A 113,814-nucleotide genomic window follows, 5' to 3' on the forward strand; every position below is an offset into this window, starting at 1 on the left:
TGTGCCCTGTACTTCGTTCAGTTGTGCCAGCCGGTATTTAACCTTCGGGAACGAACCAAGTTACGTGTTTTCGCATTTATCGTGAAACGCTTTCGCGTTTTTCGTGCGCCGCTTCACACGCTGATCGAACTTCAACTTTAGCCACGGCGACCGCAATGGCGTTGTGACAGCTCAAACGCCCGGCGAGTCGTCCCCGGACAATTTCGCGGCGTGATCCAGCCAGCGCGCGACGACGACCAATTCCTCCTGCGAGAATCCGCTCGTCAATTGACCGTTCAGGCCTTGTAAGACCATACTCGACTGCGTACTCGCGGCTTTTCCGGCAGAGGTCAAACGCAAACGTGTCAGCCGGCCGTCGGCGGCATCGGCGACGCGCTCGATCAAGCCGGCGCCCTGCATGCGCTTGGACAGGTTGGTGACCGCCGCCGGCGCCACCCGCAAGGCTTCGGCGATTTCGCCGACCGAGGCCTCATCCTTCGACGTCAACAGGAACAACAGCCCCACCTGCGCCGACGAAATGCCCTCCCATGAATCGGGGCTGCCTTCGATCCACTTCTGAATCGCGCGCTGGGCGCGGTTCAGCAGGAAGACCAGCCGGGGCGGCTTCGACGGCGCGCTCATTTGGGCACCGCCGCCAGTAGCCAATTCGCCACCTTGCCCCACAGTTCTTGCTCGAACCGTTTCTTGAAGAAACCCATGTGGCCGACCGGCGGCATGCCCGCTACGCGCGGATCGAGGTGCCAGCGCTCCATTTGCGCGTTTTTCAGCGGAGATATCAGCATCTGGACGGCGCGGGCGTTGGCCCATGGGTCGTCTTCAAAGCTGACCACCAACAGGGGGATGCGCAATTGCGCCATGCGCGATTCGGCCGCCATCGCCGGATCGTCGAAGAAGTATCGCGGCAAGGTGGTCCACCGGCGCCATTGCGTCATCGCGGTCCCGGGCAAGTCTTCGCCGAAACCCAGACGCTTGTTAGGCATATACCCTGTGAGGACGACCAATACCGGCGCGAGCAAACGCATGATGAAACGCACCCGTTGCCGCTCCGCCCAGCCCTTGATGGTGTGCGAGGCACCTGCATGAGACGCCACCATCACAGCCGCGCGCAGCGCCCCGCTCGACGGCGACAAGGCGATCGCGTGGCCACCGATGCTGTGGCCGATGGCCAGCAGCGGCAACTGTGGAAACCGCGCCTGTGCCCACGCCGTGACGGCCGGGACGTCGTGATCGATCCAGTCCGACATGCTGACGTCATAACCGCGCAAGGAGGCCGGACGCGAGCGGCCGATGCCGCGATAATCGTAAGTCAGCACGCTCATTCCGAGGTTAGCCAGATAGCGGGCGAAACTTTGGTAGTAGCCCTGCGGCACGCCGGTGGCCGGATGCAGCAGCACCAGTGCGCGTGGATTGTCAGCCGGCCAGTGGGTTCCGGAGATGGTGCCCGCATCAGGCACGTTAATGATGATATTTTCGCTGTCCACGATGGCTGGAGATAGTTAACGTGTTAACGAATATAGCATCCAAGGCATGCTGCCGCAAGCACATGCATCACGCGCAAAAGATGGTGGATCTTTGATACCGCCCTAAAACGACTATACTTCTTGAAGATACAGTCGTTCGATGTTTACCGTCGTCGAAACGCCTATGTTCCAAAGCCGCTGGCCTCTCTATTGGAGCGAGGAGGAGCGGGGGGCTTTCGCATCATTCATCGCAGCTCATCCCAACGCAGGAACGGTGGTGCCAGCTACCGGTGGCGTGCGCAAGGTGCGTTGGAGACGGATGGGATCAGGCAAGTCTGGCGGTGTCAGCGTTATTTATTTCACGCGCTCAGCGGCCGGCGAAATTGTCTTGCTGACGTTGTACGCCAAAGCCGATACCGCAAATCTATCGAGTGCGATACTTAAGGAAATTCGCCGTGTCTACGGATAGAAAATTGCCTCTCAGCGACGAAGAGTTGGAAGTCTTCGAAGCGACTCGTAACTTGGGCGCCGAGCTGCTACAGGCGGGCAAGGAAATGAAGGCGGGTCTGGGACGGGTCGTGTACTCACCGCTGATTGCGGCCCGTGAAAATACCGGTCTCACACGGGAACAATTCTCAGCTTTGTTGGGAATCACCCCAGGTGAGCTCACGGAGCTGGAACAAGAGCGTCAACAACCGGACGGCGCCGTACGCACCCTGATCGCCATCGCCCTCAACCATCCCGAAGCATTGGTCGCCGTAGCGAACCGGACTCAAGAAACACTAGTGCCATAAAAAAGGCAGCCGAGGCTGCCTTTTTTGCTGTGCTGCTGTGCAGCCGATAGTTTGCGTTGCTTAGTGCTTGGCGCGCAGTTTGGCGATCGCGGCCAGTTGGCCGATCGCGGCCGCCAGTTCGGCTTGCGCTTTCGCGTAGTCGATACCGGAGGTGTTGTTCGCCAGCGCTTCCTCGGCACGTTTCTTGGAGGCCGTTGCTTTGGCCTCGTCCAGATCCTTGCCGCGGATCGCGGTGTCGGCCAGCACCGTCACGGCGCCCGGCTGCACTTCCAGCAGGCCGCCGGCGACGAAGACAAATTCTTCCTCAGCTTGACCTGGTACCTGGATGCGGACCGCGCCCGGACGGATGCGGGTGATCAACGGCGTGTGCTTGGGATAGATTCCCAGCTCGCCCTGTTCGCCCGGCAACGCGACGAATTCGGCTTCGCCGGAGTAGATCAACTCCTCGGCGGAAACCACGTCAACGTGAATAGTATTTGCCATGTGTGTCCTGTCGGGTTAGCTGCGGCCCCGCCGGGGCGGGACCGCGCTCAACGATTAGCTCAACGATTAGTTAAGTTTCTTGGCTTTTTCGATTGCTTCTTCGATCGTGCCGACCATGTAGAACGCTTGTTCCGGCAGGTGATCGAGCTCGCCCGAAGCGATCATTTTGAAGCCCTTGATCGTGTCCTTCAGCGAAACGTATTTACCAGGCGCGCCGGTAAACACTTCAGCAACGTGGAACGGCTGCGACAGGAAACGCTGCATCTTACGTGCACGGGCGACCAGCAGTTTGTCTTCCGGCGCCAGTTCGTCCATACCCAGAATCGCGATAATGTCACGCAGTTCCTTGTAGCGCTGCAGGGTGCCCTGCACAGCGCGCGCGGTGTCGTAGTGCTCTTGACCGACGACCAGCGGATCCAGCTGGCGCGAGGTCGAGTCCAGTGGATCGACCGCAGGGTAGATACCCAGCGAAGCGATGTCACGCGACAGAACGACGGTCGAATCCAGGTGACCGAAGGTGGTCGCTGGCGACGGGTCGGTCAAGTCATCCGCTGGAACGTACACGGCCTGGATCGAGGTGATCGAACCGGTCTTGGTCGAGGTGATGCGCTCTTGCAGACGGCCCATCTCTTCGGCCAGGGTAGGCTGGTAACCCACCGCCGATGGCATACGGCCCAGCAGTGCGGATACTTCGGTACCGGCCAGCGTGAAGCGGTAGATGTTGTCGACGAAGAACAGAACGTCCTTGCCTTCGTCACGGAACGCTTCAGCCATGGTCAGGCCGGTCAGCGCGACGCGCAGACGGTTGCCTGGTGGTTCGTTCATCTGACCGTAAACCATCGCCACTTTGGAGTTCTCCGGGTTTTCCAGATCGACCACTTTGGCATCGGCCATCTCGTGGTAGAAGTCGTTACCTTCGCGGGTACGCTCACCCACACCGGCGAACACGGACAGACCCGAGTGCGCTTTAGCGATGTTATTGATCAGTTCCATCATGTTCACGGTCTTGCCGACGCCGGCGCCACCGAACAGGCCAACCTTACCGCCTTTGGCGAACGGGCAGACCAGGTCAATCACCTTGATGCCGGTTTCCAGCAGGTCCTGCGACGGCGACAGTTCGTCGTATGCAGGCGGGGTGCGGTGGATCGAGGCGATCTGGTCGTGGGCGACCGGGCCGCACTCGTCGATCGGGTTGCCCAGCACGTCCATGATGCGACCCAGGGTCGCTTTGCCCACTGGCACCATGATCGGCTTGCCGGTGTTCTGGATCATCATGCCGCGGCGCAGGCCGTCGGACGAACCCAGAGCAATGGTACGGACCACGCCGTCGCCCAGCTGTTGTTGTACTTCCAGGGTCAGCTCGGAGCCTTCCATTTTCAAGGCATCGAATACCTTAGGCATCGCGTTGCGGGGAAACTCAACGTCCACCACAGCGCCGATACACTGAACGATTTTGCCATCAGCCATGTTCGTTCCTTCTATATAGTTTAATTCGTTTAAACCGCAGCCGCACCGGCGACGATTTCGGAGAGTTCTTTGGTAATCGCAGCTTGGCGGGTCTTGTTGTAGATCAGCTTCAATTCGCCGATCACACTGCCGGCGTTGTCGCTTGCCGACTTCATCGCCACCATACGCGCCGATTGCTCGGACGCCAGGTTTTCCGCCACCGACTGGTACACCAGCGCTTCAATATAGCGCTCCAGAAGTTCATCGATCACGCTTGCTGCGTCCGGCTCGTAGATGTAATCCCAGTTGTGATTACCCGCGTCCGCTTGCATCTTAGCGGCTGGCAATGGCAGCAACTGCTCCACCACCGGCTCTTGCTTCATCGTGTTGATAAACTTGGTGTAGCACAGGTAGACTGCGTCGACCTCACCGTTCTGGAATTTCTCGAGCATGACCTTGACCGGTCCGATCAGTTTTTCCAGGTGCGGCGTATCGCCGATCTGCGTTACTTGCGCAACGACAGGAACGCCTACGCGATTCAAAAACCCCAACCCTTTGTTACCGATGGCCACCGCGGCAATTTTATTGCCGGCTGTTTCCAGCTCACGGGTTTTCGACGTCACCATGCGCAAGATGTTGGTGTTCATACCGCCGCACAGACCTTTGTCCGTGGTGACGATGATGAAACCAACCTTCTTGGCCGTGTCCTGTTGCTCTGTTGCCAGGAACGGGTGCGTGTATTCCGGATTGGCGGTGGCCAGATTAGCGGCGATATTGCGAATCTTTTCACTGTAGGGACGGGCGGCGCGCATACGGTCCTGCGCTTTGCGCATTTTCGATGCGGCAACCATTTCCATCGCCTTGGTGATCTTTTTCGTATTTTCTACGCTCTTGATCTTGCCTCGTATCTCTTTGCCTGCTGCCATGAGTCCTTACTCCTTCTGCGCTGAAGGCGGTCTCAGCCTAAGCTGGACCGCCCGTGCCGCTTAAAATGCGCCGGATTTCTTGAAGTCGGCAACCGCGGCCGACAGCGTTGCTTCGCCGTCTTTGTCCAGTTGCTTCGACGATTCAATCTTCGACAGCAGATCAGCTTGCTTAGTCTTCAGGTAGGCGTGCAGACCGGCTTCGAACGACAGCACCTTCTTGACCGGCACGTCATCCAGGTAGCCCTTGTTCACTGCGAACAGCGAAGCGGCCATCAGCGAGATCGACAGTGGCGAGTACTGGGCTTGCTTCAGCAGTTCGGTGACGCGCGCGCCACGGTCCAGCTGTTTGCGGGTCGATTCGTCCAGGTCCGAGGCGAACTGCGCGAACGCGGCCAGCTCACGGTACTGCGCCAAGTCGGTACGGATACCGCCGGACAGGTTTTTGATGACCTTGGTCTGAGCGGCGCCACCGACGCGCGACACCGAAATACCGGCGTTAATCGCAGGACGGATACCCGAGTTGAACAGCGAAGTTTCCAGGAAGATCTGACCGTCGGTGATCGAAATCACGTTGGTTGGAACGAACGCCGAAACGTCGCCAGCTTGGGTTTCGATGATCGGCAGTGCGGTCAACGAACCGGTCTTGCCAGTGACGGCGCCGTTGGTGAAGGCGGACACGTAGTCGGCGTTCACGCGGGCTGCGCGTTCCAGCAGACGCGAGTGGAGGTAGAACACGTCGCCCGGGTACGCTTCGCGGCCTGGTGGGCGGCGCAGCAGCAGGGAGATCTGACGGTAGGCAACGGCTTGCTTCGACAAGTCATCGTAGACGATCAGTGCGTCTTCGCCGCGGTCGCGGAAGTATTCGCCCATCGTGCAGCCCGAGTAGGCCGAGATGTATTGCATCGCTGCCGATTCCGACGCGGTCGCTGCGACCACGATGGTGTACTCGAGCGCGCCGTGCGTTTCCAGCGAGCGAACGATGTTTTTGATGGTCGACGCTTTTTGACCGATGGCGACGTAGATACACGTGACGCCCTGGCCTTTTTGGTTGATGATCGCATCAACGGCCACGGCCGATTTACCGGTTTGACGGTCGCCAATGATCAGCTCGCGCTGGCCACGGCCAATCGGTACCATCGCGTCGATCGATTTCAGACCGGTCTGCATCGGCTGCGAAACGGACTCACGGGCGATAACGCCCGGTGCGATCTTTTCGATCGGCGAAGTCAGCTTGGCTTCGATGGCGCCCTTGCCGTCGATCGGCTGGCCCAGCGCGTTGACCACACGGCCGCGCAGTTCAGGACCGACCGGCACTTCCAGAATGCGGCCGGTGCACTTGACCGTGTCGCCTTCGGAGATGTGCTCGTAAGCACCCAGAATCACGGCGCCAACGGAGTCGCGCTCCAGGTTCATCGCCAGACCGAAGGTGTTACCTGGGAATTCCAGCATTTCGCCCTGCATCACTTCCGACAGGCCGTGGATGCGGACGATACCGTCGGCGACGGAAATAACCGTGCCTTGGTTGCGTACTTCAGCGCCGCCATCAAGGCCTTGGATACGGCTCTTGATCAGCTCGCTGATTTCAGATGGGTTGAGTTGCATACTAACTCCTAAAAGTGTTTCTCTCAGCTTGCGCGAGGGGAAGAATCTGTTCTAAGCGGGTCCGCCGGCTTGCGCCTTAGGCGGCCAGTGCCATACGCATCTGCGACAGCTTGGCGCGGACCGAAGTGTCCAGCACTTCATCGCCAACCACCACGCGCACGCCACCGATCAACGCCGGATCCACGGTCACGACCGGGTTCAGCTTGCGGCTGAATTTCTTTTCCAGTGTCGCGATCAGTTCGGCGACTTGAGCGGCGTTCAGCTCGAAGGCGCTGGTGATCTCGGCGTCCGCGGCGCCTTCCGTGGCGTTTTTCAACGCCTGGAATTGCGCGCCGATTTCCGGCAGCAGACTGATACGGCCGTTGTCGACCAGCATCGCCAGGAAGTTTTTCGCTTCCGGGCTCAAAGGCGACTTCACCAGGGCCGTAATGGCGGCGCTCACGTCGCTTGCCGAGGTCTTCGGGTTGCGGGCGAATGCTTGCACCTCGGGGTGGGCGCCGATCTGGGCCAGTTCGGCCACCAGTTCGGACCACGCCGCGAGGTTGAACGATTCCTTACCTGCTTGGGCTACGCGGAACAAAGCTTCCGCGTAGGGACGGGCGACGGTTGCGTTTTCTGCCATGATTACAGCTCGACAGACAGGCGCGACAACAGATCGGCGTGGGCCGAGGCGTTGACTTCGCGCTTCAAGATTTGCTCGGCGCCCTTCACAGCCAGGTCAGCCACCTGAGCGCGCAGCGTGTCGCGCGCCTTGGCCAGTTGCTGATCGGCATCTGCCTTGGCTTGCGCAATGATGCGGTCCGCTTCGGCTTGTGCATTCGCTTTGATTTCTTCAGCCACCAGTTGCGCGCGCTTTTCGGCGTCGGCAACACGTTGCGAAGCTTCTTCGCGTGCACTGGTCAGTGCTTCGGCGGCGCGCTTTTCAGCGACAACCATCGCAGCCTGGCCCTGGTCGGCCGCGGCCAGACCATCAGCGATACGCTTGGCACGCTCATCCAACGCTGCGTTCAGCGATGGAAATACGAACTTCATCGATACCCAGACCAACACCGCGAAGGTGATCATCTGGCCGATGAGAGACATATTGATGTCCATACCTTTGCTCCTAACTAAAAGTTTCTCCTAGGGTGGAGCGGATTACTGAGCAGCGGAGATAACGGCAGCCAGGAACGGGTTGCTGAAGGTGTACAGCAGGGCAACGCCGACGCCGATCATCGAGATCGCATCCAGCAGACCAGCGATAACGAACAGCTTGGTTTGCAGTTGTGGCATCAGTTCTGGTTGACGGGCCGACGCTTCCAGGAATTTGCCGCCCAGAATTGCGAAACCGAGTGCGGTGCCGATAGCGGCCAGACCGATGATGATTGCTGCGGCCAGAACGGTCATGCTTTGTACTTGTGCGATCAGAGCTTGCATTGAAATTTCTCCTAAGATTTTAAAAAAGACTACAGATACTAAAAAGATTAAAACTAAGTTGCTTAATGTTTCTCAACCGCAAGGCTCAGATACACGACAGTCAACGCCATAAACACAAACGCTTGCAGGGTCACCACCAGGATGTGGAAGATAACCCAAGGACCACCCAGCAGCCACTGCGCCCACCATGGCAGCAGAGCGATCAGAATGAACAGCAGCTCGCCGGCGTACATATTGCCGAAGAGTCGCAGCGACAGCGACAGTGGCTTGGCCAGCAACTCGATCATCTGGAAGATGAAGTTGACCGGCGCCAGCACGATGGCCATGAAGCCATGCGCGTGGAACGGGGCGGTCAGCAACTCTTTACCCCAGCCGCCGAGACCCTTGGCTTTGATCGAGAAACCAATAATGCACAGCATGACGCCGAACGACATGCCGAAAGTGTGGTTGACGTCGGCGGTAGGCACGACGCGCAGGTAGTGGACGCCAGCGTAGCCAAGCAGCTTGGGCAGCAGGTCGACCGGCAGGAAGTCCATGGCGTTCATCAGCCAAACCCAGCAGAAAATGGTGATCGCCAGCGGGGCGATGACCTTGCTCTTGGCGTGGAAGGCCGAATTGACCACTTCGTTGACCAGCTCCATGACGGCTTCGACGAAGTTTTGCAGCTTGCCCGGTACGCCGGCACTCGCTTTACGCGACGCCATGTAAAACACGCCCAGGAAAATCAGTCCCAGAATGGCCGAAACCCAGAACGTGTCCAGGTTGTACATGCCATCGGCACTTTTCAGGTGGGTCAGGTGATGCTGGATATACTCGATTGAGGTCGGCGCAGCTTGTGTATGCGCCCCTGCAGCGTTTTCTGTGGTCATAAAAGTTTAGATTTTGGTGATTAAATTGCTAGCAGTGAGAACCAGTATGCCAAGGTTGCCACCGCGAAACCCAAGATCAGCCATAACCAAGAGGCCGACTGAAACAGCGCCAGTGCCACAATAAACAGCACTACCGTGATAAATATCTTCGTTACTTCAGCCCATACATGCGACCGGAAAACTTTTTTGGGGTCATTTGTTCCGCCCGCAACAATCATCGCGTACATCAGACTCCCGATGACTGCGATTGCTCCGCCATAGGCGGCCGACCAAGCTTTGAGTACTCCACCCCAGTTCCAGGCGAGCAAGGCGAATCCAGTGACGATAGCCAACTGGAGGGCGACGACTTTAAACATCGGCTTGGAATGACTCGTTGATTTACTCACTGCCGAGCTCCAAAAAAAGCCGATAAAACCCAAAGACGCGTGATTATATGTGTCTTTACTGTATCACGTCAAACATTGCTGCACCGCAGCAGAGCATTTTGTGCGCGAATGAGACGCTTTTATAAACATTTCCAAACGCTTTGCACCACTTTGGAACCAGTTGGATGTTTGGCGTTTTGTTGAGTTCGCGGCAAAAATCCTGGGCGCGGGCGGCGCTTGGCGGATTACGCTTCGCTAATCCGCCCTACGTGGTTCCGCGTTGAATCGTCGTCAGGCGCGCAATCTCGCTAGCACGCCGTCCAAAATGTCAAGGTCGGCAAAATCGATGATCATCTGCCCGCGTCCCTTGGTCCCCATCTTGAACACCACCGGCGTGGCCAGCTTGTCCGACAGCTCTTCCTCCAGCCGGACGATGTCGCCGGACTTTTCCTTCTGCCGCGCCTCAGTTGGAGACGCCTTCTGTTCTTCCAAGGTCTTGGTCACTAATTTTTCGGTCTCGCGCACCGACAGCCGTTTGGCGATGACCATGTTGGCAAGATTGATCTGCGTGGCCGCGTCGACCGCCAGCAGCGCGCGGGCGTGGCCCATGTCGATATCGCCGGCCATCAGCATGGTTTGCACCGCCGACGCCAGATTCATCAGGCGCAACAGGTTCGACACCGCGCTGCGCGAACGGCCGACGGCGCTGGCCGCCTGCTCGTGCGTGAAACTGAAGTCGGTGATCAGGCGATGGATGCCCTGCGCCTCTTCCAGCGGATTCAAATCCTCGCGCTGCATGTTCTCGATCAGCGCCATCGCGGCGGCGGCCTGATCGTCCACGTCGCGCACCAAAACGGGGAGCACGTCCAGGCCGGCGATTTGCGCGGCGCGGAAACGGCGTTCGCCGGCGATGATCTCGTAGGTGATCTCGCCGGTCAGTTTATTGGTACCGACCGGGCGCACCAGGATCGGCTGCATGATGCCCTGGCTCTTGATCGACGCGGCCAGCTCCTGCAGGCCGCCCTCGTCCATGCGGGTACGCGGTTGATACTTACCGGCCTGCATCTGCGTGACGTTCAGTTGGGACGGGGTGTTGGCGTCCGCCGTGGTCAGATCGCCGTCGCCGCCGAGCAGCGCTTCGAGGCCGCGACCGAGGCCCTTGAGTTTTTTGGTTGCCATGATGTGGGAATCTCTACGTTACATTTTTTTAATGCGCGCGACCATCTCGGCGCCAAAGGCGATATACGCCTGCGCACCCTTGGAGGATGGATCGAACGTGACGCCAGGCAGGCCATACGACGGCGCTTCGGCCAGACGCACGTTGCGCGGGATGATGGTTTTGAAGACCTTGTCGCCGAAGTGCTGCTCGAGCTGCGCCGATACCTGCTGCGATAGCGTCATGCGCGGATCGAACATCACGCGCAGCAGGCCGATGATCTTCAGATCGGGATTCAGGTTGGCGTGCACCTTCTTGATGGTGTTGACCAGGTCGGACAAGCCTTCCAGCGCGTAGTACTCGCACTGCATCGGGATGATGACGCCGTGCGCGGCGCACAGGCCGTTCAGGGTCAGCATCGACAACGCCGGCGGGCAGTCGATCAGGATGAAGTCGTACTCCTTGTCGACGGCGGCCAGCGCGTCCTTCAGGCGGCGCTCGCGGTTGTCGAGCGAGACCATCTCCACTTCCGCGCCGGCCAGCTCACGGTTGGACGGCAGCACGTCGAACTTGCCCGGCTCCGAGCGCTGGCGCGCGGTGGCGACGTCGGACTCGCCCAGCATGACCTCATAGGTCGACGCGGGCAGGCCCGCCTTGTTGATGCCCGCGCCCATCGTGGCGTTGCCCTGCGGGTCCAGGTCCACCAGCAGCACGCGCTGGTTCAGTTTTGCCAGGCCGGCGGCCAGGTTGACCGTCGTTGTTGTTTTGCCAACTCCGCCTTTTTGATTCGCTACGCAGAAAATTTTTGCCATGTAGTTCTTATCGATCTCTTTTTGGTTTCGGACGCCGAGGTCTCGTTTTAAAATTATTTGTTTATACTATTTATACCGTATAAACGATTTATACTATTTATACGGTATAAACGATTTATACGATATAAACCGTTTATAGAGTTTCTGCCTCGATGAATACAAGATGGCGTTCCGCCTCTAGTCCAGGCACCGTCAAAGGCTCCAGTTTCTGTACTTTCCATGGCTCCGGAAGCCGCTCCCGTTCGTCCTCTGGAGCGGTGCCTTTCAGGGCGATGAATCGTCCGCCCTCTTCCAGCAAATGGCCCGACCAGTTGACGAAGTCCGACAGGTCCGCAAAGGCTCGAGAGGTGATGACATCGAACTTGGTCTTCACTTCCAGCTGCTCGACGCGCTTGGTGTACACCGTCACGTTGGACAGGCCCAGCTCCGCCTTCACCTGGTTTAAAAACGCGGTCTTTTTGTGCACCGTGTCGATCATCGATACCTTCATGTCCGGGCGGCTGATGGCCAGCACCATGCCCGGCAAGCCACCGCCCGCGCCCACGTCCAGCACGTTTTTAGCGCCCGCGAAAGCCGGTACTGCGGCCAGCGAATCGAGCAAATGCAAGGTCACCATCTGCATCGGATCGCGCACCGACGTCAGGTTGTAGACCGAATTCCACTTGTTCAGCAGCGCCAGATAGTCCAGCAGCTTCTCCACTTGATCGTCCGTCAGGTCCAGCTTCAGATCCTTGATGCCTTGTTTTAAAACATCCGCGACAACTACACGGTCAAACACCTTCATTGAACTGCCTCGTCTTTCTGCGCATTTTTGTCATTCAGGTAGCCGCCAAAACCGGCCTTTTTCAGGTGCACCAGCAGCAGCGAGATTGCCGCAGGCGTCACGCCGGAGATGCGCGACGCCTGGCCCAGGGTCTCGGGACGCTGCGCGTGCAGCTTCTGGCGCACTTCCACCGACAGCGCGGTGATGTCCAGATAGCTGAAACCTTCCGGCAATTTCAGGTTTTCGTAGTGCTCGTGGCGCTCCACTTCCTTGGTCTGGCGGTCGATATAGCCCGAATATTTGAGCTGGATTTCGACCTGTTCGCGCACCGCTTCGTCGCTCACGCCGGGTCCGGCGAGATCCTTGCCGTCGATGCCGGACAGGCTCATCAGCTTCTCGTACTCGACGCCCGGACGGCGCAGCAGGTCCGCCAGCGAGTACTCGCGCTCGATCGCCTGGCCGATAACGCGCTCCGATTCGGCCGCTTCCAGGATGCGTGGATTCACCCACGTGGAACGCAGACGCTCAAGTTCCAGCGCCACCGCTTCGCGTTTTTTCTCGAACGCTTCCCACTGCGCGTCGCCGACACAGCCCAGTTTGCGGCCGATTTCGGTCAGGCGCATGTCGGCGTTGTCCTCGCGCAGACTCAGGCGATACTCGGCGCGGCTGGTGAACATGCGGTACGGTTCCAGCACGCCTTGCGTGACCAGATCGTCGACCAGCACGCCCAGATACGCCTCTGAACGGGCCGGTGTCCAAGCTTCTTTGCCTTGGGTTTGCAGCGCCGCGTTAAGGCCGGCGAGCATGCCCTGCGCCGCCGCTTCCTCGTAACCGGTGGTGCCGTTGATCTGGCCGGCGAAGTACAGGCCGATGACGGCCTTGGTTTCCAGCGAGGCCTTGAGGCCGCGCGGGTCGAAATAATCGTATTCGATGGCGTAGCCGGGACGCAGGATGTGGGCGTTTTCCATGCCCTTCATCGACCGTACCAGCTCGATCTGGACGTCGAACGGCAGGCTGGTCGAGATGCCGTTTGGATAGAATTCGTTGGTCGTCAGACCTTCCGGTTCCAGGAAAATCTGGTGCGATTCCTTGGCCGAAAAGCGGTGGATCTTGTCTTCAATCGACGGGCAATAGCGCGGGCCGACGCCTTCGATCACGCCGGTGTACATCGGGCTGCGGTCCAAACCGGCACGAATGATGTCGTGGGTTTTGTTGTTGGTGTGCGTAACCCAGCACGGCATTTGCGCCGGGTGCATGGCGGCGTTGCCCATCACCGAGAACACCGGCACCGGATCGAGGTCGCCCGGCTGTTCGGTCATCAGCGAAAAGTCGATGCTGCGGCCGTCGATGCGGGGCGGCGTGCCGGTCTTTAAACGGCCCTGTGGCAGCTTTAATTCCTTCAGGCGGGCAGACAGCGAGATCGCCGGCGGATCGCCTGCACGGCCCGCTGAGTAGTTCTGGAGGCCCACATGAATCTTCCCGTCGAGGAAGGTTCCGGCGGTCAGCACGACCGCCGGCGCCAGGAACTTCAGGCCGATCTGGGTGACGGCGCCGACGACGCGGTCGCCCTCCACCATCAGGTCGTCGACGGCCTGCTGGAACAGCCACAGGTTGGGTTGGTTTTCCAGACGCGAACGGATCGCCGCCTTGTACAAAATACGGTCGGCCTGGGCGCGCGTGGCGCGTACCGCGGGGCCTTTGGACGAGTTCAGGATACGGAACTGGATGCCCGATTCATCGGTGGCGATCGCCATCGCGCCGCCCATGGCATCGACCTCTTTGACCAGATGGCCTTTGCCGATACCGCCGATGGAAGGGTTGCACGACATCTGGCCCAGGGTCTCGATATTGTGCGTCAAGAGCAAAGTCTTCTGCCCCATGCGGGCGGAAGCAAGGGCCGCCTCGGTACCGGCGTGACCACCGCCGACGACGATGACGTCGAAATTAGTTGGAAATAACATGATGGAATTGGGTAAAAGCGAAGGGATTAAGCATCGATTATAAAGTCTTTTGGTGGCTGCGACTTTTTTAGGCAAAATATTTTAGTGGTGTCGGCGTTATTGTTCCACGTGAAACAATGGAAAAAGGACGCCGAAGCGCCCCTTTTTGGTTCCACGTGAAACAATCTACCAACGAATCCAGGCGTCGTATCCAGTCTTTACGATCAATATGGACACTACAACCAGGAACAATTTGCGTACAAAGCCACTGCCATGTTTCATCGCCAGTGCCGTGCCGATGATCGAGCCGGCGATCTGGCAGACAGCCATCATTGCGCCAAGTTGCCAGATCAGGTGGCCGCTGTAGCCGAACCAGACCAGCGCCGACAGGTTGCAGGCAACGTTGACAACCTTGGCTACGGCCGAAGCGCCCAAGAAGTCGAAGCCGAATATCCGCACGAACAGGAACACCAGGAAGCTGCCCGTGCCGGGCCCGAAGAAGCCGTCGTAGAAGCCAATGCCCGAGCCGATCAGCAGCGCCAGCGTCTGCTCCTTTCGACCGGTGTGAAGCGGGGCGTGTACGCTGCCGAAGTCCTTTTTGGCGAAGGTGTAGATGGCCACAGCGACCAGCACAATCGGCAGGACAGTCCGGAAAAAGTCGGGCGAAACCTTGGTGACGGTGTAGGCGCCGAAGAAAGAGAAGATCAACGCGGCGAAAGCGGCCGGGGCGGCGACCGTCCAGGCGATGGCGACACGGCGCGCGTAGCTGACCGCCGCGACGCTGGTGCCGGCAATGCTGGCCAGCTTGTTGGTACCGATGATCGTGGCCGGCGCCATGTTGGGAAATATCGAAAACATCGCCGGCAGCTGTATCAGTCCCCCGCCCCCAACCACCGCATCCACCAAACCGGCGCTGAACGCCGCCACACCCAACACTGCATACTCGACCATGACCCGCTACCCCGACTGGCAAAAGCCATATTGTACGGAAGAAATTAGCAGGGCACCTGACGCTCCCCGTCCGCCTTCCTGTAAGCTTTCACGTGAAATCCACGACATCACGGACCACAACCATGAACGATTTCCCAGCATTCACCTTCAGCACCGTCGCCCACATCGTCTCCGAACTGGGCGCCGCAAACAGACTGGGCGAGCACATCGCCCAACGCTTCCCGAACGTCCGACGCGCCCTGCTCGTCACGGATCCCGGCTTCCTCAAGACGGGATTGGTCGACGCACCGGCAGCCAGCATGCGAACCGCCGGCATCGACGTCAGCATCTACTCCAACGTCGTGGCCGATCCGCCGGAGCAGATCGTGCTGGAAGCGGTGGCCGCAGCACGCCAACACCGTAGCGACATCGTCATCGGCCTGGGAGGTGGCAGCTCGATGGACGTCGCCAAACTGATCGCCGTACTGGCCGGCGGCGAGCAGCAGATCGGCGCCATCTACGGAATCGGCAACGTCAAGGGCAATCGGCTGCCGCTGGTACAAATCCCCACCACCGCAGGCACCGGCTCCGAGGTCACCAACATCGCCATCGTCACGACCGGCGCCACCACCAAGATGGGCGTGGTCGCGCCACAGCTGTACGCGGACATGGCGTTGCTGGACGCCGAGCTGACCCTCGGCTTGCCGCCGCAGGTCACAGCGGCGACAGGCATCGACGCCATGGTCCACGCGATCGAGGCCTACACCAGCCGCCATAAAAAGAATCCGCTGTCCGACATCCTGGCGCGCAAGGCGCTGGGTCTGCTGTCGGCCAACCTGATCCCCGCGTGCGAGAACGGCCGCAACCTGGCCGCGCGTCAGGCCATGCTGCTCGGCGCGATGCTGGCGGGACAGGCCTTCTCCAATGCCCCGGTGGCGGCGGTGCATGCCCTCGCCTACCCGATCGGCGGAACGTTCCACGTGCCACATGGCTTGTCGAATTCGCTGGTGCTGCCGCACGTGCTGCGCTTTAACCTGCCGGCAGCGGCGGCTCTGTATGCGGAGCTGGCGGAGATCGTCGTGCCGGAAGCAAGTGGCAGCATCGAGGCGCGCGCGGGAGCCTTGGTTGTTGCGATGCAACAAATAGCGACCATCACGGGTATAGAGCGGACCTTGCAGCAGGTCGGCATAAAAGAAACGGATCTGGATCAACTGGCGGATGACGCCATGCTCCAGACCCGTCTTCTGGGGAACAACCCCCGCACCGTCACGCGCGACGACGCGAGGGCGATTTACGCGGCAGCGTTGTGAACGCCGCCGCTTTCAACATCAACCTTACTGCGGGACATCCACCGTCGTGCCGCTCACGTTGATCAGGTTGCCCGGCGCGGGCGCTTGCACGAAGGGCGGCACATTGGCCACGGTCATCGGCGTCGACGCGTCCGGCCGCGTCACCGTGCGCACCACCTGCGACGGCGGCAAAGGTACGTTCGGGTTGCGCAGGTGCGCCATCATCGCATCCAGCGCGCGGAACAGGTAGATGTGCAACGGCACGATGTTCTGCGGGAAGACGCTGGTGAAGGTGTCGAAGTGGTTGGCGTTCAACACCTCGATGTAGCGCAGTTTGCTGGCGGGCCCCTCGGCCAGCGCGTTCAAGCCCAGGTACGCGCGAGAGTTGAAGTTCACCACCATCAGCGTGTCGCTACGGCCGGCCGCGATGATCGCCGGCTTGCCATGCAGATTGCCGGTCGCCAGTACCTCGGCCGCGCCTGAGCGCACCCGCGCGCTCTGCTCGGCCAAGGTGCCGGTCAGCGCGTTGCCGTTGACCGGATCGATGCCCGTCGCCAAGGCGCGCAGGCACAGGAAACCGTCAAGCGACTGGTCGGCTAGATTGGTGCTGGGCGAGACGCCGACGTTGTACGCCTTCGGTCCGCCCACCGACGCCTCGTAGATCGGTGTGCCGATGATGCCGTTCTGCGTGGCGAAGCTGGCGGCGCGCTGCGCCGGCGTGAACGGCACCGGCGAGCCGGTCGCATCGGTCGGGGCAAACGTAAATCCGCACAGCTGGTCGGTCACCGAGAAGCGGCCGTAGGCATTGGCGTAGGTCACGGCGACCAACACCGTGGTCAGCGCGTGCGAAGCCTGCAACACGTCGGAATCCGGCAGCCATCCGTATGCCCTCAACCGCGCGCGTGCATCCTCTTGCTGCGCAGCGAGATCCGCTCCGGTCAGCAAGCCCTTGGCCACCAGCGCCGTGCAGCGGCCGGGCGCCGCCGCCGTGGACGCGATGCACGGCTGGTACAGCGCGGCGTAGGTGGAGTAATCGATCAGCCACTTGCCCTGCCCCGCCACCGGCACGCCGTTCTGGCGGATCGAGTACCCGGTCGCGGTGCGCGGCTGGATTTGCGGCTCGTTGGCGGCCACGCCGTCGATCAGGCCCTTCGTATCCTGCTCGGCCGCCAGCAAGGCCGAGGCGGCCCCATTTGAGATGCTGGAACCGATGGTGATGGTATTGGTCGGCGTGAAGCGCACCACGTGGTGGGTGTTGTCCCGCGCGTAGCGGCCATACTGCTCGTTCAGCATATAGAACGCGAATTCGACCGCCTGCAACGTGTGGTTGCCCCAATCCTTTTCCGGATTCTGTTGCGAGTGGGCGTGCTTGAAGGCGATGCGGCCGGGCTTGGAAGCGGCAAAGGCGGCGCGGTCCGCGTCACTCAATATCGGCGTGAAGTTGGAGTTCCTGGCGGCTGCCGTGCGCGGCGCCCGCGCGCCGTTCTGCAGGTTTACGCTGTCGTCGTCGAAGGTGTAGAGGCCGGTGCCGGAACCCTTGTCGCTATAGGCGACCGCGCACTTGTTCTTCAGGCCCCACTCGCCGGACGTGCCGATGGCGCCGTAGACGCCGCGCGAGCCGCTCGACGCGCCCGTGATGATGCAGGGATTGTTGGCGTCGAAGCTGGCCGGAATTTGCACCATCAGCGTGACATTCTTGCTGCCGGTGCCGTCGTCCGCGTAGGCGATGAACTCGCTGCCGGCGATCTTGCCCTCGCCCGTCGTCGGGTTGCCGCTGACGTCGACATTTGGGCCGTACAGCCGGCCATAGCCGGCGGCCGAGCTGATGTCCTGGATGGCCCTGTAATTGGCGTAGATGGCATTGCGGCGCAATTCCGCCGGGGTGGGGTTCAAGGGGTCGGCGTAGGCTGGCAGCGCGCCGGCAAGACCGGTCGCCCCCAGGCCGGCGGTCAGCAAATCGTCGCTGACGCCGTCGTAGGTTTTGGCGGTGATGGTGCCGAGAAAACTCGGACGTTCGTTGATGATTTCGGGCTCATCGTGGTGATGGCCACAAGCGGTCAGTGCGATGCCAGCCAGCGCCAGCGTGATTTTCTTCGTATGCATGTCATCCTCTTCTTCCAGTAAGACTCAAAGCAACAGACGTACTACCCCCAATCCAGCCCAAGGCCGGATAAAAAAATTTACTCTCGATTTGAAAAGGACGCCGGGCAGAACGCCCGGCGTCTGTGCTAGATCATGCAGGCTTCTTATTGCCGAGCTTGGCGACGATTTCGCCGATGATTCCGCGGCGGAATAACAACACGCAAACGATGAAGATCAAGCCGATCACCATGGTGACGGCTTCGCCGATGGTGTTGAACCATTCGATGCCGGTGACCCGGGTCAGGTAGATGCCCCAGTCGCCCAGTTTGTTCTCCAGCATGATAATGATCACCGCGCCGAGGATCGGACCGGCCAGGGTGCCCATGCCGCCCACCAGGGTCATCAGGATCACCAGGCCCGACATGGTCCAGTGGACGTCGGTCAGGGTCTCGAAGCCCTGCACCAGCACCTTGGTGGAGCCCGCCAAGCCCGCCAGCGCGGCCGACAGCACGAAGGCCAGCAGCTTGTACTTGTCGACGTCGTAGCCCAGCGAGACGGCGCGCGGTTCGTTCTCCTTGATCGCCTTGAGCACCTGGCCGAACGGCGAGTGGACGATGCGTACGATCAGCGCGAACGCCAGCACCGCGATGGCCAGCACGAAGAAGTACAGCGCGGTGTCGTTGGACAGGTCGATCACGCCGAGCAGCTTTCCACGTGGAACACCTTGCAGGCCGTCCTCGCCGCCGGTGAACTCGCCGGCGCTAAGGGCGCCGAAGAACACCATCTGCGCCAGCGCCAGGGTGATCATCGAGAAGTAGATGCCCTGGCGGCGGATCGCCAGCCCGCCCATCACCAAGCCCAGCAAGGCGGCGCCGACGACGCCGGCCAGGATGCCGAGCTCGGTCGGCAAACCCCAGACCTTGAGCGCGTTGCCGGCCACATAGCCGGCGCCGCCGAAGAAGGCCGCATGGCCGAACGACAGCAGGCCGGTGAAGCCGATCAGCAGGTTGAACGCGCAGGCGAACAGCACAAAGCACAGCAGCTTGGCGAGGAACACCGGGTAGCCGACAAACGGCGCCGCCAGGGCGATCGCCAATGCGATCGTATAACCAATTTTCTTGTCCATCGTCCCCTCCTATTTTTCTTTACCGAACAAACCAGCGGGACGGATCAGCAGCACGACGACCATCACGAGGAACACCACCGTCGATGAAAACGGCGCGTACACAACCTTGGTCAAGCCCTCGATCACGCCCAGGCCCAGGCCGGTGAGGATCGAACCCATGATGGACCCCATGCCCCCGATCACCACAACGGCGAATACGACGATAATCAGGTTCTGACCCATCAGGGGCTGCACCTGGATGATCGGGGCCGCCAGCACCCCTGCAAAGCCCGCCAAAGCGACGCCGAAGCCGTAGGTGAGCGTGACCATCAGCGGCACGTTGATGCCGAACGCCTCCACCAGCTTCGGATTCTCGGTGCCGGCGCGCAAATAGGCGCCAAGTTTGGTCTTTTCGATGACGTACCAGGTGGCCAGGCAGACCACCACCGAGGCGACCACCACCCAGGCGCGGTAGTTCGGCATCACCATAAAGCCGAGGTCGGTGGCGCCGGCGAGCGCGTCGGGCACCTGGAACGGCTGGCCCGAAACGCCGTAGAAGGAGCGGAACACGCCTTCCACCAGCAAGGTGATGCCGAAGGTCAGCAGCAAGCCATACAGATGGTCGAGCTTGTACAGATGGCGTAGCATGGTTTTTTCGATAACGATGCCGAACACGCCGATGATCAGCGGCGCCAGCAGCAGCATGGTCCAGTAGTTCAGACCGAAATAAGTCATCCCCATCCAAGCCACGAACGCGCCCATCATGTACAGGGCGCCGTGGGAAAAGTTAATCACGTTGAGAAGGCCAAAGATGACGGCCAGGCCGAGTGACAGCATCGCGTAGAACGAGCCGTTCACCAGCCCCAGCAGAAGCTGGCTCATCCATACGCTCAAGGGATAGCCGAAAATTTCCATGAGATCACAGTCTAAAGAGCACCTGGCCGGACGGCGAGGCGGAATAAGAGGACAAAGACAAGAACAAGGACAAACACAAGGAACGGACCGGCGCCTCGCCACGCGGAGTGGCGCTGCGCCGGCCATGTGCACAACTCAGCTTATTTCCACAGGCTGCATTTGGTTTCGGCCTTGGTGGCGTACGCCTGGTCGCCCGGAATGGTGGCCACGACCTTGTAGTAATCCCAAGGATATTTCGATTCCGAAGGCTTCTTCACTTCCATCAGGTACATGTCGTGGACCATCCGGCCGTCCGGACGGATCACGCCGTTTTTGGTGAACATGTCGTTGATCTTGTTGGCCTTCAGATGGGCCATGACCTTGTCGGCGTCGTCGGTACCCACGGCCTTGACCGCTTTCAGGTAGTTGGCCGCGGCCGAGTAGTCGGCCGCCTGCAGCATCGACGGCGACTTCTTCATCTTGGCGAAGTAGCGCTTCGACCAATCGCGCGTTTCCTGGTTCTGGTCCCAGTACCAGCCGTCGGTCAGGTACATGCCCTGCGTCAGGTTCAGGCCCAGCGAGTGGATGTCGTTAATGAAGATCAGCAAGCCGGCCAGTTTCATCTTCTTGGTGATGCCGAACTCGTTGGCGGCCTTGATCGAGTTGATCGCGTCGCCGCCGGCGTTGGCCAGGCCGAGGATCTGCGCGCCCGACGACTGCGCCTGCAGCAGGAAGGACGAGAAGTCCGACGCCGACAATGGATGTTTGACCGAACCCATCACCTTGCCGCCGGCGGCCTTGACCACATCGGCCGTGTCCTTCTCCAGCGACTGGCCGAACGCATAGTCGGCGGTCATGAAGTACCAGCTCTTGCCGCCCTGCTTGACGATGGCCCCGCCGGTGCCGCGCGCCAGCGCGATGGTGTCGTAGGCGTAGTGCACGGTGTACGGCGTGCACTCCTCGTTGGTCAGGCGGGCCGAGCCGGCGCCGATCGAGATGAAGACCTTTTTCTTTTCCGCGGCGACCTTGGCCATGGCCAGGTTGGCGCCGGAGTTGGTGCCGCCGATCAGCATGTCGACGCCCTGCTGGTCGAACCATTCGCGCGCCTTGGAGGCGGCGATGTCGGCCTTGTTCTGGTGGTCGGCGGAGATGAACTCCACCTTCTTGCCGGCGATGACGACGCCGGCGTCCGCGATCGCCATTTTGATCGCCTCGGCGCCGCCGGCGCCGTCGATATCCGTGTACAGGCCCGACATGTCGGTGATCATGCCGATCTTGATGGTGTCGCCGGACACTTGCGCTTGCGCGGCGAAGGACAGCCCCAGCGCGCAGATGGCGGTGGCGGCAATGGTGATAGCTTTGAGTTTCATTTTGTCTCCGTTCGAATAGTCGTGATTTAGATTTGTATGGTCACAGAACGATGAAGTAAATATCTACACGCCAAGCAGCTCGGTCAGCACCGGCATCTTGTCGCTCAGTTCCGATGAAACAAAGGTCTCGACGATCTGCCCGTGTTCCATCACATAAAACCGGTCCGCCAGCGGCGCGGCGAACCGGAAATTCTGTTCCACCATGACGATGGTGTAGCCCTTCGATTTCAGGGTGGTGATCATGCGCGCCAGGCCTTGCACGATGACGGGCGCCAGGCCCTCCGAAATTTCATCGAGCAGCAAAAGGCGCGCGCCGGTGCGCAGGATGCGCGCCACCGCCAGCATCTGCTGCTCGCCTCCCGACAGGCGGGTTCCCTGGCTGTGCTTGCGCTCTTCCAGGTTGGGAAACATCGTGTAGATTTCCTTGATCGACATCCCCTTTTCGCCGGTCGACAACTGCGGCGGCAGCAGCAGGTTTTCCTCGGTCGACAGCGAGACGAAAATGCCACGCTCCTCCGGGCAATAGCCGACGCCGAGGTGGGCGATTTTGTGCGTCGGCAAACCGATCGCCTCGACGCCGTTGATCTTGATCGAGCCTTTGCGCGCGCCGGTTAATCCCATGACGGCGCGCAAGGTGGTGGTGCGGCCGGCGCCGTTGCGGCCCAGCAGTGTGACCACTTCGCCGGGCTGCACCGTCAGGTTGACGTCGTGCAGAATGTGCGATTCGCCGTACCAGGTTTGCAGGTTGGAGATTTGCAGGGCGGCCGTCATCAATGGGCTCCTTCCAGCTCGGCGGCTTCGGTGCCCATGTACGCTTCCATCACTTGCGCGTTGCGCGAGACCTCGGCGTAGGTGCCCTCGGCCAGCATGGCGCCGCGCTGCAACACGGAGATCTTGTCGCAGATGCCGGACACGACTTTCATATTGTGTTCGACCATCAAAATGGTGCGGCCGGCCGACACTTTTTTGATGAGGTCGGTTACGCGGTGCACGTCCTCGTGGCCCATGCCCTGCGTCGGTTCATCGAGCAGCATCAACTCCGGCTCCATCGCCAACGTGGTGGCGATCTCCAAAGCGCGCTTGCGCCCGTAAGGCATATCGACGGTGACGGTGTCGGCGAACTCGGTCAGATCGACCTCGGCCAGCAGCTGCATCGCACGATCGTTGAGCTTGTTTAACGCGCGTTCGCTTTGCCAGAAATGGAAGCTGGTCCCCAGCTGGCGCTGCAATCCGATGCGGACATTCTGCAGCACCGTCAGGTGCGGAAACACCGCCGAAATCTGAAACGAACGAATCACACCCATGCGGGCGATCTGGGCCGGCTTCGCTGAGGTGATGTCTTTTTCGTTGAACAGAATCTGGCCCGAAGTCGGCACCAGAAATTTGGTAAGCAAATTAAAACATGTGGTTTTACCGGCGCCGTTGGGGCCGATCAGCGCGTGGATATGACCGCGCTGGACTTTCAAATTGACGTCGTTGACCGCAGTAAAACCTCTGAACTGCTTGGTCAAGTTCTTCGTTTCCAAGATAACACCGGACATCCTGTCTCCCTTGCTTTTATGGTTCAAGGTACAAATTTTTTTTAGATCATACAGAGTAAAAAATTAGCTAACAATACAGTATAACTACTACTTACTTTTGATCTAACGCTAACTAGCGGTCTCATCATTTCCAGGCTGAACGGATCATTTCTGAAGCTTTTTCGGCGATCATGATGGTGGGAGAATTAGTATTTCCGGATGTGATAAAGGGCATGATGGATGCGTCCACGACGCGCAGACCGGCGACGCCGATGACGCGCAATTCGCTATCGACGACAGCGGTGGGATCGTCGGCGCGGCCCATCTTGCAGGTGCCGACCGGATGGAAGATGGTGGTGCCGATATGGCCTGCCGCCTCCGCGAGTTCTTCCTCGGTGCGGTAGTGGATGCCGGGCTTGTATTCCTCGGGCGCGAACTTGTTCAGCGCGGGCGACGCGACGATCTGGCGCGTCAACGTCAGCGCCGCCGCCGCCACCTTGCGGTCCTCGGCGGTGCTCAAATACATCGGCGAAATCTTGGGAGGGGCGTAAGAATCGGCGCCGGCGATATGCACGTGGCCGCGCGATGTCGGACGCAAGTTGCACACGCTGGCGGTGAACGCGGGGAAGGCGTGCAAAGGGTCGCCGAATTTTTCCAGCGACAAAGGCTGCACATGGTACTGAAGATTGGGAGTCGGCTGATTGGCATCGGAGCGCGCGAACGCGCCCAGCTGCGACGGCGCCATCGACATCGGCCCACTCTGGAACATCGCGTACTCCAGGCCGATTTTCATTTTGCCGAACCAGTTGGAGGCCATCGTGTTCAAGGTGCGGGCGCCGCCGCCGAGCTTGTAGATCATGCGCAGTTGCAGATGGTCCTGCAGGTTTTCTCCGACGCCGGGCAGATCGGCCAGCGGCGCGATACCGTGATCAAGCAGCTTCGCGGCCGAGCCGATTCCGGAGCACTGCAAAATCTGCGGCGAACCAACGGCGCCAGCGGCCAGAATGGTTTCTTTCGCGGCCGCCGCTTGATATTTGGCGCCGCCGCCGGTGAAAATCACGCCTTTGCACACGGGTCCCTGGTCGGTCATTTCGATCTGCAAGCGTTCAACGTGGCAGCCGGTCATGACGGTCAGATTCGGGCGGCCGGACACCGGCTTCAGAAAAGCCTTCGCCGTGTTCCAGCGGATGCCGCGTTTTTGATTGACGTCGAAATAGCCGCAGCCGGCGTTGTCGCCGCGATTGAAATCGTCGACCTTGGCGATGCCGGTTTGTTCGGCCGCGTCGCGGAATGCGTCCAGTATCTGCCAGGACAGGCGCTGCTTTTCCACGCGCCACGGACCGCCGGCGCCGTGGTCTTCGGACGCGCCACCGTGATAATCCTCGCTCTTTTTAAATAGCGGCAACACCGCGTCCCAGCGCCAGCTGGTGTCGCCGGTCAGATCGGCCCAGCGGTCGTAGTCTTGCGCCTGGCCGCGCATGTAAATCATGCCGTTGATGGAGGAACTTCCACCGAGTACTTTGCCGCGCGGGTAAAGCAGGCTGCGTCCGTTGAGGCCGGCGTCGGCCTCGGTGCGGAACATCCAGTCGGTACGGGGATTGTCGATGCAATGCAGATAGCCAACCGGGATGTGTATCCACACATAATCGTCCCTGCCGCCGGCCTCGATCAGCAGGACATCGACGTTTCTATCCGCGCTTAAACGGTTTGCCAAAACGCAGCCAGCCGAGCCTGCCCCAATGATGATGTAATCGTAGTCGCCTGCTGATTCCAAAAACTGCTCCTCCAAGGATGACTCGGTATGCCGGGGCGTTTTACGCTCTCTCGGCGGTCCCTTAGTCTACGCTGCGTTCATCTCCGATAGCAATGTTTCAACAAGCTTGGCGGCAGGCATCGGCCTGGCGCGGGCGACACCGGTGCCGCACCACAGCGACATCAATTCAGTATCGCCGCGCTTGGCCGCTTCCGCGCGGATCGGCGAGGTTAGCGCGTTTTGTACGGGATATGCAGGCAATTGGACTTCCACGGGCTCCAGCTCACGCATCAGGCGGTTCACCAGTCCGCGCGCGTACCGGCCGGAAAAAGTGCGCGTCAGGCGCGTCGGATGGTCGCCTGCGGTCAACAAGCGTTGTTTGTAGTGTGGATTAATTGCCGATTCGTCGGTTACCAGGAACGCGGTGCCCATCTGTACCGCCTGCGCGCCCGCGTCCAGCGCCCGCTTGATGTCGGCGCCGTCCATGATGCCGCCGGCGGCGATGACCGGAATATCCACCGCTGCCACTATTTTCGGCAGCAGCTCGAACGTTTTCAATGTCGCGTCTTCCTGCGCGCCGATGAAGGTGCCGCGATGGCCGCCCGACTCGGTGCCGGAAGCGATCACCGCATCGGCGCCCCTGCTCTGCCATTCGATGGCTTCCTGGGCATGGGTGATTGTGCCGATCACGAGAATGCCTGCGTCGTGCAAACGCTGGATTTGGTGAGCGCTCAAGATGCCGAAAGTGAAGCTGGCGACAGCCGGGCGCAATTCGATCAGCGCCTCAAACTGGGCCGCGAAGTCTTCGCACCACTTGCTCGGCGTGGGTAACTCGGTCCAACCCAGCGAAGACCAAAGTGGTTTCAGCCATTCTATGGCCTGGGCGATCTCGGCGGGGTCAGGCTGTGGAGTCTCCAGGACAAAGAAGTTGAGGCAAAAGGGCTTGTTCGTCAACGCACGAGTTTGCGCGGTTTGTTCGCGGATCGCGGCTGGAGAAAGTAAGGAGCACGCCATCGAACCGAGTGCGCCGGCATTGGAGACAGCGGCAACTTGGGCCGGGGTGTTGGGACCGCCAGCGGTCGGCCCCTGAACAATTGGATGGGGGAAGACGGATGTCAGATTCATCATATTTCTCACTTAAAGGCCCACTTACCCCTGTGGATAAGTCTATGGATATCCACAGGCACGATATGTGAGTAAACAAAAAATTTCTGAGGAGCTGTTTTCTTATCCCAAAACAGTTCTTTTGTCATACACGGCTTACGAGCCTGCTTATGAAGTTCGTAAACGCCTGATTCTAATCCAAAATGAGGACTTATCCACAGAAAAGTGTCTACGTTAACAACTACTACTATTTTTATATATACATCTTTAGAGTAAACCATAGTTCACGCGGCTCGAAGAAAACCCAAGAACCAAGGCGCAAGCGCCTGAAGACCTTTGTGTCAAAAAAAAAGCAGTCGCAAGAAAAGAAGGAAGGCGGTAGATCACCAAGCGATGATCTGCAAAACAAAGAATTGCTCTGAAGACACGTAGGGCGGATTAGACCGAAGGTCGTAATCCGCCATCGATACGCCGTCGATGCCTTTGGCGCGGTGACCGTCGTCGATGTTGCTGAAAAGCTCAGGAAACCCTGCAAAACCGTGCTGCCTGTGTATAACTTACTGGATATCCACAGGATGAGTTGTGAGTAAGCACGAAGTTATCCAAGGGCCGACATTTTATACAGAATTGCTCCGTAAATGTTACAGCGCTTATGCAAGTGCTTATCTTTCGCGTAAACCAATGATTCGTAAACGTATACAGAACTTATCCACAGCTAAATGTCCGTTTACTACTACTACTATTTTTTATATATATCTTTGTAAACTACTAAACCATGAAAAGCGAAAAACACCCCGAAAACCGGAAAAACCGCAGATTCTGACGAAATCTGAGGCCCTCTTCGTGGGCAAAGACCCGTTTACACGGCAAAAAACGCCTTAAAATCGATCGTTTTTAGCTTCGCGCTGTGGAGAACTCGCTGGAAGTCCACAGCCCACCCTCGAAAAACAGGAAAAAGATATGCGTCTAGGCATCATTAGTGCGTTGGCTGAAGAACAGCATGGGCTAATAGAAACCCTTCAGAGCCCCTACAAGCACGTCCATGGCATGAGGGAGTACACGACAGGGAAACTCTGGGAAATCGACGCTGTGTGCGTTCTGTCGCGTATAGGCAAGGTTGCAGCAGCAATGACAGCCGCAATCCTTGTGGAAAAGTTCGGAGTTACCCACATCGTCTTCACCGGCGTCGCCGGAAGCGGGGATAAAAACGTCAAGGTGGGCGATATCGTCGTCGCGGAAGCGCTGGTTCAGCATGATTTCGACGCCAGCCCGCTGTTTCCAAAATTTGAAATACCGCTGACAGAGCTATCGCACTTCGCCACCGACATCGCATTGACGGAAAGATTGGCCATCGCAGCGGCCAAAACCACGCGTGTGCATCGCGGATTGATCGCCAGCGGCGACCAGTTCATCGGAAAACTGGCGCAAATCCAAGCCATCAAAGCGGCGTTGCCTGAATTACTGGCAGTGGAAATGGAAGGCGCAGCTGTCGCGCAAGTGTGTTTCGAGCTTGGCATTCCGTTCGCGGTGATCCGAACGATCTCCGACAACGCCAACGACGACGCCGCCGTCGACTTCATGCATTTCATCAAAACGGTAGCATCGCGCTACGCGTTCGAGGTTATCCACAACTTCTGCAAGCAGTAAAAGCAACTCCGGGGTCAGGTCCACCATTTCTACACGGACTTAGCCGTAGCTGCCTTGGAGCGGCCATTTGGGCCACTTAAACCTCAGCTCGTGTAGAAATGGTGGACCTGACCCCGGATGTATGACCCCGGATGCAAAAAGGGCCGGGTTTGATCCCGGCCCCTGGCATTGACAGCTGGCTTTCTTATGCTTCGAGCGTCATCAGGCTGGCGTTGCCGCCCGCAGCGGTCGTGTTGACGCAGAGAGCGCGCTCAGCAAGCAAACGCCACAGGGGGATAGCCCCGTCCTCGTTGGTGTCGATCAGACTCACCAGGGCGCCGCTACGGGCCGCCAATGGGCTGTAAAGGCTGCCGGCCAGCATCGATTCGACCAGGGCGATCTGGAAATCGCCTTCGAAACCTTTTAAATCGGCAACTGGCTTGATCCGGTCCCTCACCGTCGCCGGCAGATCGGCTGGCACCAGCTTGGCCGTGTCGCCGGCGAGTAAGGCGATATTTCCCGTGGCGAGGACTGCGGCCAGCTGGTTCAGCAGGCCGTCCTGGGTGCCTGCGGCGCACACCACCGCGCCACGCGGCACCAGCGCCAGCGTGTTGCGCTCGCCGGTCGGACCTGGCAAGGCGGTCAGGCTGCCCAGCATGGTCGTGCGGCTGTACTGATCGGCCAGCTTGGCGATGCCGTCGCGGCCGTGCTTTTGCGCCCAGGCGGTCAGAGCGTCAAGTGCCGGGGTCGCCTGGCGGTCGTGGCGGTGCTGCGGCGTGGCCGTTTCGCCGCGCTGCAGGCGTTTCAGGTATAGCGGTCCGCCCGCTTTCGGGCCGGTGCCGGATTTGCCTTCGCCACCGAAGGGCTGCACACCGACAACCGCGCCGACGATGTTGCGGTTCACGTAGATATTGCCCACGTGCGCATTCGAACTGATGTAGTCGATCGTTTCATCGATGCGCGAGTGCACGCCCAGGGTCAGGCCAAAGCCGCTGTCGTTGATTTGCTGGACCAGTTTCGGCAGATCGGCGCGCTTGTAGCGGATCACGTGAAGCACCGGGCCGAAGACTTCTTGCGTCAATTCCGATAGCGAACGGATCTCCAGCACCGTTGGCGGAACAAAAGTGCCGGCGGTAATCACGCTCGATGGCAGATCCAGCGAGAAGTAATTCAACGCTGTGCCCTTGAGCTTGTTGATGTGCGCCAGCAGGTTTTGCTGCGCTTCGGCATCGATGACGGGGCCGATATCGGTGACCAGGCGGTCCGGGCAGCCAACTTTCAGCTCCAGCATCGCGCCTTTGAGCATTTTGATGGTCTTGTCGGCGATATCTTCCTGCAGGAACAGTACGCGCAGCGCCGAGCAACGCTGGCCGGCGCTGTCGAAGGCGGACGAAATCGCATCCTGCACTACTTGTTCCGGCAACGCCGACGAGTCGACGATCATCGCGTTCTGACCACCGGTCTCGGCGATCAGCGGAATCTCGATGTTTTCGGCGGCCGCACGTTTGGCCAGGGTGCGGTTGATCAGCTGGGCAACTTCCGTCGAGCCGGTGAAAATCACGCCTTTGACACGCGGATCGGCGGTCAGTGCGGCGCCGACCACTTCGCCGCGGCCCGGGAGGAATTGCAGCGCGGCGCGCGGAATGCCCGCTTCGTGCAACAACTCGACCGCGCGGTGCGCGATCAGCGGCGTTTGCTCGGCCGGTTTGGCCAGTACCACGTTGCCGGCCGCCAGCGAGGCGGCGACCTGGCCGGTGAAAATGGCCAGCGGGAAGTTCCACGGGCTGATGCAGGTAACCGGGCCCAGCGCCAGAGTGTTGGTCGAACCTGCGACCTCGGCCGCGTAATAACGCAGGAAATCGACCGCTTCGCGCAGTTCTGCGATGGCGTTCGGCAGCGATTTACCGGCTTCGCGGATGGCCAGGGTCATCAGCTCCATGGCATTCGCTTCGAACAGGTCGGCGGCGCGGTTCAGCGCTGCGGCGCGTTGCGAAGGTTCGGTGGTCTGCCAGTCCATGGCGAAATTGCTGGCGCTGATCAGCGCGCTGTCGACGTCGGTGGTGGTCGCTTCGACCAGCTTGCCGACAACATCGCTGTGCTGAGCCGGGTTGCTGACATCCTGCACCGGTTGGCCGACGCTGACGCCGCCCGCCAGCAGCGGCGATGCGTACCAGGTGCGTGGCTCTGCCAAGGCTGCTGAAATATTGCGCAACACGTCCTCGTTGGCCAGGTCGAAGCCGGCCGAGTTCTTGCGTTCCGCGCCAAACATGGCTTGCGGCAGCGGAATACCGGCGTGCGGTTGACCGCCCTGCTCGCGCGCCATGGCGATCGGGTCCTTGATCAGCGATTCGATAGGAATCGCCTCGTCGACGATCTGGTTGACGAACGAGGAGTTGGCGCCGTTCTCCAGCAGGCGGCGCACCAGGTAAGCCAGCAAGGTTTCATGGGTGCCGACCGGCGCGTAAATGCGGCACGGCTTGTCCAGGTTGTCCTTGCCGACGACCTGGTCGTACAGCGATTCGCCCATGCCGTGCAGGCACTGGAATTCGTAGTCGGTCACGCCGTCGCGCTTGGCCCAGGTGTAGATGGTCGACAAGGTTTGCGCGTTGTGCGTGGCGAACTGTGGATAGATCACGTCGGTCGCGGCCAGCAGCTTTTGTGCGCACACCAGATAGGAAACGTCCGTGTAGACCTTGCGCGTGTAGACCGGGTAGCCGCTCATGCCGTCCACCTGGGCGCGCTTGATCTCGGCATCCCAATACGCGCCCTTGACCAGGCGAACCATGAATTTGCGGCCGCTGCGCTTGGCCAGGTCGATCAGGAAATCGATCGCGAACGGGCAGCGCTTCTGATACGCCTGCACGACGAAGCCGATGCCTTCGAATCCGGCCAGTTCCGGGTCGTAAGCCAGCGCCTCCATCAGGTCCAGCGACAACTCCAGGCGATCGGCCTCTTCCGCATCGATGTTCAGGCCGATGTTGTAGTGCTTGGCCAGCAGCACCAGTTGACGCATACGCGGCAGCAATTCCTCCATCACGCGGGCGCGCTGCCCTCGGCTGTAACGCGGGTGCAGCGCCGACAGTTTGACCGAAATGCCGGGACCGTTTTTGATGCCGCGGCCGTTCGAAGCCTTGCCGATCGCGTGGATCGCCGTCTCGTACGAGGCGTAGTAGTTCTTGGCGTCGGCCTCGGTCAGCGCCGCCTCGCCCAGCATGTCATAGGAATAACGATAACCGCGCGCTTCGTTGCCTTGGCCGTTCTTGATGGCCTCGTCGATGGTCTGGCCGGTGACGAATTGATTGCCCAGCATGCGCATCGCCAGATCGACGCCTTTGCGGATCAGCGGCTCGCCGCCCTTGGAAATGAGCTTGGTCAGCGCCGAACCGAGGCCGGTTTCGCTGTTGGTGCTGACGAGTTTGCCGGTGATCAGCAGGCCCCACGTGGCAGCGTTGACGAACAGCGAGGGCGACTCGCCCAGGTGCTTGCGCCAGTCGCCTTTGCTGATTTTGTCGGCGATCAGGCGGTCGGCGGTGGCATTGTCGGGAATACGCAACAGTGCTTCGGCCAGGCACATCAGCGCCACGCCTTCTTCCGACGACAGCGAAAACTCGTGCATCAGCGCATCGACACCGGAGGCGCGGGTGCGCTGTTCGCGCACCGAGCTGACCAGTTTATGCGCCAGTTGCTGGGCTTTTTGCAGACTGTCGGCGTCGTTGTTTTTGATCTGATCCAACAACCACTGAACCGCGCTCACTTCGTCGCGCCGGTAGGCCGCCGTCACTGCTGCGCGCAATGGAATCGGGTCGCGCAGGATTTCTGCTTGTAACGCTGCGAAGGGGGTGAAAACGGTCGGATCTGCTGCTTGCATGAATGGCTCTCGGAATAGAAATGTAGGAGCGTCCACTTACAAAAACACGCTCTGCAAGCGGGTAGCTTGAGAGCGTGAATTGAGGTTGAATCGTGGTCTCGAATCGTGAACTGCTGATGATTCGATTGTAAAGTGAATTCTTCTGGATTAATTCTGGTATTACAGGGGGCTAGCAATAGATTGTTTTTAGTGAGACAATTTAACCAAATAATATTTATTTGGGAGTCCCCGGAAATGTTAGACAAGATCAGCAAAAAAATCTTGATGGAGTTGCAGAGCGACGGCCGCATCAGCAACGTGGAGCTGGCGGCGCGGGTGAACCTGTCGCCGGCCGCTTGCCTGGAGCGCGTGCGCAAGTTGCACGAGTCCGGCTACATCATGGGCTACACCGCGCAACTGAATCCCCAGCTGCTCGACGTTTCCCTGCTCGTCTTCATCGAAGTCGTGCTCGATCGCACGACGCCCGAAGTCTTCGACGCCTTCAAACACAGCGTCCAGGTCATTCCGGAAGTGCTGGAATGCCACATGGTCGCCGGCGGTTTCGACTACCTGGTCAAGGCCCGGGTCAAGGACATGGCCGCCTACCGCGAATTCCTGGGTAAAACCCTGCTCCAAAAAGGTGTGCGTGAAACACACACTTATGCCGTGATGGAAGAAGTCAAGAATACCACCAAGTTACCTATAAAGTAGTATGTAGGAAATAAAATTACCTGCTACGCGCCAAAGCGCCGGGGTCAACGGGGGACAAATGAAGCTTTTGCAGCAGAAGTTGGTGCAACGTGGATTATGGTTGTTGGGGGCTACGGCGGGCGGAACGTGCCTGGCGTACTTGTTTGATCTGGCGGCCGGCGACAAGGCCTCGTTGATGTATACGGCCGCGCCGGCGGCGTTGGCCGGCGCGCTGATCTCCTGGTGGGCGGCGCGCCAGGGCAATGACGAGGGCGGCGTGCGCCACTTCGCCCAGACCGTGGGCGCCGAAATCGATGCCATCATGATCGGCGCGGCGGAAACGTCGTACTTCGTCGATTCCGTTAAAAAGAAAATCGAGCTCGACGTCGGCACCGCCGGCGGCATAGTCCACAGTTCGGCGCAAAACGCCGCGACCACCGAGCGCATCGCGGCCAATGCCGAGCGCGCCGCCAAGATCGCCGCCCAAGTGCGTGGCGAAACGGTTGCCGGTCGCACCGAGGCCGATAACGGCCTGCAACGCATCCGCACCGCGCGCCAGGATGCCCAGACGGCCGCGTCCGTCATGACCAGCCTGCAAACCAATTCCCGCAAAATCTACGGCTTCACCGAAGCCATCAGCGAGATTTCCGCCCGCACCAACCTGCTGGCGCTGAATGCCGCCATCGAGGCGGCGCGCGCCGGCGAACAAGGTCGTGGCTTCGCCGTCGTCGCCAGCGAGGTGCGCCAGTTGGCCTTGCGCACCAAGGAAGCGACCGATGAGATCAGCACCATGGTGCGCGAGATCAATCAGCAGGCGGAACAGGCCGCCACCGGCATGACGTCGCTCGCGGTGCAGGTCAGCGAAGCGGCCGGCAATGTGGAGAAGGTGCACGGTTTGCTGGGTAATATCGAGCGTTCCTCCGGCGTGTCGGAAGACGAGATCGGCCAGATCGCTCGGGCCTCGCGCGAGCATGTCGCCACCACCGAGGAAATCGCCGCCGCGATCGCCAGCATCCGCGACAGCTTGTTATCCACGGAGAAGGAATTGCCGCGCGCCGCCAGTTCGGCGATGGCGTTGGCCGAGCGGGCCGAGGTGATCACCGGCGCGCTGGGCGAGTCGTCGATCGCCACGTCGCACGACGCGATCCGGCATGCCGCGCAGCAGGCGGCGCTGGAAGTGGGCCGGATTTTCGAGGCGGCGCTGTCGTCGGGCAAGATCACACGCGATGCTTTGTTCGACCGGACTTATAGCCCGATTCCGAATACCGATCCGCCCAAGCACAAGACGAGATTCGATGATTTTACGGATCGCGTGCTGCCTTCATTGCAGGAGGCGCTGTTGGTGGCCATGCCGCAGCTGGCTTACGCCGGTGCTGTGGATAACAACGGCTATTTCCCCACCCATAACAAAAAGTTTTCGCAGCCGTTGACGGGGAATTACGACATCGACATTGTCAATAACCGCACCAAGCGGATTTTCAGCGATCGCACGGGCAAGCGTTGCGGCTCGAATACCAAGCCGTTCCTGTTGCAGACGTATAAGCGCGATACGGGCGAAGTGATGCACGACCTGTCGGCGCCGATTTATGTCAACGGCAAGCATTGGGGTGGTTTCCGCATCGGTTACCGCTCGAGCACCAAGCATTAGCGACGTTTATTGGGCTGTTGCGCGCGCGTAATCCCGTGGCGAACAGCCCATCACGCGCTTGAAGGCCGTGCTGAAGGCGCTTTCCGATTCGTAGCCCAGCGACGGCGCGATCACCGAAATCGGCGCGCTCGAATTGAGCAACTTGTCTCCGGCCAGCAGCATGCGCCAGCGCGTCAGATAGTCCATCGCCGACGCCCCCACCATCGTCTTGAACTTGAGCGCGAACGCCGAGCGCGACATCCCCGCGCGGCGCGCCAACGCTTCCAATGTCCAGCGATGCGCCGGCTCCGCATGCATGGCGCTGAGCGCCAACCCCATCTGACGATCGGCCAGCGCGAACAGCCAGCCCACGCCCGGGTCCGCGCCCTTGTCTTTGGCGCTCTCCTCCATGTGCAACCGCAGCGCCAATATCAGCATCATGTGCGCCAGGTGCTCGGCCATCAGCGAGCTGCCGGGCCGCTGTTCATGCAGCTCCTGGATCATGCGTTTGACCGACCACAGCAGCGCCGCCTGGTCCGTCTCCTGCCGCAGGTGCACGATCGGCGGCAGCATGGCCAGCAGGATCTCGCCGTGGCTGTGGCCGAGGAAAAAGCGGCTGCCGACCATCAGGCAAGCACCGCCGCCGTTATGCACGATGACGCCGGCGACGCGCGGGGCCGCGAATACTTCGGCCGAGTCGGCCGCCGGCAGCGACAGGTCGCTGCCCATCACAAATGGCCGCCCGCCCGGCAGCAGGAAACAATCGCCGGCCTTCAACAACGTCGGTTCGCTGACGCCCTCGACCGCCAGCCAGCATTGTCCGGAGACGATCGAATAGCATTTGATGCCGATGTTGGGCGGATAGCGGACCGCCCAGTCGCCGCCAGCGTCGAAGCCGGCCGATACATAGCTGCGCGGCTTGAGGAGCGCCAGGACATCGGAGAGTGGATCCATGAGTTTTGGACGAACGCGAAGATAATGCAGACTTTATAGCATGGATCGGATGACATTCCGCTTTTATCATTGGCTTTTTAATCAGCCAAGGAAATGACCATGCGTGTATTTGTGACGGGAGCGACAGGTTTTGTCGGCTCCGCAGTTGTAGAGGATTTGATGCAAGCCGGCCATCAGGTGCTGGGACTGGCTCGCAGCGACGAGGCCGCCGCGACGTTGACGGGGCTGGGCGCCGAGGTCCAGCGCGGCAGCCTGTTGGATATCGACAGCCTGGTGACGGCCGCGAAGGCTTGCGATGGCGTGATCCACACCGCCTTCATCCATGACTTCTCGAACATGCCCGAATCGGCCAAAACCGATCTGGCGGCGATCGAGGCGATGGGGGCGGCATTGGCGGGTTCGGGCAAGCCGTTCGTGGTGACGTCGGCCATTGGGATATTGCAGCCCGGCCGGATTGCCGTGGAAAGCGATGCGCCGATGGCCGCTTCGGCCGGGTCGTATCGTATCCCGTCGGAACTGGCCGCGCTGGCGCTGGGCGGACAAGGCGTGCGCGCGTCGGTGGTGCGGCTGCCGCCGTCGGTGCATGGCGACGGCGACCATGGCTTCGTTCCGGCGCTGATCGGGATCGCGCGCAAGCAGGGAAGTTCGGCGTACATCGATGACGGCATGACTCGCTGGCCGGCGGTGCACCGGCATGACGCGGCGCGGTTGTACAGGCTGGCGCTGGAGAGCGGCGTGGCGGGGGCGGTGTACCACGCGGTGGCGGAGGAAGGCGTGGCGACACGCGAGATCGCCGGGGTGATCGGCCGGCGCTTGAACCTGCCGGTGGTGGGAATGTCGGGCGATCAGGCCGCCGGGCACTTCGGCTTTATAGGGCGCTTCTTCGGCATGGATTGCCCCGCGTCGAGCGAGCAGACGCGGCGGCAGCTGGGCTGGCGGCCAACGCATCCGGGTTTGCTCGAAGATATGGATCGGGAGGCGTACTTCGCCGGGGAATTGAACCCTTAAGCGGTATCTTTCTTTGGGGCGCTGCCGGGCGCGGTGCGCGCCGCCACCTGGTTCATGCCTTCCAGATGCATCCGCAGCCACTTGTGCGCCGGGCTGCGCGCATCGCGTTCGTGCCACAGCATGTCCAGGTGGACCGCCGGCAGCTGGAACGGCAATTCCTTGGCGATCAGCGCGTCCGTCATCCCGGTCGAGGCGATCAAGTGACGCGGCAACACCGTGATCAGATCCGAGTTCGCCACCACCCGCCCTGCCGTGAAGAACTGGTTCACCGTCAGCAGAATCCGCCGCTCGCGCTGTATCTGCGCCAGCGCCTCGTCGACCAGGCCATGCGCGCGGCCCGAGAAACTCACCAGCAGGTGATTGGCCTTGCAATAGTTGTCCAGATTCAGCTCGACCTTGGCCAGCGGATGGTCGCGCCGCATCACGCAAACATAATGTCCGGAATACAGCCGCTCGTGACGGATCGGCGACCCGGTCTCGTACGACAGCTGCGCCGCCACGCCAGGGAAGAAGCCGACCGCCAGGTCGATGTCGCCCCGCAGCAGCATCGGCCGCGGTTCACGGGTGGTCAGCGGCACCATGCGCACGTTCACGCCGGGCGCTTCCACTTCGATCGAACGCATCAGCGACGGCAGCCAGAAGGCTGCGGTGGCGTCGGCCATCGCCATGCGGAAGGTCGCGTGGGCGGCGGAGACGTCGAAGGTTTCCGGCGCCACGGCCGCTTCCAGGCTGGCCAGCGCGCTACGCACGGACGGCCACAGCGATTCGGCGCGCGGCGTCGGCTTGACGCCGTAGGCGGTGCGTATCAGTAATTCGTCGCCCAGGCTCTCGCGCAGACGCTTGATCGCGTTCGAGACGGCGGGCTGGGTCATGGCCAGATGGCCGGCCGCGCGTGTCAGATTTTGTTCTGTCATCACGGCGTCGAAGACGCGTAACAAATTCAAGTCCAGCGTCAAAAAGCTCATGTTGGCTCAGGTAGTATGAAAATAGGATAAGACAGTATCGAGAAATATGGATTTCTCGTCAAGGATAAGCTTCCCCATTCACCAAACGAATAATTGTTATCGTGGAAGTAAATTGGATACTTATGTTGCGCTGCACTATAGTTAACTTGATTCTAAATGCACCGGTCTATCATGTCTACCATCATCTCAGTACTCCAAGATCTTTCGTTCCTCACCACGATACAGCTGGCGCTGGCCGCCGTTGTCGCCGTGGGCCTGCTGGTTTTGTTCAAACCGCTGCTGCGCGGCTGCGCGCGCGCCGCCGTGCTGATCGTTAAGCCGAAGTTGACCAAGGAAGAACGTCTGCAACGCCGCCAGATGCGCGATGCGATGATGCTCAAGCGCATGCTCAACACCAGCGAATGCGGTGCCAGCCATGCCGCCGAGCTGCGCGCGATGGCCTCGCGCGCCTAAGACTAGAAATTAGAAGCGAAGTTAGCGCTCGCCCAGCAGGGCGGGCTTGAGCGAGCTGTCCACAGGCTTGTCGCCCAGCCAGATACGCAGCACGGCGTTATAGAACGCCACATCCGGCATCAATTCCCCCAGCTTTTTACCGTTCAGATAGCACTGGGTGCCCTCGCCGGGTATCCAGTCGAGCAGCATCTGGTCGCCTTTTTTCAGCGTCTGGATTTGCGCGAACACTTCGCCGAACTTCATCGTCTGCGGCAGGATGCGGGTGCGCTCGACCTTGTCGGTGTTGGAACTCAAGCCTTCCATGAAGGATTTGCCGAAGTCGTCCGAGGTGATGTCGCGCAGCATGATGATGCTGACGCGGCGCGGGCCGGTGGCGCCGAGCACGTCGGAGACCGTGGTTTTCTTTTCGGCCAGATACAAACCGGCCGCATACAGCTTGAAGATGACCTTGGTGCGCAGGCCGGCTCCGTTGAGCTTGAGCTCCTTGCCGGCCACGGTGACGATCTCGTCGAACTTAGCGCCTGCCACCTCGACAGTGGCAAACGCCGGCAGTTGGACGCCGGCGGTCAGCACGGCCACCGCTATCAGACTCTTGATGAGTTGTCGGCGTCGCATGGCGGTCAGGCCTTGGCGGCCTGCAGGTGCTCGTATTTGGCGCGCAGTTGTTCTTCGGTCTCGCGCCAGGCGGGATTGAAGGGGATGCAGCTGACCGGACATACTTGCTGGCATTGCGGCTCATTAAAATGGCCGACGCACTCGGTGCACTTGTCCGGATTGATTTCGTAAATTTCCGCGCCCATGTAGATCGCGTCGTTCGGGCACTCGGGCTCGCACACGTCGCAATTGATACAGTCGTCGGTGATCATTAAGGCCATGACGGAACTCGCTTATTCGGTCTGGGTGGCTGCGATTTTCTTTTGCAGCCAGCGGTCGACCGATGGGAAAACAAACTTGGAGACATCTCCGCCCAGCACGGCGATTTCGCGCACGATGGTGCCGGAGATGAACTGGTACTGGTCGGACGGCGTCAGGAACAAGGTTTCGACGTCTGGCAGCAGGTAGCGGTTCATGCCCGCCATTTGGAACTCATACTCGAAGTCGGACACGGCGCGCAGGCCGCGCACGATGACGCGGGCATCATGCGCGCGCACGAAATCCTTCAACAGACCGGAGAAACTTTCCACTTTCACGTTCGGATAGTGGCCCAGCACTTCGTTGGCGATGGTCAGGCGTTCTTCCAGTGAAAAGAAAGGTTTCTTGTTCTTACTGTCGGCGACGCCGACCACCAGCGTGTCGAACAGACCCGATGCGCGACGCACCAGATCCTCATGACCACGGGTCAGCGGATCGAACGTTCCCGGATAAACGGCTACTACCATTGCGGCTCCCTGCAGTGCACCAATATAGAACGCGCATTATGCCTGAAAAACGATGTTTGCCTTAATATCGGGCAGTTTGCAGGGAACTAGTTGCAACTTAGTTGTTACTAAGCCACTAATGCCTTCAACTTGAGCAAGTGGAAGAATACCATTCCCGCCTTATCGGCGCGGATCACTTCCCATTGCGCCATCCAATCGGGCGTAGCGTCCGCGTCGAATTCCAGCGCCGCGCCGGACTCGGCGTACACCAAGCCGCCCTCTTTCAGGATTCTTGTGCACTGCGGCAGGCAGCGCTCCAAAAACTCTTGCTGATAGGGTGGATCGAGGAAAATCAGGTCGAATTTCTGGCCGCGCGCGGCGGCCGACTGCGCCACCGCCAACGCGTCGCCGCGCATGATCTGCACATTGTCCGCCTTAAGCTTGGTCTTGACTTCGTCGAGCTGTCGCACGACTGGCACGTTGGAGTCGATCATCATGACCGACTTGGCGCCACGGCTGGCGGCCTCGAAGCCGAGCGCGCCGCTGCCGGCGAACAGATCCAGTACTTGCGCATCGGCCCAGTTGGCGTCGCGCTGGTGGTTGATCCAGTTGAACACCGTCTCGCGCACGCGATCCGGCGTCGGCCGCAAGCCCTGCGCGCTCAATACCGGCAGCGGAGTGCGTTTCCACGCCCCGCCGATGATGCGCACCTGATTGCTGTGCTGGGGACCGTGGACCGGGACTTTTGCTGGTTTTGCGGCTTTGCTTGCTGGCTTCTTTGGCATGTGGCTGTGTTCTAAGTCATTGATTCAACAGGGTCCACTATACCATACGGGCTTGCTGGCGCTGGTCAGCGGGCCTCCGCCGCCAGGCTGCGGAAGTCGTCGATCCAGCCCTGCATGCGCTTCTGCGCGTGCGCCTTCTGTTCCGGCGTGGCGATCTTCACCACCGTCAAAATCAGCTGCAAACTGCCCTGCTCGGACGCCTCGAAGAACTGTTTGTGCTCGGAATTCTCCAGACGGTTGAAGGAATCCTTGATCAGCGTATTGATCAGCGGAATGGTCGCCTCCTTGCTCAACTTCTCCTGCTTCACTTTGCGCACCAGGCTCAGGATGGCGTTTTGACGGCGCTTACGCTCGTTGAGCCAGATTTCGTTGTCCAGCGGACGGGCATCGGAAGCCTTGCGGATCTCTTCTTCCTGCGTCTTCGAGAACTTGCCGAACCACAGTTCGAACTGTTCCATCGATTTCTTGTAGCGGAATTTTTGCTGGTCTTCCTTGCTGCCCTTCATGTTCTTCTTGCGGAAATCGTCGAGGTTGGAGGCGAACTTCTTCTCCAGGTTGTCGATCTGGTCCGGCTCCAGCGACGTCGCCAGGCCGGCCAGCTCCGGCGCCGCCTTCAGCAGCAGTTTCTGCGTGCGGCCCTTGATATCGTCGTAATCGGCTTGCAGGTCGGCTGCCGTCAGGTTGCCGGCCAACTGCTTTTGTCCCGTTTGCAGGATCTGCACGTAGTCGTTCAACTGGGTCTTGCGGTGCCAGCTGAACAGCTTGTCGATCTCCTTCTGCACCACGCCTTTTTGATCGGAGGTCAGATCGACGTAGCCGTCCAGCCACCAGTACAGCAAGGTGTCGCCATTGTTATAGGCCAGGCGCAGCGAACTGCACGCGGCCAGCACGGCCATGAGCGCAATCAGGAAAAGGCGGCTTAGCGTTCGGTTGCCGTTTTGGGACATGTTAGACTTTTGCATTTACTCACTCACTCTATCTGGCTTCTTATGAACGTCGTTATTCTCGCCGCGGGTATGGGCAAACGCATGCAATCCGCGCTGCCGAAGGTTTTGCATCCACTGGCCGGCAAGCCCATGCTTTTGCATGTGCTCGATACCGCGCGCAGCCTGTCTGCCAGCCGATTATGCGTTATTTACGGACATGGGGGCGCTGCCGTGCAGGAACTGCTGGCCAGGCAGCCGGAAAAGGTCGCCACCGCGCTGCAAGAACCGCAGCTGGGCACCGGGCACGCCGTCATGCAGGCGCTGCCGGAGCTCGACGACAGCGTGCCAACCCTGATCCTGTACGGCGACGTGCCGCTGACCACGTCCGCCTCGCTGCAAGCGCTGATCGACGTGGCCGGCAACGACAAGCTGGGCATCCTGACGGTCGAGCAGGACGATCCGTTCGGGCTGGGCCGCATCGTGCGCGAGGGGGGGGCAATGAGCGGCGAGATCGTCCGCATCGTCGAGCAGAAGGACGCCACCGACGCCGAGCGCGCCATCAAGGAAATTAACAGCGGCATCATGGTCGCGCCGACCGTCCACCTGAAGCGCTGGCTGGCCGCGCTCAAGAACAACAACGCCCAGGGCGAGTACTACCTCACCGACATCGTCGCGCAAGCCGTGGCGGACGGCGTGCGGGTAGTCTCGGCGCAACCGTCGGCGCAGTGGGAAGTGGCCGGCGTCAACAGCAAAGTGCAGCTGGCCGAGCTCGAACGCATTCATCAGCGCAACATCGCCCTCAAGCTGCTGGAACAGGGCGTGACGTTGATGGACCCGGCGCGCATCGATGTCCGTGGGGAACTGATCTGTGGCCGCGACGTCACCATCGACGTCGGCTGCGTGTTCGAAGGCAAGGTCGAGCTGGGTGACGGCGTGCGTGTCGGCGCGCACAACGTCATCGTCAACGCCCGCATCCTGGCGGGCGCCCAGATCAAGCCCTTCTGCCATATCGAAGAGGCGGTGGTGGGCGAAGTCTCGATCATCGGCCCATATGCGCGCCTGCGCCCGGGCACCGTGCTGGCCGAGGACGTTCACGTCGGCAACTTCGTCGAAATCAAGAACGGCCAGGTCGCCGCGCACAGCAAGGCCAACCACCTGGCCTACATCGGCGACGCCACTATCGGCTCGCGCGTCAACATCGGCGCCGGCACGATCACCTGCAACTATGACGGGGTGAACAAATCGCGCACGGTCATCGAGGACGATGCCTTCATCGGCAGCGACAGCCAACTGATCGCCCCGGTGACGGTAGGCAAAGGCGCCACCCTCGGCGCCGGCACCACCCTGAGCAAGGATGCGCCGGCCGGCAAGCTGACGATTTCCCGTCCGCGCCAGATCACGATCGACAACTGGAGCCGCCCGGTCAAAAAGCCAAAATGAGGTGTTGTGGATAAACGTGTGGACATCCACTAGAACAAGCCGGGATAACTATCCCGGCTTTTTTATTTGTGGATAAGGATGTGGAGAAGCCTGCTGATAAGCCCTGAAGAAGCCGGGTATAAGCGGGGGAAATCCACTGAACAACTTGACTCGCGTGAGCGCCGACGATCCGCAAAGCCGCACTAAGCCGTGATATTGGCCGTCTTGTGGATAAGCCTGTGGGAAATCATGTGGGTAACGCAGGATAACTTTTAATTGTGGATAAGCCTGGGTATAAGCGCGTGGAAAGCGCCTGAACAAGCTGTGCAAACTACGGGAAAAGCCCAGGAGCTAAAAATAAGATGTGAACAACCTTGTGCAAAACCCTCGTATAACCGTTGGACAACCAGCCCATGATGAACCCCAAACCTCACTTACCTGCCGCATCAACAGTGCGCTTCGCAAATATGTCTTTGAAGACCGGCATGGCAGAAAACACATTCGGCCAGCCCGCGTAGAAGGCCAACTGGGTAAGCATCTCGGAGGCCTGCTTTTCGGTGAGGCCGCTATCCATTGCCCGGTTCAGGTGGTAAGTGATTTGCGCCACCTGGCCAGAAGCGACAAGCGCGCTGACAGTGACCATGCTGCGGTCGCGAGGCGCCAGGCCAGGGCGCAACCAGAGATCACGGAACAAGGCGTTGGTCGTGTACTGAACCACGCCCGGCGCTACCTTGCCGAAATTTTCCTCGACCGATTTGGCGCGCTTGTCGTCCGCCTCCATATCGAGCGGCAACAATTGCCCTTTCGCCGATGGCAACTGTTCGCTGGTGATCTTGCGCTCCGCAAAGACCTGCTTGGCTGCGCTGACGGCCGCCATGGCGTTCGGCCAGCCGGAATAGAAAGCCAGGTGCGTGATAATTTCCGATATCTCTCCAGGCGTGACACCATTGTCGAGCGCCCGGTTCAGGTAAAACGGCAGCTCCAAGGGTTGGTTCCTAGCGATCAACACCGTGAGTGTGACAATGCTGCGGTCTCGTGGCGATAAGTCAGGACGCGCCCAGACCTCGCCGAGTAGCAGGCCTTGGGTATAGCTTTCGAGTGCGGGAGCAAGCATTTGAATCTCCTTTGATGGGGATGAACGACTGTTGGCGGGCTTGGGCGCCTGTGCCGTCGCACCGCCTGGCAAGGCAAGCATCGATATGCCACACAGCGCGACGGTGCCGGCCAGTGCCCATTTCGATGGGGCGCGCTTATTGCCTGTATTGGTCATCGCTGACTTTCTCCATCCATTCGACATTCTTGCCATTGGCGCTCTCCTGAACGGCAATGTGCGTCACTGCCGTCGTTGGCGCGGCGCCATGCCAGTGCTTGACGCCAGGCGGAGTCCAGATGACGTCGCCCGGACGGACTTGCTCTACGACACCGCCCCACTGCTGTATGAGTCCCGCACCTGCAGTGACGATCAGTACCTGTCCCATCGGGTGGCTATGCCAGGCCGAGCGTGCACCCGGCTCAAACGTCACCGCACCGCCGGACACGGTCGATGGCGCGTGCACGCCAAACAGTGGATCAACACGCACACTTCCCGTGAAGTTCTGCGCCGGTCCTTTGGTCGACGCCTGGCTGCCCGCGCGGGCGATCAGCATTTGGGCTGGATTGGCATTCGCATTGCCGGTCTTGGCTGCCGGCACCTCCTGTGCGTGGAGGCCAGCCATGGCAAACATGCCGATCATGATTGCCGAAAGCCAGCGCCGCATGCCGGGTTTGATCTTCATGTGCTTTCCTTTAACAAGATTGAGTGCGATTCAGTAGCTTCGACAAGCTTGCGGCCAGTACGATTGGAACGGTATCCTCATCCTGCCGATTCATTGCCTGATCCTCTCGATGAGCCAAAATTCCATTTGCATCGATCACATCTCCGTCTATCCTTGCATCGGAAATGGAGACCATAAAGGAGTCATGAAATGACTAGATGGAAAGACAAATCGATGGCGGTACAAAAAACTCGTGGCCGCCCATTGTCGAACCCGATCCGAAAATTCTTCGCGGCAGTAGGCGCCGCTTTTCTTCTCATTGGCGGCAACGTCGCGAACGCGCAAGCTCAGGAAATGATGGTGCGCATCTCGGAAATCGAAGTGGACGAAAAGTACCTGGAACAATACAAGGCAATCCTCAAAGGCGAAGCGGAAGCCTCGGTGAGACTGGAGCCTGGCGTGATTGCGATTTTCCCGATGTATCAACGAGATAAGGATACCGAGTTCAGGATCCTTGAGATGTACGCGAGTCGCGAGGCATATGAAGCGCACCTCAAGACTCCGCATTTTCAAAAATACAAATCCGGGACGCTCCACATGGTCAAATCGCTGAAGTTAGTTGATATGCAATCCTTGGACGCAGCCACCATGCCGGGAATATTCAGGAAGTTGACCATTAATCGATAATTTTCCGGAAGCTACAGTGCCGTCCGCTGAGCCGTCCGCTATCGACTGCGGACGCAGAACCGTTCAAACCGCAATCCGCGTCTCAAACTTACTCCGGAACGTAGAAAAGTAAGCCTTCACGTTCCTGACGTTGGTCTGCGTCGCGAACAACCGATGCGCCAGCGCATGATATGCGGGCATATCGGCCACCTGCACGATCAGCACGAAATCCGGACCCGGCGCTACCCGATAACACTGCAGCACGGCATCCTCACCGGCCACATGCGCCTCGAACTCCGCCATGCGCTCGGCCGCCTGCACATCCAGCGAAATCTCCACGATCGCCGTCAGGCTCGGGCCCACCTTCTCCGGCGCGACAATCGCCACCTGCCGTTGAATGACGCCGGTGTCCGTCAATTGCTTGACCCTGCGCAGACAGGTCGGCGGCGACACATGGACAGCCAGCGCCAGCTCGCTATTGGTTTGTGACGCATCAACCTGCAGCACATTGAGAATGCGACGATCTATCTCATCCATAAAATTTTTCAGCCTAAATGAAATAATATTTCACGATATCGAAGTGATGAAAGATTATTTCAGAAGATGAGTCAATAAGAAAGCATATTTCACTGGGGCTGCTCTACGATGGCCTCCTAACTTAACAGAAGAGGTTTTCTATGTGCGGCATCGTCGGCGCGGTAGCGCAACGCAACATCACCCCGATCCTGATCGAAGGCCTCAAGCGCCTGGAATACCGCGGCTACGACTCCTGCGGCGTCGCCCTGCACGTCGACGGCCAACTGCAACGCTCGCGCAGCACCTCGCGCGTGGCCGACCTAGAAAAGCAAATCGACGAAGCGCACATGAAAGGCTTCACCGGCATCGCCCACACGCGCTGGGCCACGCACGGCGCCCCGGCCTCGCACAACGCCCACCCGCACTTCTCGCCATCGGCCGACCAGGCGCGCATCGCCCTGGTCCACAACGGCATCATTGAAAACCACGACGAACTGCGCGCCGAACTGACCGCGCTCGGCTACGTCTTCCAAAGCCAGACCGACACCGAAGTGATCGCCCACCTGGTCGACCACATGTACAACGGCGACCTGTTCGACACCGTCCAGCACGCCGTCAAACGCCTGCAAGGCGCCTACGCCATTGCCGTGTTCAGCCGGGAAGAGCCGCACCGCGTGGTCGCCGCCCGCCAGGGATCGCCGCTGATCGTCGGCATCGGCCAGGGCGAAAACTTCGTCGCCTCCGACGCCATGGCGCTGGCCGGCACCACCGACCAGATCATCTACCTGGAAGAAGGCGACGTGGTCGACCTGCAACTGGGCCGCACCTGGATCGTCGACGTCAACGGCAAGCCGGTGCAGCGTGAAGTCAAAACCGTGCTGGCGCACACCGGCGCGGCCGAGCTGGGCCCGTACCGCCACTACATGCAGAAGGAAATCTTCGAGCAACCGCGCGTCATCGGCGACACGCTCGAAGGCGTCACCGGCATCATGCCGGAGCTGTTCGGCGACGGCGCCTACAACGTCTTCAAGCAGATCGACCGCGTGCTCATCCTCGCCTGCGGCACCAGTTACTACTCCGGCCTGACGGCCAAATACTGGATCGAATCGGTCGCCAAGATCCCGGTCAACGTCGAAATCGCCAGCGAATACCGCTACCGCGACAGCGTGCCGCATCCCAACACCTTGGTCGTCACCATCTCGCAAAGCGGCGAAACGGCCGACACCCTGGCCGCGCTCAAGCACGCGCGCAGCCTCGGCATGGAGCACACGCTGACCATCTGCAACGTCGCCACCAGCGCCATGGTGCGCGAATGCAAGCTGGCCTACATCACGCGCGCCGGCGTGGAAGTGGGCGTCGCCTCGACCAAGGCGTTCACCACGCAGCTCGCCGCCTTGTTCCTGCTGACGTTGTCGCTGGCGCAAATCAACGGCCGCCTCACGGACGAAGAGGAAACGCATCACCTGAAAGCGATGCGCCACCTGCCGGTCGCGATTTCCGCCGTGCTGGCGCTGGAACCGTTGATCATCGCCTGGGCCGACGATTTCGCGCGCAAGGAAAACGCGTTGTTCCTGGGGCGCGGCATGCACTACCCGATCGCGCTCGAAGGCGCGCTCAAGCTCAAGGAGATTTCGTATATCCACGCCGAGGCGTATCCGGCGGGCGAGTTGAAGCACGGCCCGCTGGCGCTGGTGACCGAGGAAATGCCGGTCGTCACCATCGCACCGAACGACGCGCTGATTGAGAAGTTGAAATCGAACATGCAGGAAGTGCGGGCCCGCGGAGGCCAGCTGTACGTGTTCGCCGACGTCGATTCGCGGATTACATCAGGCGAAGGCATCCACGTGATCCGCTTGCCCGAGCACTATGGTTTGCTGTCGCCGATCCTGCACGTGGTGTCGTTGCAGCTGCTGGCGTATCACTCCGCGCTGGCGCGGGGGACGGATGTGGACAAGCCTAGGAATTTGGCAAAGTCGGTAACGGTGGAGTAGAGGCCGTTCACACCAGCCGATCAGGGCCGCCTGAAGGCGTGCGCACGATTGCTTTTCCGTCATGACGCGGCGTGGCAGTACAATCAAACGCCCGTCTCCTAAAGGCCCGCCATGCATTTTCTTGTCATCGCCGCTGCGTCCTCCCTCGTCGCGGTGCCGCTTGCCCAGGCCCAGCCGGCAGGCAAGGTTTTGCAAGTCAGAATCGGCACTGCATCTCCGCTCTCCGGCCCCAGCGCCCATGCGGGCAAGGACATCGAAAACGGCGCCCGCATGGCGACAGATGAACTCAACACGAAAGGCATCGTGCTCGGCGGCAGAAGGGTGCAATGGGTCTTGCAACCCGAGGACGACGGCGCCGATCCAAAAACCGGCGCAGCGGTCGCGCAAAAACTGGTCGATGCGAAAGTGGTGGCCGTGGTGGGGCACCTGAATTCGGGCACGACAGTGCCGGCATCGAAAATCTACGCCAGCGCCGGCATTCCGCAGATTTCGCCAGCAGCCACGACGCCCGCCTACACCAAACAAGGTTTCAGCACGGCCTTTCGCGTGGTCGCCAACGACAACCTGATCGGACGCACGCTGGCCACTTATTCGACCGGCACGCTTAAAGCAAAGAAGATCGCCGTGATCGATGACCGCACCGCCTTCGGCCAGGGGCTGGCGGACGAATTCGTCAAGGGCCTCAAAAACGCGGGGGCGGGAGGGAGTGTCGTCAGCCGCCAGTTCACCAACGACAAGGCAACCGATTTCAGCGCCATCCTGACCCAGATCCGCGCGCGCGATCCGGACGTGATTTTTTATGGTGGCATGGATGCGGTGGCTGGCCCGATGCTCAAACAAATGAAGGCGCTCGGGCTGCGCGCCAAACTCATTTCGGGCGACGGCGTCTGCTCGGAAAGAATGCCGCAGCTGGCCGGCGACGCGCTGGTCGACGACAAGGTGTACTGCGTGGTGGCCGGCGGCGTCGGCGCTGAGCAGGAAGCGGGCCTGAATGCGTTCGCGCAGCGGTACCAGCAGCGCTACAAGATCCCGGTGCAGACGTATGCGCCCTACGCCTACGATGCGGTGATGGTGTTCGCTAAAGCGATGCAGACATCCAATTCAAGCGATCCAGCGAGATTCCTGCCTGCGTTGGCTGCGGTCAGGCACGATGGCGTTACCGGCAGCATCGCCTTCGATCAGAAGGGCGATTTGCGCGACGCGGCGATGACGATCTATACCTTCCGCAACGGCAAGAAAGCCAAGCTGGCAGTCCTGCGCTGACGCGGAGAGTCCGAACGACGGCCATGCTGACATGGAAGTTGGGTCTTCCAAGAAACCAGGTACTTGGTGATGAACAAAGTGGCCTACCTCTTCGGTGTGAGCATCAGCAACCGGCCGCGCGGACCGTCTTCCAGCACCCACAGCGCGCCATCCGGCCCGGTGCGCACGGCGCGGATTCGTTCACCCATGTCCCAATGTTCCTGCTTGGTCGCGTTCTCGCCGTCGAGGGCGATGCGGTCCAGCGACTTGCCCGACAGACCGGTGATGAAGAGGGAATTTTTCCACTTCGGGAACAGGTCGGCATCGTAGTAGGCGAGGCCGCCCGGTGAAATGGCAGGATTCCAGGACACTTTCGGGGCCTCGAAGCCGTCGCCAGGCGCGTGGTCGGGGATGTCCCGGCCGTCATAGTGGTTGCCATTGGATGCCTTCGGCCAGCCATAGTTGAGCCCTGGCTTGATCAGGTTGATCTCGTCGCCATGGCGCGGCCCCATCTCCATTTCCCACAGGCGTCCCTGCCGGTCGAAGGCGATGCCCAGCAGGTTGCGGTGGCCGTACGACCAGACGGCGGCATGGAAGCCCTTGGCCGCGAGCGGGTTGCCGGCGGCCGGCGTGCCGTCGAGGTTCAGGCGCAGCACCTTGCCGAGCGTCGACTTGGGATCCTGCGCCGGATCGAAAAGCTGGCGGTCGCCACTGGTGAAGAAGAGATATTTGCCATCCGGCGAAAAACCGATACGGCCCGAATAGTGCCCGCCAGTCGAGGCATCCTGGCTGCGGAAAATGGCCTTTGTTTCCTTGAGCGTGCCACCTGCCTGATCCAGCGTCGCGGTTGCCAGCACGACCCGGCTGCCACCACCGGGCGCCGCCTCGGAGTAGCTGAAGTAGAGCAGCTTGCTGGCCGCAAAATCGGGAGCGGGCACGACGTCCATGAGCGCGCCCTGGTCCCTGCTGCTGACGGCGGGTGTGCCGGACACTGTCCGCTTGGTTCCGGTTGCGGGATCGAACAGGATCATCGTCCCCTCCTTTTCCGTCACCAGCATGTTGCCATCGGGCAGAAATGCCAGGGCCCATGGGCTCTTGAATGTGCCGACCGGCTTGACCTCGAAAGGCAGGCCGCCGGCCGCGGATGCACCGGCCCGCGCGTTCGCGGCTGCCGGGGCGGCGAGCGCGAGCAGGGTGAGCGAGAAAGTGGTGGCAAGGCCGAGCATGCTCATATTCATGTTTTCCAAATCTCCATTCGCGGGTTGTTAGGCCGAAAAGTATGCCGATTCGCGCCGGTTTGGTTGGGAGTGTAGAGCAAAACTCCCATTGCAGACGCTCCGCTAGTCGCGGCCTGTCAGCGGCTGCTGCGGCCTCGACGCCACGATAGAAAAGATCGCAGAGATCGACAGGCTGGCTGCGACGCACAGCATTGCGGCGGCTAGCGCCTTCGCCATCGAGACTGCGTCGGGCGATGCCCCTGCCACGGTGAAGAAGATGCCCCCCATGACCGCAACGCCAAGCGCGGCGCTGATCTGCAAGGCTGAGTTGGTGATGCCGGCGATCATCCCGGAGCCGGTTACCGGTGCCCGATTGATGATGGCGCGCACGAGTGTCGGCAGCGCCCATCCCTGACCGAAGCCCAATAGCCCCACTGCAATGACCAGCGGAATGTGCGCTGGCATCCGGCCAGGCGCGGATGCCACAATCACGGTCAGGATCACGCAACCGGCGACTTCGAGCATCATGCCGATGGCGGGAACGAACCTTCCGAAAACGCGTATGGCCAGCGGCGTCGTCAGCGGGCCGATGAAGGCGCCTATGCCGAAGGGCAGGAAGACCAACCCCGTTTCCAGGGGACTCAGCCCGACTACCGATTGCAGATAAACGGAGAAGACCAGGAAAAAGGCCGAGACGACATAGAAGAAGAGCACACCTGTGAGGCCACTCATCAGCCCAGGCAGTTTGACCAGCTCAACACTGATGAGCGGAACGCCGCCTCGAGCGGCATAGGCCTTTTCGTACTTCCAGAAGCAAACGCCAGCGAAAGGAAAAGCGGTGAGCATCGCGCAGGCCCACCAAGGCCAACCCAACTCCCGTCCCTCGACCAGCGGAACAATCAACAAGGCGAGCGTGAGAGCACACAGCAACATTCCGGTTTTGTCGAGCGGCGCGGGATGATCGCCGCGTACGTCAGGCAGCAGTGGGAAGCCGAAAATGAGGACGGCCGCGACCACCGGCAGGTTAATCAGAAAAATGATGCGCCATTCCAGGTGAAAGAAGTCTGCGGAAATCAACGCCCCACCGAGGGCTTGCGCGGCCACCGCTGCCAGTCCGACAGCGGCACCGTACAGGCCCAGCGCGCGTGCACGCTCATGCTCCGGAAACAGCGCGTGGATAGACGCCAGGCCTTGTGGCGCCATGGCGGCCGCACTCAAGCCTTGAAGAATGCGACCGACGATCAGCAAGGCCGGTGAAGTGGCCAGACCGCACAATACCGAAGTCAGTCCGAAGCCGCTGATGCCAATCAGGAAGATTTTGCGCCGACCGTACAGGTCACCGAGCCGGCCACCGGTAATGAGGAAGACCGCATAGGCCGAGGCATATCCGGAAATAACAAGTTGTAGTTCCGCAGCGCTGGCATGAAGCGAGCTCTGGATGGACGGCAGGGCGACATTCACGATGAAAAAATCCAGCGGGGGCAAAAATGCCCCCACCAGTAACACCGCAAATGCCGACCAGCGGCGCGTGGCGGATGTCGTCGTTTGCATGATTTCAGTGGAAAATGTCTGGGTCACGCCGGAAGGCCGAAGCGCTCCGTGCCTGCGACCGGTGCCCAATTTTTCAGCGGCGTTGCATAGTGCATTGTGAACTTGCGCTCGACGAATGCCCAGCGACCGTCCCGCCGATCATAGATATCCTTGTACTGGCCACTTACCTGCAACGGGCCTTGGTCGACGTCGTAGAAAATGCAGTCCGCCGCTACCAGCCCATGAGCGCTATCGCCTTCCACGGTGATCAGCGCGTTGGCCATCCAGTGGTGCATGTGGGGCATGCGTTTCATGTTGACTTCGGCCTGGGCCAGGATCGCCTCCAGGCCCTCGGAGTTGCCGTTCTGTCCAAGCAACAGACGCGAGTCGGGATGCCAGAGGGTGGCAAGCAGGGCCATGTTCATTGTGTCGAACGCTTCCGCGTAATTGGCGATGAGTGCATCGATGGCGAAACGGCTTTCGATGGCGTCCAGGCGTGCTTCAAGTTCTTTTGACATCGGAAATCTCCTGATGGGATGAGCATTTGAAAATGCCGACCCTGCACGGGCCAGCTCGAACAGGCGCCATGATGCTGCAAACAGATTTGTCGGTGAACTGCCATTCCTGTATATTCGGCGTACATTTTTGAACGGGTTTTGACACATGGAATGGAGCGACGTCCGAATTTTTCTAGCGGTGGTCCGTTCCGGTTCTCTGGGCGAGGCGGCGCGCAGACTCGGGGTAAGTCATCCGACCGTGGGTCGGCGGATCAAGGCGCTCGAAGACGAGGCGGAGCAGGCGCTCTTCCGCCGGACCAAGGATGGGCTGGTACTGACGGACACCGGGGACGCGGTGCTGGCGCTGGCGGAATCCATGGAAAATTCCGGCCTGGCCATGGAACGGCGGTTGGCGGGCAACCACGAACGCCTCGAAGGCGTGTTACGGATATCTTCGGCGGAGTGGTTTGCCGGCTATGTTCTCGCGCCCGTGCTGGCTGAATTGACTCGCCGCCATCCAGCCATCGTGCCCGAGGTGATCGCCAGCTACCGGCTGCTCGATCTGTCGCGTCGCGAGGCCGACGTGGCCTTCCGTATCGTGCCCTTCACGGAACCGGACATCGTCCAGCGCCGCCTGATGAGCATTCCGTACGGCCTCTACGGCTCGGACGAATCCGCGCGGGCGTTGCAAAGGGATCCGGCTTCGGTCGGACTCATACTCATGAATTCGGCGCAGTCGCACTTTCCCGATGTCGCCTGGCTGCTTGACCGGTTCCCGCTATCCCGGCGTGTCTTCACTAGCACAAGCCGCGCGGTGCAGGCGCGCATGTGCGCGCAAGGTATGGGTGTGGCAGTACTGCCGAGGCCACTTGGCGATGCGACACCCGGGTTACAACGCATCGAGACATCCGAGCCGCCGCCGGGCAGGGATATCTGGGTTGGCTACCACCATGACCTGCGGCATATGGATCGCCTGCGGGCGCTGCTGGATATTGCCGATACCATGCTATCGCCTGCGTTTGCGCCAACGCGACATCGCTAGCCATACCAGGGAGGGAATGACCCAGACCAGCGGTACGGGCGTTCACCGAGTGGACTACCGAGCTGTTCGGCAACGCCTCACCGGCGCGTGCACGATCGCTAGAACGCGCTCTTGACGACGCCGCCATCGACACGTAGCGCCGCGCCGGTGGTCGCCGACGCCAGCGGGCTGGCCACGTAGGCCACGAGCGACGCCACTTCCTGCGGCGTGCCGAAGCGCTTGATCAGGGACGTCGGACGCACGTGGTCGAAGAACTCCGCTTCGATCTGCTCGAAGCTCTTGTCGCTCGCGCGCGCCGCGACTTCGTCGGGCCGGGCAGGACGCTGTTGACCGTGATGCCGGTGCCGGCGACCGATTCCGCCAAGCCGCGCGAGACGGCAAGTTGCGCAGTCTTCGTCATGCCGTAATGGATCATTTCGGTGGGGATCTGCACCGCGCTTTCGCTCGAGATGAAGATGATGCGGCCCCAGTTCGCCCGTTTCATCTCGGGCAGCACCAGGCGCGCGAGCCGTACGCCGCTGAGCACGTTGACGTCGAAAAACCGCAGCCAATCCTCGTCGGGAATATCTTCGAACGCCTTGGGCTCGAAGATGCCGAGATTGTTGACCAGGATGCTGATGCCCGGATAACGCCGCACCACTTCCTTTGCCTCCTCCGCCAGGCTCAGGTCGCCGGCATAGCCGTAAACCGTGCCCTGCGTTTCCTCCCGTATGCGGTTCACCGCGTCGTCGACCCCGGCCTGGGTCCTGCCGCTGACGATGACGCTGGCGCCCTCCCGCGCCAGCGTCGCCGCGATCGCGTAGCCGATGCCCGCCGTGCTTCCGCTGACGAGCGCCAGTTTGCCATTGAGTTGCAAGTCCATGTCGATTCTCCTTGGTTGGCTCTTGTGGTTGAAAACACAGGATATCCCAAAGAGCAACTGCCCTAAACACACTATCGGGTGGAAATCTTCTATACAATCGCGGATGAACGTTGCCAAGTTATAACTAATTTCTATGTGACATGAGAATACGCCCATTGCCCGGCGGTCTGCGCGGCGTGCTGGCCTGCTGCGCCGTGTTTTTGTGCGGCGCCCTGCCTGCGGCAGGCCGGGCGCAAGCCGTGTCATCCCCCACCATCGATTTGCATCACACCAGCTGGAGCGCGCGCGACGGCGCGCCGGAATCGATCATTTCGATGACGCAGACCAGTGACGGCTGGCTGTGGTTGGGCGGGGCGGGCGGACTGTATCGATTCGACGGCATGCAGTTCGAGCAATTTGTCCCGGTCAATGCCGCCTTGCCGCCCAAATACGTCAGCATTGTCAATGCGGCGGCGGACGGCGGACTGTGGATCGGCTATCGCGCCGGCGGCGTCAGCTACCTGCGGCAAGGGGTGATACGCAGTTACGGCGAACAGGACGGCTTGCCCGAGCGCGCCGTCTGGGGCCTGGAGCAAGACGGCGGCGGCCGGATGTGGGCGGCCACCGCGTTGGGCCTGTTCTACCTGGAGGGTGGCCGCTGGCATAAGGCGGACGGCGCCTGGCAAGTGGCTGGCGGCGGCTATAAAACCCTGATGCGTGATCGGCATGGCGTGCTGTGGGCGCAGGGCGATGCCGGCGTGTATTCGCTCAAGCCGGGCGCGACGCGGTTCGCCAGGGCGGCGGTCGACAGCGGCACCGGCGTGCTGTTCGAACTCCCCGATGGCAATGTCGTCAGCTGGGATGCGCTGCATGGCCGGCTCCATCTGCTGACAGGTCCCCAGCGCAATACCGTGTATCGGCAGTGGGGATCCCTGGGCGATCCCGGCAGTCTTTTGGTCGACCGCCACGGCGATCTGTGGGTGGGGCTGCTGGAAGCATTGGAATATCGCACGGCGCGGGTAACGGCCCGGGCGGCGTCGCCCCAGGGCTTGAGCGGGCGCGCCGTCCACGCCATTTTTGAAGATCGCGAAGGAAATATATGGACGTCCACGTCCACTGGCATCGACCGGTTTCGTGCCAAACGCGTGAGCCGGCTCGATGTTCCGGAAGCGGCCATCGGCGGCGCGCTGCTTGCCGACGAGCGTGGCGGCGTCTGGATCGGCAGGTATCACGCCATGGCGAACGAGCGCGGCCAAGTGACGGCGACGCCCCGCCGGACGGTGGACGGCGCCGGCTGGGACGGCTTGCTGTCCAGCTTGGCCCGCACCGGCGATGGCGCGCTGTGGGGGGCCTCGTACGGCACGTTGTGGCGTTTTCAGGGCGAGGACAGCCGGACGGTGGGCCTGCCAGCCGCGGTCGGCGGCGCGCGCGTGCGGGCGCTGCTGGCGGACCAGGACGACGGTCTGCTGGTGGCGCTGTTTCCAAATGGCTTGTATCGCCGCAGTCCCCGGGGGCAATGGGAACAAACCGGCAGGCAGGCCGAAGTCAATGTGATGGCCCGCTCGGACGCCGCCGGCCTCTGGCTCGGCTATCATCCCGGCCTGGTGGCCCAAGCGCAAGGCGCGGCGTGGCGCAGCTACGGGCCGGCCGAGGGATTGACGCTTGGCCCGGTGATGGCGCTACACCTGCATGCAGGGCACGTATGGGCGGGTGGCGAGAGAGGCTTGGCATTGCTCGGGGAAAACCGGTTTAACCAGCTCAGCGGCGCCGATGGCGAGACCTTCCACGGTATTTCCGGCATGGTGGAGCTGCAAAACGGCGATCTGTGGCTGAATGCATTTGCCGGCCTGTTCCGCATTCCCGCCGCCGAGATCGCCAGATTCGAGCGGGGGCGCGCGTACCGCGTGCAGTATGAGCGGCTGGACCGGCTCGACGGACTGGAAGGCAGCGCGCCCTACTTCACGCCGACACCATCGCTGGTGCTGGCCGCCGACGGGCGCCTGTGGGTCGCCCGCACCACCGGTCTTTTTCGCCTGGACCCCGCCGCATCCTTGCCGGCCGCGCCCCGGCTGCCGGTCACCATCAAGACGCTGGGTCCGCCCGGCAACGTCAGGCCGCCGCTGCAGCCGATCCGCTTCGCCCCGGGCAACTCCGCATTGCAGATCGATTACACCAGTGTGGCGCTGTCGATGCCGGAACGCCTGCGCTTCCGCTACCGTCTGGGCGGCGTCGATGCCCAATGGCAGGAAGCCGGCGCACGCCGCAGCGCTTACTACGGCAATCTGGCGCCGGGCCGGTATGATTTCAGCGTCACCGCGACGGACTACAACGGCCAGTGGAGCGATGCCGTCACCACGGTCGGTTTCGAGATCGCGCCCAAGGCGACGCAGACCTGGTGGTTCAAGGCGCTATGCGTGCTGGTGTCGCTGTCGGCGGTCTACCTGGCTTACCGCTGGCGCATCGGCCGGCTGGGCCGGCAGATGGCGGCCCGGCTGCAGGAGCGCGTCAACGAGCGCGAACGCATCGCCCGCGAGCTGCACGACACGCTGCTGCAATCGGTGCAGGCGCTGGTGCTGCACGTGCACGCCGCGATGCTGGAGTTGCCGGCGGCCGCCGTGGCGCGACTGCGGATCGAAAGCGCGTTGCTGCAGGCGGACGAGGTGCTCAACGAGGGGCGCGAGCGGATATGCGCACTGCGGGGCGACGAAATCGGCAAGCCGGGTTTCGAGGACGCGCTACGGGCTGCGGCGGCGCGCCTGCGGCAGGGCGATGCGGCCCCGGTCGGCGTGACGGTTACCGGCGCCGTCCGCCAGCTGGACGCCACTGTCCACGTGGAAGCCCTGGCGATCCTCACGGAGGCGATGGCCAATGCCTGCACCCACGCCAGGGCGACCAGGATAGAGGTGGAAGTCCACTATGGCGGGCGGGAATTCCGCTGTATCCTTAGCGACAACGGCATCGGCATGCCCGCCACGGTGTTCAATGACGGTGGCCGCCCGAACCATTGGGGCATGCGCGGGATGTACGAGCGCGCCGCCGGGATCAACGCCAGGCTGGCGCTGCGCAGCGGTGAAGGCGGCGGCACCGCCTGGCGGCTGGACCTTCCGGCCAAGCTCGCCTATGCGCGCTTGCATCAGGACCGCTTGCATCAGGACCGCTGACCCGGCCGGGCGATAACGACAGGAGCAAAGTCATGCAGAACGACCAGATCAGCATCATGATCGCCGACGATCACCCCTTGCTGCGCAGCGGTATCATCGCGGTGCTGTCGGCCAACCCGCGATTTGCCGTGGTGGCGGAGGCCGAAGACGGCGACACGGCCGTCGAGCTGTACCGGCGCTGGCGCCCCGACGTCATCCTGATGGATTTGCAGATGCCGGGCTTGAACGGCATCGAGGCGACCGGCGCGATACGCCGGATCGACCCCGAGGCCCGCGTCATCATCCTGACGACGTTCGACGGCGATGTGCAGGTGACGCGCGCGCTCAAGGCCGGCGCGACCGGCTATGTGCTGAAGAACACGGCCCGCACCGCCTTAAGCGATTACATCGTTTCGGTGCACGCCGGCCGGCGGCTGTTGCCGCCGCCGGTCGCGGCCAGCCTGGTCAACAGCTTCCAGCTCGACGCCTTGAGCAAGCGCGAGGTCGAGGTGCTGCGCCTGGTCAGTGGCGGCAATTCGAACCAGCGCGTGGCCGACCAGCTGGGCTTGCGCGAAGACACCATCAAGACCCACATGAAAGCCATTTTGCAAAAGCTCGACGCGCGCGACCGCACCCATGCGGTGATGATCGCCGTGCGGCGCGGCTATTGGGAGAACTGAGCGGTTGCAAGACACGATAGGGTGAAAAACAACCGGCCCTAGGCGGCAGTGACCGCGACACCGCCCCGTCCTTATACTGTTTTTTTGCCATCGAGCGAAAGGACGGTATCGCCATGAACACCCGGTTGAAATTGTTGTTGAGTTTACTCCTGGCGGCGGGCGCTGCCCATGCCGCGCCGCCGGCCCTGCAATCGGCCAGCAAGCTTACCTTTGGCGACGCGCAAACCTTGTTCGTCGCCGACTGGAAGGGCGCGCGCATTTTCGCGCTGGCGCTGCCGGCGCCCGTCCGTCCTGCCGGCAAGCCGTTCAATTTGATGGATGTGCAGGCGCCGATCGCCAAAGCGCTGAGGGTGGCGCCGGGCGCGCTGCGCTTCGAGGACATGGCCGTGCAGCCCGGCGGCGAAGTGGCGTACGTCGCGCTGACCGTGCGGGGCGTGAAAGGCCAGGCCAAGCCCGCCATCGTCAGTATCGACGCCACGGGGCAAGTCCGGCGGCTCGATCTGGCCCGGGTTTCGTCCTCGGCCGCCATCACCGATGCGCCGACGGCCGATGTCGCCTTCTGGCGCGACCTGCCGGCACAGACCTTGACCGTCACGGACATGCGCTACTACCAGAACCGGCTGTATGTGGCCGGATTGTCGAACCGCAGTTTCGCCTCCACCTTGCGGGTGTACGACTATCCGTTCAGCGGCAAGGCCAGCGCCACCACGGTCGAGATGTACCATCCGGTCCACAATCAGATCGAAACCCGCGCGCCGATCCGCAGCATGACGGTGATGACGATCGGCGGCGAGCCCACGCTGGTCGCGGCCTATACGTGCACGCCGTTGGTGACCATCCCGCTCAAGGATCTGAAGGATGGCGCGCACATCGCCGCCCGCACCGTGGGAGAACTGGGCTGGGGCAGCGCGCCGAACGGCCTGGTGAGTTTCAGCACCGGCGGCCAGGACTACGCCTTGCTGGTCAATTCCAGCCGGTCGGCCGACCTGTTGAGCGCCGTCGACCTGGCCGCCGCCGCCGCCGCGCCGGGCCTGGCCGCGCCGATCGAGTGGCCGGGCAAACCTTATCTCGGCGTCAAGGCGACCATGGCGCCGATGTCGGCGGTGATGCGGCTGGACAACCTCAATCCGAAATTGCTGCTGGCGCTGCGCCGCTCGGAAGCGGGCGGTGAAATGCAGCTGGTGTCGATTCCCAAGGGCGGCTACCTGCGCCTGAGCGACTTCGTCAACGAGTACGATTTTCCCGATTACCGTTATCCGGACGGCGACACATTCCGCGACTTCCACAAATATGCGCGCACCATCGAAGGCTATCCTGAACTGGCCCGCTAGCGCGTTGCTGCTGGCGCTGGCCCTGGCGCCCGGGCCGGTGCTGGCCGACGCCACGGTGACGCCTTCCGGACCGACGGTGGCGGAAAACCTGTTGCGGATCGAATTGCACCTCGATCGGCCGTTGGCGGCGCCGCTCGATATGGGGCGTGTCGTGTTGTTCGATAGCGCCGGCGCACCGATTCGCGACGCTTTCCTGGATTTGCCGCTGCCGGACCGCAGCGGAAGGACCGTCGCCCTGTTGCTGCATCCGGGCCGTATCAAAAGCGGCGTCGGCCCTAATGTCGCGCTGGGGCCGGCCTTGCGCAGCGGTCAGTTCGTCACACTGCGCATTGACGATCCGCAAGTTGGTCCGCCGCTGGAACGGCGCTGGCTGGTGACGGCGCCGCTGCGCCAGCGCATCGATCCGGCACAGTGGACGGTGCAGGCGGGGCGCCGTGGCGGCCGGCAGCCGCTGCGCGTTCATGTTCCCGCCGCGCTGGATGGGACTGCGGCTGCGCAGATCGCCGTGCAGGGCCCGAACGGGCGGCGCCTGCCGGGCGCGGCAACGCTTGCGGCCGGCGAGCGGGAATGGCGCTTCACGCCAACGCGGCGCTGGCGTTCGGGGAGTTACCTCTTGCGCATCCATCCACGACTGGAAGACCCGCAGGGTAATCGACTGTGTTCCGCCTTTGAGCAGGCCGGGCAGAGCGCCCAGCTGTGCCAGGCGGAAGGGCGGGTGGCCTTTGTGATCGAGTGAGCCTCGCCTCCTCTCAGCGTGATCCCGCGTCATCGATGAAATCGACCAGTACGATCCATGTTATAACAATGTTGACTGACAACCCAAGCGGGTATAGCGTTGCGAGACATGGGAGGATATATGCGCATCGCTATTCGTCGTATTGGAAATTCAAAAGGGATGATTCTCCCGACAGCGCTTTTGGCCCAGATTGGCTTGCAAGATGAGGCAGATGTATCGGTCGAGGACGGTGCGATTGTGGTTCGTGTTCCGGCTCAGCCGGTTCGTAGCGGGTGGGCGGAGTCCAGTAAAGCGCTTGCCGCTGCTGGTGACGATGCCTTGATCATGCCGCAGTTCGGCAACGCCGACGACGAGGCGATCACGTGGTAAAGCGGGGCGAAATATGGCTGGTGAATCTCGATCCGACCGTCGGTAGCGAAATTCAAAAGTCGCGCCCGTCGTTACCAATCCCCAAACGCTAGCTGTCACCCTGCAAACCTTACAAGTAATTTTTGCTCCGTAAAAGCTGCCGTTTACGCTAGCGGATATTCACCAGCGGAGGCGGTTCATCCGGGGCAGCTTCGACATCCTTCGGCCATGTCGCATCGGGCTTCAAGAGCAGCAACTGCTCCTCCATCACGCGAAACTCCAGCGGGTTGTCCATACGGCTCACTTCTCCATCGAGCGCCACCTTGACCTGGCGGCGCCGCGCCAGCCTGCGTCCCTTCACCGTCACCTGCATCTGCTTGAAGCTGAAGGTGGTGAGCTCGTCGCCCTGGTCCAGGCGTCCCATGCGGCCCAGCGCGCCGTGCAGCATCAACCACAATATGCCCAGCTTGCCCTTGGTGCGCGGCGCCACCGCCGCCAGCCGGCCATCCTCGAGCGCCGCGCTCATCGGCGGAATGCCGATCTGTTCCATTTGCAGGCGATTGTTGCCGACAAAGAATGTGGCGGTGCGCAGGCGCTGCAGCTGGCCGTCGATGTGCAGCACCAGGCGCAGCCGGCGGTGCGGACTCAACACGGTTTTCAGCGCCGACAGCGCCGCCACCAGCCGGCTGCGGCCGAACTGCTTCTTGTCCTGCTCGCGCTCTTCCAGCATCTTCGGATACAAGCCGATGCTGGCGTTGACCAGAAACACGCGGTCGTTGACCACGCCCACCTGCACCGGGTGCAGCCGCGCGGCAAGCAACGCGTGCACCGCCTCGCTCAGGTCTTCCGGGATGCCGTGGGTGCGGCCGAAATAATTAAAGGTGCCTTGCGGCAGCACGCCGAACGCGCAGCCGTGCGTGATCGCCTGACGCGCCACCGCGTTGATGGTGCCGTCGCCGCCGGCCGCCACCAGCACGCCGCCGGCGTCGGCCGCTTGCCTGGCAAGCTGGCCGGCGATCTCGTCGATGGTGTCGGGCTGATCGACGATGGTCAACTCAAACTGCCGGCCGGCCGCGCGCAGCACCGTTTCGATGGTGGTGCGGCGCTCTTCCGTCTCGGAATGGCCGGAACCGGCATTGAGGGCGATGAAAAAACGGGCGTCGGGCGAGGTAGCGGTAGCTGGCATTGGGCAAGGTCGGTTGGTCGATCATCACCGGCGCGGCGCGGCAAGTCATTGTAACCTTGACATCGCGTTGCCTATGCTCGTTAGCACACAGAAACCACTTTTGCCGCCCCGACGCCACCGGATCACAGCGCCGGATGCAGTCCACGCACCGGGCTGACCGCTTCGAGCAACGACGCGACATGCAGGATCGTCGACTCCGCCTGCCATGTGCCGACGATCTGGATGTTGATCGGCAGCCCTTCCCTGCTGGTGCCGAAGCGCATCGCCAGGCCCGGCAAGCCGGTCACGTTGAGCGGCACCGTCGCGCCTTGCAGGTAGGTCGCGTCCACCGTCCGGCCGTCGATAACGAAGCTTTCCACACCGTGCTTGTGCGCCGGGATCGGCAGCACATGCGTGATCAGCGCGTCGTACCGCGAGAAGTAATCGGCATAGCCGTCGCGCAGCCGCTCGGCCGCCTGCTCGGCCTCGATGTAGTCCTTCATCGACGTATCGGGCAGCGACAGCATGGTCTTGGCCATTTTGTAGAGCTCATCCTGGCTGCGGCCCGCCGTCGCCGCCGCGAACGCCGGCTTCATCTCCATCACGTGCAGCTTGTTGAACACGTCGAGGGCAAAATCGCGCTCCAGCGCCGGGATGCCGACGTGCTCGACAAAAATGCCGATGTCCTGCAGCGCCCTGGCCGCCGCCTTGACCGTCGCCGCCACTTCGGGATCGACCGGTCCGAAGCCGGGGCCGACCATCCAGCCGACGCGCAGCGGACGTGACGGCGCGTTGCCGAGGCCCGCGTCGAACGGCACCGTGCTGCTGGCGAAGGCGTCCTGGCCGTCCGGCCCGGCCAGCTGCGCGAACGCCAGCGCGATGTCGCGTACCGAGCGCGCCATCGGCCCCACATGCCAGAAGCGGCGCGGCGCGCGCGGCCAGATGCCGGTCATCGGCACGCGGCCGTGGGTCGCCTTCATCGAGGTGATGCCGGTCTGCGCGGCCGGTCCGCGCACCGAGATGGCGAGGTCGGTGCCCAGGCCGAGCGGCGACATGCCGGCCGCGATCGCCGCCGATTCGCCGCCGCTGGAGCCGCCCGGCGTGCGGCTCAAGTCCCACGGGTTGTTGGAGGCGCCGGAGAGCAGGTTGTCGCTTTCAATCCAATAGGAGAATTCCGGCAGGTTGGTCTTCGCCAGCAGGATGCCGCCGGCCGATTTCATGCGCGCCACGCTGGTGGCGTCGGCGTCGGGCACGCGGCCCTTGAAGATCGGCGAACCGCGCTGGGTGGCCACGCCGGCGGTGTCGATCGAATCCTTCACCGTGAACGGCACGCCGTGCAGCGGACCCAGCTCGGCTCCCGACAGCACCGCCGTCTCCGCCGCCTTGGCCGCCTGGAGCGCGTCGCCGGCGATCGTGACGATGGCGTTCACCTGGGGATTCACGGCCTCAATGCGTTCGAGGTGCGCTTGCATGACCTCGACCGGCGAGATTTCCTTGGTACGGATGAGTTCAGCCAATTTGGTCGCGTCTTGATAGAAAAGTTCGGTGTTCATAGTCGCCTTTCGATGAGGGTGGTCACAGGAAAAACGCTGGGTTGTTAGCCTACCTAACGTTCGTTAGGCTGAAAGATATACGCTATAATCGACTCCGTCAACACTGTTCGAGGAAAAATTCTTGAAAACCGAGCCCACATCCAATTCCAGCGACAGGATCCTGGCGGCGGCGACCAGGATCGCGCAAGCGCGCGGCTACGGCGGTTTGAACGTGCGCGGGCTGGCGGAACAGGTCGGCATCAAGGCGGCCAGCCTCTACCATCACTTTCCCAGCAAGGCCGACCTCGCCGCGGCTGTCGCCAAGCGCTACTGGGAAGATTCCACCGTGACGCTGGAGGCCCTGTCGGCGGAGACGCAAGACCCGCTTGCCGCCTTGCGCCGCTATCCCGAGACGTTCCGCCGCTCGCTGGAAAACGACAATCGCATGTGCCTGGGCAGCTTCATGGCCGCCGAATATGACGATCTGCCGGCCGTGGTGCAGAAGGAGGTGCAAGCCTTCGCCGAGGTCAATGTCGCGTGGCTGGCGAAAACCCTGGTGGCGGCGCAGGTGACCGGCGTCGACGAGGCGCCCCGCCGGGCGCAGGCCATCTTCGCGGCGATCGCCGGCGCCCAGCTGATGGCGCGCGGCCGCGCCGATATCACGCTGTTCGACGCGCTGATCGAGAGTTACCAAGGCGTCGGCCTGCTGCCGTCGTAAACCGGGGCTTTGGGTACACTACGTTTATGACAATTAAAACGACGTTGATCCAAAGCTGGCGCTCATTGTGGGAACTTCGCCCCCGGCATGAGGTCCCCACCGTCACCCGCCTGCTGATCGCGTCGCTGATCGCAGTCGCCCTGGCCCTCGCGCTGATGTCGTTTGTCGCCATCTTCGGCCACGTCGACCGGCCGGGCTGGTGGTGGGCGTCGATGCTGCCCAACATCGCGATCTGCCTGTGCATCGTGCACACGCTGTTCGGCGTGCTCCGGCTTGCCGAGCGCTATCTGCCGCCGCACCTGGCGGCGCGCCTGTCCGATGTGCGCGACATCCGCGCCGGCATGGCGCTGTCCGCGCTGGCCCTGATCGGCATCATTGTCGGCATGACCATCGGCTTCACGATCGTCCCGATTCTGGTGGGATTCAACGTCTGGGACATGTTTATTTCCCTGCCTGCCGCGCTGACCAAATTCGCCGTGTTCATTCTGTTCGTCCTGGGTATCAACTGGGTATGGTGGCGCTCGCGCCTGCGCCAGCAGCAGCTGCAAAGCGAGGTCACGGAGGCGCGCCTGCGCCTGTTGCAAGGGCAGATCGAGCCGCACTTGCTGTTCAACACGCTGGCCAACATCCAAAGCCTGATGGACTACGACACGCCGCGCGCGAAACGGATGATCGAAACCTTCTCCAGCTATCTGCGCGGCAGCCTGTCGCAGCTGCGCCAGACCGACAGCACCCTTGCGGCCGAACTCGACATGGCGCGCAACTACCTCTCCTTGCTGCAGATCCGCACCAGATGGCGCTGACATCGCCGGACATCGTCACGGCGGCGATTCGGCAAGTGCTGCCGCCATCACGCGATAAAATGCTCGCCGGACAATAAGAAATAACGCTAACCGTGGACCACTGTCACACGCGGCCAGCGCGACGCATAGTTTTTCTGCTCGACGCGTAGACGATAGGTTTCCATGCTCACCCGCGCCGGATTGCGCCGCACCACGCAATCGAATAGGTCGTCCAAACCATGCGGCGCAATCACTACGATGGAGTCATCGCGGTTCAGGGACAGGCCGACGCAGGTAGCGTACTCGGGCCACGACGCAACCGCGTCCTGGAGCGAGGCAAGCGGCGCGACCGCATGGCCGAAACAGTCTTCGAACCATCGATGCACCGACGCCTGGTTGGTCACTTCCCAAGGAATCTCCGGCATCGCGTGATGAAGCCGCCGCTGCAGTTTCGTTTCCGTCTCAGGCGCCAGATCGGACGCGTCGAAATAGGCGACGTCCACGTCGGGCAGCCGCGACGGCGTCGCATAGTTGTGCAAGGCGTCCCACACCAGATTGCGGACAGCGCCCGCGCCGATGCAGCATGACGGCAGTTCCAAATCGCGCACCGCTTCCAATGCCGCCATGAACCATGCGGAGGACCGGGCGATACGACGCAAGCGCTCCGCCAATTCGTCTGCGCGCACAATGTCGATCCCTGTTTTCAGTTCAACGCCCGTTCCTCGGCGCGCAAGGTCAGCACCTGTACGCCGTTGCGCGTCACCGCCACCGTATGCTCGAACTGCGCGGACAGCTTGCCGTCCGTGGTCACGACGGTCCAGCCGTCCTCCTCGGTGTGCACGGTGCGGCGGCCCTCGTTGAGCATCGGCTCGATGGTGAAGACCATGCCTTCCTGTAGCACCAGTCCCGTCTTCGGCTTCCCCCAGTGCAGCACCTGCGGCGCTTCGTGCATCTCGCGGCCGATGCCGTGCCCGCAATATTCCCGGACAACCGTGTAGCCGTTGCGCCGCGCGTGGCGTTCAATGGCATGGCCGACGTCGCCCAGCCTGGCGCCCGGTCGCACCGCCTTGATACCCTTCCACATCGCCTCATAGGTCACTTCCACCAGCCGCTTGGCCAGCGGCGAGACTTCGCCGACGAGATAGGTTTTGCTGGAATCGGCGATGAAGCCGTTCTTTTCCAACGTGATGTCGAAATTGACGATATCGCCGTCGCGCAGGATATCGGTGGTGGAGGGCACGCCGTGGCACACCACATTGTTGCGCGACGAGTTGAGCGAGTAGGCGAACCCGTACTGCCCCTTGCTGGCCGGACGCGCACGCAGTTCATTGACGATGAAGCTATCGACCATGTCGTTGACCTGCATGGTGGACATGCCGATCAGCCTGAACTGGTCGAGGTGGCCGAACACGCTGGCCAGCAGTTTACCCGACTCGGCCATCAGCGCGATTTCTTCCGGTCGCTTGGTCATCCGATGGCGCTCCTGAACTGGGTGTCGACGTCGACGCCGACGCCCGCCGCCCGCAACTCCCCGGCGACGATCTCGTTGAAACTGAGCGTGGGATTCATTTCGCACAACATGCCGATCTTGATCCAGAACGCCGCCTGCGCGTTGATCGAGCGGCAGCCCACGCCGCTGGCCTTGCGGATCTGGTCGTGCAGATTGTCGTCGATGTTTACGATGCCCATAATTGGTCCTATATACGAAGTGTATATGGATTGTATATGCATCGTCTTGTCCTGCGCAAGCGGCGTTTTTAGCCTTTGTCGTCCTCCGGGATCGGCCGCACCACCAAAAAGAGATACGACATGGCCCCGACGAAGGCGATGCCGGCGCCGGTCAGCAGCGCCGGAACGAAGGACCAGGTCTGTGCAATGTAGCCGGTCAGGATGGGCGCCAGCGCGCCGCCGAGGAAGCCGCCGAAGTTCTGCAGCGCGCCGAGCGAGGCGATGCGGCTGGGCGGCGCCGCCACGGTGGCAAGCGACCAGGCGGACGCCGACGAGGCGTTGGCCAGGAAGATGACCATCGAGATGCAGGCGACGGCTAAGGCGTTGCTGTCGACCAGCGCAGCCGGCACCGTGAACACCACCATGCCCAGCGTGGCGACCACCACCGCGTTGCGGCGCCCGGACATCTGGGACTTGGCCCTGCTGGCGACCTTGTCGGAGGCCCAGCCGGCGATCAACGCGCCGGCGAAGCCGCAGATGAACGGAATCGACGACGCCAGCCCGGCGCCCGCCAGGTCCATATGCCGCTCGGTGCGCAGGTAGCCCGGCAGCCAGGTCAGGTACACCCAGTTCAGGTACACCGAGCCGAAGAAGCCGAACATCATGCCCCACGTCGTCCGGTGGCGGAACAGTGCGCACCAGGCGGCGAAGCTGGTCTTGGTGACCGCTTCTCCTGTGACGCCGTCCTCCAGATAGGTGCGCTCGTCGGCGTTCAGCTGCGCCGGCACCGGATCGCGGTACAGCGCTACCCAGACCACCGCCGCCGCCAGGCCCATGGCGCCGGTGACAAAGAAAGCCCAGTGCCAGCTGGTGGCCGCGATCAGCGGCGCGAGCAACAGCGGCGCGAGCGCGACGCCCAGCGGCGAGGCTGAGTTGTAGACGCCGGTCGGCGTGCCGCGCGAGCGTGCCGGGAACCAGTTGCTCACCACCCGCGCCGCCGCCGGAAACTGCGGCGCCTCGCCGATGCCCAGCGCGATGCGGGCGATGACGAACCAGCCGAAGGTCGAGGCCAGCCCGCCGGCGGCCTGCGCCAGCGACCACACCACCAGGCCGATGCCGAGCAGCCAGCGCGGCCCGATCTTGTCGACCAGCGCGCCCACCGGCAGCTGGCACAGCGCGTAGCTCCACGAGAACGCCGACAGCAGCAAGCCCATCTGGCCGAGCGAGAGGCCGAGGTCGGCGCGAATGTATTCGTTGGCCACGGCCAGGGTGGCGCGGTCGAGGTAGTTGATGACGCCGCACACCACCAGCAGCACCAGCGACAAGGTTTGGCTGCGGCGGATGCGGGCGGGGGTGTCGTTACCGGAGATGTTGATCATTGCGGAAGGCGCTTTACGGTTGTCGCTAACTGTCTCGGCGAGGGCGGTCCTCCCCCGGAAAACCAAGAGTATAGATCACCGCTCAGGCCGCCCGGCCACAGCCTGCGCCATCGGTCGCCGCAGCCTATGTACGCTACCGCACGGATTTCCGCACGGTAATAAACAACACTGCATTTGGGGTCGCTGCAATCCCCCCGCCGGCCAGATCCGCTGAACCCGGTGAGCCGTCTCGAGGAGTTGCAATGCAAAAGCTCATCACACGCGTCCGCATATCCGTGTCGCTGTCCGCCCTGATCACCCTGGCCGTCGGCCTGACCTTGACCTCGCTGCTGTTCGTCAGCGTGCGCCGAGTCGAGGCCGCCCGGCAAACCGTGCAATTCGAGCAAAACGCCAAGCTGCGCATCAACGCCGTGTCCGGCGGCGTGCGCGACGCGGTCGACCAGATCGACGCGCTGCGGCAACTGTACGCCACGTTCGGCCTGCTCACCCGCGAGCAATTCCACCAATTGAGCCTGCCGCTGCGCGAGCACTCGCCGCAAATCCAGGCGCTCGGCTTCCAGCGCCTGATCCAGCACCGCGAGCGCGCCGCCTACGAGGCCGCCATGCGCGAACGGTTCCCCGGCTTCACGCTGACCGAACTGGTCGACGGCCGCGTGCGCCGCGCCGGCATCCGCGACAGCTACCTGGTGGTCGACTACCTGGAGCCGCTGTTCGGCAACGAAGACCACGTGGGACTGGACACCGCGCCGATGGCCGAACTGGCCGACGCCCGCCAGGTGTCGCGCCAGCGCGGCGGCAGCGCCGGCACCGCCGTGCTGCCGCTGCTGTTCGCCAACGGCCGCTTCGAGGGCTTTCGCGTGCTGGCGCCGGTGTTCTGGCGCGGCGCGCCGCTCGATACCGCCGCCGAGCGCCAGCGCGCGGTGGTCGGCGAGCTGGTCGCCGAGCTGCGCGTCGACCGCCTGTTCGACCCGGTGCTGGAGTCGCGCGGCTTCCCGGCGCTGGACGGCATCGGCATCCGGCTGTTCTCCGCCTCCCCTGGGATCCCCTCGCGGCTGATCGCCAGCCACGGCGACGTCGGCGGCGCGCTGGCGGCGTCGCCCAACAGCCCGCACTGGCTGTCGTCATGGCTGTTCTACGACCGCCCGGCGCCGGTGGTGTCGTCGTTCGCGCTGGCCGGCCAGACCTTGCGGGTGGAGGTGAGCCAGACCGGCACCTTCTTCGCCGACGGCCACAACGGCTCGCTGTACGCGCTGCTGGGCGGGCTGCTGTCGACCCTGCTGGCGACCGCGTATATCTACGCGCTGGTGACGCGCCTGGCCATGGTCGAGCGGGCCACGCGCGAGCGCACCTCCACACTGGAGTTCGCCAACCTGCGGCTGGCCGAGGACCTGGCCCAGCGCGTGCAGACCGAGCAAGGCTTGCGCCTGCGCGAGCGCGTGATCGAGGTGTCGGCCAACGCCATCATCCTGTGCGGCGCGCAGGCGCCGGAGCATCCGATCGAATACGTCAATCCGGCGTTCGAACGCCTCACCGGCTTCAGCGCGCACGAGGTGCTGGGGCAGCGGCTCGATTGCCTGCACGGCGGCGGCCAATACCAGGGCAACATCGAGCAGATCCAGACCGCGCTGCGCGAGCAAACCGAGGGCCACGCGCTGGTGCGCAACCATCGCAAGGACGGCAGCGGCTACTGGAGCGATTTGTTCGTCGCGCCGGTGCAGGACCAGCATGGCGCCGTCAGCCACTTCGTCGTCGCCCAGTACGACATCTCGGCGGCGATGGGTTACGAGGCCGAGATCGAATACCAGGCCACCCACGACAGCCTGACCGGACTGGCCAACCGCAATTTGCTGCGCGACCGCCTGAACGACGCCATCGCCGGCGCCCGCCGCAGAAGCGGCGCGTTCTGGGTTGCCTTCCTCGACCTGGACCGCTTCAAGTTCGTCAACGACACCTTGGGCCACGAGGCCGGCGACACGTTGCTGAAGATCGTGGCCGAGCGGCTGTCGGCCTGCGTGCGCGAAACCGACACGGTGGCGCGCGTCGGCGGCGACGAATTCATGCTGGTGCTGCCCGAAAATCCCGAGGACGGCACCGGCGTCGCCGTCCTCACGCGCATCATGGAAGCGGTCGGCCAGCCCATCATGATCGAGGGGCACGAGTTCTTCGTCACGTGCAGCGTCGGCGTGGCCACCTATCCGACCGACGCCGACAGCGCCGACGCCCTGTCCCGCTTCGCCGACATCGCGATGTACCGCGCCAAGGAATTGGGGCGCAATGGCTTCCAGTTCTACACGGCGGAGATGAACGAGCGCACCCTGGACCGGCTCAAGATCGAAACCGACCTGCGGCGCGCGCTCGAGCGCGACGAGTTCGTGCTGCACTACCAGCCGCAGCTTTGTTTAAAGAGCGGCAAGATCATCGGCATGGAGGCGCTGCTGCGCTGGAACCATCCGACCCAGGGCATGATCGCGCCGGCCCGCTTCATCGGCCTGGCCGAGGACATGGGTTTGATCGTGCCGATCGGCGCCTGGGTGCTGCGCACCGCCTGCTTGCAGACGATGGCCTGGCACAAGGCCGGCTGGACCGGGCTGAGGGTGGCGGTCAACCTGTCGCCGCGCCAGTTCACGCAGAAGACCATGGTGCAATCGATCGCCGACCTGCTGCAGGAGACCGGCATGATCCCGTCGTTGCTGGAGCTGGAGCTGACCGAGGGCACGGTCATGCACGACGTCGAGTACGCGATCGAGGTGCTGCGCAATTTGAAGGCACTGGGCGTGCAGATCTCGATCGACGATTTCGGCACCGGGTATTCGAGCCTGTCGTATCTGCGGCGCTTCCCGATCGACGTGCTCAAGATCGACCAGTCCTTCGTGCGCGAGTTGAGCATCGACGCCGACGACGAGGCCATCGTGCGCGCCATCGTCACGCTGGCGCACAGCCTGCGGCTGGAAGTGATCGCCGAGGGCGTAGAAAACACGGCGCAACTCGATTTCCTGCGCGACGAGGGCTGCGACATGATGCAGGGCTATCACTACAGCCGTCCGCTCGGCAGCGAAGCGTTCCAGCAACTGCTGATGCAGGACCGGCGCCTGCCGACCCAGGACCGGCGCCTGCCGACGCTGGCGCGGGTCCTGCCGGCCTAGACGGCCGCGTGCAGTGCGGCGTGCGGGCCGTCCATGGTCAGCACCAATAAATCTCATCGACGCGATCTGGCGAGCCGCCGCGCCGCCAGTACCAGCGCGCTCACGCTCAGTGCCAGACCGGCCGCCAGCGCGGCCAGCATCAGCGCCTGCCGCAGCGGCCCGCTGCCGCGCAGGAAGGGAAAGTCGAAGCTGTGGAAGCCGTTGAACAGCCAGCGGTAGAGCCGCCGGCTGTCGTCCATCTGCGAAATGATCTGGCCGGAGCGGGCGTCGACATGCACCCAGGTCGACCCGGCGTCCTCCAGGCGCACGCGCCGCGCGCTGGCGGGCAGCGCGTCGGAGCGGGTGTGGCCGTAGGCGTCGTCGCCGCCGATGGCGGCGATATCCCGCACCGGCGTCGGCGCCCATGCCGCCGCCACCGCCTGCATCAGCAGCGCGTCCGGCAGTTGTTCCAACGGCGGCTGTGGCTTGCCGGCTGCAAGCGGAATCAGGCGGTAGGCGGCATCGGCCGCGCCGCGTTGCACGACAAAGGGCTTCCCGCCGACGGCCAGGAACTCGATCTCGCGCGCCGTGCCCATGTTCCGCAGCGTTTCCGGCGTCAAATCGGCCATGGCCGGGGCCAGAGGGGCGCCGCGAAACCGCGCCGCGTGGCCGGCATTGGCCTGATCCAGCGAAAACAGGCGTCCGTGATCCATCGACAGCCAGCCGCTGAACACCCACGTCAGCGCGAACAGGCCGCCGGTCAGGCCGAGCACATGATGCCAGCGCAGCCAGCCGCGAAAGGCCGAGATGCCGGGCCGGCCCGCGCGCCGCTGGTTTAGCAGGCGCACGACGCCGACGCCGTAGCCGGCGGCGGCCACGACGATGCCGCCCAGCGCCAGCCACCACACCGTTTGATCCCACGCCCAGGAGTTCTTGCGCAGCACCGTCGGATACATCCAGTGCACCACGGCGCCGACCCAGTTCCAGCCGCGCTGGAAGCGCGTGGTCCGTTGCAGCACTTGTCCCAGGCCCGCCGAAACGTACAGCTCGGTGCCGGCGGTGTCGCCCAGCGCGATTTTGTAGAACGGCCGGGCGGCGTCGAAGCGATGGTGCACCACCCATTGGTCGTAAGCGAACGGGCCGCTGACCGCCTGCGCGGAATGACCGGCGAAGCGCTCGGCCAACAGTTTTGCCTCTGCGGCACTCAGCGGTGGCGGTGTGGCGCCATCGTCGGCGGCGATAGCGAGCACGCGGCCGTCGTCCAGGGTGGCCAGATAGCGCGGCCGCCCCAGCACGTCCACCAGGCGCAGGCGCAATACCGACAAACCCGGCAGGCCCTGCGCCGCCTTCGCCGGCGCGATGTCCACGGCGGCCAGCGCCACCGGCGCGGACGCGGCCACGCGCTCGCCTTCACCGAGCGAGGGAAACGGCACATACATCATGACGAAGCCGGTACCGAACCACAGCGCGAACAGCAGGCAAAAGCCGGTGCCCAGCCAGCGGTGCAGGCGCGACAGCTGACGCGCCGGCCGCCGCAGCAGCGGCGCCTTGTTAAAAGTGGCCGACAAGACCCATCTCATAGCCGAGCGGCGCGCCGAGCTGAACCTGCGTTGGATAGTTGACGTCGGCCCACTGTGCATACACCTGTTTGGTGACGTTGTTGAGGCGCCCGGTCAGGCTGACATGGCGGTTGATCTTGTAGGTCGCGAACAGGTCCACCAGGGTATAGCTTTTCAGCAGCAGGGTATTGGCGGTGTTGCCAAAGCGGTCGCCCACATAACGCACGCCGGTGCCCACTTCCAGTGGCACGCCGCCGAAGCCGCTGTAGCTGTTCCACAGGTTGGCGGTCCACTTCGGCACGTTGGCCGGACGGTTGCCGCTGGCGTCGACGCCATTGCTGGTGTCGATGAAATTGCGGTAGCCGGCGTCGGTGTAGGCCAGGTTGGCGTTCACCTTCCACGCCGGCAGCGGCCGGATGTCGAGCGCCGCCTCCAGCCCGCGCGACTTTTGCATGCCGGCCGCGTCGACCACGTCGGCCGAGGTTTGCGTCAGCAGGCTCTTGCGCTGGATGTCGTAGTACGCCAGGGTCAACTCGCCATTGCGGCCCAGATCGCTTTTCACGCCCACTTCCACCTGGCGCGATGTGCTCAGGTCGAAATTCTGTGCCGCGTTCACCAGCAGGATATTGGCGCCGACCGGATCCTGGCCGGTGCTGTACTGGAGGTAAGGCGTCAGGCCTTTCGAGCCTTGGTACACCATGCCGAGGCGCCAGTTTTTCGGCTTGAACTTGCGCTCGAAGCTGCTGGACGCCTGGAAGGCGCCGTCCGGACCGTAGTTTTCGCGCTCCAGATCGAAGCTCTCGAGGCGCGCGCCGCCCACCAGCTTCAGCTTGGGCGTGAGGTCGAGCGCGTCCTCGACGAACAGCGCGACGTTGGTCCAGCGCGTCGGGCTGCGGCGGCCCACCAGCGGTCCGAACGTGCCGGCGGCCGGTGCGAACGGATCGACGCTGTCGCCGTCGGGAAAACCCCGCACGCGCACGAAATCGAGCTTGCTGTAATCGACGCCGACGACGAAGCGGTTGGCCAGCCCCGCCAGCGGCGTGGTCACGCTGGCGCTGAACTGGTTGCCGAACAGGTGTTGATCATGGAAGACGAAAAAGCGGTCGCGGTCGACGCGCGCGGTCGCCGGATTGAAGGCGTAGGCCTCGGCGTTTTCCCATTTGCGGTCGGCGTAAAAATAATAGGTGTCGTTGCTCAGGGTGACATCGCCGCCGGCCTTCCAGTGCAGGCTGGCGCGCGGCAGGTATTGGGTCGATGTGATGCGGGCGTCGCCGACGTTGTAGTTCACGTAGCGCATGCGGCTATCGAGTGTCGCGCCAGTGGGCGTGCCGACCACGCCATTCAGCGGCGCTGTGGCGAAGCCGGCCGGCACCAGCGGCGTGCCGTAGTAGCTGGAGGGATGGTCGGCCAGGTAGTCCAGGCTCAGCGTGAGGTCGAAGCGCGGGTTCGGCTTCCACAGCAGCGCGACGGTGCCGTTGACCGAGTCCGAGCCGGCGCCGTGGACGTAGCCGCTGGAGGCGGTGCGGCTCAGGTCCGCGCGCAGGGCCAGGCCGTCGCCCAGCACCAGGTTTCCGCCGACGCCGGCCTGGTTGCGGTCGAAGCGGCCGTACGAGGCGGCGACGTCGAGCGTGTCGCCGCGCAGGGTGGGCTTTTTGGAGACGACGTTGACGGTGCCGGCGATGGCGCCCTGCCCGTACAGCACCGAGCCAGGCCCCTTGAGCACGTCGACACTGGACAGGTTGAAGGCGTTCTGCGAGCGGTACGTCATGTCCGACGGCCCCAGATAGATGCCGTCGCGCAGGATCGTCACCTGGCCGCCGGTGAAGCCGCGCATGGAAAACTGCGACGGGCTGCCGGGGGCGCCGCCCGAGCTGACGCCGGGCATGCTGTCGACGGCTTGCTCGACATTCTGGTAGCCGCGCAGCTCCATGGTCTCGGCGCCGACGGTGTCGATGGTGGCCGGCGTTTCGCGCGCGGTCAGGCCAAGCCGGCTGGCGGTGGGCGCGGCCTTGTCGAGCGTATCGGAGGCGGTGGCGCCGCGGACCACCACGCGGGTGATTTCACGGCCGGCGCCGGCCTGGGAATCGGCCTGCGCGTTGGCGCCGTCATCGGCGGCCTGCGCCGGCAAGGCCGCCGAGATGGTCGCCGACAGCGCCGCGATCGAGGTCAGTGCCAGCCGCGCCAGCCATACTTCATTTGATTTCATGCGTTGTATTTTGGTGGTTAATTATTGTTCGAGTCCGGTCGGCGATGGATGGCCGCGCGGCCGAAGTGTACATCAGGGAGGGGCGGCCGGCGGAAGGGCTATTTCCGGGCCGGTACGCAGGAGGCCGCCGCGCGCTTGCGGACAAGGACGCCGCAAGCGATCAGCAGGAACGCGAACAAGGCGCCTCCCACGATGGTGAAGGCGAGCTCGTCGAGTTCGATATCGGGACGCAGCGCGGTGGCGATCTGGTACAGCGCCATGCCGTACGACATCAGTACTACGGTCCAGCCTATCCGGCGCCGGTACGCGGCGGCGGTGGCGGCGGCTTGGCCCGAGCTGCTGCGCAGCAATCGCACCATCAGGCGGCCATCGGCGCTGTCGGTGACGACCATGCCGCCCGTGAAGGCCAGGCCGGCAACCAGGGCGGCGGCACTGTCGGCGTCGGCGGTCGCGGCGTAACCCCACGCGGCCGCCTGCGTGGCGGTGTCGAACACCAGCGCGAAAACCACGCCGGTGGCGAAGATGGTCAGGGGATGCGCGCTATTTTGCAGCCGGCGCGGCAGGAAGAAGGTTTTCCAGCCCCGGGGCCGGTACGCCTGCTGTCGCAGCAAGTCGTGCAGGTTGAGCGTGCCGACCAGGATCAGCAGCACGGTCGGCAGCCAGTCCAGGATGATGCGCAGCAAGGCCGGCAACGCGATGCCGCTGGAGAAGGCGCCCAGCGCCACGGCGATGGCGGTGACCGCCAGGCCGTGCCCCAGCGCGAACAAGGTGCCGGTCCACGGCGCCAGGCGCGGCCGCTGGCCCAGCGCCCGGTAGGCCATGCTGTCGATGATGGCGATATGGTCGGGATCGAAACCATGCCGCAACCCCAGCATGAACATGAGCGATAAGCCTGGAATCGGCAGCAGGGCGGCTTCCATAGTCCTCCATTGCAATGTGTGCACGAATGCGTTGCAGGCATTCTAGGGACTTACGGCTGTAAACGCAACTGTGTTGCAATAAGGAGCGGAGCGTTGCCTGACGCCGCGCCTAACGCTGGCTGGTCAGCCGGCGGGCTTGCTCTGCCGGCGCGACATCGTTGAAAGTCTTGTCGACCACCACCCGGTCGCGGCCCGTGTTCTTGGCCGCGTACAGAGCTTCGTCGGCGCGCTTGATGGCGTCGCCGATGTCGTCGTGCGGCGTGAGCTCGGCGACGCCGAACGAGGCGGTGATGGCGATCCCGGGCGCCCAGGATGCGGTCTTGAGGCCGGCGCGCAATTTCTCCGCCAGCAGGCGCGCCTGCTCGGCGCCGGTGCCCGGGCAGATGATCAGGAATTCCTCGCCGCCCCATCGCACCAGCTTGTCGCTGGAGCGGATGCCGGCCGTGATCTCATCGGCAAACTGACGCAATACGGCGTCGCCGGCGTCATGGCCGTGCCGGTCGTTGATCTGCTTGAAGTGGTCGATGTCGGCGAACACCACCGACATCGGCGCGGCCAGGATCGCGGGCGTGGACATGAGCGCTGCGCGCAGTCCCTGGCGGTTCAGGGCGCCGGTCAGCGGGTCGGTGTTGGCTTGCTCGACGAGCTCGCGCGCCTCGAGCTGCAGCGCGCGGTTGACCTCGCTAAGCAGGCTCAGGCGCTTGCTGCTGTGGCGCAGCTGGCGCCGCAGTTGCAGCCACGCCATCAGCGGCCAGCCGACCGCGCACAGTATCCACGCGCCCATCAGCATCAGGTAAAGCCGGTCCTGGCCGATCCATTTTCCGTGGAAGCGGATCGCATGCAGATCGATGACGTGTTCGCCGACCGCGTTGGCGGCGCCGGTCATCAGTTCCACGCGCGTGACCTTGTCGAGGCGCACCCCCGATTTTTCCAGCGGTATTTGCTTGAAGTCTATCCACCAGCCGGCGACGTGGAAAACGTTCAGCGGCACGCGGATGGTGGCGCGTTGCGGGACCTTGAAATCGACCTCGTTGATTTTTTGCGACATCCAGTCGCCCACGGTCGAGATGCCCGGTTCGAAGTTGGTCAGCATCAGCCGCAGTTCGTGGGGGCCGGGACCGTTGTAGCCGATGTCGATGCTGACCGATTCGAATTCCGACAGGTCGATGCCGGCGGCGTCGCGCGTGGTCAGGAACAAGTAGCGGCAGGCGGGCCAATCGATCTGGTGCGTCAGTCGGCAGCGCATGCGCAAGGCGCCGTCCTTGCGTTCCAGGGTGGCGACGCTGGTGCCGCCGTTGGTCTGGTCGCCCAGCACCTCGACGCCGGATTTGCGGGCGGCGGACAATTCGATCACCCGTTCCATGCCGTAGTGATGCCAGACGATCAACACGACAGTGAGCGCGAGCAGCACGCCGGTGACGTAGCGCATGACCACGGGCTTGGTCGTGTGCAAGCCCTCGTTCAAGCAGGCGCGCTCGTCAGGCGAGCGATTTCCACCCACCCGTGCTCGTCGAAGATGGGGCATTCCTCGGCCAGCCGGACGGCCTCGTTGAAGTCGGCCGCCGCCACCACGGAATAGCCGGCCAACGTATCTGCCGGACAGTTTGGGGCCGAGCAGCCGGTTGACCACTTCGACGCTGTTATGGGTCAGGCTGCCACGGTCGATCAGGGCCGGACCCAGCGCAGTGAACCAGGCCGCCCAGCGGTCTGGATGATGTTCCGAAGCCTCCGACGTACCGCCGGGCGCGCCTCGATAGACGATCAGGAATCGTTCCATGTTGCCACCTCCGCACTGATGGGAAAGCGCGCGGCGGCGATGTGGAATCGACGCCGCGCCCAGACCGAAACCTTAGCAGAAGCGGCGCGGCGGCGACGCACCGTTTACAGGCCCACGCTTTACAGGTCAACCTTCAGGCGCGTGACGACGCTGCGCTCGGCGCCGGGGATGACATACAGATTGGCCCACGAGGCCGTGTAGTAGTTGCGGTTGAACAGGTTGTGCACGTCCAGCGACAGTCGCACCTTTTTGCTGATCTGCCAGTAGCTCACCAGCTTGGCCGTGGTGTAGGCCGGCAATGTGTAGGTGTCGGCGGTATTGCCGGAGCGGTCGCCGACGTAGTTGACGCCGCCGCCGATGCCGTAGCGGCCGCCGTTGTCGAGGACCGCTTCGCGGATGGCCAGCAGGCCGGCGGCCACTTTCGGCACGTTCATGATGCGCGTGCCCGGCGCCAGGGTACGGTCTTTGTCCACGCGGGCGTCATTCCACGCGAAATTGCCGCTGACGCGCCAGTTGGCGTCGATCTGGCCGTAGACGTCGGCCTCGACGCCGCTGCTCTTGATCTTGCCGGCCGCGACCGAATAGCCGGGCACGTCGCTGGCGGTCAGCACATTGGTTTTGGCGATGTCGTAGACGGCGAAGTTGGCGCCCAGGCGTTGGTCCAGCGTTTGCAGTTTCCAGCCGGCCTCGTACGACGTCGAGCGCTGCGGGTCGAACGGGCTGCCGTTGACGTCGGTGCCGCTGTTGCCACGGAACGATTTGCCGGCCGACACGTACAGCGAGCTCCACTCGTTCGGCAGGAAGGTCAGTCCGGCGCGCGGCGACACGGCGCTCTGCTGTTTCGACGTGGCCGTCCGGGCGACGCGGTTGTCGATGTCCTGGCTGACTTCGTCCCAGCGCAGGCCGCCGAGCAATTTCCATTGCGCCGACAGGCTGAGCTGGTCTTGTGCGAACACCGCCTTGACGCGCTGGCGTTCGTCCGAGCTGGAGGTGCGATTGGTCGGCGCCGTCGCCGGCGTTCCGTACACCGGATTGTAGATGTCGATCGGCGTGTTGGCCGAGCGCAGGATCTCGGTGTTCATCCACAGGCGCGATGCCTCGGCGCCCACCAGCACCGTGTGGCCGATGCCGGCGGTGTTGAACTTGCCTTCCACCTCGGCCTGCACCGCGACGTCGCGCGACGGCAGCTGGCGCCAAGTCGCCTGACGGTTGAGCGTGCGGTTGTCGGCCGCCAGCGAGGTCGCCTCGGTGTAGTTGCCGTCGAACGTGCTTTCCTTGTAGCTGGCGCCGAAGCGCGCGCGCCAGTGGTCCGACAGGGCCCGGTCCAGGGTCAGCTGGTGGGTGTCGCTGGTCAAGGTCATGTTGCCGTCGGACGGTTCGTTCAGGATGCGGTCGCGCGGCACGGCGCCGAGCGCGCCGCGCACGTTGATCACGCCACGGTCGAGCGGGGTGTCGGCGCGCAGGAACTCCGCTTCGTAGTTCAGCATCGTTTGCGGATCGATGACCCAGGTCAGCGCCGGCGCCACCAGGGTGCGCTGGTTGTGCAGCAGGGTGGAGCGGCTGTCGCCCTCCTCGGTCATCAGGTTGAGGCGGTAGGCCACGCTGGCGCCGAGCGCGCCGGTGCTGTCGACGGTGGCGCGGCGCAAGCCCCGGCTGCCCAGGCTGATCTCGGCGGCGTTGTGCGGCGTAAACTTCGGCTTCTTGGTGACGATGTTGATCGTGCCGCCCGGCTCGCTGCTGCCGTAGAGGGCCGACGCCGGTCCCTTGAGGAATTCGAAGCGCTCGACGTTGGCGGTGTCGCGCGGCTGGTTGTAGCCGCGCGAGCCGGGAAAGCCGTTCACCAGGAAGCCCATGTCGGTGCTGCTGAAGCCGCGAACGGCGAAGTTGTCCCAGGTGCCGCCGAAATCGTTGAGGCGCGAGATGCCGCTGACGAAGTCGACGGTGTCGGCCAGGCGCAGCGCGCCGAGGTCCTCGATCTGCTGCGGGCCCATCACCCGGACCGATTGCGGCACTTCGCGCAGCGGCGTGTCGGTGCGCGTGGCGCCGCTGCTGTGCTGCGGGTTGTATTGGCCGGTGGCGCGCTCGGCGACGACGTTGACTTGCGGCAGCGCAGCGTCGGCGGCGGCGTCATCGGTGGTGGCCTGGGCGTGGGCCACGGAGGCGAAAGGGGCAAAAGGTGCGGAGGCGAGCAGGCTCAGCGCAAGGAAGCGCGCGGTGGGACGAAAAGACATGGAAACCCGTTGGAAATGAAATAAGTTTCACATTATAAATGATAATCAATCTCATTTGCATGCGGTGTCGGGCTTGCCGGCGCCATTTCGGACGGGGCCGGACCCGGAATCGCGATTTCTGCTATTTTGTGGGACGTACATTTGAAAGGCAGCCCATGACCGACCTCTCCCATTTCCCCATCACGCAAAAATGGCCGGCCGAACACGCCGACCGCATCCAGCTGTATTCGCTGCCCACGCCCAACGGCGTCAAGGTCTCGATCATGCTGGAGGAAACCGGGCTGGCGTACGAGCCGCACCTGGTGAACTTCGAAACCAGCGACCAGACGTCGCCGGCATTCCTGTCGCTCAATCCGAACAACAAGATCCCGGCCATCCTCGATCCGAACGGTCCGGACGGCAAGCCGCTGGCGCTGTTCGAATCGGGCGCGATCCTGATTTACCTGGCGGAAAAGAGCGGGCAATTCCTGCCGGCCGACGCCGCCGGACGCTATGCAACCCTGCAGTGGCTGATGTTCCAGATGGGCGGCATCGGGCCGATGTTCGGCCAGCTGGGCTTTTTCCACAAATTCGCCGGCAAGGACTACGAGGACAAGCGCCCGCGCGACCGTTACGTGGCCGAGTCCAAGCGCTTGCTGGGGGTGTTGAACGGGCATCTGGCGACGCACCGGTGGCTGGCCGGCGATCAGTACACGATCGCCGACATCGCCACCTTCCCGTGGGTGCGCAACCTAGTCGGCTTCTATGGTGCCGGCGATCTGGTGGGCATCGCCGACTTCCCGCATGTGACGCGGGCGCTGGAGGCGTTTGTCGCCAGGCCCGCCGTGGCCAAGGGGCTGGAAATACCGAAGCGGAGCTAGGCAACCGGCGGTGGAATTCCATGGAGACACGTAGGGCGGATTAGGCGAAGCCGTAATCCGCCATGCATGCGCCGCCGACGGCTCATGGCGGATTACGCTGCGCTAATCCGCCCTACGTATCTCCGGGTTGTGCGGATACCCCGTCCGGGCTCAATACTTCACGAACTTCGACTCGTCCGGTCCGATGCCCGCCAGCTCGACCTGGCGGATCGGCACCGGCCGCGCGCCGCCGCGCGGCTGCGCACGCGGCGCGCCACTCCTGGCGCCGCCGGACGTGTGGCCGATCTTGAAGAAGCTCATCGCCTGCTGAAGCTCTTCGGCCTGGCTGCTCATCTGCTCGGCCGTCGACGCCAGCTGCTCCGAGCCGGCGGCGTTCTGCTGCGTGGTCTGGCTCAGCTGCGCGATGGCGCCGTTGATCTGCGCCAGCCCCGACGACTGCTCTTCCGACGCGGCCGTGATCTCCTGCACCAGCTCGGACGTCTTTTTGATGTTCGGCACCATCGCCCCCAGCATTTGCCCGGCCTGCTCGGCCAGGCTGACGCTGCTGGTGGCGACCTCGCCGATTTCCTGCGCGGCGATCTGGCTGCGCTCGGCCAGCTTGCGCACCTCGGCCGCGACCACCGCGAAGCCCTTGCCGTGCTCGCCCGCGCGGGCCGCCTCGATGGCCGCGTTCAGCGCCAGCAGGTTGGTCTGGTAGGCGATGTCGTCGATGATCAGCACCTTGGCGGCGATCTGTTTCATCGCCGACACCGTCGAGCGCACCGCCTCGCCGCCCTCCGTGGCCTCGGACGCGGCGCGGCTGGCCATGGCGTCGGTGACCTTGGCGTTGTCGGTGTTTTGCGCCACCGACGCCGTCATCTGTTCGACCGAGGCCGAAGTTTCCTCGACCCCGGCGGCCTGCTCGCTGGCCGCCTGCGCCAGCGAATTGGCCGTCGCGCTGACCTCTTCGGAGGCGGCCGCCAGGCCTTCGGCGTTGGCGTTCACTTCCGACACGACCTGCGCCAGCTTGGCGACGGTATTGTTGGCGTATTTCTTCAGCTCGCCGTAAGCGCCCTCGTACGGCTTGTCGATGGTCTGCGTCAGGTCGCCCTCCGACATCGCGCCCATCACGCGCACCACGTCGTCGATGCTGGCGCCGGTGGTGGTGGCAAGCTGGTTCAAGCCCTCGCCCATCTCGCGCTGGAAGCCCTGCAGGCCCTTGAGGTCGACGCGCGCGCCGAAGTTGCCGCGGTTGGCCGCCTCCACCACCGTGCGCTGGCCGTCGATTACCTGCGTCAATTTCGCCACCATCTCCTTGATGGTGAGCAGCAGGCTGCCGCGGTCGCCTGGCTTGACCCGCACCTCTCCGCTGAGGTCGCCTTCGGAAATGCGCCGCATCACATCGGCCGCGTAGTTCGGCTCGCCGCCGAGGCTCTTGACCAGGCTGGCGGTGATCAGCCACGCCAGCGCGATCGCGATCAGCACCGCCGCCACCGACAAGGTGACGATCACCGTGCGCGTGCTTTCGTAGTTGGCGTTGGCGGTGATGCGCTCCTGGTCCATCAGCTCGTTCTGGAACTTGACCAGGTTATCGAGCGCGCCCAGGTAGGCGCTGTTGATGGTGACGAAATCCTCCTTGAGGAACTCGAGCGCTTTCTTGGGGTCGTTCTTGATCAGGTTGTACAGTTCGCTGTACGCCGGATTCAGCACGGCGTTCTTGTCGGTGATGTCCTTGAACAGCGCGCGGCCCTTGTCGGTGTTGATCAGCTTGTCCAGCTTGCCCAACGCCTCGCCCACCCTGGCGCGGTTGGCCTCCGCCGCCGCCTTGTATTTGTCGCGTTCCTCGTCGCTGGTGGCCAGCAGCATGCTGCGCACCTGGCGGGCGTTGTCCAGCGTGCGCTTGGCCGCCTCGTTGGCCAGCACCACCTTGGGATAGCGGTCCTCCATGATCAGGTCCATATCCTGGTCCATGCCGGCCATGCGGGTGATGCTGACCGTAGACAATACGAGCAACAACAGCACCACCGCGCCGAAGCCCAGCGACAGCCGGACGGCCACCTTCATGTTTGAAAACATAATGTCTCCCTAAAGCGGATGCATCGCCGAGGTGCGGGGCGCACCGGCGATGGTTCGTGGAAAAGCGATTGTGATGCCGAAGAAGCGGCGCGGAGACTAGCGATATACAAGCGGCGTTTCGGGTCGTGGTGCGATGAGGCTGTGCAAGCTGCTACCTGCCGTGCCCATTGCGGGCATGAGGAGAAATCCACCACCATCGCGACCACATTCCCTTTCGAAATGCGCAACCATGAAACAAAAGTCTGATCTTGATCATGTCACGTTAGCGTGACGTGTGGCAAGTATTTTCAGGAATGGCGAGGGGGAGCGTTGCTTTCAGTCGGCATCGGCGCGGATTCGCATACGCCCTTATGGCATAAGGGCGTATCTGTAGTGGACAAACAGTCGGTGGCTTGCAGTATGTAAGCCGGCGCTCACGCGTTCACACGGCTCTTGAACGCGCCGGCGCGCCAGGCCAGCAGGGCCAGGCCCAGCATCAGCAACAGCCACGTGCCCGGCTCCGGCACCGGTGCCAGCGCGGGGCCCTGGCCGACCAGATAGCTGAAGCCGTAGAGGCCGCTCTCGAGGGTGAAGGTGATCAGCAGGTCGAGGCTGTTGGCGTTGACGGCGCCCAGGTCCAGCACGTGGCCGTTGAACACTGCGTCGGCTTGGGCCAGGGTGGTGAAGCTGCCCGAATACAGCGAGACGCCGCCGTTGGCGACGGAGAAGCTGAAGCTGCTGTCGTTGAAGGGCGAGAGGAACGGCTGCACCAGCGCCAGCAGCAAGTGGTTGCCCGCGCCGAACGGCAGGTTCAATTGCGCGCTGGCCGTAATGGGCCGGGGCGCGAACACGCCGGCCATCGTGCCGGCGGCCAGCGTGGTGGCGTCGGCGAACGCCGTGGCCACCTCGGCCGACGACGCGATCATGGGCGCCACCGAGGCGGCGGTGGGCAGCGCGCTGGCGTACGAAGCGATCGTCGGTCCGGGACCCTGCTCGGGCGTCCACGGGCCGTAGGCCGCGCCGCCGACATTGGCGGCGCTGGCCGCCTCGGGGGTGTACAGCGCAGGCTGATCGCCGACGGCGCGCGTGGTGACCGCCGCGCCCCGGCCGAGGTCGTTGTAGGTGCTGCGCGCCTCGACGATGCTGCCCATGCGGGTGGCTACTGCGCGGGCGCGCGCCTCGGAAGGCTGGGTCGGCGACACCGGCGCGGTATCGCCGGCGGCGCGGGTCACGACCGCCTGGGCCGAGGCCGAGCCGCCGTCGGTCCATCCGAAGCGTCCGGAGCCGGGGTTGGCGGTGGCTTCGGCGCTGGCGAAGTAGCCGGCGCGGGCCGTCGCGGTGGCGTAGGCGCCGGCGCCGCCGTTGAAGTAGGCGCCACCGCCGGTCGCGTTGGCGCGGGCGATGGCGATGTAGTTGGCGTTGGCCGTGGCCTGGGCATTGCCCTGGCCGCCGGCGCCGGAGCCATATTCGCCGGTGGCGTCGGCCAGGCTGGTCACGCGCCCGCCGCCATTGACGACCGACACGGCGTCGGCCGCGCCGCCGTCGCGGGCGAGGAACGAGCCCTCGCCCTTCAGGCCCGCGATGGCCGTGCTGGTGCCGGTGATCTGGGCGTTCCAGCCGGTCGCCGACGAGGTCAGCGACAGCTGGCTGTTGGCCGAGCCGCCGCCGCCGGGCGCGCCATAGTCGGGCCCGGGTCCGAACGGGCCGCCCACGGCGGCGCCGCCCTGGCCGCCGATGGCCGTGCCGGCCACGTTGACCGTCGATGCGGCGCCCGACGACAGCGCGATCGTCGACGTGGCGTTGCCGCCGTGGCCGGCCTGGCCGAACAGGGCGGCGCCGCCGGCGCCGCCGGTGGCCGTCTGCGCCAGGGTCAATGTGTTGCCGGCGTAGGCGGCGGTATTGCTGACCGTTGCCGTGCCGCCGTTGCCGCCGTTGGCGTGCGGCGCCAGCTCGAAGTCGAAGTTGGCGTCGCCGCCGCGCCCGCCGGTGGCGGTGGTCAGCATGGTCAGGTCAAGCACGCCGGAACCCGGAAGACCGAGTCCGTTGGTGGCGCTGGCCGCGCCGCCGGCGCCCGCCTGGGCGCTTTCAAAGAGGGCCGCGCCGCCGACCCCGCCCGTGGCGCTCGACGTCAGTTGCAACGGCGCGCTGCCGATGCTGATGGCGCGGGCGTTGCTGGTGGCCGCGCCGCCGTTGCCGCTGGCAAAGCCGGCGCTGCCCACGCCGCCCTGGCCGCCGGTGGCGCTTGCGGCCACCTGGCCTGGCGTGTTGGCGGAGGTGATCAGGGCCGCGCTGGCGTTGGCGTTGCCGCCCTTGCCGCCGATGGCGCCCTGGCCCGGCCCCGGTCCGCCGTTGCGGCCGCCGGGCTGGCCGGCGTTGCCGCCCAGTCCGCCGGTGCTGGAGACCGCCACCGAGGCCGGGCCCGCGATCAGGGTCGCGGTCAGCGAGCCGATGGTGAAGGCGCCATCGCCGCCGGCGCCGGCGTTGCCGCCCAGCACGCTGGCGTTGCCGGGCGCGCCGTTGCCGCCGTCGCCGCCCTTGCCGCCGGTGACAGCCATCGTGTTGGCCAGGTCGAGGCTGAACTCCGCCCGAACGGCCGAGGGCGCCGTCATGCCGTTGCCGCCGGCCGCGCCCGGCGCGGCGCCGGTCAGGCCGCTGCCGCCCGGCGGCCCCTGGTAGATCACGTCGATGGCCGCGGCGTTGCCGGCCCACGCCGCGCACAGCAGCGGTATCAGGCGCAGCCCGGTGCGCAGGCGCCTGGAACGGAAACGGAAATGGGAACGGGGTTGGGGTTGGGGGCGGGTGCCTTGTACGCTGACCATGGAGTTCTCCGTGAATGGACGGAAAGCCGCGTTGGCGCGCGATCGCGCTACCCCAGCCACCCGTGAATTGGCAGTTTAGCCAGTGTGCTCAAAATTGCTAGACTTTTTTATATTCTTTTAACGGGAACTGTTGCGGAGTTGCGAAAGCGTAGCCACCCGGCACCAGCTATGTGCCGGCCGGGCCTACACCTCGCTCCATTGGCGCAACAAATTGTGGTAATGCCCGGTCAGGCCGACCAGTTCGGCGCAGTCGCCCAGGCGCGCGCGCAGGCTTTGGATGTTCTGGTCCAGCTCGAGCAGCATGCCGCGCCGCATGTCGTCGCGCACCATGCTCTGGGTCCAGAAAAACGCGCACACGCGGGCGCCGCGGGTGACCGGCTCGACCCGGTGGATGCTGGTCGACGGATACAGGATCAGGTCGCCCGCCGGCAGCTTGACCTCGTGCTCGCCGTAGGCGTCGGTGACGATCAGCTCGCCGCCGTCGTAGTCGTCCGGATCGCTCAGGAACAGGGTCGAGGAAACGTCGGTGCGCACCCACTCGCCACTGCCGGGGATGCGGCGCATCGAACCGTCCACGTGCGCGCCGTAGTGCTCGCCGCCGGCGTAGCTGTTGAACAGCGGCGGGATGGTGCGCAGCGGCAGCGCGGCCGAGAAGAACAGCGGACAGTCGGCCAGCGCCGCCAGCACCATGCGGCCCAGCTCGAGCGCCAGCGGCGACGTCTCCGGCAGTTGCCGGTTCTGCTTGACCTGGGCGCCCTGGGCGCCGACGGTGGAGCGGCCGTCGATCCAGTCCGACGCGTCCAGGCGGCCGCGCATGGCGGCGACCTGTTCGCGGCGCAACACGCCCGGGATGTGCAGCATCATGGTGAAACTCCTCGAAACAGTGGGTCCGGAAAAACAAAAGCCCCGCCGGCGAGGGCGGGGCAAGCAACACGGCTGAAGGGCCCTTTTGCTTAAACCTTACAAGCTTACCTTAGAACTTGATGTTGGCCGTCAGGCTGGCCGAACGCGGCGTGCCCGGCGTGTAACGGTAGCCCGACTTGTTGATCGCCGCAGCGTATTCCTTGTCGGTCAGGTTGTACACGTTCAGTCGCACATCGATGTTCTTGTTGATCGGATACGACGCCATGGCGTCGGCGACCCAGTACGAATCGATGTAGGCCGGGGTGCCGACGGCGCCGTCGGTGCCGCGCAGCAGCTTGTCGGAGAAGCGCACGCCGCCGCCGACCGTCAGGCCCATCGGCAGGGTGTACGAAGTCCACGACGTGAACGCTTGCTTGGGCGTGTAGGCCAGTTGCTCTTCGCCGTTGGCCAGCACCGAGCGGCCCTTCTCGACCTTGGTCGACATGCGGGTGTAGCCGGCGCTGACGATCCAGCCGCGGGTGATCTCGCCCGTCACGCCGAGCTCGACGCCCTGGACGCGCTTCTTGCCGTTCTGGAAGAACACGGCCGCGTTGGTCGGATCGACTTCGATCTCGTTCTTGACGTCGGTGCGGTACAGCGCGGCCGACAGCGACAGCTTCTGCTTGAGCAGGTCCCACTTGCCGCCCAACTCGTAGTTGGTGGTTTCCTGCGGATCGTAGTTGACGTTGGCCGAATTGTTGGCCGCCGTGCTCAGGGTGAAGTTGGTGCCGCCCGGCGGCGCCTTCGACGTCGCCACCAGACCGTAGACGCTGCTTTCAGGCGTGAGCTTGTAGAGCGCCGACAATTTACCGTTGATCAGGTTGTCGCTCTTCTTGAGCGAGGTCGGGATGCGGGTGCCGACCGGCAGCGGCTGCACCGCCGGCGGGGTCACCGCCGCCTGCAGCGCCACGGCGTCGTACTCGGTGGTGTAGTGGTCGAGGCGCACGCCGCCGTTCAGGATCCACTTGTCGCCGATCTTGATGGTGTCGAACACGTAGGCGCTCTGGGTGTCGGTGGTGCCGCGGCTTTGCGCGCCGTTGCGGGCGAAGGTCAGCTTGAACGACGTCGCCGGATCCGGATAGTAGATGCTGGTGATCGGCAGGCCGGTGCCGCCGGTCGGCGCCCATGTGTACAGGGTTTGCTTCTCGCTGATGAGCTCGATGCCGCCGACCATGGTGTGCTTGAGCGCGCCCGTGGCGAATTCGGCGGTGGCGGTGGTCTGGTTGGTGAACACCTTGTTGGTGGCGTCGCGGAAGGTCGTGTTGGTGCGCAGCATCTGCCAGCTGCGCGGATCGGCGCTTGGCAGCACCAGGTTGGCGGCGGTGGCCATGAACGAGGTCAGCAGGTAATCCTGTTCGGTCTTGCCGAAGCGGGTGGTGTTCTGCAGTTTGACGCCGCCGGCGAAGTCGTGCTCGATGCGCACCGTGGCCATGTCGGCGGTGACGTCGTCGTGGTCGTACGAGGAGCCGTAGAAGTTGCGCGGATCGACGCGCGGCGCGCTGTTGAGCGGCGCCAGGCGCACGGCCTCGGCCGCACGCGACGCTGGCGTGCCGCCGGTGGTCGGCACCGGCGCGCTGTAGCCGGGCAGGCCGATGGTCAGCACGCCGCCGTCGGGGATGTTGTTCTGTTTGACGTGCAGGTAGTTCAGGTAGACGCGGGTCGGACCGTTCAGGCCGAACGCGACCGACGGCGCCACGGCCCAGCGCTTGTTCTCGACGACGTCGCGCGCGGCGTTGCCGGAGTCCTGGCCCAGCACGTTGACGCGGAAGGCGGTGCCGCTGTCGGCGTCGAGCACCTGGTTGAGGTCGGCGGTGGCGCGTTTTTGCTTGCCGCTGCCGAAGGTGACGGCGCCGAGGTAGGCGTTTTCCTGCTGCGGCTGCTTGCTGACCAGGTTGATCGAACCGGTTGGCGAGCTGCGGCCGTTGTCGGTGCCGGCCGGGCCCTTGAGCACGTCGATCTGTTCGATGTTGAAGGTGTCGCGCGAGATCGAGCCGATGTCGCGCACGCCGTCGACGTAGATGCTGCCGGAGGCGTCGAAGCCGCGCATGAAGATGGCGTCGCCGGTGTTGGTGTTGCCGTTCTCGCCCAGGAAGAAGGCGCCCACGCCAGGGGTGTTGCGCAGCGCTTCGGTCAGGGTGACGGCGCCTTGCTGTTCGATCAATTCTTTTTTGATGACGGTGATGGTCTGGGCGGTGTCGACCAGCTTCTCGGTGTACTTGACGGACGAGGCCTTGTCGGCCTTGATGCCCTCGGCGGTGCCCTGCACCGTCACTTCGGGCATGGTTTGCTGCTGCTGGGCGGCTGCCGCGACCGGCAGCAGCATCACGGCAAGCGCCGCACTCATGTGTTGGTTGAAGCGCGCTTGCGTGTGTTTGCGACTCTTGATCATTGCCATTCTTTCATCTAATCGAAGGGAGGCCGGCGGCGGGAAGTGTTGCTGAAGTGTTGCCAACCTGGGTCTGACAGCCGGGAAATCTTTACTGATTAGTGAGAGTGTAACAATAAAACGCCTAAACGTAAATGCGAATTGTTATCAATACTATTCACGTGGTGGCAGAAGGCAACGGATTTGGCGGGGGCGGGAAGCCGGGCGGGGTGTTGAAGTGCCGGTTACGACGCTTGACGCTCGAGCCAGGCGCGGGCCTCGGCCAGCGTTTGTTCGAGCTCGGCGCGCACGGCGTCGACGCGCTGCGCCAGCTCCTCGCCGCGTCCTTCGCTGATGGCCGTCTCGGCGTCGATGGTGGCCTGGATCAGGCGCCGCGCGCCGAGCACGCCGACGGCGCCGCGCAGGCCGTGGAACAGGCGGGCGGCGTCGCGCGGGCGCCCTTCGCGCAGCGCCGCGGCGGCCTGCTCGACCGGTTCCATGCCGCTGTCGATGGCGCCGCGCACCATTTTGACCATCACCGCGCGGCCCTTGGCGTCGCGGCCCATCACGCGCACCAGGCTGTCGATGTTGAAGGCGCCGGCCTCGCCGGCCGGCACCGGCGAGGTGACCAGCTTGACCGGCGCATGGGCGGGCGCCGGCGGCGGGGCGGCGTCGGCCTGCGCCTGCGCCTCCGCCGCCGCCGGCTTGGCCGCTTTCCCGGGAAAATGCCGGTGCAGCACGGCCAGCATTTCCTCGACCTCGATCGGCTTCGGAATGAAATCGGTGATGCCGGCTTCGAGGCTGCGCTCGCGCTCCGATTCGAGCACGCCGGCCGTCATGGCGATGATCGGCAAGTCCAGCTTCAACTCCTGGCGCAACAGGCGGGTGGCGGTGAAGCCGTCCATCACCGGCATCTGCATGTCCATCAGCACCAGGTCGTAGACGCCGGGGCTGGCGCTCATGCGGTCGACCGCCTGCTGGCCGTTGTCGACGACATCGAGCGTGGCGCCGGCCAGCTCGAGGATGCCGCGCGCCACCGCCTGGTTGAGCAGATTGTCTTCCACCAGCAGGCAATGCATGCCGGCCAGGCTGCCGGCGATGCCCTGGTCGGCCGCCGCCTGCACGCTGGCGTCGGCCTTGGTCACCAGCGCCTGGTGCAGCGCGTCGAACAGGTTCGAGCTGGTGATCGGCTTGACCAGCACCACGTCGGCCTCGGGCGCGTTGGAGATATCCTCCATGCGGTCGCGGGCAAAGGCGTTGACCATCACCACGATCGGCTGCTTCTTGTCGGGCGCGGCCGCGCGGATACCCTTGGCCGTGGCCAGCCCGTCCATGCCGGGCATGTGCCAGTCCGCCAGCACCACGTCGTAGGCGCGCTCCGTTTCCAGCCCGAGCCGGAACTGCGCGAGCGCGGCCGCGCCGGAATCGACCTCGTCGGCCTGCCAGCCCCAGGCCCGGATCAGCTTGGCGATCAGTTCGCGGCTGGTGCGGCTGTCGTCGGCCACCAGCAGGCGCAGGTCGCCCAGTGCCGGCTTGCGGCGTTCCTCGGGCCGCTCCGGCAACACCTCGAAGGGCAGGCTGAAGAAGAAGGTCGAGCCCTGCCCCGGCGTGCTGTGGACGGCGATCTGGCCGCCCATCAGTTCGATCAGGCGCTTGGTGATGGCCAGGCCCAGGCCGGTGCCGCCGAAGCGCCGCGTGATGCTCTGGTCGCCCTGCGAGAAGGCGTGGAACAACTGCGCCAGCTGCTGCTCGGTCATGCCCATGCCGGTGTCGCGCACCTCGAAGCGCAGCAGCGCGCTTTGCGGGTTGGGCGCGTTGCGCGCGTCGAGCTCGACGCTGACGACCACTTCGCCCTGCTCGGTGAACTTGATGGCGTTGCCGGCCAAATTGACCAGGATTTGCTGCAGCCGCATCGAATCGCCGCGCAGCCGCTTGGGCACCGACGGCTCGACGCTGATGGCCAGCTCCAGTTCCTTGTCGCCGGCGTTCATCGTCATCATCGTCGCCAGCGAGTTCATGGTGTCGTCCAGGCTGAACTCGACCGGGGACAACTCCATGTGGCGCGCCTCGATCTTGGAGAAATCGAGCACGTCGTTGAGGATGCCCAGCAGCGATTGCCCGGACACCTTGACCATGTTCAGGTACTTGCGCTGCTGGGTGGTCAGCGTGGTGTTGCCGAGCAGGTAGGCCATGCCCAGCACCGCGTTCATCGGCGTGCGGATCTCGTGGCTCATGTTGGCCACGAACTCGCTCTTGGCGCGGTTGGCGGCCTCGGCGCGGTCGCGCTCCCGCTCCAGCTCCTGGGCGCGGGCCTCGACTTCCAGCTGCAGGCGGCGCCGTTCGGTGATGTCGGAGATCACCGCCAGCACCTTGGTGCCCTGGTCGGTGCGCACCGCGCTCAGGTTGATTTCGATCGGGAACTCGCTGCCGTCGCGGCGCAGGCCCAGCAAGGTGGCGCCGCCGCCCATGCGCACCGGCTCGGCGCTGAGGCGGTCGGCGAAGAACTTGACGCGGTGCGCGGCGTGTTGTTCGCGCAAGGCCACTGGCACCAGCGTCTCGAGCGGCTGGCCGAGGATTTCGTCGCGGCCGTAGCCGAAGCGGCGCTCGGCCTCGCGGTTGAAGGTTTCGATGCGGCCGTCGACGCCGACCACGACGATCGCGTTGGGCGCGAACTCGACCAGGCTTTGCAGGCGCGCGTCGGCCGCCAGCCGGTCGCGCATCAGATTGTTGAAGGCGGCCGTCAGCTGGCCGACCTCGTCGTCGGTGCGCACCGGCAGCGGCGCGAAATGGGTGGCGTCGCCGCGCAGCGCGACGATGGCATCGCGCAGCCGGATGAGCGGCGCCAGCAGCCGCAGGGTGAGCCAGCCGATCAGCGCCGCCGCCAGGATCGAGGCCACCACGCTCCACAGCAGCACGCGCGAGAGCACGCCCTCGAACGGCTCGAACGCCTCTTCGGCCGGCAGCGAGGCGGCCAGGATCCAGTCGACCGACTTGAGCGCCTTGTAGCTGTTGAGGGCGCGCTCGCCGTTGCCGTTGATGCTCTCGACCGTGCCCTCGAAGCCGTCGCGCAGCGCGCGCGTGGTGGCGGCGTTGGCGCCGGCCTGGCGCGGCTGCAGCAGGCGGCTGGCGTCCGGATGCAGCACGTAGACCGGATGCTCGCCGCGCGTGAGGGCGAAAAAGTAGCCGCTCTTGCCGACCTTGGCGGTGCGCAGGTGGCCCAGCACATTGTCCTTGTACAGGCGCAGCACGCCGTTGAGCACGCACACCACCTCGCCCTTGGCGTTGAGAACCGGCGCCACCATCTGCACGATCGGCTGCTTGTGGGACTTGCCGATCACTGGCTCGGCGACCAGCGGTTTGCGGGTGCGCATCACGGTCTGGAAGTAGGCGCGGTCGGAGGCGTCGATGCCGACCCGGCCGGGCCGGACCGGGACGTCGGCGATCACCACGCCTTGCGGGCTGAGCACGAGCAGATCGTCGAACAGCGCCAGCACGGCGCGGTCCTGGTAGTAGGCGCGCAGCCGCTCGGTGGAGTTGGCGAGCTCGACCGGCTGATGGCGCGCCGACAGCGCGATGATGTCGAGCAGCATGGTCAGCTTGTCGTCGAGTTCCTCGGCGGTGCGGCCGATCAGCGCCGTTTGCTGGGTCAAAAGCACCTTGGTGAAGTCCGCCTTCATGCGTTGCATCTGAACCACGGTCACCAGCGCGATCATCAGGATCGACGTGATGCTGGTCGCCAGCGCAACTTTAGCCTTGATGCCAAGTGGCTTCATTTCATCCTTGTCGGGCGGGTCGGACATGAAATCGGAGAACTACGGAAGTGCTCAGGAATTCTCCTATCAATGCCCGACCTTGGCAACAATATTAACGCTGGGCAGCGGAGATGATCACGTCGGCGACTTTTTGCGGCTGCGACACCATCGGCACATGGCTCGATTTCAGCGTGATAGTGGTGGCGTTGATTTTCTTGGCGAACGCTTGCTGCAGGGCCGGATCGATCATGCGATCGTCGGACGCGGCGATGTAATAGTTCGCCTTGTTTTTCCAGGCCTCTACGGTGGTCTTGTCGGCGAAGGCCTTGGCGGCGATCGGACCCTGGGTGGCGGCGATCAGCGCGGCGGTGGCCGGCGCGACGTCCTGGGCGAAGTTGGCGGAGACCGACGCGGTCGGCAGCCACAGGAAACCGCCGGCGTCGGCCTGCAGGGTGGCGATACCTGGCGGCACGGCGTAGTCTTTGCCCAGGTCGGCGGTGGCCTGGCCTGCCGACGGTGCGAACGCGGCCACGTAGACCAGCGCCTTGACCTTGTCGCTGGTGCCCGCCTCGGTGATCACGGTGCCGCCCCACGAGTGGCCGACCAGCACTACTTTACCGGTTTGCGCGTCGATCACGCGCTGCGCGGCGGCGACGTCGTCGGCCAGCGAGGTCAGCGGGTTTTGCACGGCCACCACCTTCAAGCCCTTCGCTTGCAGCAGCGGGATGATTTTCTCCCAGCTGGAACCGTCGGCGAAGGCGCCGTGCACCAGTACCACGGTGGTGTCGGCGGCCGGCGCGGCGGCTTGGGCGGTCAGGACGGTGGAGGCCAGCAGGGCGGCGGCGATGATCGAGCGTTTCATGGTGATTCCTTTCGAGGTTGGTTGTTTGCGATTAAGTAGTGTGCTACTTGCTTGAGTTGAACTATAGCGAACAATCTAATAGCGCGCAATATAAATTTGACCGAATGTCGAAAATATTTTGCGGTCCCATGGCCGCCGGTACGAAAACGCTTGCAAGCAAGGCTGTCAGCAAGGCGAATACCTGATCGGCACAGTGCGGCATCGGCCAAAAGCGGCGACTAATGGTCTACACTGGGGGCATGATAAGAGACCTCCCCGCACTGGTGCTGCCCGGCGCCACCATCGACATCCTGAAGGCAAGTTGCGCCAACTGCAGCATGCATCAGCTGTGTCTGCCGATGGGACTGGGCAACGAAGACATGGAGCGGCTCGACCAGATCATCGGGCGCCGCCGCAAGGTCGCGCGCGGCAGCACCCTGTTCCGCATCGGCGATCCGTTCGTGAACCTGTACGCGATCCGGCTCGGGCATTTCAAGACCTACCAGGTCAACCGCGAGGGCGCCGAGCAGATCACCGGCTTCCAGATGGCCGGCGAGCTGCTGGGCATGGACGCCATCAGCACCGACCTGCACCATTGCACCGCCGTCGCGCTGGAGGACAGCGAGGTGTGCGAGATTCCGTTCGGCAGCCTGCAACAGCTTCTGGCCGACATGCCGACCCTGCTGCGGCATTTCCACCGCATGATGAGCCAGGAGATCACGCGCGAGCAAAGCGTCATGCTCCTGCTGGGCAATATGCAGGCGACGCAGCGCTTCGCCGCCTTCCTGGTCAACCTGTCGTCGCGCTACGAGGCGCGCGGCTACTCGCCCAACACCTTCCAGCTGCGCATGTCGCGCGAAGAGATCGGCAACTACCTGGGCCTGACGATCGAAAGCATCAGCCGCCTGCTGTCGAAGTTCAAGAAGGAAGGCCTGCTCCGCGTGAGCAACCGCGAAATCGAACTGCTCGACCCGCCCATGCTCAAAGCCATCACGGCCGGCACGCAGACCTGTCACTAGCGGTGACATGACCATGTAGACACGTAGGGCGGATTAGGCGAAGCCGTAATCCGCCATGCATGCGCCGCCGACGGAGCTTGGCGGATTACGCTACGCTAATCCGCCCTACGTGTCTCCACGTGCCCTCCACCGTTTGCGGAACTATTCCGCGCGCAGGGTCACGCTACGCTGCGCCGGCCAGCTCCAGGCGCCGGCAAGGCGCCAGTCGCGCTGTTCGCCTTCCACCAGCACCACCCAACGGCTGCGCTCGAGCATCGGCAGATTGATCTGGAAGCGGCCGAATTCGTCCGGCCGCACCACCAGTTGGATATCCTTGGCCGGCAAGGTGGCGTGCGACAGGCGCACGAACAAGCGTTCCGTCTTGCCGTGCTCGTCGCTATTGCGGCGCAGCTGGCCGGCCAGCATCCCTTGCGTGGCGTCGTAGCCGATCGACATCGACAACCCCAGCGAGCTGGCCAGGCGGTCGCGCCGCAAGTCCTGGTTGATGGCCTTGCCCTGCTTGTAGTAGTCGCCCACCACCAGCGCGTCCTGCCGCGTGAAGGCCAGGTAGCCGGTGTAGACGCCGGCGACGATGACGATCGCCGGCCCCGCCATCAGCAGCCACGGCCAGCGCTGCTTCCACCACGGCGTTGCCGTGCCATGCGATACCGATACGGTCATAATGCTCTCCTTAGCGCGGCACGATGAATACCGCGTCTTCCTTCACATGCAGCGACGGGTCGTCGACCGACGTCAGTTCGACGGCGATCTTGTTCGAGCCCGGATGGGCGGCGCCATGCGCCGTGCGCAGCCGGATCGGATGCGCCTTGGTGTCGGTGGCCTCGACCCGCACCAGCTCCGGCGTGACCTGGGCCAGCGTTGGAATGCCGCTGACGCGGATGCGGTAGGTCTGCGCCAGCTCCGACGTGTTCATGATCTGCAGCCGGTAGACGTTTTCGATCATGCCGTCCTCGACCTCGCGCCCCATGGCGCCGCGGTCGCGGATCACGTCCAGCTTGAGCGGCACGCGCAGGTACAGCGCAGTGCCGACGGCGGCCACGATCAGCGCCAGGATGGCGGCGTAGATCTGCACCCGGGGACGCAGGGTGCGCCGGCGGATTTGCATCGGCGTGTAGTGCATGGTCATGGCGCGCTCGGTGCTGTAGCGGATCAGCCCGCGCGGCAGGCCGACCTTTTCCATGACGCCGTTGCAGGCGTCGACGCAGGCGGCGCAGCCGATGCATTCGTACTGCAGGCCGTTGCGGATGTCGATGCCGGTCGGGCACACTTGCACGCACATCGAGCAGTCGATGCAGTCGCCGCCCTTGCCGGCCGCCTTCTTCGACAACGGCATGCGCGGCTCGCCCCGTTCGCCGGCGTAGGTGATGATCAAGGTGTCGCGGTCGAACATCGAGCTCTGGAAGCGGGCGTACGGGCACATGTACTTGCACACCTGCTCGCGCATCCAGCCGGCGTTGCCGTAGGTGGCGAAGCTGTAGAACACCACCCAAAACCATTCCCATGGGCCAAAGCTCAACGTCAGCACCTCGCCGGCCAGATGCTTGATCGGCGTGAAGTAGCCTACAAACGTGAAACCGGTCCACAGCGCCACCGCGCCCCAGGCTAGGTGCTTGGCGCTTTTCTTGGCGAACTTGGACGCCGACGGCGGCTGGCGGTCGAGCGCGATTCGCGCGCTGCGCTTGCCTTCGATCTTGCGCTCTATCCACAGGAAGATTTCGGTGTACACCGTTTGCGGACAGGCGAAGCCGCACCACACGCGCCCCGCGACTGCCGTCGCCAGGAACAGCAGATAGGCGCAGATGATCAGCAGCGCGGCCAGGTAAATGAAATCCTGCGGCCACAACACCAGGCCGAAGATGTAGAACTTGCGCGCGCCCAGGTCGAACAGCAGGGCCTGGCGGCCGTTCCATTGCAACCACGGGGTGCAGTAGAACGCCAGCTGCGTCAGCCAGACGAACAGCCAACGCAGCCGGGCATAGCGGCCCGAGGCCTCGCGCGGGTAGATCTCCTCCCGCGCGGCGTACATGGGGACGACTTGGGTCTCAGGCGAGTTCATAATCTTCGTTCGTTTATTCCGTCGCAGGCGTGGCGGCGGCGACGGCCGGCGCTTCCGCCGGACCCGGTGGAACCGGCGACGATTCCGGCGCGTTGACGTCGTTGGACAAACTCCACACGTACGCCGCCAGCACGTGCACCTTGGCGTCGCCGAGGAAGTCCTCGAACGCCGGCATGGTAGCGTTGCGGCCCTTGCGGATGGTTTCCATGATGGTCTCGGCGCTGCCGCCGAACAGCCAGACCTTGTCGCTCAGATTCGGGGCACCAATCGCCTGGTTGCCCGTACCGCCGGCGCTGTGGCAGGCCATGCAGGCGCCGAATTTGCCCTTGCCGAACACCGCCTTGATCGGATCGGCGGTCGAGCCGGACAGGCTGAGCACGTAGTGGGCGACGTTTTCCACCTCCTTGTCCGAGCCGAGCGCGGCGCCCATCGGCGGCATCACGCCGACGCGTCCGTGCAGGATGGTTTCCTTGATGGTTGCCGGCGCGCCGCCGAACAGCCAGTCGTTGTCGGTCAGGTTGGGGAAGCCCTTGTTGCCGCGCGCATCCGAACCGTGGCATTGCGCGCAGTACGTCAGGAACAGGCGCTGGCCGATGGCGTGCGCCTTCGGATCGGCGGCGACCTTTTTCAGGTCCTGCTTCTGGTATTGGGCGAACAGCGGGCCGTACTCGGACTCGGCCTGCTTGAGTTCGGCCTGGTACTGGCCCGAGGATTTCCATCCCAGCTTGCCCGCGTAGGTGCCCAGGCCCGGATACAGGAACAGGTAGGCCAGCGCGAAGATGATGGTGATATAGAACAGCCACATCCACCAGCGCGGCATCGGCGTGTTCAGTTCGGTCAAGTCCTCGTCCCAGGTGTGGCCCGTCGTGCCGATCTTGCCGTCCTTGTCCTTGGCCAGCTTGACCTTGGCCTGCGAATACAGAAGGATGCCGCAGCCGGCGATGCCGAGCAGGGTGAGCACGACGATGTACAGGTCCCAGAAACCGTTGGTGAAATCAGCCATGGCCGTTCTCCTCGTCGTCGAAGGGCAGCTGCGCCGCCTTGGCGAAGTCGGCTTCCTTGTTGGCGATGAACGTCCACCACAGGATGCCGGCGAACGTGATGAAGGAAACCACCGTCATCACGCTGCTGGCGCGGTCAAACAGGTTCTCGATAGCCATGCTAGTTCCTCGTCTTGATTAATGTGCCCAGGCCTTGCAGATAGGCGATCAGGGCGTCTTCTTCGGTCTTGTCTTTCAGCTCTTCCGGCGCGGCGGCGATCTCGGCGTCGGTGTACGGGTCGCCCAGGCGCTTCAGCGCGCGCATCTTCGGCACGATCTCGGCCGGCACCAGCGCGGTTTTCGCCAGCCATGGATAGTTCGGCATGTTCGATTCCGGCACCACGTCGCGCGGACTGGCCAGGTGGGTGCGGTGCCATTCGTCGCTGTAGCGGCCGCCCACGCGCGCCAGATCCGGCCCGGTGCGCTTGGAACCCCACTGGAACGGCCGGTCGTAGACGAACTCGCCGGCGACCGAGTAGTGGCCGTAGCGCTCGGTCTCGGCACGGAACGGCCTCACCATTTGCGAATGGCAGTTGTAGCAGCCTTCGCGCACGTAGACATCGCGTCCGGCCAGGCGCAGCGGCGAATAAGGTTTCAACCCCGCCACCGGCTCGGTGGTAGATTTCTGGAAGAACAGCGGGACGATCTCGACGGCGCCGCCGACGCTGACCACCAGGGTCACCAGCGCGATCAGCAGCCAGGGGTTTTTCTCGATCCATTCATGTTTAAAATTCGGTGAAAATTTCATCTTGTGCTCCGATATCAGGCGTGACCGGCGGCCAGCGCGGGAATGCGCGCGACGGCGGTCTCGCGGTTACGCAGGGTCATCCAGGTGTTGTAGCCCATCAGGCACATGCCGCCCAGGTACAACAGGCCGCCGCCGAAACGCACCACGTAGTACGGATACGTGGCCTTGACGCCCTCGACAAAGGTGTACGTCAGGGTGCCGTCGGGATTGACCGCGCGCCACATGAGGCCCTGCATGACGCCGGCGATCCACATGGCGGCGATGTAGAGCACGATACCGATGGTGGCGACCCAGAAGTGCAGGTCGATCAGTTTGGTGCTCCACATCTTTTGCTGGCCGGCCAGGCGCGGCAGCAGGTAGTAGATCGAGCCCATGGTGATGAAGCCAACCCAGCCGAGCGCGCCGCCGTGGACGTGGGCGATGCCCCAGTCGGTGTAGTGCGACAGCGAATTGATGGTCTTGATCGACATCATCGGACCTTCGAAGGTGGCGATGCCGTAGAACGACAGCGAGACGATCATGAATTTCAGGATCGGGTCGGTGCGCAGCTTGTGCCAGGCGCCCGACAGGGTCATGATGCCGTTGATCATGCCGCCCCACGACGGCGCCAGCAGCACCAGCGAGAACACCATGCCGATCGATTGCGTCCAGTCCGGCAGCGCGGTGTAGTGCAGGTGGTGCGGGCCGGCCCACATATAGGTGAAGATCAGCGCCCAGAAGTGCACGATCGACAGGCGGTACGAGTACACGGGACGCTCGGCCTGCTTGGGGATGAAGTAGTAGACCATGCCCAGGTAGCCGGCGGTGAGGATGAAGCCGACCGCGTTGTGGCCGTACCACCACTGGATCATCGCGTCTTGCACGCCCGAGTAGGCCGAGTAGGATTTAAACGCCGAGGCCGGCATGCTAGCGCCGTTGACCACGTGCAGCAGGGTGACGGCGATGATGTAGCCGGCAAAGAACCAGTTGGCGACGTAGACGTGCTTGACCTTGCGCTTGAGCAGCGTGCCGAAGAACACGATCGCGTAGCAGATCCAGACCACCGCGATCAAAATCGAGATCGGCCATTCCAACTCGGCGTATTCCTTGCCGCGCGTTAGGCCCATCGGCAAGGTCACGACGGCGCTCAGGATCACCGCCTGCCAGCCCCAGAAGGTGAAGGCGGCCAGCTTGTCCGAGAACAGGCGGACCTGGCAGGTCCGCTGCACCACATAATATGAGGTGGCGAACAGGCCGCAGATGCCGAACGCGAAAATGACAGCGTTTGTGTGCAGCGGCCGAAGGCGGCCATAGGTCAGCCAGGGGATGTCCAGGTTCAGCGCCGGCCAGGCCAGTTGGGCGGCGATGATCACCCCCACCAGCATGCCGACGATGCCCCAGACTACCGTTGCGATCGCGAATTGCTTGACGATCTTGTAGTTGTAGTTCCCGTCCACGAAGTTCTCCCTTAGAACGCTTTGATGATGTGGATCAAAGGTTACTTATCGGGGCTTCAAAAAACCTTGATGTGGATCAAAATTTTCCGGATGGATCTTTTTCGGCGGGGTTTACTTTCGGCGAGTCGTCGTCCTGCAACACGCGCAGCGCCGGGCCGACCAGGTCGTCGAACTGGCCGTCGTCGGCGGCGTTGAAGAACACCCACAGCGCGGCGAACACCAAGGCCACGCTGAGCGGAACTAGCAAGAATAAGGCTTCCATCACGTTTCCTTTTTAGCACGAGCATGCCCACGCAGTCGCAGCGCGTTGAGCACCACCACGGCCGAGCTGGCCGCCATGCCGACGCCGGACAGCCACGGATTGAGCAGGCCGAGCGCCGCCGCCGGGATCGCCAGCAGGTTGTACAGGCTGGCCCAAGCCAGGTTCTGGCGGATCACCGCCATGGTCCGGCGCGCCACACGGGCGCTGTCGGCCACCGCGCCGAGTCGGCCACCCAGCAGCACCGCATCAGCCTGGGCCTGGGCCAGCGCGGCGCCCTCCCCCATCGCGAACGAGACGTCGGCCGCGCTCAGCACGGCGGCATCGTTGATGCCGTCGCCGACCATCGCCACCACCGCGCCCTTTATTTGCAGCTGGCGCACGAAGGCCAGTTTCTCGTCCGGCAGGTAGCCGCCCACCGTGGTGCCGATGCCGAGCCGGTCGCCGACGCGGCGCGCCAGCACGTCGTGGTCGCCGCTGAGCAGCACCACCGTCTTGCCGGCCTGGCGGAAGCAATCGACGGTGGCCTGGGCATCGGGCCGTAGTCCATCGTGCAGTTGCAAACAAGCCAGCCATTGGCCGTCGGCGCCGAGGTAAACGGGCGTGGCGCCGTCGGCAACTGTGTGCGCCGGCGCTGAGCCGCTCAGTTCGGCCACGTACCCGGCGTTGCCGAGGCGGTAAAGGCGGTTGTGCACCTTGCCCTCGACGCCGCGTCCCGCCGTTTCGGTCAGCGCCGTGGCGTGCCAGTTGGCGCGTGCGCCGCCGCCCGCCTCGCTGGCCGCGCCGACGATAGCGCGCGCCAGCGGGTGGCCGCTGCCGGCGTCGAGCGCTGCCGCCACTTGCAGGCAGAAGTCGTCGCGCATCGCGCCCAGCGGCAGTACGTCTTGCAGCACCGGCCGGCCGAACGTCAGGGTGCCGGTTTTGTCGAACACGACATGGGTGGCGCGGTGCAGCGTTTCCAGGGTTTGCGCGCCGCTCACCAGCACGCCCTGCGCGAGCAGGTGGTCGGTGGCGGCGGCCAGCGCGGTCGGCGTGGCCAGCGACAGCGCACACGGACAGGACACCACCAGCACGCCGATGGCGATCGGCCAGGCGCGCCCGGCGTCGCCGTCGACCCAGAACCAGAAGCCGAACGCCGCCAGCGCGAACAGCAGCAGCCCGGCGACGAACCAGGCTGCCACCTTGTCGGCCCACAGCGCGATGCGCGGCTTGTCGCGCCCGGCACGGTCGATCAGCTTGACCAGGTTCGACATCGTGCTGTCCTGCGCGCGGCGCGTCACCCTCGCCAGCACGACGGCGCCGGCGTTGATGGCGCCGCCGGGCAGCGCCTCGCCCGCCGCCTTGGCCACCGGCGCGCTTTCGCCGCTCAGCAGCGACAGGTCGAGCGTGGTGGCGCCGTCGACGATGACGCAGTCGGCGGCCACCGCCTCGCCCGGCTTGATCATGATGACGTTATCCACCAGCAGCGCGGCCGCCTTGACCAGGCTGGCCTCGCGGCTGGCGGGATAGTCGGCCAGCAATGTCGCCGATGCCGGTAGCGCGTGATGTAGGCGTTCGAGCGCGGCGCCGGCCTTGCGCCGCGCGCGCAGCTCCAAATGTCGGCTGCACAGCAGCAGGAAGATGAACATCGTCACCGAATCGAACCAGACGTCGCCGTGGCCGCGCACGGTGGCCACGACGCTGGCGCCGAAGGCGGCGGCAATGCCCAGCGCGACCGGCACGTCCATGCCGGGCGCACGGGCTTTGATACTGGTCCAGGCGCCGCGCCAGAACGGCTGCGCCGCGTAGCAGATCGCCGGCAAGGTCAGCAGCAGGCTGGCCCAGCGCATCAGCGCGGCCATGTTGTCGTCCAAGGTGCCGTCCTCGGCCAGGTAGGCCGGCGCCACATACATCATCACCTGCATCATCGACAGCCCGGCGACGAACAACTGGCGGCCCAGCGTGCGGGCGGCCTTGCGCTGCTGTTCGCCGTGGCGGCCGGCGTCGTAGGGGTAGGCGCTGTAGCCGATGGTATGCAGCGCGGTCAGGATCTCGGCCGGCTGGCATGCGTCCGAACGCCAGCGCACGTACAGGCGCTCGGTGGCGACGTTGAGCTGGGCGCTGTCGACGCCGGGCAGGCGCGCCAGCCGGCTTTCGATCAACCATACGCAGGCGGCGCAGCGGATGCCGTCAACCGACAAAGTGGTTTCGCGGCTGTGTTCGTTCAAGGCGAAGCGGGGATCGGCGTTGTCGTACAGTTGCAGTTCCGGCGGCAGCAGTTGCGCGCCCTCGGCGGTGTCGGCGAAGACCGAGCGGTCGCGGTAGTAGGATTGCTGGCCGAGATCGACGATGGCCTGCGCCACCGCCGCGCAGCCGGGGCAGCACATCGCGTGGTCGATGTCGTCGATGCGCACGGTCCAGGCACTTGGAGCCGACGCAGGCACGGGCAGGCCGCAGTGGTAGCAGGCGGCGGGGGCGCTGCTGGTTTGCGGCGTGGCCGCCGGGTGGTTCAAGGGTGTGGTGTCAAGCATAGGATATCCATCCAGGCGGGCGTGATACCGACCGCCGCGCGCGCGACGCCGAGCAGGCCGAACGTCAGCACCAGCATGCCGCAGGCGACGCGGACCTTGCGTCGCTGCATGACGTTGCGCAGCCGCGCACCCAGCAGGCCGAGGCCGGTCAACATCGGCAGGGTGCCGAGGCCGAAAGCCAGCATCACGAGGGCGCCGCCGAGCGCGCTACCGGTGAGCATGGCGGTCAGCAGCACACTGTAGACCATGCCGCACGGCAGCCAGCCCCACAGCGCCCCCAACGCGAAGGCCTGGTGCGGCCGGTCGGCAGGGATCAGGGTTTTCATCGCCGGCGCCATCCATGGCTGGGCGCGTTGCCACAGCACGCGGCCGGCCTGCTCCAGCTTGGTCAGGCCGTGCCAGGCGCCCATCAGGTACAGGCCCAGCGCCACGAGCACCAGGTTGGCCAGCCAGTAGAAACCCAGTTGCAAGCCGGCCAGGTCGGCCAGGCTTTGCGCGCCGTTCGCCAGACCGCCGGCCAGCGTGCCGGCCAGCATATAGCTGCCGATGCGGCCGGCGTTGTAGGCCAGCACGCGCGGGATCGCCCGCACCGGCGTGGCCGGTCGCGGGATGAACGCGGCCGTCGGCCCGCCTGCGAACCTGGCGGCGGTCTGGATGGGGATGACGTTGCGCGGCAGGGGCTTGCCGACCCCACTGGCCGAGATGGCGCCGACGATGCCGCCGCACATGCCGACGCAATGGACGCTGCCGGCCAATCCGACCAGGAACACGGGCAGCAGCTGGTAGCCGGTGATCATGAGGTCAAATGGTCTTGGAGTAGCGCAGCGGCTGCGTGGTGTCGGCACGCGCCAAGGTCAGATGGCGGTCGAACACCATGCAGATATTGCGGATCAGCAGCCTGCCCTTGGCCGTGACGCTGATCCAGTGCGCGTCGACGGTCAGCAGGCCGTCGTCCTCGAAGGCTTCCAGCTTTTCCAGCTCCTCCGCGAAGTACAGCGGAAAGCGGATCGGATAGGCCTGCTCCAGCGACGAGATCGATAACTCGAAATTGCACATCAGCTTTTGGATAACGATGCGGCGCAGCAAGTCGTCGGTGTCGAGCTTGATGCCGCGCGTGATCGGCAGCACGCCGTTGTCGAGTTTTTCGTAGTAGGCGTCCAGCGTCTTTTCGTTTTGGCTGTAGGTGGCGCCGACGGCGCTGATGGCCGACACGCCGCAGGCGATCAGATCGGTCTCGGCGCGCGTCGAATAGCCCTGGAAGTTGCGTTGCAGCCGACCCTGGCGCTGGGCCACGGCCAATTCGTCGTCCGGCTTGGCGAAGTGGTCCATGCCGATGTAGACATAGCCGGCCGCGCACAGCCGGGCGATGCACAAGGCGAGCAACTCGAGCTTGACGGCGGCGCTGGGCAGGTCGGCGTCGAGGATGCGGCGCTGCGGCTTGAACAGGTGCGGCAAATGTGCGTAGTTGTACAGCGCGATGCGGTCCGGGCTGGCGGCTATCACCTTGGCCAGCGTTTGCTCCATGCTGGCGATGGATTGCTTCGGCAAGCCGTAGATCAGGTCGATGCTGACCGAGCGGAAGCCGGCGGCGCGCGCGGCGTCGATGACGGCGCGCGTTTCGGCCTCCGGCTGGATGCGGTTGACGGCCTTCTGCACATCGGCGTCGAAATCCTGCACGCCCAGGCTGATGCGGTTGAAACCCTGCGCGCGCAGGCTGTGCACGCGCTCGACGCTGACGGTGCGCGGATCGATTTCGATCGAATATTCGCCCTGCGCGTCCGGCGCGAAATCGAAGTTGGCGCGCAGGTGCGCCATCAGGTCGCCCATCTGGCGGTCGCTCAGGTAGGTCGGCGTGCCGCCGCCGAAGTGCAATTGCTCGAGCTGGCCGATGCCGGCGAACAGGCGGCCCTGCATGTCGAGTTCCTGCTTGAGGTAGCCGAGGTAGGTGGCGGCCTTGCCGTGGTCCTTGGTGACGATCTTGTTGCAGCCGCAGTAGTAGCAGACCGTGTCGCAGAACGGGATGTGGATGTAGAGCGACAACGGCCGCTGGCTGCGGCGCAGGCGCAGGCCGGCCACCGCTTCGAGGAACTGGCCGTAGCCGAACTCCGGTGTGAAGCGGTCGGCGGTCGGATAGGAGGTGTAGCGCGGCCCCGACTGGCTGAGTTTGCCGATGATGGCGGCGTCGAATTCGACGGCGGGAAAGGCGGCGCCGACACCGGTGTGGCTGGGGCTGGCGCCGGGGCCGGGAATGGAGGTGGTATGCATGGCCGTTCTCACGCGGCCAGGCGCGCGGCCGGCGGCGATTTGCGGACCGGACGCACGGCAGGCCGGACCGGTGTGGCGCGGCCGAACTTGAACAGGCTGACCGCCTGCGTCAGGCCGCCCGCCTCCAGCGCCAGGCTGGCGGTGGCGGCGGCCGCCTCTTCGACCAGCGCGGCGTTTTGCTGCGTGACTTGGTCCATGTGGGCGATGGCCGAGTTGACCTGGTCGACGCCGATGCTCTGCTCGCGCGAGGCGACCGAGATCTCCTCCATGATGGCCGTCACCTGCCGCACCGAGGCCACTACTTCCTTCATGGTGGCGCCGGCGCGGTCGACCTGCGTCATGCCGGCGCTGACCTTGCCGACGGAAATATCGATCAGGTTCTTGATATCCTTGGCGGCGGTGGCGCTGCGTTGGGCCAGGTTGCGCACCTCGCCGGCGACAACCGCGAAGCCGCGTCCCTGTTCGCCGGCACGGGCCGCCTCGACGGCGGCGTTGAGCGCCAGGATGTTGGTCTGGAAGGCGATGCCTTCGATCAGGCCGATGATGTCGACGATCTTGCGCGAGGAATTGTTGATCTCGTCCATGGTCGCGATGACGTCGGCGACGATTTCGCCGCCCTGCACCGCGACCGTCGAGGCGTTTTGCGCCAGCGCGTTGGCCTGTGCCGAGTTGTCGGCGTTTTGCTTGACGGTCGACGAGAACTGCTCGACGCTCGACGCCGTCTCTTCCAGGCTGGCGGCTTGCGCCTCGGTGCGGCCGGACAGGTCGGCGTTGCCGGCGGCGATCTGGCGCGTGGCCACGGCCATCGTCTCGACATTGACGCGGACATCGCGGATGGTGGCGATCAGGTTGCTGTTCATTTGCTGCAGGGCTCGCAGCAGCTGGCCCACCTCGTCGGTGGACTCGGTGTCGAAGCTGCCCGACAGGTCGCCGGCGGCGATGGCGCGGGCACCGTGCAGCGCGCGGTCGAGCGGTTGCAGCACCGACACGCGCAAGGTGTACCACAGGAACACGTTGATCAGCAGGCCGATGAAGGTGGCGCCGAAGATGGCGTAGCTGTGGCCGCCCCCGCCGCTCATCAGCGCGGCCGCGCAGACGATCACTTGCAGCACGTTGACCACGCTGGTGGCCAGCCACACGCGCATCGCCAGCGAGACGTGGCTCAGGCGCGCGAACAGGTTGCCGACGCCCGGCAGTATCACCTGGCCGTTCTTGATGCGGATGCCGTGGCCTTGCTTGCCCAGCATGTCGCGGTAGGCCTGCTCGGCCTTGGCGATTTGCTCGCGCGCGGCCTTGACGCGCACCGACATGTAGCCGATGGTCTTGCCGTTTTCGCGGATGGGGGTGATATTGGCGCGCACCCAGTAGTGGTCGCCGTTCTTGCAGCGGTTCTTGACCAGGCCGGTCCACGGTGTGCCCGCCTGGATCGATGCCCACAGGTCGGCGAAAGCCTCGGCCGGCATGTCCGGATGGCGCAGGATGTTTTGCGGCGCGCCCAGCAGCTCGGCCTCGTCGTAGCCGCTGATTTGGACGAAATAGGGATTTACGTAGGTAATGTTGCCCTTTAAATCAGTTTTCGACACAATGGCCTGGTCGTCCAGGACGTCTACTTCACGATTGCTGACAGGTGGCTTATTGCGGGGTTGATTGTTGCGCATCACATGGCTCCGGCTGAATTGTTGCTCTATCACAATAGATGCAGCCAGTGTACGGAGTCGAACCGCAAATTTTATTGATGTAGATCAAAATTCCCCGGATTGCCGATAGGCCGGTACCGTGTTCAGTCGATGAGCATGCAAATGAAGAGGTTCGGCGAAAATGACGGTATCGCGTTTTCCGCCGAACCAGCAGCTTAGGCGGGTTTCCTAATCGACTTCCACAGCTTGCCGCCGATGGTGACCACCACCAGCGCCAGCGCGCCGGCGATGACGCCGGCCACGGCGTCGATCACGCTGGGGGTGATGAAGCCCAGCACCGGTCCCAGGGCGGGGACCGCCGCCGCCACTTCGGTGGCGTGGTGGACGATGTCGTGGGTGCCCGGCGTGCCGTGCACCAGGATGCCGCCGCCGACCATGAACATGGCGGCCGTGCCGACCACCGACAACAGCTTCATCAGCCGTGGCGCGGCCGCCAGCAGCACGTTGCCCAGCGCGCGGACGGCGCCGTTGGCGCGCTGGCTCAGGTACAGGCCGGCGTCGTCCATTTTGACGATGGCGGCGACGATGCCGTACACGCCCACCGTCATCACCAGCGCGATGCTGACCACCACCATCGCCTGCTTGGCGAACGGCTCGGCCGCCACCGTGCCCAGCGCGATGACGATGATCTCGGCCGACAGGATGAAGTCGGTGCGCACCGCGCCCTTGATCTTGTCCTTTTCGATGGCCACCATGTCGGCGTTCGGATCGTTGAGCGCGGCGGTCAGCTGTTGCCTGTGCTGCGCGTCTTCTTCCTTGTGCATGATGCTGTGGGCAATCTTCTCGAAGCCTTCGAAGCACAGGTACAGGCCGCCGACCATCAGCAGCGGGGTGATGGCGGCCGGCATGAAGGCGCTGATCGCCAGCGCGGCCGGCACCAGGATCGCCTTGTTTTTCAGCGAGCCGAGCGCCACCGCCCACACCACCGGCAGTTCGCGGTCGGCGCGCACGCCGGCCACTTGCTGCGCGTTCAGCGCCAGATCGTCGCCCAGCACGCCGGCGGTTTTCTTGGCCGCCACCTTGCTCATCAGGGCGACGTCGTCGAGGATGGTGGCGATGTCGTCGATCAGCGCGAACAGACTGGAGCCGGCCATCTTAGCGGCTCCCTTGCGGGGTCGGGGTGGTGGTAGGGGTCATTGGTTGTCCTTGGTAGCGAGCAATATTAAAGGAGCAATATTAACCCAGAGGCAGGGCACGGCGATATGGCTTCACAGCTACAATGTGCGTTGCCTCGCAGCGCCGCTGCGACCTACACAATGGATCACGTATGAGTTTTGCCACCTGGATGGGTTTTTTCATTGCCGCCTGCATCATCGCCGTGTCGCCCGGCTCGGGCGCGGTGTTGTCGATGTCGCACGGGTTGTCGTACGGCGTGCGCCGTGCCAGCAGCACCATTATCGGCCTGCAGACCGGCCTGCTGCTGGTGTTTTTCATTGCCGGCGCCGGGGTCGGCTCCTTGTTGCTGGCGTCCGAACTGGCGTTCAATGTCGTCAAGACGGTGGGCGCGCTGTACCTGATCTACCTGGGCCTGAGCCAGTGGCGCGCCAAGGTGACCATCGGCGAACAGAAAACCCGGGCCGAAGTGGTCGTGCCGTCGGCGCGCAAGCGGTTTTTGACCGGCTTCCTGACCAACGCCACCAATCCCAAGGGCATCATCTTCATGGTGGCGGTGTTGCCGCAGTTTATCAATCAGCACGCGCCCCTGCTGCCGCAGTTGCTGATCCTGGCGGCCACCATGTGCTGCATCGATCTGGTGGTGATGCACAGCTACGCTTATCTTGCGTCGTCGATGCAGCGCTTTTTCCGCGACGCCAGCGCCGTCAAAAAGCAGAACCGGGTGTTCGGCGGCCTGTTGATGGGCGTGGGCGCGGCGCTGTTCTTCGTCAAGCGGGGCGGCGCCAGCACCTGAGGTACCACCACCTGAGGTATGATTTACTTTGCAATTATTTGTAACCCCGGTAGTCGAATCGCGGCCTGCGGCGTTATAGGTGAAGTAAATAGAGGAGCGCTGCCATGAGCCGCAAGATCATCCCGTCCGTCGTGCTGGCCGCTTTGGCCGGCTTCAGCTCGCTTGCATTGGCCGACCCGCCCGCAGTGGTGGGGCGGATTTCGGCCGTCCAGGGCCAGGTGACCCTGGTGAGCAACGATCCAAACGGCGACAGCGAACCGGTCGCCGCCTCGCTGAACTGGCCGGTCACCGGCGCTAACCATATCAATACCGCCGGCGGTGCGCGCACCGAATTCCGGGTCGGCTCGACGGCGGTGCGGCTGGACGGCGATTCCGACCTGGAAATCACCGACATGGACGAGGATTTGTTGCGGCTGCGCCTCAATTACGGCAGCGTCAGCATCCGCGTGCGCAGTCCCGAGCTGCTGCGCGACTTCGAGCTGACCACGCCGCAGGCGCGTGTCACGATGCTGGAGCCGGGCTTGCTGCGGGTCGATGCCGAGCGCGTCGCCGATACCAGCCAGGTTAGCATGGTGGGCGGCAGCGCCAGGGTCGAGGGCGGCGGTTCGTCGGTGGTGGTGGGCAACGGCCGCCAGGTCGACATCAGCGGCGAAGACGTGCGCACCAGCGTGGCGCGGCGCGACGGCTTCGATGTCTGGGCCGACGAGCGCGACCGGCAGGCGGAGGCCGTGGTGACGTCCCGCTATGTGTCGAGCGGCATCACCGGCTACGAGGAACTGGACCGCAACGGCAGCTGGACCGAGAGCGCAGAATACGGCCCGCTGTGGGCGCCGCGCAATGTCGCGGTCGACTGGGCGCCCTACCGCGATGGCCGCTGGACCTGGCTGGCGCCGTGGGGCTGGACCTGGGTCGACAATGCCCCGTGGGGCTACGCGCCGTCGCATTACGGCCGCTGGGTGACGGTCAACCGCCGCTGGTTTTGGGCGCCGGGCCGTCCGGTCGGGCGTCCGGTGTGGGCGCCGGCGCTGGTCGGCTGGGTCGGCGGCGACGGTTTCTCGCATCAGCGCGGTCCCGGCCTGGGCTGGTTCCCGTTGTCGCCGCGCGAGCGCTACGTGCCGAACTACCGGGTCTCGAACCATTACGAGGACCGCATGACGTGGCGCTACAACGGCAAGCCTTACCGGCCACGGTCCGACCGGCCTGAGCGCCGCGACGGCGTGACGATGTTGCCGCGGGATCAATTCGAGGGCCGCCACACGGTGCCGGTCAATCGCGGCGGCGTGGTGATTCCGCCGGCCAACCTGGTCAAGAACGCGGTGACGGTGGCGCCGCCGCCGCCGGCCCTGAGCACGCGGGTGGGCGAACCCGGCCGGCGGCCGTGGCCGGACCGCGACGGCGATGGACGGCCGGACCGCGTCGGGCGCAACGACGGCAACAACCGTTTCGAGCGCAACGACCGTTTCGAGCGCAACAACGGCCAGCAGCCGGGGCGGGTGATCACCGCGCCGTCGCAGCCACAGCCGCAAGTGCAAATCGGCCAGGGCCCCGGGCGTCCGCAGACCACCACCACGCTCGCGCCGGGACAGTTCGGCACGCCGAACGCGCCGGCGCAGACGATCAATCCAAACGATGTGGGCATCGAGCTGCGGCCGGGTTACCGTCCCCGTCCGCAGAATTCGGTGCAGCCGGGCGCGATGCCGGCGCCGATCTTGCAGGTCAACCCGAACCGCGACCGTTTCAACCGTGACGACGACAACGGCCGCCGGCCATCGCGTCAGCGCGACGATGTGCGGGAAGCGCGTGAGCGTGAGCAACGCGATCAACGGCCGGCGTTCCAGCCGCAGCAGCAACCGCAGCCGCATCAAGTCCAGGTGCAACCGCAGCGGCCGTCGCAGCCGCAGCAGTTCCAGCCGCCGCAGCAGCAGTTCCAGCCGGCGCCGCGTCCATCGCCGCCGCCGCAGGCAAGCCAGCCGCAGCCGCAAGTGCATCAACCCCAGCCGCAAGCGCAGCCACAGCCGCGCCCTCAACCGGCGCAACGCAACGAGGGGCAAGGCCAGGGCCGCAACAACGGCAACCGGCCGACGCACAACCTGCAGTGAGCGACGGTTTAACCCGGAAAATGGCAGTTCAGGCAGCAAAAAATGCAGTTCGTCACAATCGGCTGGCAGTGGTCCACCGCTTTGCATACAGTAGCAACATTGCAAAACGGTGGCAGCGCGAAGACAAGGACGAGATCGTCCGCCGCGCAAGGCCGTCGAGACCGCATCCATTTGCCCTGCTATTTTCTAGGTAATTCCCGAGAGAGAATAGTCTTCGCCAGCCTTCGGGCTGGCTTTTTTTTGCCCCAAATCCGGGGTCAGGTCCACTTTTTCTACACGGACTAAGCTGTAGGGCGCGATTCTCCGCTCTACTGTTCAGCTTGTGTAGAAATGGTGGACCTGACCCTGGAGTGGCTTTTGTTAGCCGGGGTTGCGGGCGGCTTTTTGGCGCAGGCGGGCGCGCCATTCTCCCAGCGCCGAGAGCGCGCCCTGGAATTCGCGCTCGATCAGGTCGGCCTCGGCGGCCGTGACCTTGCCGTCCATCAGCGCCGTCGAGACCGCTTCGGCCACCGATCCCACCTGACTCATCACCTTGCACACCGTTTGCGAGAGGTCGTCGTCGCCGATGCTTTCCGGCAGCGGGACGACGAACGCGGCCATGCCGTGGCGCGTCAGCAGCGCGTGCAGCGGCAGGTGCGCCTCGGCCACGCCGGCGCGGTGGCACAGGTCGACCACCGCCGACACTTCCTCGAACGACGGATAGTGCGAGGCGATCGTCGGCGCCAGCTTGTTGCGCAGCACGTTGACCGAGATGCCCATCGCTTGCGCAAGCGCGTCGATGCCGCCGGGATAGCTGCGCGCCACCTTGTAGAGCGCGTCGTGTTGGTTCATGTCCAGGTATTTGCGAGTCATGGTGAAGCCTGCCTTTTATTACCGATGCATCTGCCGCAATCGGGCGCTATGCTGCTTTTTATTCAACTTGTTTGTGAAAAGACATCATGAAGCCCCTTCAATCCGCACTGTTGCTGAGCTTTTGCCTCGCACTCGGCGCCTGCGCCCCGGCGCAAGCCGAGGCCCAGCCTTATTTTGGCACATCGTCAACATACAAAAGTGGATTTTCTTCACAAAAAGGCAATGCCGCGAGGAGCCGGCCATCGGCGCCACCGGCCGACCGCCAGAGCGGTCCCGGCGCGTTCGGCAAGGCGCCCGGCTCGCCGGCATCCGCCTATCCGCGTAACCGCCCTGCGAATGCATCGGCGGCCTCGCGCGACCTCGACCGCAGCGCGACGCAAGCCCGGGCGCTGAACAATCTGGAGGCCCGGCGCGCCGCAGGGCGCGCGCCGGCGCCGTTGCCGCCGTTGAACGATACGCCGGTGCGTCCGGCCCGGCCGGATGCGATTGCGTCCCGCAACCCCGCCACCGCGCCGTCCGGCTATCCCATCGTGCAGCCGCCGCCGTCCGGCAATAGCGGTCTGATGAGCGGCGTGGTGGGCTTCATGCTGGGCCGGGCGATGAGTCAGGCCAACCAGCCGGTGGCCTACCCCACATCTTCGACATCGTCGCCCTCGCCCGTGGCCACGACCACCCCGGCCACGGCGGGCGGCGTGCCGCCGCCCATGCCGGCCATCAACCAGGCCGGCCAGATCACCGGCATGCCCGGCCTCGGCGATGCGGCTGCAGTTGATGCGCCGGCCGCCAATGCGCGCACGCCTGCGCCGCCTCAACCGTCGTTCGGCGCCAGCGTACTACGCTGGTTCGCCTGGCTGGCCCTGTGGAGCGGCATCGCCTGGGCGGCCGTATTCGCGGTGCGCAAGGTGCGCCGGCTGCGCGCGGCCAGACAGCCCCACTATTCATTCGAGAGGAATTGAGATGAGCTGGACGGACGCTTACAACTACCTGCGCAACGGCGTGGCCAAGCTGAGCGGGGCCGACGCGCCCCGCACCGATCAGGACCTGCCGCTGCGCGCCCGCATCGGCAGCCTGGTGCGGCTGCAACAGTCGCCGCTGCTGGGCGCGCTGGCCAATGGCTCGCTGATCGCGATGCCGGACGCCGACGACAACCGCATCGTTGCCGTTTCGCAAATCCGCCTCAGGCAGACGGGCGGCCTGTACCGCTACTACCTGGACACGGGCGATGTGAACGAGAAGGAGAAGTTTTTGCAGGTGTACCAGAACGCCGAAGGCAAGGTGGCCGAGGTGATGTATTGCACCCAGCTGGCGCGCGTGATTCCCGAGACGGTGGAAGACCAGGAGGCCTACATGGGGCTGGCCAACGCCGGCTTGGGCGACCGCAGCTATACCTTGTGGCGCGCCCAGCTGAACGACATCGGTCTGGACGAGGCCGACCTCGACCTGGTGTTCGGCGCCGACGAGGGCGTCGACTACTGGCGCGACGCCGGCAGCGACGACGAGGACTTCATTGCGCCGTTCTCCGGCACCGAGACCCGGATCGACAACCCGAGCGGCAGCCTCGGTTTGCGCCAGGAAATGTATTTCATGCCGTACGTGCGCCAACTGCGCGACGGCGGCAGCGAATATTTGCTCATCACGACTGAAATCATCAGCAGCGTGAACGGCGATGCATCGAAGCGCGGGATCCATGTCGACTTTGTCATCGGCATCCCGGTGGAGCAGGAACGCATCGTTATCCAATGATGCGCATTTTTAACGTCAATTCAAAAAGGAAGACCGACATGAGCAACTCGAATGGCTGGGGTTTGACCGCGCGCCTGATCTCCAAACACTTTGGCGCCTTGGGGGACCGCGTGTCCGAGGCGATCGCCAATTTTGATCCGGAAACGGCGACCGAGGCCGACCGCGACCGCCTGGCCGACAGCCTGCGCAGCACCGCGCAAAAGCTGGCGGCCGCCCGCGCCTCCTTCGACAAGGAGGCGGCGGACGTGGTCAAGCTGCGCCAGCTGATCGCCACCGACGAGCAGGCCGCCGGCACACTGGCCGACCGCCTCGCCTCCGGGAAGATTTCCGAGGCGACGATCACCCTGTTCTGCGACGAGCTGGAGGCCAACAAGCAGCGCATGCCGCAGGAGTTGCAGGAGGAGGCCGACGCCCGCCAGTACATGGACGAGCTGCAAACCATCGTCGACGCGCTGTCCAAGCAACTGGCCGAGTTCGATTCGGCGGCGAAGAAGGCGATGCAGGCCCTGGCCAGCGCGCGCGCCCAGCAGGACTTGCAGGAGCTGCGCGCCGAGCGCCAGGCCCAGCTGGCCGGCCTGTCGGGCATGCGCGGCAATTCGAGCGCCCTCAACGCGCTGACCCGCCGCGCCCAGGCCATCAACAACGAGGCGGCCGGCCTGAAGATCGTCACCGACATCGGCCAGCGTCCTTACGAGCAGGCGGCCGAGCTCGAAGCGATCCGCAAATCGGTGATCCAGCCCGGCCTGGGCAACGAGTCGGCGCTGGCGCGGCTGCAACGGCTGTCGGGCCAGCAGGCCGCTGCGCCGGCCGCGCTGGAGATGAGTAAATCGTAAGCCACGCGGCGCTTACCGTGAATTCGCTACAATAGAGGCCGGTGGCATCGTGTTGATGCCGCCGGTTTCTTTTTGATTGGAATGAATATGCAAGCGATCCCGCCGTCAGAGTCCCTCATCGAATACCCGAGCGACTTCCCGATCAAGGTGATGGGGCCGACTCATATCGACTTCGCCCCGACCATCGTGCTGGTCGTGCAAAAGCACGATCCGGAATTCCACGAGGGCAAAATGGAAGTACGGCCATCGGCCAAGGGCAACTACACCGGCCTGACCGTGACCGTGCGCGCCGTCAGCCGCGAGCAGCTCGACGCGCTGTATTCCGAACTGTCGGCGCATCCGATGGTGAAGATCGTCATGTAAGTTGCTGGCGCTGGAAGGCGGCTATCTCTTCCAGCAACCAGTCGCGGAACGCCACCACCTGCGGCCTGTCGGCCGAGGCGGCCGGCGCGACGAAGAAATACTCATCCGGGCAGGGTGTGGCGATATCGAACAGCCGCACCAGTTGCCCGGAGGCGATCTCCTGCATCGCCACCACATGGCGCACCAGCGCCACCCCGTTGCCATCGGCGGCGGAGCGTATCAGCATCGACAAATCTTCGAACATCACTCCGCCCGACGGCTCGGCCATGTTGACGCCTGCCGCCCGCAGCCACGGCGACCAGGGTTCGACCGAACGCAGCAACGTTTGCTGGGATAGCTGCTGCGGCGTGGCGGGCAGGGCGCCGTCGCGATAGTGGGGACTTACTACCGGATAGCAGACGTCGCCCATCAGGCGCTCCACCACCATGCCGGGATAGTCGCCCCGGCCAAAACGGATGCCGACATCGATGCCGTCGCGCGCCAGATCCTGCAGTTGCCCGCTCGACTGCAGCACCACCTCTATATCGGGATGCAAGTCGATGAACCGCCCCAGCCGGGGCGCGAGCCAGCGCGCCGCGAACGACGGAATCGACGTCACCGTCAGCCGCTGGTTGACGCTGGCCGCCCGCATCGCGTCAGCCGCAGCGGCAATATCGGCAAAGGATTTGCCTAAAAACTGGGCAAATTTGAGCGCGTCGCTGGTTATTTTCACCTGTCGGCCGTGACGCACGAATAGCGGCCTGCCCAATTCCTGCTCCAGCGCCCGGACCTGATGGCTGATCGCGCCGTGCGTCAGATGCAACTCTTCCGCCGCCCGCGAGAAGTTCTCGTGCCGGGCCGCCGCCTCGAAGGCGCGCAAAGCGGAAAAATTGGGCAGGCGGCGGCTGGCGCTCATCAGGTCGGCATGCTGTGGATAACTATGTGAATAAAATTAGCAGGAATCACGAAAATATAACGTTATACAGGCGTTACGGCAAGGTGCGGCATGTGAATAAATCTAGCCAAGTCGGCGGCCGTGTATCGACGCGCCGAAAAAATTGCTGGATGACGCCGCCGCCCAGTGCAAGGTCGGTCGATGCAGCAG

General features: G+C 63.6%; 98 protein-coding genes and 2 pseudogenes. 30 read left to right on the forward strand and 70 right to left on the reverse strand.

Annotated elements, in window-relative coordinates; genetic code table 11:
• Positions 1–171: 171 nt before the first annotated feature.
• Positions 172–621 (reverse strand): MarR family winged helix-turn-helix transcriptional regulator, encoded by a 450-nt coding sequence (locus tag AC0IYS_RS00360; protein ID WP_471703329.1) that lies wholly within the window; start codon positions 619–621, stop codon positions 172–174.
• On the reverse strand, positions 618–1,481 hold the full coding sequence (locus AC0IYS_RS00365; RefSeq protein WP_471703330.1) for an alpha/beta hydrolase family protein: 864 nt from the start codon (positions 1,479–1,481) through the stop codon (positions 618–620). The genes AC0IYS_RS00360 and AC0IYS_RS00365 overlap by 4 nt, the downstream gene beginning before the upstream one ends.
• Positions 1,482–1,620: 139 nt before the next feature.
• Here AC0IYS_RS00365 and AC0IYS_RS00370 point away from each other — a divergent pair, with 139 nt between their 5' ends.
• Both AC0IYS_RS00370 and AC0IYS_RS00375 read left to right on the forward strand, forming a co-directional pair.
• Positions 1,621–1,929: a transcriptional regulator gene (locus AC0IYS_RS00370; protein ID WP_471703331.1), complete on the forward strand. Its 309-nt coding sequence runs from the start codon at positions 1,621–1,623 to the stop codon at positions 1,927–1,929.
• Complete coding sequence (locus tag AC0IYS_RS00375) at positions 1,916–2,254, forward strand: helix-turn-helix domain-containing protein (RefSeq protein ID WP_471703332.1); 339 nt, start codon at positions 1,916–1,918, stop codon at positions 2,252–2,254. The genes AC0IYS_RS00370 and AC0IYS_RS00375 overlap by 14 nt, the downstream gene beginning before the upstream one ends.
• A gap of 60 nt (positions 2,255–2,314) precedes the next feature.
• Here the strand turns inward: AC0IYS_RS00375 and AC0IYS_RS00380 are convergent, their stop codons facing one another.
• From AC0IYS_RS00380 to AC0IYS_RS00445, 14 genes are all read right to left on the reverse strand, one after another.
• Complete coding sequence (locus tag AC0IYS_RS00380) at positions 2,315–2,737, reverse strand: F0F1 ATP synthase subunit epsilon (RefSeq protein ID WP_463453491.1); 423 nt, start codon at positions 2,735–2,737, stop codon at positions 2,315–2,317.
• A 66-nt stretch (positions 2,738–2,803) separates the two neighbouring features.
• Complete coding sequence (gene atpD / locus AC0IYS_RS00385; protein ID WP_090324137.1) at positions 2,804–4,204, reverse strand: F0F1 ATP synthase subunit beta; 1,401 nt, start codon at positions 4,202–4,204, stop codon at positions 2,804–2,806.
• Positions 4,205–4,233: 29 nt separating this feature from the next.
• On the reverse strand, positions 4,234–5,109 hold the full coding sequence (atpG, locus tag AC0IYS_RS00390; RefSeq protein WP_463453490.1) for a F0F1 ATP synthase subunit gamma: 876 nt from the start codon (positions 5,107–5,109) through the stop codon (positions 4,234–4,236).
• 60 nt (positions 5,110–5,169) lie between these two features.
• Positions 5,170–6,711, reverse strand: coding sequence for a F0F1 ATP synthase subunit alpha (gene atpA / locus AC0IYS_RS00395; protein WP_463453489.1), 1,542 nt, complete (start codon positions 6,709–6,711; stop codon positions 5,170–5,172).
• Positions 6,712–6,787: 76 nt separating this feature from the next.
• Positions 6,788–7,333 (reverse strand): F0F1 ATP synthase subunit delta, encoded by a 546-nt coding sequence (locus tag AC0IYS_RS00400; RefSeq protein WP_471703333.1) that lies wholly within the window; start codon positions 7,331–7,333, stop codon positions 6,788–6,790.
• A 2-nt stretch (positions 7,334–7,335) separates the two neighbouring features.
• On the reverse strand, positions 7,336–7,806 hold the full coding sequence (locus tag AC0IYS_RS00405; RefSeq protein ID WP_090324147.1) for a F0F1 ATP synthase subunit B: 471 nt from the start codon (positions 7,804–7,806) through the stop codon (positions 7,336–7,338).
• Positions 7,807–7,848: 42 nt separating this feature from the next.
• A complete protein-coding gene (atpE, locus tag AC0IYS_RS00410; protein WP_463453487.1) occupies positions 7,849–8,127 on the reverse strand; it encodes a F0F1 ATP synthase subunit C in 279 nt (92 codons plus the stop codon).
• A gap of 62 nt (positions 8,128–8,189) precedes the next feature.
• Entirely contained in the window at positions 8,190–8,996 is an 807-nt protein-coding gene (atpB, locus tag AC0IYS_RS00415; protein ID WP_471703334.1) for a F0F1 ATP synthase subunit A, read from the reverse strand.
• A 20-nt stretch (positions 8,997–9,016) separates the two neighbouring features.
• Complete coding sequence (locus AC0IYS_RS00420) at positions 9,017–9,382, reverse strand: ATP synthase subunit I (protein WP_471703335.1); 366 nt, start codon at positions 9,380–9,382, stop codon at positions 9,017–9,019.
• Positions 9,383–9,652: 270 nt separating this feature from the next.
• Positions 9,653–10,540 (reverse strand): ParB/RepB/Spo0J family partition protein, encoded by an 888-nt coding sequence (locus AC0IYS_RS00425; protein WP_471703336.1) that lies wholly within the window; start codon positions 10,538–10,540, stop codon positions 9,653–9,655.
• Between the two features lie 18 nt (positions 10,541–10,558).
• The gene (locus AC0IYS_RS00430; RefSeq protein WP_090324157.1) at positions 10,559–11,329 is read right to left on the reverse strand and encodes a ParA family protein; all 771 of its coding nucleotides are present in this window, start codon (positions 11,327–11,329) and stop codon (positions 10,559–10,561) included.
• A gap of 133 nt (positions 11,330–11,462) precedes the next feature.
• Positions 11,463–12,113, reverse strand: coding sequence for a 16S rRNA (guanine(527)-N(7))-methyltransferase RsmG (gene rsmG, locus AC0IYS_RS00435; protein WP_471703337.1), 651 nt, complete (start codon positions 12,111–12,113; stop codon positions 11,463–11,465).
• Positions 12,110–14,053: a tRNA uridine-5-carboxymethylaminomethyl(34) synthesis enzyme MnmG gene (gene mnmG, locus AC0IYS_RS00440; RefSeq protein WP_471703338.1), complete on the reverse strand. Its 1,944-nt coding sequence runs from the start codon at positions 14,051–14,053 to the stop codon at positions 12,110–12,112. The genes rsmG and mnmG overlap by 4 nt, the downstream gene beginning before the upstream one ends.
• Positions 14,054–14,218: 165 nt before the next feature.
• On the reverse strand, positions 14,219–14,983 hold the full coding sequence (locus tag AC0IYS_RS00445; RefSeq protein WP_471703339.1) for a TSUP family transporter: 765 nt from the start codon (positions 14,981–14,983) through the stop codon (positions 14,219–14,221).
• 122 nt (positions 14,984–15,105) lie between these two features.
• Between AC0IYS_RS00445 and AC0IYS_RS00450 the strand changes: the two genes are divergently transcribed.
• Positions 15,106–16,272, forward strand: coding sequence for an iron-containing alcohol dehydrogenase (locus AC0IYS_RS00450; RefSeq protein WP_471703340.1), 1,167 nt, complete (start codon positions 15,106–15,108; stop codon positions 16,270–16,272).
• A gap of 24 nt (positions 16,273–16,296) precedes the next feature.
• On the opposite strand, the gene AC0IYS_RS00455 is transcribed toward AC0IYS_RS00450, so the two are convergent.
• From AC0IYS_RS00455 to AC0IYS_RS00490, 8 genes are all read right to left on the reverse strand, one after another.
• Complete coding sequence (locus AC0IYS_RS00455) at positions 16,297–18,354, reverse strand: 3-hydroxybutyrate oligomer hydrolase family protein (RefSeq protein WP_471703341.1); 2,058 nt, start codon at positions 18,352–18,354, stop codon at positions 16,297–16,299.
• A 130-nt stretch (positions 18,355–18,484) separates the two neighbouring features.
• Entirely contained in the window at positions 18,485–19,459 is a 975-nt protein-coding gene (locus AC0IYS_RS00460) for a branched-chain amino acid ABC transporter permease (RefSeq protein ID WP_471703342.1), read from the reverse strand.
• Between the two features lie 9 nt (positions 19,460–19,468).
• Positions 19,469–20,353, reverse strand: a complete 885-nt coding sequence (locus AC0IYS_RS00465; RefSeq protein ID WP_471703343.1) for a branched-chain amino acid ABC transporter permease — start codon at positions 20,351–20,353, stop codon at positions 19,469–19,471.
• Positions 20,354–20,493: 140 nt separating this feature from the next.
• Positions 20,494–21,702, reverse strand: a complete 1,209-nt coding sequence (locus tag AC0IYS_RS00470) for an ABC transporter substrate-binding protein (RefSeq protein WP_471703344.1) — start codon at positions 21,700–21,702, stop codon at positions 20,494–20,496.
• 63 nt (positions 21,703–21,765) lie between these two features.
• Positions 21,766–22,473 (reverse strand): ABC transporter ATP-binding protein, encoded by a 708-nt coding sequence (locus AC0IYS_RS00475; protein ID WP_471703345.1) that lies wholly within the window; start codon positions 22,471–22,473, stop codon positions 21,766–21,768.
• The gene (locus AC0IYS_RS00480; protein WP_471703346.1) at positions 22,473–23,243 is read right to left on the reverse strand and encodes an ABC transporter ATP-binding protein; all 771 of its coding nucleotides are present in this window, start codon (positions 23,241–23,243) and stop codon (positions 22,473–22,475) included. The genes AC0IYS_RS00475 and AC0IYS_RS00480 overlap by 1 nt, the downstream gene beginning before the upstream one ends.
• Positions 23,244–23,367: 124 nt before the next feature.
• The gene (locus AC0IYS_RS00485; RefSeq protein WP_471703347.1) at positions 23,368–24,996 is read right to left on the reverse strand and encodes a GMC family oxidoreductase; all 1,629 of its coding nucleotides are present in this window, start codon (positions 24,994–24,996) and stop codon (positions 23,368–23,370) included.
• A gap of 66 nt (positions 24,997–25,062) precedes the next feature.
• Complete coding sequence (locus AC0IYS_RS00490) at positions 25,063–26,100, reverse strand: NAD(P)H-dependent flavin oxidoreductase (RefSeq protein WP_471708768.1); 1,038 nt, start codon at positions 26,098–26,100, stop codon at positions 25,063–25,065.
• 939 nt (positions 26,101–27,039) lie between these two features.
• Here AC0IYS_RS00490 and AC0IYS_RS00495 point away from each other — a divergent pair.
• Positions 27,040–27,726: a 5'-methylthioadenosine/adenosylhomocysteine nucleosidase gene (locus AC0IYS_RS00495; protein WP_471703348.1), complete on the forward strand. Its 687-nt coding sequence runs from the start codon at positions 27,040–27,042 to the stop codon at positions 27,724–27,726.
• Positions 27,727–27,910: 184 nt separating this feature from the next.
• Here AC0IYS_RS00495 and putA read toward each other — a convergent pair whose 3' ends face one another.
• Positions 27,911–31,573 carry a trifunctional transcriptional regulator/proline dehydrogenase/L-glutamate gamma-semialdehyde dehydrogenase gene (gene putA, locus AC0IYS_RS00500; RefSeq protein ID WP_471703349.1) on the reverse strand — a complete coding sequence of 1,221 codons (3,663 nt, stop codon included), beginning with the start codon at positions 31,571–31,573 and terminating at the stop codon, positions 27,911–27,913.
• A 234-nt stretch (positions 31,574–31,807) separates the two neighbouring features.
• Between putA and AC0IYS_RS00505 the strand changes: the two genes are divergently transcribed.
• Positions 31,808–32,263 (forward strand): Lrp/AsnC ligand binding domain-containing protein, encoded by a 456-nt coding sequence (locus tag AC0IYS_RS00505; RefSeq protein WP_008443393.1) that lies wholly within the window; start codon positions 31,808–31,810, stop codon positions 32,261–32,263.
• Between the two features lie 58 nt (positions 32,264–32,321).
• Positions 32,322–33,890: a methyl-accepting chemotaxis protein gene (locus tag AC0IYS_RS00510; RefSeq protein ID WP_471703350.1), complete on the forward strand. Its 1,569-nt coding sequence runs from the start codon at positions 32,322–32,324 to the stop codon at positions 33,888–33,890.
• 6 nt (positions 33,891–33,896) lie between these two features.
• On the opposite strand, the gene AC0IYS_RS00515 is transcribed toward AC0IYS_RS00510, so the two are convergent.
• Complete coding sequence (locus AC0IYS_RS00515; RefSeq protein WP_471703351.1) at positions 33,897–34,823, reverse strand: AraC family transcriptional regulator; 927 nt, start codon at positions 34,821–34,823, stop codon at positions 33,897–33,899.
• 99 nt (positions 34,824–34,922) lie between these two features.
• On the opposite strand from AC0IYS_RS00515, the gene AC0IYS_RS00520 reads away from it, so the two are divergent.
• Entirely contained in the window at positions 34,923–35,831 is a 909-nt protein-coding gene (locus AC0IYS_RS00520; RefSeq protein ID WP_471703352.1) for an SDR family oxidoreductase, read from the forward strand.
• Here AC0IYS_RS00520 and AC0IYS_RS00525 read toward each other — a convergent pair.
• The gene (locus AC0IYS_RS00525; RefSeq protein ID WP_090324195.1) at positions 35,828–36,796 is read right to left on the reverse strand and encodes a LysR family transcriptional regulator; all 969 of its coding nucleotides are present in this window, start codon (positions 36,794–36,796) and stop codon (positions 35,828–35,830) included. The two genes, AC0IYS_RS00520 and AC0IYS_RS00525, sit on opposite strands and share 4 nt — an antisense overlap.
• Positions 36,797–36,967: 171 nt before the next feature.
• Between AC0IYS_RS00525 and AC0IYS_RS00530 the strand changes: the two genes are divergently transcribed.
• On the forward strand, positions 36,968–37,249 hold the full coding sequence (locus AC0IYS_RS00530; RefSeq protein WP_471703353.1) for a hypothetical protein: 282 nt from the start codon (positions 36,968–36,970) through the stop codon (positions 37,247–37,249).
• A 21-nt stretch (positions 37,250–37,270) separates the two neighbouring features.
• Here the strand turns inward: AC0IYS_RS00530 and AC0IYS_RS00535 are convergent, their stop codons facing one another.
• The 5 genes from AC0IYS_RS00535 to AC0IYS_RS00555 all read right to left on the reverse strand — a co-directional run bounded on the left by AC0IYS_RS00535 (position 37,271) and on the right by AC0IYS_RS00555 (position 40,339).
• Positions 37,271–37,864: a chalcone isomerase family protein gene (locus tag AC0IYS_RS00535; RefSeq protein ID WP_471703354.1), complete on the reverse strand. Its 594-nt coding sequence runs from the start codon at positions 37,862–37,864 to the stop codon at positions 37,271–37,273.
• A gap of 5 nt (positions 37,865–37,869) precedes the next feature.
• Positions 37,870–38,124: a YfhL family 4Fe-4S dicluster ferredoxin gene (locus tag AC0IYS_RS00540; protein WP_090324202.1), complete on the reverse strand. Its 255-nt coding sequence runs from the start codon at positions 38,122–38,124 to the stop codon at positions 37,870–37,872.
• 12 nt (positions 38,125–38,136) lie between these two features.
• Entirely contained in the window at positions 38,137–38,628 is a 492-nt protein-coding gene (gene coaD / locus AC0IYS_RS00545) for a pantetheine-phosphate adenylyltransferase (protein ID WP_090324204.1), read from the reverse strand.
• Between the two features lie 107 nt (positions 38,629–38,735).
• Complete coding sequence (rsmD, locus tag AC0IYS_RS00550) at positions 38,736–39,392, reverse strand: 16S rRNA (guanine(966)-N(2))-methyltransferase RsmD (RefSeq protein WP_471703355.1); 657 nt, start codon at positions 39,390–39,392, stop codon at positions 38,736–38,738.
• A gap of 65 nt (positions 39,393–39,457) precedes the next feature.
• Positions 39,458–40,339: a DUF6279 family lipoprotein gene (locus AC0IYS_RS00555; protein WP_471703356.1), complete on the reverse strand. Its 882-nt coding sequence runs from the start codon at positions 40,337–40,339 to the stop codon at positions 39,458–39,460.
• A 42-nt stretch (positions 40,340–40,381) separates the two neighbouring features.
• On the opposite strand from AC0IYS_RS00555, the gene glmU reads away from it, so the two are divergent.
• Entirely contained in the window at positions 40,382–41,758 is a 1,377-nt protein-coding gene (gene glmU / locus AC0IYS_RS00560; protein WP_471703357.1) for a bifunctional UDP-N-acetylglucosamine diphosphorylase/glucosamine-1-phosphate N-acetyltransferase GlmU, read from the forward strand.
• Positions 41,759–42,167: 409 nt separating this feature from the next.
• Here glmU and AC0IYS_RS00565 read toward each other — a convergent pair whose 3' ends face one another.
• Entirely contained in the window at positions 42,168–43,007 is an 840-nt protein-coding gene (locus AC0IYS_RS00565; protein ID WP_471703358.1) for a carboxymuconolactone decarboxylase family protein, read from the reverse strand.
• Complete coding sequence (locus AC0IYS_RS00570) at positions 42,988–43,512, reverse strand: (R)-mandelonitrile lyase (RefSeq protein ID WP_471703359.1); 525 nt, start codon at positions 43,510–43,512, stop codon at positions 42,988–42,990. The genes AC0IYS_RS00565 and AC0IYS_RS00570 overlap by 20 nt, the downstream gene beginning before the upstream one ends.
• Positions 43,513–43,701: 189 nt before the next feature.
• Here AC0IYS_RS00570 and AC0IYS_RS00575 point away from each other — a divergent pair, with 189 nt between their 5' ends.
• Entirely contained in the window at positions 43,702–44,178 is a 477-nt protein-coding gene (locus AC0IYS_RS00575; RefSeq protein WP_471703360.1) for a putative quinol monooxygenase, read from the forward strand.
• Between the two features lie 63 nt (positions 44,179–44,241).
• Here AC0IYS_RS00575 and AC0IYS_RS00580 read toward each other — a convergent pair whose 3' ends face one another.
• On the reverse strand, positions 44,242–44,694 hold the full coding sequence (locus AC0IYS_RS00580) for an Lrp/AsnC family transcriptional regulator (protein WP_471703361.1): 453 nt from the start codon (positions 44,692–44,694) through the stop codon (positions 44,242–44,244).
• Positions 44,695–44,834: 140 nt separating this feature from the next.
• On the opposite strand from AC0IYS_RS00580, the gene glmS reads away from it, so the two are divergent.
• Positions 44,835–46,664, forward strand: coding sequence for a glutamine--fructose-6-phosphate transaminase (isomerizing) (gene glmS / locus AC0IYS_RS00585; RefSeq protein WP_471703362.1), 1,830 nt, complete (start codon positions 44,835–44,837; stop codon positions 46,662–46,664).
• Positions 46,665–46,775: 111 nt separating this feature from the next.
• A complete protein-coding gene (locus AC0IYS_RS00590) occupies positions 46,776–47,927 on the forward strand; it encodes a branched-chain amino acid ABC transporter substrate-binding protein (RefSeq protein ID WP_471703363.1) in 1,152 nt (383 codons plus the stop codon).
• A gap of 83 nt (positions 47,928–48,010) precedes the next feature.
• Here AC0IYS_RS00590 and AC0IYS_RS00595 read toward each other — a convergent pair whose 3' ends face one another.
• The 3 genes from AC0IYS_RS00595 to AC0IYS_RS00605 form a co-directional block, all read right to left on the reverse strand.
• Positions 48,011–49,144, reverse strand: a complete 1,134-nt coding sequence (locus tag AC0IYS_RS00595; protein WP_471703364.1) for a PQQ-dependent sugar dehydrogenase — start codon at positions 49,142–49,144, stop codon at positions 48,011–48,013.
• Positions 49,145–49,246: 102 nt separating this feature from the next.
• Positions 49,247–50,701 carry an MFS transporter gene (locus AC0IYS_RS00600; protein WP_471703365.1) on the reverse strand — a complete coding sequence of 485 codons (1,455 nt, stop codon included), beginning with the start codon at positions 50,699–50,701 and terminating at the stop codon, positions 49,247–49,249.
• Entirely contained in the window at positions 50,698–51,171 is a 474-nt protein-coding gene (locus tag AC0IYS_RS00605) for a nuclear transport factor 2 family protein (RefSeq protein WP_471703366.1), read from the reverse strand. Before AC0IYS_RS00605 ends, AC0IYS_RS00600 begins: the two co-directional genes overlap by 4 nt.
• A gap of 145 nt (positions 51,172–51,316) precedes the next feature.
• On the opposite strand from AC0IYS_RS00605, the gene AC0IYS_RS00610 reads away from it, so the two are divergent.
• Entirely contained in the window at positions 51,317–52,192 is an 876-nt protein-coding gene (locus AC0IYS_RS00610) for a LysR family transcriptional regulator (protein ID WP_471703367.1), read from the forward strand.
• A 98-nt stretch (positions 52,193–52,290) separates the two neighbouring features.
• Here the strand turns inward: AC0IYS_RS00610 and AC0IYS_RS00615 are convergent.
• Positions 52,291–53,054 (reverse strand): annotated as a pseudogene (locus tag AC0IYS_RS00615) (SDR family NAD(P)-dependent oxidoreductase).
• Positions 53,055–53,194: 140 nt separating this feature from the next.
• Here AC0IYS_RS00615 and AC0IYS_RS00620 point away from each other — a divergent pair.
• From AC0IYS_RS00620 to AC0IYS_RS00645, 6 genes and pseudogenes are all read left to right on the forward strand, one after another.
• A complete protein-coding gene (locus AC0IYS_RS00620) occupies positions 53,195–56,194 on the forward strand; it encodes a sensor histidine kinase (protein WP_471703368.1) in 3,000 nt (999 codons plus the stop codon).
• A gap of 32 nt (positions 56,195–56,226) precedes the next feature.
• Entirely contained in the window at positions 56,227–56,853 is a 627-nt protein-coding gene (locus tag AC0IYS_RS00625; protein WP_471703369.1) for a response regulator, read from the forward strand.
• A gap of 137 nt (positions 56,854–56,990) precedes the next feature.
• Positions 56,991–58,184 (forward strand): hypothetical protein, encoded by a 1,194-nt coding sequence (locus AC0IYS_RS00630; RefSeq protein ID WP_471703370.1) that lies wholly within the window; start codon positions 56,991–56,993, stop codon positions 58,182–58,184.
• Positions 58,144–58,920, forward strand: a complete 777-nt coding sequence (locus AC0IYS_RS00635; protein WP_471703371.1) for a hypothetical protein — start codon at positions 58,144–58,146, stop codon at positions 58,918–58,920. The genes AC0IYS_RS00630 and AC0IYS_RS00635 overlap by 41 nt, the downstream gene beginning before the upstream one ends.
• Positions 58,921–59,040: 120 nt before the next feature.
• A complete protein-coding gene (locus AC0IYS_RS00640; protein WP_471703372.1) occupies positions 59,041–59,289 on the forward strand; it encodes an AbrB/MazE/SpoVT family DNA-binding domain-containing protein in 249 nt (82 codons plus the stop codon).
• Positions 59,283–59,369, forward strand: a pseudogene (locus AC0IYS_RS00645) (type II toxin-antitoxin system PemK/MazF family toxin); the annotation flags it as partial. The gene AC0IYS_RS00640 and the pseudogene AC0IYS_RS00645, both read left to right, overlap by 7 nt.
• Before the next feature lie 68 nt (positions 59,370–59,437).
• On the opposite strand, the gene AC0IYS_RS00650 reads toward AC0IYS_RS00645, so the two are convergent.
• Positions 59,438–60,454 (reverse strand): diacylglycerol/lipid kinase family protein, encoded by a 1,017-nt coding sequence (locus AC0IYS_RS00650; RefSeq protein ID WP_471703373.1) that lies wholly within the window; start codon positions 60,452–60,454, stop codon positions 59,438–59,440.
• A gap of 122 nt (positions 60,455–60,576) precedes the next feature.
• Entirely contained in the window at positions 60,577–61,986 is a 1,410-nt protein-coding gene (locus AC0IYS_RS00655) for an amidase (protein WP_471703374.1), read from the reverse strand.
• A 121-nt stretch (positions 61,987–62,107) separates the two neighbouring features.
• On the opposite strand from AC0IYS_RS00655, the gene AC0IYS_RS00660 reads away from it, so the two are divergent.
• Both AC0IYS_RS00660 and AC0IYS_RS00665 read left to right on the forward strand, forming a co-directional pair.
• On the forward strand, positions 62,108–62,683 hold the full coding sequence (locus AC0IYS_RS00660) for a TetR/AcrR family transcriptional regulator (RefSeq protein ID WP_471703375.1): 576 nt from the start codon (positions 62,108–62,110) through the stop codon (positions 62,681–62,683).
• Between the two features lie 26 nt (positions 62,684–62,709).
• The gene (locus tag AC0IYS_RS00665) at positions 62,710–63,486 is read left to right on the forward strand and encodes a histidine kinase (RefSeq protein ID WP_471703376.1); all 777 of its coding nucleotides are present in this window, start codon (positions 62,710–62,712) and stop codon (positions 63,484–63,486) included.
• 86 nt (positions 63,487–63,572) lie between these two features.
• On the opposite strand, the gene AC0IYS_RS00670 is transcribed toward AC0IYS_RS00665, so the two are convergent.
• From AC0IYS_RS00670 to AC0IYS_RS00685, 4 genes are all read right to left on the reverse strand, one after another.
• On the reverse strand, positions 63,573–64,091 hold the full coding sequence (locus tag AC0IYS_RS00670; protein ID WP_471708770.1) for a nucleotidyltransferase family protein: 519 nt from the start codon (positions 64,089–64,091) through the stop codon (positions 63,573–63,575).
• A gap of 77 nt (positions 64,092–64,168) precedes the next feature.
• Positions 64,169–64,936 (reverse strand): type I methionyl aminopeptidase, encoded by a 768-nt coding sequence (gene map / locus AC0IYS_RS00675; protein WP_471703377.1) that lies wholly within the window; start codon positions 64,934–64,936, stop codon positions 64,169–64,171.
• Positions 64,933–65,154, reverse strand: a complete 222-nt coding sequence (locus AC0IYS_RS00680) for a ParD-like family protein (RefSeq protein WP_471703378.1) — start codon at positions 65,152–65,154, stop codon at positions 64,933–64,935. Before AC0IYS_RS00680 ends, map begins: the two co-directional genes overlap by 4 nt.
• A gap of 68 nt (positions 65,155–65,222) precedes the next feature.
• Positions 65,223–66,512, reverse strand: coding sequence for an MFS transporter (locus AC0IYS_RS00685; protein WP_471703379.1), 1,290 nt, complete (start codon positions 66,510–66,512; stop codon positions 65,223–65,225).
• Between the two features lie 242 nt (positions 66,513–66,754).
• Between AC0IYS_RS00685 and AC0IYS_RS00690 the strand changes: the two genes are divergently transcribed.
• The gene (locus AC0IYS_RS00690; RefSeq protein WP_471703380.1) at positions 66,755–69,655 is read left to right on the forward strand and encodes a bifunctional diguanylate cyclase/phosphodiesterase; all 2,901 of its coding nucleotides are present in this window, start codon (positions 66,755–66,757) and stop codon (positions 69,653–69,655) included.
• 53 nt (positions 69,656–69,708) lie between these two features.
• Here the strand turns inward: AC0IYS_RS00690 and AC0IYS_RS00695 are convergent, their stop codons facing one another.
• The 5 genes from AC0IYS_RS00695 to AC0IYS_RS00715 all read right to left on the reverse strand — a co-directional run bounded on the left by AC0IYS_RS00695 (position 69,709) and on the right by AC0IYS_RS00715 (position 78,327).
• The gene (locus AC0IYS_RS00695; RefSeq protein WP_471703381.1) at positions 69,709–71,202 is read right to left on the reverse strand and encodes a hypothetical protein; all 1,494 of its coding nucleotides are present in this window, start codon (positions 71,200–71,202) and stop codon (positions 69,709–69,711) included.
• Positions 71,186–73,399, reverse strand: coding sequence for a TonB-dependent receptor (locus AC0IYS_RS00700; RefSeq protein ID WP_471703382.1), 2,214 nt, complete (start codon positions 73,397–73,399; stop codon positions 71,186–71,188). The genes AC0IYS_RS00695 and AC0IYS_RS00700 overlap by 17 nt, the downstream gene beginning before the upstream one ends.
• 98 nt (positions 73,400–73,497) lie before the next feature.
• Complete coding sequence (locus tag AC0IYS_RS00705; RefSeq protein ID WP_471703383.1) at positions 73,498–74,319, reverse strand: HoxN/HupN/NixA family nickel/cobalt transporter; 822 nt, start codon at positions 74,317–74,319, stop codon at positions 73,498–73,500.
• A 109-nt stretch (positions 74,320–74,428) separates the two neighbouring features.
• Complete coding sequence (locus tag AC0IYS_RS00710; RefSeq protein ID WP_471703384.1) at positions 74,429–76,096, reverse strand: GGDEF domain-containing protein; 1,668 nt, start codon at positions 76,094–76,096, stop codon at positions 74,429–74,431.
• A 119-nt stretch (positions 76,097–76,215) separates the two neighbouring features.
• Complete coding sequence (locus AC0IYS_RS00715) at positions 76,216–78,327, reverse strand: TonB-dependent siderophore receptor (protein ID WP_471703385.1); 2,112 nt, start codon at positions 78,325–78,327, stop codon at positions 76,216–76,218.
• A 155-nt stretch (positions 78,328–78,482) separates the two neighbouring features.
• On the opposite strand from AC0IYS_RS00715, the gene AC0IYS_RS00720 reads away from it, so the two are divergent.
• Positions 78,483–79,187, forward strand: a complete 705-nt coding sequence (locus AC0IYS_RS00720; RefSeq protein WP_471703386.1) for a glutathione binding-like protein — start codon at positions 78,483–78,485, stop codon at positions 79,185–79,187.
• Positions 79,188–79,337: 150 nt separating this feature from the next.
• Here the strand turns inward: AC0IYS_RS00720 and AC0IYS_RS00725 are convergent, their stop codons facing one another.
• From AC0IYS_RS00725 to AC0IYS_RS00750, 6 genes are all read right to left on the reverse strand, one after another.
• Positions 79,338–81,242, reverse strand: coding sequence for a methyl-accepting chemotaxis protein (locus AC0IYS_RS00725; protein ID WP_471703387.1), 1,905 nt, complete (start codon positions 81,240–81,242; stop codon positions 79,338–79,340).
• A gap of 413 nt (positions 81,243–81,655) precedes the next feature.
• Positions 81,656–84,040, reverse strand: a complete 2,385-nt coding sequence (locus AC0IYS_RS00730; protein ID WP_471703388.1) for a PEP-CTERM sorting domain-containing protein — start codon at positions 84,038–84,040, stop codon at positions 81,656–81,658.
• Positions 84,041–84,223: 183 nt separating this feature from the next.
• Positions 84,224–84,904: a Fe2+-dependent dioxygenase gene (locus AC0IYS_RS00735; RefSeq protein ID WP_471703389.1), complete on the reverse strand. Its 681-nt coding sequence runs from the start codon at positions 84,902–84,904 to the stop codon at positions 84,224–84,226.
• Positions 84,905–85,013: 109 nt separating this feature from the next.
• A complete protein-coding gene (locus AC0IYS_RS00740) occupies positions 85,014–87,338 on the reverse strand; it encodes a catecholate siderophore receptor Fiu (RefSeq protein ID WP_471703390.1) in 2,325 nt (774 codons plus the stop codon).
• Positions 87,339–87,553: 215 nt separating this feature from the next.
• Positions 87,554–91,108, reverse strand: coding sequence for a response regulator (locus tag AC0IYS_RS00745; protein ID WP_471703391.1), 3,555 nt, complete (start codon positions 91,106–91,108; stop codon positions 87,554–87,556).
• Between the two features lie 64 nt (positions 91,109–91,172).
• Complete coding sequence (locus AC0IYS_RS00750) at positions 91,173–91,922, reverse strand: alpha/beta fold hydrolase (RefSeq protein ID WP_471703392.1); 750 nt, start codon at positions 91,920–91,922, stop codon at positions 91,173–91,175.
• 239 nt (positions 91,923–92,161) lie between these two features.
• Here AC0IYS_RS00750 and fnr point away from each other — a divergent pair, with 239 nt between their 5' ends.
• The gene (gene fnr / locus AC0IYS_RS00755; protein WP_471703393.1) at positions 92,162–92,920 is read left to right on the forward strand and encodes a fumarate/nitrate reduction transcriptional regulator Fnr; all 759 of its coding nucleotides are present in this window, start codon (positions 92,162–92,164) and stop codon (positions 92,918–92,920) included.
• A gap of 141 nt (positions 92,921–93,061) precedes the next feature.
• Here fnr and AC0IYS_RS00760 read toward each other — a convergent pair whose 3' ends face one another.
• The 12 genes from AC0IYS_RS00760 to AC0IYS_RS00815 all read right to left on the reverse strand — a co-directional run bounded on the left by AC0IYS_RS00760 (position 93,062) and on the right by AC0IYS_RS00815 (position 106,025).
• Positions 93,062–93,580: a FixH family protein gene (locus AC0IYS_RS00760; protein ID WP_471703394.1), complete on the reverse strand. Its 519-nt coding sequence runs from the start codon at positions 93,578–93,580 to the stop codon at positions 93,062–93,064.
• Positions 93,581–93,590: 10 nt separating this feature from the next.
• Positions 93,591–94,976: a cytochrome c oxidase accessory protein CcoG gene (gene ccoG / locus AC0IYS_RS00765; RefSeq protein WP_471703395.1), complete on the reverse strand. Its 1,386-nt coding sequence runs from the start codon at positions 94,974–94,976 to the stop codon at positions 93,591–93,593.
• A gap of 13 nt (positions 94,977–94,989) precedes the next feature.
• Positions 94,990–95,979 carry a cytochrome-c oxidase, cbb3-type subunit III gene (gene ccoP / locus AC0IYS_RS00770; RefSeq protein ID WP_471703396.1) on the reverse strand — a complete coding sequence of 330 codons (990 nt, stop codon included), beginning with the start codon at positions 95,977–95,979 and terminating at the stop codon, positions 94,990–94,992.
• On the reverse strand, positions 95,972–96,136 hold the full coding sequence (locus AC0IYS_RS00775) for a cbb3-type cytochrome oxidase subunit 3 (RefSeq protein WP_471703397.1): 165 nt from the start codon (positions 96,134–96,136) through the stop codon (positions 95,972–95,974). Before AC0IYS_RS00775 ends, ccoP begins: the two co-directional genes overlap by 8 nt.
• A 1-nt stretch (position 96,137) precedes the next feature.
• Positions 96,138–96,764 carry a cytochrome-c oxidase, cbb3-type subunit II gene (gene ccoO / locus AC0IYS_RS00780; protein WP_471703398.1) on the reverse strand — a complete coding sequence of 209 codons (627 nt, stop codon included), beginning with the start codon at positions 96,762–96,764 and terminating at the stop codon, positions 96,138–96,140.
• A gap of 14 nt (positions 96,765–96,778) precedes the next feature.
• Complete coding sequence (gene ccoN, locus AC0IYS_RS00785) at positions 96,779–98,200, reverse strand: cytochrome-c oxidase, cbb3-type subunit I (RefSeq protein ID WP_471703399.1); 1,422 nt, start codon at positions 98,198–98,200, stop codon at positions 96,779–96,781.
• 76 nt (positions 98,201–98,276) lie between these two features.
• Entirely contained in the window at positions 98,277–98,462 is a 186-nt protein-coding gene (gene ccoS / locus AC0IYS_RS00790; RefSeq protein WP_471703400.1) for a cbb3-type cytochrome oxidase assembly protein CcoS, read from the reverse strand.
• The gene (locus tag AC0IYS_RS00795; protein ID WP_471703401.1) at positions 98,462–100,969 is read right to left on the reverse strand and encodes a heavy metal translocating P-type ATPase; all 2,508 of its coding nucleotides are present in this window, start codon (positions 100,967–100,969) and stop codon (positions 98,462–98,464) included. Before AC0IYS_RS00795 ends, ccoS begins: the two co-directional genes overlap by 1 nt.
• Complete coding sequence (locus AC0IYS_RS00800; RefSeq protein WP_471708771.1) at positions 100,948–101,763, reverse strand: sulfite exporter TauE/SafE family protein; 816 nt, start codon at positions 101,761–101,763, stop codon at positions 100,948–100,950. Before AC0IYS_RS00800 ends, AC0IYS_RS00795 begins: the two co-directional genes overlap by 22 nt.
• Before the next feature lie 7 nt (positions 101,764–101,770).
• Positions 101,771–103,234, reverse strand: coding sequence for an oxygen-independent coproporphyrinogen III oxidase (gene hemN, locus AC0IYS_RS00805; protein ID WP_471703402.1), 1,464 nt, complete (start codon positions 103,232–103,234; stop codon positions 101,771–101,773).
• 8 nt (positions 103,235–103,242) lie between these two features.
• Positions 103,243–104,892 (reverse strand): methyl-accepting chemotaxis protein, encoded by a 1,650-nt coding sequence (locus AC0IYS_RS00810; RefSeq protein WP_471703403.1) that lies wholly within the window; start codon positions 104,890–104,892, stop codon positions 103,243–103,245.
• Between the two features lie 194 nt (positions 104,893–105,086).
• On the reverse strand, positions 105,087–106,025 hold the full coding sequence (locus AC0IYS_RS00815; protein ID WP_471703404.1) for a DUF808 domain-containing protein: 939 nt from the start codon (positions 106,023–106,025) through the stop codon (positions 105,087–105,089).
• 173 nt (positions 106,026–106,198) lie between these two features.
• Here AC0IYS_RS00815 and AC0IYS_RS00820 point away from each other — a divergent pair, with 173 nt between their 5' ends.
• Positions 106,199–106,840: a LysE family transporter gene (locus AC0IYS_RS00820; RefSeq protein ID WP_471703405.1), complete on the forward strand. Its 642-nt coding sequence runs from the start codon at positions 106,199–106,201 to the stop codon at positions 106,838–106,840.
• Between the two features lie 104 nt (positions 106,841–106,944).
• A complete protein-coding gene (locus tag AC0IYS_RS00825) occupies positions 106,945–108,939 on the forward strand; it encodes a DUF6600 domain-containing protein (protein WP_471703406.1) in 1,995 nt (664 codons plus the stop codon).
• 360 nt (positions 108,940–109,299) lie between these two features.
• Here AC0IYS_RS00825 and AC0IYS_RS00830 read toward each other — a convergent pair whose 3' ends face one another.
• The gene (locus AC0IYS_RS00830) at positions 109,300–109,791 is read right to left on the reverse strand and encodes a phage regulatory CII family protein (protein ID WP_471703407.1); all 492 of its coding nucleotides are present in this window, start codon (positions 109,789–109,791) and stop codon (positions 109,300–109,302) included.
• A gap of 86 nt (positions 109,792–109,877) precedes the next feature.
• Between AC0IYS_RS00830 and AC0IYS_RS00835 the strand changes: the two genes are divergently transcribed.
• The 4 genes from AC0IYS_RS00835 to AC0IYS_RS00850 all read left to right on the forward strand — a co-directional run bounded on the left by AC0IYS_RS00835 (position 109,878) and on the right by AC0IYS_RS00850 (position 112,730).
• Positions 109,878–110,747, forward strand: coding sequence for a hypothetical protein (locus AC0IYS_RS00835; RefSeq protein ID WP_471703408.1), 870 nt, complete (start codon positions 109,878–109,880; stop codon positions 110,745–110,747).
• A gap of 1 nt (position 110,748) precedes the next feature.
• On the forward strand, positions 110,749–111,534 hold the full coding sequence (locus AC0IYS_RS00840; RefSeq protein ID WP_471703409.1) for a DUF2491 family protein: 786 nt from the start codon (positions 110,749–110,751) through the stop codon (positions 111,532–111,534).
• 38 nt (positions 111,535–111,572) lie between these two features.
• Positions 111,573–112,367: a hypothetical protein gene (locus AC0IYS_RS00845; protein ID WP_471703410.1), complete on the forward strand. Its 795-nt coding sequence runs from the start codon at positions 111,573–111,575 to the stop codon at positions 112,365–112,367.
• An 87-nt stretch (positions 112,368–112,454) separates the two neighbouring features.
• The gene (locus AC0IYS_RS00850; protein WP_315215811.1) at positions 112,455–112,730 is read left to right on the forward strand and encodes a DUF493 family protein; all 276 of its coding nucleotides are present in this window, start codon (positions 112,455–112,457) and stop codon (positions 112,728–112,730) included.
• On the opposite strand, the gene gcvA is transcribed toward AC0IYS_RS00850, so the two are convergent.
• Positions 112,723–113,625 carry a transcriptional regulator GcvA gene (gene gcvA, locus AC0IYS_RS00855; protein WP_471703411.1) on the reverse strand — a complete coding sequence of 301 codons (903 nt, stop codon included), beginning with the start codon at positions 113,623–113,625 and terminating at the stop codon, positions 112,723–112,725. The genes AC0IYS_RS00850 and gcvA overlap by 8 nt on opposite strands.
• Positions 113,626–113,814 lie beyond the last annotated feature (189 nt).

This window comes from Duganella sp. AC237 (assembly GCF_979254035.1).

Excerpts from the sequence above, each read along its gene's own strand:
- AC0IYS_RS00360 (WP_471703329.1), bottom strand. The coding sequence starts at position 621 with ATGAGCGCGCCGTCGAAGCCGCCCCGGCTGGTCTTCCTGCTGAACCGC.
- AC0IYS_RS00370 (WP_471703331.1), top strand. The coding sequence starts at position 1,621 with ATGTTTACCGTCGTCGAAACGCCTATGTTCCAAAGCCGCTGGCCTCTC.
- AC0IYS_RS00380 (WP_463453491.1), bottom strand. The coding sequence starts at position 2,737 with ATGGCAAATACTATTCACGTTGACGTGGTTTCCGCCGAGGAGTTGATC.
- atpD (WP_090324137.1), bottom strand. The coding sequence starts at position 4,204 with ATGGCTGATGGCAAAATCGTTCAGTGTATCGGCGCTGTGGTGGACGTT.
- atpG (WP_463453490.1), bottom strand. The coding sequence starts at position 5,109 with ATGGCAGCAGGCAAAGAGATACGAGGCAAGATCAAGAGCGTAGAAAAT.
- atpA (WP_463453489.1), bottom strand. The coding sequence starts at position 6,711 with ATGCAACTCAACCCATCTGAAATCAGCGAGCTGATCAAGAGCCGTATC.
- AC0IYS_RS00400 (WP_471703333.1), bottom strand. The coding sequence starts at position 7,333 with ATGGCAGAAAACGCAACCGTCGCCCGTCCCTACGCGGAAGCTTTGTTC.
- AC0IYS_RS00405 (WP_090324147.1), bottom strand. The coding sequence starts at position 7,806 with ATGGACATCAATATGTCTCTCATCGGCCAGATGATCACCTTCGCGGTG.
- atpE (WP_463453487.1), bottom strand. The coding sequence starts at position 8,127 with ATGCAAGCTCTGATCGCACAAGTACAAAGCATGACCGTTCTGGCCGCA.
- atpB (WP_471703334.1), bottom strand. The coding sequence starts at position 8,996 with ATGACCACAGAAAACGCTGCAGGGGCGCATACACAAGCTGCGCCGACC.
- AC0IYS_RS00425 (WP_471703336.1), bottom strand. The coding sequence starts at position 10,540 with ATGGCAACCAAAAAACTCAAGGGCCTCGGTCGCGGCCTCGAAGCGCTG.
- AC0IYS_RS00430 (WP_090324157.1), bottom strand. The coding sequence starts at position 11,329 with ATGGCAAAAATTTTCTGCGTAGCGAATCAAAAAGGCGGAGTTGGCAAA.
- rsmG (WP_471703337.1), bottom strand. The coding sequence starts at position 12,113 with ATGAAGGTGTTTGACCGTGTAGTTGTCGCGGATGTTTTAAAACAAGGC.
- mnmG (WP_471703338.1), bottom strand. The coding sequence starts at position 14,053 with ATGTTATTTCCAACTAATTTCGACGTCATCGTCGTCGGCGGTGGTCAC.
- AC0IYS_RS00445 (WP_471703339.1), bottom strand. The coding sequence starts at position 14,983 with ATGGTCGAGTATGCAGTGTTGGGTGTGGCGGCGTTCAGCGCCGGTTTG.
- AC0IYS_RS00450 (WP_471703340.1), top strand. The coding sequence starts at position 15,106 with ATGAACGATTTCCCAGCATTCACCTTCAGCACCGTCGCCCACATCGTC.
- AC0IYS_RS00455 (WP_471703341.1), bottom strand. The coding sequence starts at position 18,354 with ATGCATACGAAGAAAATCACGCTGGCGCTGGCTGGCATCGCACTGACC.
- AC0IYS_RS00460 (WP_471703342.1), bottom strand. The coding sequence starts at position 19,459 with ATGGACAAGAAAATTGGTTATACGATCGCATTGGCGATCGCCCTGGCG.
- AC0IYS_RS00465 (WP_471703343.1), bottom strand. The coding sequence starts at position 20,353 with ATGGAAATTTTCGGCTATCCCTTGAGCGTATGGATGAGCCAGCTTCTG.
- AC0IYS_RS00470 (WP_471703344.1), bottom strand. The coding sequence starts at position 21,702 with ATGAAACTCAAAGCTATCACCATTGCCGCCACCGCCATCTGCGCGCTG.
- AC0IYS_RS00475 (WP_471703345.1), bottom strand. The coding sequence starts at position 22,473 with ATGACGGCCGCCCTGCAAATCTCCAACCTGCAAACCTGGTACGGCGAA.
- AC0IYS_RS00480 (WP_471703346.1), bottom strand. The coding sequence starts at position 23,243 with ATGTCCGGTGTTATCTTGGAAACGAAGAACTTGACCAAGCAGTTCAGA.
- AC0IYS_RS00490 (WP_471708768.1), bottom strand. The coding sequence starts at position 26,100 with ATGAATCTGACATCCGTCTTCCCCCATCCAATTGTTCAGGGGCCGACC.
- AC0IYS_RS00495 (WP_471703348.1), top strand. The coding sequence starts at position 27,040 with ATGCGTCTAGGCATCATTAGTGCGTTGGCTGAAGAACAGCATGGGCTA.
- putA (WP_471703349.1), bottom strand. The coding sequence starts at position 31,573 with ATGCAAGCAGCAGATCCGACCGTTTTCACCCCCTTCGCAGCGTTACAA.
- AC0IYS_RS00505 (WP_008443393.1), top strand. The coding sequence starts at position 31,808 with ATGTTAGACAAGATCAGCAAAAAAATCTTGATGGAGTTGCAGAGCGAC.
- AC0IYS_RS00510 (WP_471703350.1), top strand. The coding sequence starts at position 32,322 with ATGAAGCTTTTGCAGCAGAAGTTGGTGCAACGTGGATTATGGTTGTTG.
- AC0IYS_RS00515 (WP_471703351.1), bottom strand. The coding sequence starts at position 34,823 with ATGGATCCACTCTCCGATGTCCTGGCGCTCCTCAAGCCGCGCAGCTAT.
- AC0IYS_RS00520 (WP_471703352.1), top strand. The coding sequence starts at position 34,923 with ATGCGTGTATTTGTGACGGGAGCGACAGGTTTTGTCGGCTCCGCAGTT.
- AC0IYS_RS00525 (WP_090324195.1), bottom strand. The coding sequence starts at position 36,796 with ATGAGCTTTTTGACGCTGGACTTGAATTTGTTACGCGTCTTCGACGCC.
- AC0IYS_RS00530 (WP_471703353.1), top strand. The coding sequence starts at position 36,968 with ATGTCTACCATCATCTCAGTACTCCAAGATCTTTCGTTCCTCACCACG.
- AC0IYS_RS00535 (WP_471703354.1), bottom strand. The coding sequence starts at position 37,864 with ATGCGACGCCGACAACTCATCAAGAGTCTGATAGCGGTGGCCGTGCTG.
- AC0IYS_RS00540 (WP_090324202.1), bottom strand. The coding sequence starts at position 38,124 with ATGGCCTTAATGATCACCGACGACTGTATCAATTGCGACGTGTGCGAG.
- coaD (WP_090324204.1), bottom strand. The coding sequence starts at position 38,628 with ATGGTAGTAGCCGTTTATCCGGGAACGTTCGATCCGCTGACCCGTGGT.
- rsmD (WP_471703355.1), bottom strand. The coding sequence starts at position 39,392 with ATGCCAAAGAAGCCAGCAAGCAAAGCCGCAAAACCAGCAAAAGTCCCG.
- AC0IYS_RS00555 (WP_471703356.1), bottom strand. The coding sequence starts at position 40,339 with ATGTCCCAAAACGGCAACCGAACGCTAAGCCGCCTTTTCCTGATTGCG.
- glmU (WP_471703357.1), top strand. The coding sequence starts at position 40,382 with ATGAACGTCGTTATTCTCGCCGCGGGTATGGGCAAACGCATGCAATCC.
- AC0IYS_RS00565 (WP_471703358.1), bottom strand. The coding sequence starts at position 43,007 with ATGACCAATACAGGCAATAAGCGCGCCCCATCGAAATGGGCACTGGCC.
- AC0IYS_RS00570 (WP_471703359.1), bottom strand. The coding sequence starts at position 43,512 with ATGAAGATCAAACCCGGCATGCGGCGCTGGCTTTCGGCAATCATGATC.
- AC0IYS_RS00575 (WP_471703360.1), top strand. The coding sequence starts at position 43,702 with ATGACTAGATGGAAAGACAAATCGATGGCGGTACAAAAAACTCGTGGC.
- AC0IYS_RS00580 (WP_471703361.1), bottom strand. The coding sequence starts at position 44,694 with ATGGATGAGATAGATCGTCGCATTCTCAATGTGCTGCAGGTTGATGCG.
- glmS (WP_471703362.1), top strand. The coding sequence starts at position 44,835 with ATGTGCGGCATCGTCGGCGCGGTAGCGCAACGCAACATCACCCCGATC.
- AC0IYS_RS00590 (WP_471703363.1), top strand. The coding sequence starts at position 46,776 with ATGCATTTTCTTGTCATCGCCGCTGCGTCCTCCCTCGTCGCGGTGCCG.
- AC0IYS_RS00595 (WP_471703364.1), bottom strand. The coding sequence starts at position 49,144 with ATGAATATGAGCATGCTCGGCCTTGCCACCACTTTCTCGCTCACCCTG.
- AC0IYS_RS00605 (WP_471703366.1), bottom strand. The coding sequence starts at position 51,171 with ATGTCAAAAGAACTTGAAGCACGCCTGGACGCCATCGAAAGCCGTTTC.
- AC0IYS_RS00610 (WP_471703367.1), top strand. The coding sequence starts at position 51,317 with ATGGAATGGAGCGACGTCCGAATTTTTCTAGCGGTGGTCCGTTCCGGT.
- AC0IYS_RS00620 (WP_471703368.1), top strand. The coding sequence starts at position 53,195 with ATGAGAATACGCCCATTGCCCGGCGGTCTGCGCGGCGTGCTGGCCTGC.
- AC0IYS_RS00625 (WP_471703369.1), top strand. The coding sequence starts at position 56,227 with ATGCAGAACGACCAGATCAGCATCATGATCGCCGACGATCACCCCTTG.
- AC0IYS_RS00635 (WP_471703371.1), top strand. The coding sequence starts at position 58,144 with ATGCGCGCACCATCGAAGGCTATCCTGAACTGGCCCGCTAGCGCGTTG.
- AC0IYS_RS00640 (WP_471703372.1), top strand. The coding sequence starts at position 59,041 with ATGCGCATCGCTATTCGTCGTATTGGAAATTCAAAAGGGATGATTCTC.
- AC0IYS_RS00650 (WP_471703373.1), bottom strand. The coding sequence starts at position 60,454 with ATGCCAGCTACCGCTACCTCGCCCGACGCCCGTTTTTTCATCGCCCTC.
- AC0IYS_RS00655 (WP_471703374.1), bottom strand. The coding sequence starts at position 61,986 with ATGAACACCGAACTTTTCTATCAAGACGCGACCAAATTGGCTGAACTC.
- AC0IYS_RS00665 (WP_471703376.1), top strand. The coding sequence starts at position 62,710 with ATGACAATTAAAACGACGTTGATCCAAAGCTGGCGCTCATTGTGGGAA.
- AC0IYS_RS00670 (WP_471708770.1), bottom strand. The coding sequence starts at position 64,091 with ATGGCGGCATTGGAAGCGGTGCGCGATTTGGAACTGCCGTCATGCTGC.
- map (WP_471703377.1), bottom strand. The coding sequence starts at position 64,936 with ATGACCAAGCGACCGGAAGAAATCGCGCTGATGGCCGAGTCGGGTAAA.
- AC0IYS_RS00680 (WP_471703378.1), bottom strand. The coding sequence starts at position 65,154 with ATGGGCATCGTAAACATCGACGACAATCTGCACGACCAGATCCGCAAG.
- AC0IYS_RS00685 (WP_471703379.1), bottom strand. The coding sequence starts at position 66,512 with ATGATCAACATCTCCGGTAACGACACCCCCGCCCGCATCCGCCGCAGC.
- AC0IYS_RS00690 (WP_471703380.1), top strand. The coding sequence starts at position 66,755 with ATGCAAAAGCTCATCACACGCGTCCGCATATCCGTGTCGCTGTCCGCC.
- AC0IYS_RS00700 (WP_471703382.1), bottom strand. The coding sequence starts at position 73,399 with ATGAAATCAAATGAAGTATGGCTGGCGCGGCTGGCACTGACCTCGATC.
- AC0IYS_RS00705 (WP_471703383.1), bottom strand. The coding sequence starts at position 74,319 with ATGGAAGCCGCCCTGCTGCCGATTCCAGGCTTATCGCTCATGTTCATG.
- AC0IYS_RS00710 (WP_471703384.1), bottom strand. The coding sequence starts at position 76,096 with ATGGAACGATTCCTGATCGTCTATCGAGGCGCGCCCGGCGGTACGTCG.
- AC0IYS_RS00715 (WP_471703385.1), bottom strand. The coding sequence starts at position 78,327 with ATGTCTTTTCGTCCCACCGCGCGCTTCCTTGCGCTGAGCCTGCTCGCC.
- AC0IYS_RS00720 (WP_471703386.1), top strand. The coding sequence starts at position 78,483 with ATGACCGACCTCTCCCATTTCCCCATCACGCAAAAATGGCCGGCCGAA.
- AC0IYS_RS00725 (WP_471703387.1), bottom strand. The coding sequence starts at position 81,242 with ATGTTTTCAAACATGAAGGTGGCCGTCCGGCTGTCGCTGGGCTTCGGC.
- AC0IYS_RS00730 (WP_471703388.1), bottom strand. The coding sequence starts at position 84,040 with ATGGTCAGCGTACAAGGCACCCGCCCCCAACCCCAACCCCGTTCCCAT.
- AC0IYS_RS00735 (WP_471703389.1), bottom strand. The coding sequence starts at position 84,904 with ATGATGCTGCACATCCCGGGCGTGTTGCGCCGCGAACAGGTCGCCGCC.
- AC0IYS_RS00740 (WP_471703390.1), bottom strand. The coding sequence starts at position 87,338 with ATGGCAATGATCAAGAGTCGCAAACACACGCAAGCGCGCTTCAACCAA.
- AC0IYS_RS00745 (WP_471703391.1), bottom strand. The coding sequence starts at position 91,108 with ATGTCCGACCCGCCCGACAAGGATGAAATGAAGCCACTTGGCATCAAG.
- AC0IYS_RS00750 (WP_471703392.1), bottom strand. The coding sequence starts at position 91,922 with ATGAAACGCTCGATCATCGCCGCCGCCCTGCTGGCCTCCACCGTCCTG.
- fnr (WP_471703393.1), top strand. The coding sequence starts at position 92,162 with ATGATAAGAGACCTCCCCGCACTGGTGCTGCCCGGCGCCACCATCGAC.
- AC0IYS_RS00760 (WP_471703394.1), bottom strand. The coding sequence starts at position 93,580 with ATGACCGTATCGGTATCGCATGGCACGGCAACGCCGTGGTGGAAGCAG.
- ccoG (WP_471703395.1), bottom strand. The coding sequence starts at position 94,976 with ATGAACTCGCCTGAGACCCAAGTCGTCCCCATGTACGCCGCGCGGGAG.
- ccoP (WP_471703396.1), bottom strand. The coding sequence starts at position 95,979 with ATGGCTGATTTCACCAACGGTTTCTGGGACCTGTACATCGTCGTGCTC.
- AC0IYS_RS00775 (WP_471703397.1), bottom strand. The coding sequence starts at position 96,136 with ATGGCTATCGAGAACCTGTTTGACCGCGCCAGCAGCGTGATGACGGTG.
- ccoO (WP_471703398.1), bottom strand. The coding sequence starts at position 96,764 with ATGAAATTTTCACCGAATTTTAAACATGAATGGATCGAGAAAAACCCC.
- ccoS (WP_471703400.1), bottom strand. The coding sequence starts at position 98,462 with ATGGAAGCCTTATTCTTGCTAGTTCCGCTCAGCGTGGCCTTGGTGTTC.
- AC0IYS_RS00795 (WP_471703401.1), bottom strand. The coding sequence starts at position 100,969 with ATGCTTGACACCACACCCTTGAACCACCCGGCGGCCACGCCGCAAACC.
- hemN (WP_471703402.1), bottom strand. The coding sequence starts at position 103,234 with ATGCATACCACCTCCATTCCCGGCCCCGGCGCCAGCCCCAGCCACACC.
- AC0IYS_RS00810 (WP_471703403.1), bottom strand. The coding sequence starts at position 104,892 with ATGCGCAACAATCAACCCCGCAATAAGCCACCTGTCAGCAATCGTGAA.
- AC0IYS_RS00815 (WP_471703404.1), bottom strand. The coding sequence starts at position 106,025 with ATGGCCGGCTCCAGTCTGTTCGCGCTGATCGACGACATCGCCACCATC.
- AC0IYS_RS00820 (WP_471703405.1), top strand. The coding sequence starts at position 106,199 with ATGAGTTTTGCCACCTGGATGGGTTTTTTCATTGCCGCCTGCATCATC.
- AC0IYS_RS00825 (WP_471703406.1), top strand. The coding sequence starts at position 106,945 with ATGAGCCGCAAGATCATCCCGTCCGTCGTGCTGGCCGCTTTGGCCGGC.
- AC0IYS_RS00830 (WP_471703407.1), bottom strand. The coding sequence starts at position 109,791 with ATGACTCGCAAATACCTGGACATGAACCAACACGACGCGCTCTACAAG.
- AC0IYS_RS00835 (WP_471703408.1), top strand. The coding sequence starts at position 109,878 with ATGAAGCCCCTTCAATCCGCACTGTTGCTGAGCTTTTGCCTCGCACTC.
- AC0IYS_RS00840 (WP_471703409.1), top strand. The coding sequence starts at position 110,749 with ATGAGCTGGACGGACGCTTACAACTACCTGCGCAACGGCGTGGCCAAG.
- AC0IYS_RS00845 (WP_471703410.1), top strand. The coding sequence starts at position 111,573 with ATGAGCAACTCGAATGGCTGGGGTTTGACCGCGCGCCTGATCTCCAAA.
- AC0IYS_RS00850 (WP_315215811.1), top strand. The coding sequence starts at position 112,455 with ATGCAAGCGATCCCGCCGTCAGAGTCCCTCATCGAATACCCGAGCGAC.
- gcvA (WP_471703411.1), bottom strand. The coding sequence starts at position 113,625 with ATGAGCGCCAGCCGCCGCCTGCCCAATTTTTCCGCTTTGCGCGCCTTC.